Source organism: Nitrospiria bacterium, assembly GCA_035498035.1.
Taxonomy (GTDB): domain Bacteria; phylum Nitrospirota; class Nitrospiria; order JACQBZ01; family JACQBZ01; genus JACQBZ01.
In genome coordinates, this window is sequence record DATKAN010000026.1 from 57,332 (window position 1) to 168,620 (window position 111,289).

The 111,289-nt window shown below is 57.5% G+C and carries 107 protein-coding genes and 3 tRNA genes; 67 read left to right on the forward strand and 43 right to left on the reverse strand.

The features are described from left to right. The first annotated feature begins 284 nt into the window (after positions 1 to 284). From mpl to VMN77_05730, 4 genes are read left to right on the forward strand one after another with little or no spacing between them, the layout of a single operon-like run. Positions 285 to 1,697 carry a UDP-N-acetylmuramate:L-alanyl-gamma-D-glutamyl-meso-diaminopimelate ligase gene (mpl, locus tag VMN77_05715; protein ID HTN43278.1) on the forward strand — a complete coding sequence of 471 codons (1,413 nt, stop codon included), beginning with the start codon at positions 285 to 287 and terminating at the stop codon, positions 1,695 to 1,697. A gap of 15 nt (positions 1,698 to 1,712) precedes the next feature. Beyond that, on the forward strand, positions 1,713 to 2,840 hold the full coding sequence (locus VMN77_05720; GenBank protein ID HTN43279.1) for a serine hydrolase domain-containing protein: 1,128 nt from the start codon (positions 1,713 to 1,715) through the stop codon (positions 2,838 to 2,840). Beyond that, on the forward strand, positions 2,837 to 3,754 hold the full coding sequence (locus tag VMN77_05725) for an LD-carboxypeptidase (protein ID HTN43280.1): 918 nt from the start codon (positions 2,837 to 2,839) through the stop codon (positions 3,752 to 3,754). Before VMN77_05720 ends, VMN77_05725 begins: the two co-directional genes overlap by 4 nt. Before the next feature lie 46 nt (positions 3,755 to 3,800). Further along, positions 3,801 to 4,817, forward strand: a complete 1,017-nt coding sequence (locus VMN77_05730; GenBank protein HTN43281.1) for a YCF48-related protein — start codon at positions 3,801 to 3,803, stop codon at positions 4,815 to 4,817. Between the two features lie 73 nt (positions 4,818 to 4,890). On the opposite strand, the gene VMN77_05735 is transcribed toward VMN77_05730, so the two are convergent. The 3 genes from VMN77_05735 to VMN77_05745 form a co-directional block, all read right to left on the reverse strand. Further along, positions 4,891 to 7,722, reverse strand: coding sequence for an FAD-binding and (Fe-S)-binding domain-containing protein (locus VMN77_05735; protein HTN43282.1), 2,832 nt, complete (start codon positions 7,720 to 7,722; stop codon positions 4,891 to 4,893). Positions 7,723 to 7,800: 78 nt separating this feature from the next. Next, positions 7,801 to 8,526, reverse strand: coding sequence for a GAF domain-containing protein (locus VMN77_05740; protein HTN43283.1), 726 nt, complete (start codon positions 8,524 to 8,526; stop codon positions 7,801 to 7,803). 127 nt (positions 8,527 to 8,653) lie between these two features. Continuing rightward, positions 8,654 to 8,965 carry a hypothetical protein gene (locus VMN77_05745; protein HTN43284.1) on the reverse strand — a complete coding sequence of 104 codons (312 nt, stop codon included), beginning with the start codon at positions 8,963 to 8,965 and terminating at the stop codon, positions 8,654 to 8,656. A gap of 236 nt (positions 8,966 to 9,201) precedes the next feature. On the opposite strand from VMN77_05745, the gene VMN77_05750 reads away from it, so the two are divergent. From VMN77_05750 to rpsR, 17 genes are all read left to right on the forward strand, one after another. Then, positions 9,202 to 9,738 carry a CDP-alcohol phosphatidyltransferase family protein gene (locus VMN77_05750; protein HTN43285.1) on the forward strand — a complete coding sequence of 179 codons (537 nt, stop codon included), beginning with the start codon at positions 9,202 to 9,204 and terminating at the stop codon, positions 9,736 to 9,738. Between the two features lie 50 nt (positions 9,739 to 9,788). Further along, positions 9,789 to 10,643 (forward strand): shikimate dehydrogenase, encoded by an 855-nt coding sequence (aroE, locus tag VMN77_05755; GenBank protein ID HTN43286.1) that lies wholly within the window; start codon positions 9,789 to 9,791, stop codon positions 10,641 to 10,643. Positions 10,644 to 10,734: 91 nt separating this feature from the next. Beyond that, positions 10,735 to 12,438, forward strand: coding sequence for a type IV-A pilus assembly ATPase PilB (gene pilB / locus VMN77_05760; protein ID HTN43287.1), 1,704 nt, complete (start codon positions 10,735 to 10,737; stop codon positions 12,436 to 12,438). 68 nt (positions 12,439 to 12,506) lie between these two features. Continuing rightward, positions 12,507 to 13,613 carry a type IV pilus twitching motility protein PilT gene (locus tag VMN77_05765; GenBank protein ID HTN43288.1) on the forward strand — a complete coding sequence of 369 codons (1,107 nt, stop codon included), beginning with the start codon at positions 12,507 to 12,509 and terminating at the stop codon, positions 13,611 to 13,613. A 20-nt stretch (positions 13,614 to 13,633) separates the two neighbouring features. Continuing rightward, positions 13,634 to 14,836: a type II secretion system F family protein gene (locus VMN77_05770; GenBank protein HTN43289.1), complete on the forward strand. Its 1,203-nt coding sequence runs from the start codon at positions 13,634 to 13,636 to the stop codon at positions 14,834 to 14,836. Between the two features lie 147 nt (positions 14,837 to 14,983). Further along, complete coding sequence (locus VMN77_05775) at positions 14,984 to 16,699, forward strand: ATP-binding protein (protein ID HTN43290.1); 1,716 nt, start codon at positions 14,984 to 14,986, stop codon at positions 16,697 to 16,699. Between the two features lie 2 nt (positions 16,700 to 16,701). Next, positions 16,702 to 18,141 carry a sigma-54 dependent transcriptional regulator gene (locus VMN77_05780; protein HTN43291.1) on the forward strand — a complete coding sequence of 480 codons (1,440 nt, stop codon included), beginning with the start codon at positions 16,702 to 16,704 and terminating at the stop codon, positions 18,139 to 18,141. Between the two features lie 51 nt (positions 18,142 to 18,192). After that, entirely contained in the window at positions 18,193 to 19,152 is a 960-nt protein-coding gene (gene ispE / locus VMN77_05785) for a 4-(cytidine 5'-diphospho)-2-C-methyl-D-erythritol kinase (protein HTN43292.1), read from the forward strand. Between the two features lie 35 nt (positions 19,153 to 19,187). Beyond that, positions 19,188 to 19,261 (forward strand) — tRNA-Gln (locus tag VMN77_05790). Between the two features lie 71 nt (positions 19,262 to 19,332). Further along, positions 19,333 to 20,274, forward strand: coding sequence for a ribose-phosphate pyrophosphokinase (locus VMN77_05795; protein HTN43293.1), 942 nt, complete (start codon positions 19,333 to 19,335; stop codon positions 20,272 to 20,274). 22 nt (positions 20,275 to 20,296) lie between these two features. Next, positions 20,297 to 21,076, forward strand: a complete 780-nt coding sequence (locus VMN77_05800; protein HTN43294.1) for a 50S ribosomal protein L25 — start codon at positions 20,297 to 20,299, stop codon at positions 21,074 to 21,076. 7 nt (positions 21,077 to 21,083) lie between these two features. Beyond that, the gene (pth, locus tag VMN77_05805; GenBank protein HTN43295.1) at positions 21,084 to 21,656 is read left to right on the forward strand and encodes an aminoacyl-tRNA hydrolase; all 573 of its coding nucleotides are present in this window, start codon (positions 21,084 to 21,086) and stop codon (positions 21,654 to 21,656) included. Between the two features lie 81 nt (positions 21,657 to 21,737). Next, on the forward strand, positions 21,738 to 23,765 hold the full coding sequence (locus VMN77_05810; GenBank protein HTN43296.1) for a sodium-translocating pyrophosphatase: 2,028 nt from the start codon (positions 21,738 to 21,740) through the stop codon (positions 23,763 to 23,765). Between the two features lie 6 nt (positions 23,766 to 23,771). Continuing rightward, on the forward strand, positions 23,772 to 24,866 hold the full coding sequence (gene ychF / locus VMN77_05815; GenBank protein ID HTN43297.1) for a redox-regulated ATPase YchF: 1,095 nt from the start codon (positions 23,772 to 23,774) through the stop codon (positions 24,864 to 24,866). 118 nt (positions 24,867 to 24,984) lie between these two features. After that, the gene (gene rpsF, locus VMN77_05820; GenBank protein ID HTN43298.1) at positions 24,985 to 25,386 is read left to right on the forward strand and encodes a 30S ribosomal protein S6; all 402 of its coding nucleotides are present in this window, start codon (positions 24,985 to 24,987) and stop codon (positions 25,384 to 25,386) included. 5 nt (positions 25,387 to 25,391) lie between these two features. Continuing rightward, positions 25,392 to 25,811 (forward strand): single-stranded DNA-binding protein, encoded by a 420-nt coding sequence (locus tag VMN77_05825; GenBank protein ID HTN43299.1) that lies wholly within the window; start codon positions 25,392 to 25,394, stop codon positions 25,809 to 25,811. A gap of 62 nt (positions 25,812 to 25,873) precedes the next feature. Continuing rightward, positions 25,874 to 26,104 (forward strand): 30S ribosomal protein S18, encoded by a 231-nt coding sequence (gene rpsR / locus VMN77_05830; protein ID HTN43300.1) that lies wholly within the window; start codon positions 25,874 to 25,876, stop codon positions 26,102 to 26,104. A gap of 54 nt (positions 26,105 to 26,158) precedes the next feature. Here the strand turns inward: rpsR and VMN77_05835 are convergent, their stop codons facing one another. Continuing rightward, positions 26,159 to 26,647, reverse strand: a complete 489-nt coding sequence (locus tag VMN77_05835; GenBank protein HTN43301.1) for a DUF4388 domain-containing protein — start codon at positions 26,645 to 26,647, stop codon at positions 26,159 to 26,161. Between the two features lie 145 nt (positions 26,648 to 26,792). Between VMN77_05835 and VMN77_05840 the strand changes: the two genes are divergently transcribed. The 4 genes from VMN77_05840 to VMN77_05855 all read left to right on the forward strand — a co-directional run bounded on the left by VMN77_05840 (position 26,793) and on the right by VMN77_05855 (position 29,207). Next, entirely contained in the window at positions 26,793 to 27,209 is a 417-nt protein-coding gene (locus VMN77_05840) for a PilZ domain-containing protein (GenBank protein HTN43302.1), read from the forward strand. A gap of 450 nt (positions 27,210 to 27,659) precedes the next feature. Next, on the forward strand, positions 27,660 to 28,265 hold the full coding sequence (locus VMN77_05845) for a septal ring lytic transglycosylase RlpA family protein (protein ID HTN43303.1): 606 nt from the start codon (positions 27,660 to 27,662) through the stop codon (positions 28,263 to 28,265). A gap of 85 nt (positions 28,266 to 28,350) precedes the next feature. Further along, a complete protein-coding gene (locus VMN77_05850) occupies positions 28,351 to 28,626 on the forward strand; it encodes a hypothetical protein (GenBank protein HTN43304.1) in 276 nt (91 codons plus the stop codon). Positions 28,627 to 28,673: 47 nt separating this feature from the next. After that, the gene (locus VMN77_05855) at positions 28,674 to 29,207 is read left to right on the forward strand and encodes a Slp family lipoprotein (GenBank protein ID HTN43305.1); all 534 of its coding nucleotides are present in this window, start codon (positions 28,674 to 28,676) and stop codon (positions 29,205 to 29,207) included. Positions 29,208 to 29,302: 95 nt separating this feature from the next. Here VMN77_05855 and VMN77_05860 read toward each other — a convergent pair whose 3' ends face one another. Genes VMN77_05860 through VMN77_05870 form a run of 3 tightly spaced genes read right to left on the reverse strand, consistent with a single transcriptional unit; the run spans position 29,303 to position 32,682 of the window. Then, complete coding sequence (locus VMN77_05860; GenBank protein ID HTN43306.1) at positions 29,303 to 29,755, reverse strand: hypothetical protein; 453 nt, start codon at positions 29,753 to 29,755, stop codon at positions 29,303 to 29,305. An 18-nt stretch (positions 29,756 to 29,773) separates the two neighbouring features. Further along, the gene (locus tag VMN77_05865) at positions 29,774 to 31,030 is read right to left on the reverse strand and encodes a HEAT repeat domain-containing protein (protein HTN43307.1); all 1,257 of its coding nucleotides are present in this window, start codon (positions 31,028 to 31,030) and stop codon (positions 29,774 to 29,776) included. Then, positions 31,027 to 32,682 (reverse strand): AarF/UbiB family protein, encoded by a 1,656-nt coding sequence (locus VMN77_05870; protein ID HTN43308.1) that lies wholly within the window; start codon positions 32,680 to 32,682, stop codon positions 31,027 to 31,029. Before VMN77_05870 ends, VMN77_05865 begins: the two co-directional genes overlap by 4 nt. A gap of 575 nt (positions 32,683 to 33,257) precedes the next feature. Between VMN77_05870 and gspC the strand changes: the two genes are divergently transcribed. From gspC to pilO, 11 genes are all read left to right on the forward strand, one after another. Further along, positions 33,258 to 34,142: a type II secretion system protein GspC gene (gspC, locus tag VMN77_05875; protein ID HTN43309.1), complete on the forward strand. Its 885-nt coding sequence runs from the start codon at positions 33,258 to 33,260 to the stop codon at positions 34,140 to 34,142. Between the two features lie 70 nt (positions 34,143 to 34,212). Next, entirely contained in the window at positions 34,213 to 35,931 is a 1,719-nt protein-coding gene (locus tag VMN77_05880) for a secretin N-terminal domain-containing protein (GenBank protein ID HTN43310.1), read from the forward strand. Between the two features lie 8 nt (positions 35,932 to 35,939). After that, positions 35,940 to 37,652, forward strand: coding sequence for a type II secretion system ATPase GspE (gene gspE, locus VMN77_05885; GenBank protein ID HTN43311.1), 1,713 nt, complete (start codon positions 35,940 to 35,942; stop codon positions 37,650 to 37,652). A gap of 6 nt (positions 37,653 to 37,658) precedes the next feature. Beyond that, positions 37,659 to 38,921, forward strand: coding sequence for a type II secretion system inner membrane protein GspF (gene gspF, locus VMN77_05890; protein HTN43312.1), 1,263 nt, complete (start codon positions 37,659 to 37,661; stop codon positions 38,919 to 38,921). Between the two features lie 3 nt (positions 38,922 to 38,924). Beyond that, positions 38,925 to 39,440 (forward strand): type II secretion system major pseudopilin GspG, encoded by a 516-nt coding sequence (gene gspG / locus VMN77_05895; GenBank protein ID HTN43313.1) that lies wholly within the window; start codon positions 38,925 to 38,927, stop codon positions 39,438 to 39,440. Continuing rightward, positions 39,415 to 39,945 carry a type II secretion system protein gene (locus tag VMN77_05900; protein HTN43314.1) on the forward strand — a complete coding sequence of 177 codons (531 nt, stop codon included), beginning with the start codon at positions 39,415 to 39,417 and terminating at the stop codon, positions 39,943 to 39,945. The genes gspG and VMN77_05900 overlap by 26 nt, the downstream gene beginning before the upstream one ends. Beyond that, a complete protein-coding gene (locus VMN77_05905; GenBank protein ID HTN43315.1) occupies positions 39,905 to 40,315 on the forward strand; it encodes a prepilin-type N-terminal cleavage/methylation domain-containing protein in 411 nt (136 codons plus the stop codon). Before VMN77_05900 ends, VMN77_05905 begins: the two co-directional genes overlap by 41 nt. Next, positions 40,312 to 40,971 (forward strand): type II secretion system protein GspJ, encoded by a 660-nt coding sequence (locus VMN77_05910; GenBank protein ID HTN43316.1) that lies wholly within the window; start codon positions 40,312 to 40,314, stop codon positions 40,969 to 40,971. The genes VMN77_05905 and VMN77_05910 overlap by 4 nt, the downstream gene beginning before the upstream one ends. A 23-nt stretch (positions 40,972 to 40,994) precedes the next feature. Then, the gene (gene gspN / locus VMN77_05915; protein ID HTN43317.1) at positions 40,995 to 42,026 is read left to right on the forward strand and encodes a type II secretion system protein GspN; all 1,032 of its coding nucleotides are present in this window, start codon (positions 40,995 to 40,997) and stop codon (positions 42,024 to 42,026) included. 8 nt (positions 42,027 to 42,034) lie between these two features. After that, complete coding sequence (gene gspL / locus VMN77_05920; protein HTN43318.1) at positions 42,035 to 43,642, forward strand: type II secretion system protein GspL; 1,608 nt, start codon at positions 42,035 to 42,037, stop codon at positions 43,640 to 43,642. Further along, the gene (gene pilO / locus VMN77_05925) at positions 43,639 to 44,226 is read left to right on the forward strand and encodes a type 4a pilus biogenesis protein PilO (protein HTN43319.1); all 588 of its coding nucleotides are present in this window, start codon (positions 43,639 to 43,641) and stop codon (positions 44,224 to 44,226) included. The genes gspL and pilO overlap by 4 nt, the downstream gene beginning before the upstream one ends. 5 nt (positions 44,227 to 44,231) lie before the next feature. On the opposite strand, the gene VMN77_05930 is transcribed toward pilO, so the two are convergent. Then, positions 44,232 to 44,990 (reverse strand): hypothetical protein, encoded by a 759-nt coding sequence (locus VMN77_05930; protein ID HTN43320.1) that lies wholly within the window; start codon positions 44,988 to 44,990, stop codon positions 44,232 to 44,234. 153 nt (positions 44,991 to 45,143) lie between these two features. On the opposite strand from VMN77_05930, the gene gspK reads away from it, so the two are divergent. After that, entirely contained in the window at positions 45,144 to 46,136 is a 993-nt protein-coding gene (gspK, locus tag VMN77_05935; protein HTN43321.1) for a type II secretion system minor pseudopilin GspK, read from the forward strand. A gap of 66 nt (positions 46,137 to 46,202) precedes the next feature. Here gspK and VMN77_05940 read toward each other — a convergent pair whose 3' ends face one another. Beyond that, positions 46,203 to 46,469: a hypothetical protein gene (locus tag VMN77_05940; protein HTN43322.1), complete on the reverse strand. Its 267-nt coding sequence runs from the start codon at positions 46,467 to 46,469 to the stop codon at positions 46,203 to 46,205. A gap of 290 nt (positions 46,470 to 46,759) precedes the next feature. On the opposite strand from VMN77_05940, the gene VMN77_05945 reads away from it, so the two are divergent. Then, a complete protein-coding gene (locus VMN77_05945) occupies positions 46,760 to 48,766 on the forward strand; it encodes an ATP-dependent helicase (protein HTN43323.1) in 2,007 nt (668 codons plus the stop codon). A 115-nt stretch (positions 48,767 to 48,881) separates the two neighbouring features. Beyond that, positions 48,882 to 49,601, forward strand: coding sequence for a hypothetical protein (locus tag VMN77_05950; GenBank protein HTN43324.1), 720 nt, complete (start codon positions 48,882 to 48,884; stop codon positions 49,599 to 49,601). Between the two features lie 108 nt (positions 49,602 to 49,709). On the opposite strand, the gene VMN77_05955 is transcribed toward VMN77_05950, so the two are convergent. The 17 genes from VMN77_05955 to VMN77_06035 form a co-directional block, all read right to left on the reverse strand. Then, entirely contained in the window at positions 49,710 to 50,660 is a 951-nt protein-coding gene (locus VMN77_05955; GenBank protein HTN43325.1) for a metal ABC transporter substrate-binding protein, read from the reverse strand. 19 nt (positions 50,661 to 50,679) lie between these two features. After that, on the reverse strand, positions 50,680 to 51,024 hold the full coding sequence (locus VMN77_05960) for a histidine triad nucleotide-binding protein (GenBank protein ID HTN43326.1): 345 nt from the start codon (positions 51,022 to 51,024) through the stop codon (positions 50,680 to 50,682). Position 51,025: 1 nt separating this feature from the next. Further along, complete coding sequence (hisIE, locus tag VMN77_05965) at positions 51,026 to 51,706, reverse strand: bifunctional phosphoribosyl-AMP cyclohydrolase/phosphoribosyl-ATP diphosphatase HisIE (protein HTN43327.1); 681 nt, start codon at positions 51,704 to 51,706, stop codon at positions 51,026 to 51,028. After that, complete coding sequence (gene hisF / locus VMN77_05970) at positions 51,703 to 52,473, reverse strand: imidazole glycerol phosphate synthase subunit HisF (protein HTN43328.1); 771 nt, start codon at positions 52,471 to 52,473, stop codon at positions 51,703 to 51,705. The genes hisIE and hisF overlap by 4 nt, the downstream gene beginning before the upstream one ends. After that, the gene (gene hisA / locus VMN77_05975; GenBank protein HTN43329.1) at positions 52,473 to 53,204 is read right to left on the reverse strand and encodes a 1-(5-phosphoribosyl)-5-[(5-phosphoribosylamino)methylideneamino]imidazole-4-carboxamide isomerase; all 732 of its coding nucleotides are present in this window, start codon (positions 53,202 to 53,204) and stop codon (positions 52,473 to 52,475) included. The genes hisF and hisA overlap by 1 nt, the downstream gene beginning before the upstream one ends. Further along, positions 53,204 to 53,839, reverse strand: a complete 636-nt coding sequence (locus tag VMN77_05980; protein ID HTN43330.1) for a hypothetical protein — start codon at positions 53,837 to 53,839, stop codon at positions 53,204 to 53,206. The genes hisA and VMN77_05980 overlap by 1 nt, the downstream gene beginning before the upstream one ends. Then, positions 53,830 to 54,435: an imidazole glycerol phosphate synthase subunit HisH gene (gene hisH, locus VMN77_05985; protein HTN43331.1), complete on the reverse strand. Its 606-nt coding sequence runs from the start codon at positions 54,433 to 54,435 to the stop codon at positions 53,830 to 53,832. The genes VMN77_05980 and hisH overlap by 10 nt, the downstream gene beginning before the upstream one ends. 263 nt (positions 54,436 to 54,698) lie before the next feature. After that, positions 54,699 to 55,292 (reverse strand): imidazoleglycerol-phosphate dehydratase HisB, encoded by a 594-nt coding sequence (gene hisB, locus VMN77_05990; GenBank protein ID HTN43332.1) that lies wholly within the window; start codon positions 55,290 to 55,292, stop codon positions 54,699 to 54,701. Beyond that, on the reverse strand, positions 55,289 to 56,572 hold the full coding sequence (gene hisD / locus VMN77_05995; GenBank protein ID HTN43333.1) for a histidinol dehydrogenase: 1,284 nt from the start codon (positions 56,570 to 56,572) through the stop codon (positions 55,289 to 55,291). The genes hisB and hisD overlap by 4 nt, the downstream gene beginning before the upstream one ends. Then, positions 56,569 to 57,219, reverse strand: coding sequence for an ATP phosphoribosyltransferase (hisG, locus tag VMN77_06000; GenBank protein HTN43334.1), 651 nt, complete (start codon positions 57,217 to 57,219; stop codon positions 56,569 to 56,571). Before hisG ends, hisD begins: the two co-directional genes overlap by 4 nt. Further along, a complete protein-coding gene (gene murA / locus VMN77_06005) occupies positions 57,216 to 58,481 on the reverse strand; it encodes a UDP-N-acetylglucosamine 1-carboxyvinyltransferase (GenBank protein ID HTN43335.1) in 1,266 nt (421 codons plus the stop codon). The genes hisG and murA overlap by 4 nt, the downstream gene beginning before the upstream one ends. 143 nt (positions 58,482 to 58,624) lie before the next feature. Continuing rightward, positions 58,625 to 59,512 carry a peptide chain release factor N(5)-glutamine methyltransferase gene (gene prmC, locus VMN77_06010; protein ID HTN43336.1) on the reverse strand — a complete coding sequence of 296 codons (888 nt, stop codon included), beginning with the start codon at positions 59,510 to 59,512 and terminating at the stop codon, positions 58,625 to 58,627. A 32-nt stretch (positions 59,513 to 59,544) separates the two neighbouring features. After that, positions 59,545 to 60,642, reverse strand: coding sequence for a peptide chain release factor 1 (gene prfA / locus VMN77_06015; protein HTN43337.1), 1,098 nt, complete (start codon positions 60,640 to 60,642; stop codon positions 59,545 to 59,547). A 12-nt stretch (positions 60,643 to 60,654) separates the two neighbouring features. Next, on the reverse strand, positions 60,655 to 60,855 hold the full coding sequence (gene rpmE, locus VMN77_06020) for a 50S ribosomal protein L31 (GenBank protein HTN43338.1): 201 nt from the start codon (positions 60,853 to 60,855) through the stop codon (positions 60,655 to 60,657). Positions 60,856 to 61,209: 354 nt separating this feature from the next. Next, the gene (gene rho, locus VMN77_06025; protein HTN43339.1) at positions 61,210 to 62,457 is read right to left on the reverse strand and encodes a transcription termination factor Rho; all 1,248 of its coding nucleotides are present in this window, start codon (positions 62,455 to 62,457) and stop codon (positions 61,210 to 61,212) included. 366 nt (positions 62,458 to 62,823) lie between these two features. Next, complete coding sequence (locus VMN77_06030) at positions 62,824 to 63,630, reverse strand: formylglycine-generating enzyme family protein (GenBank protein ID HTN43340.1); 807 nt, start codon at positions 63,628 to 63,630, stop codon at positions 62,824 to 62,826. 31 nt (positions 63,631 to 63,661) lie between these two features. Continuing rightward, positions 63,662 to 64,483, reverse strand: coding sequence for a formylglycine-generating enzyme family protein (locus tag VMN77_06035; GenBank protein HTN43341.1), 822 nt, complete (start codon positions 64,481 to 64,483; stop codon positions 63,662 to 63,664). A gap of 434 nt (positions 64,484 to 64,917) precedes the next feature. Between VMN77_06035 and serS the strand changes: the two genes are divergently transcribed. The 4 genes from serS to VMN77_06055 all read left to right on the forward strand — a co-directional run bounded on the left by serS (position 64,918) and on the right by VMN77_06055 (position 68,284). Next, on the forward strand, positions 64,918 to 66,198 hold the full coding sequence (gene serS, locus VMN77_06040) for a serine--tRNA ligase (GenBank protein ID HTN43342.1): 1,281 nt from the start codon (positions 64,918 to 64,920) through the stop codon (positions 66,196 to 66,198). Between the two features lie 116 nt (positions 66,199 to 66,314). Beyond that, positions 66,315 to 66,397: transfer RNA gene (locus VMN77_06045), tRNA-Ser, on the forward strand. A gap of 138 nt (positions 66,398 to 66,535) precedes the next feature. Beyond that, a complete protein-coding gene (locus VMN77_06050; GenBank protein HTN43343.1) occupies positions 66,536 to 67,099 on the forward strand; it encodes an NAD(P)H-dependent oxidoreductase in 564 nt (187 codons plus the stop codon). Positions 67,100 to 67,390: 291 nt separating this feature from the next. Next, positions 67,391 to 68,284: a restriction endonuclease gene (locus VMN77_06055; protein ID HTN43344.1), complete on the forward strand. Its 894-nt coding sequence runs from the start codon at positions 67,391 to 67,393 to the stop codon at positions 68,282 to 68,284. Positions 68,285 to 68,374: 90 nt separating this feature from the next. On the opposite strand, the gene VMN77_06060 is transcribed toward VMN77_06055, so the two are convergent. Further along, entirely contained in the window at positions 68,375 to 68,620 is a 246-nt protein-coding gene (locus tag VMN77_06060) for a hypothetical protein (protein ID HTN43345.1), read from the reverse strand. After that, a complete protein-coding gene (locus tag VMN77_06065) occupies positions 68,617 to 69,159 on the reverse strand; it encodes a nucleotidyltransferase (GenBank protein ID HTN43346.1) in 543 nt (180 codons plus the stop codon). Before VMN77_06065 ends, VMN77_06060 begins: the two co-directional genes overlap by 4 nt. Positions 69,160 to 69,377: 218 nt before the next feature. Here VMN77_06065 and VMN77_06070 point away from each other — a divergent pair, with 218 nt between their 5' ends. From VMN77_06070 to VMN77_06085, 4 genes are all read left to right on the forward strand, one after another. Next, a complete protein-coding gene (locus VMN77_06070; protein HTN43347.1) occupies positions 69,378 to 69,965 on the forward strand; it encodes a LemA family protein in 588 nt (195 codons plus the stop codon). Positions 69,966 to 70,005: 40 nt separating this feature from the next. Continuing rightward, complete coding sequence (locus tag VMN77_06075) at positions 70,006 to 70,845, forward strand: TPM domain-containing protein (protein HTN43348.1); 840 nt, start codon at positions 70,006 to 70,008, stop codon at positions 70,843 to 70,845. Beyond that, on the forward strand, positions 70,845 to 71,489 hold the full coding sequence (locus VMN77_06080; protein HTN43349.1) for a TPM domain-containing protein: 645 nt from the start codon (positions 70,845 to 70,847) through the stop codon (positions 71,487 to 71,489). Before VMN77_06075 ends, VMN77_06080 begins: the two co-directional genes overlap by 1 nt. A 186-nt stretch (positions 71,490 to 71,675) precedes the next feature. Beyond that, positions 71,676 to 71,767, forward strand: a tRNA-Ser gene (locus tag VMN77_06085). Between the two features lie 61 nt (positions 71,768 to 71,828). Here the strand turns inward: VMN77_06085 and VMN77_06090 are convergent. Next, a complete protein-coding gene (locus VMN77_06090; protein HTN43350.1) occupies positions 71,829 to 74,672 on the reverse strand; it encodes a spermidine synthase in 2,844 nt (947 codons plus the stop codon). A 225-nt stretch (positions 74,673 to 74,897) separates the two neighbouring features. Here VMN77_06090 and ilvD point away from each other — a divergent pair, with 225 nt between their 5' ends. Both ilvD and VMN77_06100 read left to right on the forward strand, forming a co-directional pair. Further along, positions 74,898 to 76,583, forward strand: coding sequence for a dihydroxy-acid dehydratase (ilvD, locus tag VMN77_06095; GenBank protein HTN43351.1), 1,686 nt, complete (start codon positions 74,898 to 74,900; stop codon positions 76,581 to 76,583). Between the two features lie 32 nt (positions 76,584 to 76,615). Continuing rightward, positions 76,616 to 77,128, forward strand: a complete 513-nt coding sequence (locus tag VMN77_06100) for a YdeI/OmpD-associated family protein (GenBank protein HTN43352.1) — start codon at positions 76,616 to 76,618, stop codon at positions 77,126 to 77,128. 7 nt (positions 77,129 to 77,135) lie between these two features. Here VMN77_06100 and VMN77_06105 read toward each other — a convergent pair whose 3' ends face one another. From VMN77_06105 to murJ, 3 genes are read right to left on the reverse strand one after another with little or no spacing between them, the layout of a single operon-like run. Next, positions 77,136 to 77,819: an HAD family phosphatase gene (locus tag VMN77_06105; protein HTN43353.1), complete on the reverse strand. Its 684-nt coding sequence runs from the start codon at positions 77,817 to 77,819 to the stop codon at positions 77,136 to 77,138. 53 nt (positions 77,820 to 77,872) lie between these two features. Then, entirely contained in the window at positions 77,873 to 78,310 is a 438-nt protein-coding gene (dtd, locus tag VMN77_06110; protein ID HTN43354.1) for a D-aminoacyl-tRNA deacylase, read from the reverse strand. Next, complete coding sequence (murJ, locus tag VMN77_06115) at positions 78,307 to 79,893, reverse strand: murein biosynthesis integral membrane protein MurJ (protein HTN43355.1); 1,587 nt, start codon at positions 79,891 to 79,893, stop codon at positions 78,307 to 78,309. The genes dtd and murJ overlap by 4 nt, the downstream gene beginning before the upstream one ends. Before the next feature lie 169 nt (positions 79,894 to 80,062). Here murJ and rpsT point away from each other — a divergent pair, with 169 nt between their 5' ends. Then, positions 80,063 to 80,344: a 30S ribosomal protein S20 gene (gene rpsT / locus VMN77_06120; protein ID HTN43356.1), complete on the forward strand. Its 282-nt coding sequence runs from the start codon at positions 80,063 to 80,065 to the stop codon at positions 80,342 to 80,344. On the opposite strand, the gene holA is transcribed toward rpsT, so the two are convergent. The 4 genes from holA to VMN77_06140 all read right to left on the reverse strand — a co-directional run bounded on the left by holA (position 80,303) and on the right by VMN77_06140 (position 85,220). Beyond that, positions 80,303 to 81,367: a DNA polymerase III subunit delta gene (gene holA / locus VMN77_06125; protein HTN43357.1), complete on the reverse strand. Its 1,065-nt coding sequence runs from the start codon at positions 81,365 to 81,367 to the stop codon at positions 80,303 to 80,305. The genes rpsT and holA overlap by 42 nt on opposite strands. Further along, positions 81,367 to 81,966 (reverse strand): LptE family protein, encoded by a 600-nt coding sequence (locus VMN77_06130; GenBank protein HTN43358.1) that lies wholly within the window; start codon positions 81,964 to 81,966, stop codon positions 81,367 to 81,369. The genes holA and VMN77_06130 overlap by 1 nt, the downstream gene beginning before the upstream one ends. Next, positions 81,963 to 84,686, reverse strand: a complete 2,724-nt coding sequence (gene leuS, locus VMN77_06135; protein HTN43359.1) for a leucine--tRNA ligase — start codon at positions 84,684 to 84,686, stop codon at positions 81,963 to 81,965. The genes VMN77_06130 and leuS overlap by 4 nt, the downstream gene beginning before the upstream one ends. A 102-nt stretch (positions 84,687 to 84,788) precedes the next feature. Beyond that, the gene (locus VMN77_06140; GenBank protein HTN43360.1) at positions 84,789 to 85,220 is read right to left on the reverse strand and encodes a Fur family transcriptional regulator; all 432 of its coding nucleotides are present in this window, start codon (positions 85,218 to 85,220) and stop codon (positions 84,789 to 84,791) included. A 202-nt stretch (positions 85,221 to 85,422) separates the two neighbouring features. Here VMN77_06140 and hyfB point away from each other — a divergent pair, with 202 nt between their 5' ends. From hyfB to VMN77_06190, 10 genes are all read left to right on the forward strand, one after another. Then, positions 85,423 to 87,465: a hydrogenase 4 subunit B gene (hyfB, locus tag VMN77_06145; protein ID HTN43361.1), complete on the forward strand. Its 2,043-nt coding sequence runs from the start codon at positions 85,423 to 85,425 to the stop codon at positions 87,463 to 87,465. 5 nt (positions 87,466 to 87,470) lie between these two features. Then, on the forward strand, positions 87,471 to 88,421 hold the full coding sequence (locus tag VMN77_06150) for an NADH-quinone oxidoreductase subunit H (GenBank protein HTN43362.1): 951 nt from the start codon (positions 87,471 to 87,473) through the stop codon (positions 88,419 to 88,421). A gap of 9 nt (positions 88,422 to 88,430) precedes the next feature. Further along, complete coding sequence (locus tag VMN77_06155; GenBank protein HTN43363.1) at positions 88,431 to 89,096, forward strand: hydrogenase; 666 nt, start codon at positions 88,431 to 88,433, stop codon at positions 89,094 to 89,096. 176 nt (positions 89,097 to 89,272) lie between these two features. After that, positions 89,273 to 90,754 (forward strand): hydrogenase 4 subunit F, encoded by a 1,482-nt coding sequence (locus tag VMN77_06160; protein HTN43364.1) that lies wholly within the window; start codon positions 89,273 to 89,275, stop codon positions 90,752 to 90,754. Then, positions 90,751 to 92,283, forward strand: a complete 1,533-nt coding sequence (locus tag VMN77_06165) for a hydrogenase 4 subunit F (protein HTN43365.1) — start codon at positions 90,751 to 90,753, stop codon at positions 92,281 to 92,283. The genes VMN77_06160 and VMN77_06165 overlap by 4 nt, the downstream gene beginning before the upstream one ends. A gap of 3 nt (positions 92,284 to 92,286) precedes the next feature. After that, entirely contained in the window at positions 92,287 to 93,876 is a 1,590-nt protein-coding gene (locus tag VMN77_06170; GenBank protein ID HTN43366.1) for an NADH-quinone oxidoreductase subunit C, read from the forward strand. A gap of 12 nt (positions 93,877 to 93,888) precedes the next feature. After that, positions 93,889 to 94,398, forward strand: a complete 510-nt coding sequence (locus VMN77_06175) for an NADH-quinone oxidoreductase subunit B family protein (GenBank protein ID HTN43367.1) — start codon at positions 93,889 to 93,891, stop codon at positions 94,396 to 94,398. A gap of 380 nt (positions 94,399 to 94,778) precedes the next feature. Then, positions 94,779 to 95,453 (forward strand): ATP-binding protein, encoded by a 675-nt coding sequence (locus VMN77_06180; GenBank protein HTN43368.1) that lies wholly within the window; start codon positions 94,779 to 94,781, stop codon positions 95,451 to 95,453. A gap of 3 nt (positions 95,454 to 95,456) precedes the next feature. Further along, complete coding sequence (locus VMN77_06185; protein ID HTN43369.1) at positions 95,457 to 96,422, forward strand: VIT1/CCC1 transporter family protein; 966 nt, start codon at positions 95,457 to 95,459, stop codon at positions 96,420 to 96,422. Positions 96,423 to 96,470: 48 nt separating this feature from the next. Next, positions 96,471 to 96,617 carry a zinc-binding dehydrogenase gene (locus VMN77_06190; protein ID HTN43370.1) on the forward strand — a complete coding sequence of 49 codons (147 nt, stop codon included), beginning with the start codon at positions 96,471 to 96,473 and terminating at the stop codon, positions 96,615 to 96,617. Here VMN77_06190 and VMN77_06195 read toward each other — a convergent pair. Continuing rightward, positions 96,601 to 97,077 (reverse strand): polymer-forming cytoskeletal protein, encoded by a 477-nt coding sequence (locus VMN77_06195; protein ID HTN43371.1) that lies wholly within the window; start codon positions 97,075 to 97,077, stop codon positions 96,601 to 96,603. The genes VMN77_06190 and VMN77_06195 overlap by 17 nt on opposite strands. Positions 97,078 to 97,200: 123 nt before the next feature. Beyond that, positions 97,201 to 98,493 carry a prolyl oligopeptidase family serine peptidase gene (locus tag VMN77_06200; protein ID HTN43372.1) on the reverse strand — a complete coding sequence of 431 codons (1,293 nt, stop codon included), beginning with the start codon at positions 98,491 to 98,493 and terminating at the stop codon, positions 97,201 to 97,203. 303 nt (positions 98,494 to 98,796) lie between these two features. Here VMN77_06200 and pyrE point away from each other — a divergent pair, with 303 nt between their 5' ends. From pyrE to VMN77_06220, 4 genes are all read left to right on the forward strand, one after another. Then, entirely contained in the window at positions 98,797 to 99,375 is a 579-nt protein-coding gene (pyrE, locus tag VMN77_06205; GenBank protein ID HTN43373.1) for an orotate phosphoribosyltransferase, read from the forward strand. 94 nt (positions 99,376 to 99,469) lie between these two features. Beyond that, positions 99,470 to 100,123, forward strand: coding sequence for a hypothetical protein (locus VMN77_06210; GenBank protein HTN43374.1), 654 nt, complete (start codon positions 99,470 to 99,472; stop codon positions 100,121 to 100,123). A gap of 106 nt (positions 100,124 to 100,229) precedes the next feature. Continuing rightward, positions 100,230 to 100,469 carry a glutaredoxin domain-containing protein gene (locus tag VMN77_06215; GenBank protein HTN43375.1) on the forward strand — a complete coding sequence of 80 codons (240 nt, stop codon included), beginning with the start codon at positions 100,230 to 100,232 and terminating at the stop codon, positions 100,467 to 100,469. 8 nt (positions 100,470 to 100,477) lie between these two features. Next, complete coding sequence (locus VMN77_06220; GenBank protein ID HTN43376.1) at positions 100,478 to 101,020, forward strand: NUDIX hydrolase; 543 nt, start codon at positions 100,478 to 100,480, stop codon at positions 101,018 to 101,020. 7 nt (positions 101,021 to 101,027) lie between these two features. Here VMN77_06220 and VMN77_06225 read toward each other — a convergent pair whose 3' ends face one another. The 4 genes from VMN77_06225 to VMN77_06240 are packed head-to-tail and all read right to left on the reverse strand — an operon-like array spanning position 101,028 to position 103,551. Next, the gene (locus VMN77_06225; protein HTN43377.1) at positions 101,028 to 101,630 is read right to left on the reverse strand and encodes a flavin reductase family protein; all 603 of its coding nucleotides are present in this window, start codon (positions 101,628 to 101,630) and stop codon (positions 101,028 to 101,030) included. 17 nt (positions 101,631 to 101,647) lie between these two features. Continuing rightward, on the reverse strand, positions 101,648 to 102,781 hold the full coding sequence (locus VMN77_06230) for a M20/M25/M40 family metallo-hydrolase (GenBank protein ID HTN43378.1): 1,134 nt from the start codon (positions 102,779 to 102,781) through the stop codon (positions 101,648 to 101,650). Beyond that, a complete protein-coding gene (locus VMN77_06235; protein HTN43379.1) occupies positions 102,774 to 103,190 on the reverse strand; it encodes a GNAT family N-acetyltransferase in 417 nt (138 codons plus the stop codon). The genes VMN77_06230 and VMN77_06235 overlap by 8 nt, the downstream gene beginning before the upstream one ends. A gap of 7 nt (positions 103,191 to 103,197) precedes the next feature. Next, the gene (locus tag VMN77_06240; protein ID HTN43380.1) at positions 103,198 to 103,551 is read right to left on the reverse strand and encodes a hypothetical protein; all 354 of its coding nucleotides are present in this window, start codon (positions 103,549 to 103,551) and stop codon (positions 103,198 to 103,200) included. A 566-nt stretch (positions 103,552 to 104,117) separates the two neighbouring features. On the opposite strand from VMN77_06240, the gene VMN77_06245 reads away from it, so the two are divergent. The 3 genes from VMN77_06245 (at position 104,118) to VMN77_06255 (ending at position 110,675) form a co-directional block, all read left to right on the forward strand. Beyond that, a complete protein-coding gene (locus VMN77_06245) occupies positions 104,118 to 108,227 on the forward strand; it encodes a PAS domain S-box protein (protein HTN43381.1) in 4,110 nt (1,369 codons plus the stop codon). 191 nt (positions 108,228 to 108,418) lie between these two features. Continuing rightward, positions 108,419 to 110,149: an ABC transporter transmembrane domain-containing protein gene (locus VMN77_06250; protein ID HTN43382.1), complete on the forward strand. Its 1,731-nt coding sequence runs from the start codon at positions 108,419 to 108,421 to the stop codon at positions 110,147 to 110,149. Between the two features lie 34 nt (positions 110,150 to 110,183). After that, positions 110,184 to 110,675, forward strand: a complete 492-nt coding sequence (locus VMN77_06255) for an isoprenylcysteine carboxylmethyltransferase family protein (GenBank protein HTN43383.1) — start codon at positions 110,184 to 110,186, stop codon at positions 110,673 to 110,675. A gap of 74 nt (positions 110,676 to 110,749) precedes the next feature. Here the strand turns inward: VMN77_06255 and VMN77_06260 are convergent, their stop codons facing one another. Continuing rightward, positions 110,750 to 111,091: an Mth938-like domain-containing protein gene (locus tag VMN77_06260; GenBank protein HTN43384.1), complete on the reverse strand. Its 342-nt coding sequence runs from the start codon at positions 111,089 to 111,091 to the stop codon at positions 110,750 to 110,752. Positions 111,092 to 111,289: the final 198 nt, after the last annotated feature.

The following is a 111,289-nucleotide window of genomic DNA, read 5'->3' on the forward strand; positions in this document are numbered from 1 at the left end:
AAACACCTTCATCCTCCTCATCCTCCTCGCCTTCCTACCCGTTGGAGAGGGGATCGGGCACGGTCAAAAATCGTCCAACCCCGGGGTCTTTCCTATCAACATGTCCAGATTGTTCATCCGCATTTCAATCCCTGCGGGATGCGGGTCAATAATGGCCGAAGTTGCGTTCAGAAAGCGCCTGTATGATAACAGCCCCAAGAGTTTTAATCAATGAACGGAAGGGCAACGCGATTTCTGGCCCGGTGGTTGCGCCCTTGAGGGCTGTGTGTTAGACTCAAGAGCACATGGGGCCTACCTTTCGGAATATTCATCTTATTGCGATCTGCGGAACCGGGATGGCCGCGTTGGCCCGGATGCTCAAAGCGGCCGGCTACCGGGTGACGGGGTCGGACGCCAATGTCTATCCACCGATGAGCACCCTGTTGGAACGGGAGGGCATCCCTTGCCGCGTTGGATTTCGTCCCGAGAATATCGAACCCGATACCAACCTGGTGATTATCGGCAACGCCGTATCCAAAACCAATCCGGAGGTCCAGTCTGTTCTGGATCGAGGCGTCCCGTACCGATCATTTCCGCAGGCGTTGGCCGAGTTCTTCCTTACGGACCGCACCCCGATTGTGATCGCCGGGACGCACGGCAAAACCACGACCGCCGCGCTCATGGCCTGGGTCCTGGAAAGCGCCGGGCTGGACCCCGGCTTTTTAATCGGGGGGTGGGTGATCAACTTTGGGGCGAACAGCCGCCCCGGCACGGGGCGCTATTTCGTTGTAGAAGGGGACGAGTACGACACGGCATTTTTCGACAAGGGACCTAAATTCCTCCATTACCGTCCCCATGCGGCCATCTTGACCAGCATCGAATTCGATCACGGAGATATTTACAATGACTTGGACGAGATTAAATCGGCGTTTCGCAAATTCGTCCGGTTGATTCCATCGGACGGTATCCTCTTCGCAGTGGATGGAGATCCGAATGTCCGGGCGGTCATCCGGGATGCTTCCTGCCCGCGATCGACCTATGGCCTGAATCCAACGGCCGGATGGTGTGCCGAGGACGTGAGGTTCGACTCCGACGGGGTTTCCTTCCGTGTTAAAAACGGGAGGCGGGACCTTGGCCCGTTTCGGAGCCCGATGGTGGGTCGGCACAATCTGGTCAATGCGCTGGCCGTGATCGGACTGGCCTCGACGCTGGGCTTGTCTTCCGAGAGCATTCAAAAGGGGATCGAGAGCTTTCAAGGCGTCAAACGACGGCAAGAGGTCTTGGGCGAGGTGGCCGGTGTGATCGTGATGGACGATTTTGCCCATCATCCCACAGCCATTCGGGAGACCCTGGCCGGACTCCGGTTGCGTTATCCGCGGCGTCGGATCTGGGCCGTCTTTGAACCGCGATCGGCGACCAGCCGGAGGAATGTGTTTCAGAAGGAGTTCCCCCCGTCGTTTGATCCGGCCGACCTGATCGTGATTGCGGATATTTTCGCATCGGAAAAACTCCCGGCGGGGCTTCGGCTGGATCCCAAGCAGGTGGCCGAGGACCTGCGAGGTTTGGGCAAGGAGGCCGAGTTCATTCCGACGACGGAGGAGATCGTCCGTACGATCTCGCCCCGTTTGAAGTCCGGCGACCTGGTTTGCCTGATGTCGAGCGGGGGATTTGACGGGATCCATGGGAAACTTCTCAAGGCGCTGGAACAGCGGCGCTGACCCTGATCCATCTTGATGACAAACGCTTTCCCTGCCATTCTAAAGGCTTTAAACAATGCCGTGGACGAGGGCGTCTTTCCAGGGGCCGTGTTGCTGGCCGCCTGGAGGGGCGAGGTCCGGGTCCATGAAGCGGTCGGTTTTGCGGCGCTCAAGCCCCGCAAGATATCCATGACCCGCTTCACGATCTTTGATTTGGCCTCATTGACAAAACCGATCGCAACCACAACGGCCGTGATGCGGCTGGTGGATCGCGGAGCCTTGGACATCGACGACCCGGTGAGGCGCTGGATACCGGAATTCTCGGGCGGTGAGAAAGACCGGATCAGGGTTCGAGACCTTCTGAACCATTGCTCCGGCCTTCGGGCTTGGGAGCCTCTCTACAAAGAGGTGATCAAAACGGCGAAAAGGCGAAACGGCTATGTGGGAAGTCCGGATGCGAAACAACAGGTGTTGAATCGTATCCATCATGGCCGCTTGGTCTATCCGCCCGGGGCCATGAGCCTGTATAGCGATCTTGGATTTGTCCTTTTGGGCGAGATTATCGAACGCGTAAGCGGGCTGGGCCTGGACCGGTTTTGTCGTGACCAGGTGTTTCGTCCCCTCGGCCTCAAGCGGTCCTTCTTTATTCGGACCGGAAAACCCCACGCCGGGAGGTTTGCGGCGACCGAACGCAGTGATTGGAGGAGGGGGATCGTGGTCGGCCAGGTGCACGATGACAACGCTTATGCGATGGGAGGAATCGCCGGGCACGCGGGTCTGTTCGCAACGGCGGCCGACCTGAATCGGTTTTCTCAGACGATCTTGGATGCCTTGCGTGGTCGTAACCCCTTCGTTTCCCAAAAGATCGTCGAAAGTTTTGTGACGCGCCAAACGACACCGGGTTCGAGCTGGGGCTTGGGCTGGGATACCCCATCGGGGTCTTCCGGGGCGCCCTCTTCCTCCGGCCGCTTGCTTTCCGCGCGCTCCTTCGGTCATCTCGGATTCACGGGCACCTCGCTCTGGATCGATCCGGAAAAAGACTTGACCATTATATTGCTGACGAACCGGGTTCATCCGACCAGTCGGAACATAAAGATCCGGAAGTTTCGACCGGCCCTTCATGACCTCGTCGTTCAGGAATTCATCCCGGGTATCCGATCATGATCAAACCAAAGAGACTAACGGCGGGGGATACCATCGGCGTTGTCGCACCGGCCGGCTCGGTGGATCTTTCGGAGTTGGCTCAGGGCGTGGACCGTCTGAAGGACATGGGGTTTGGTGTGGAGTTGGGAGAAGCGGTTACGAAGCGGTCCCGGTATTTGGCCGGGACGGACCGCGAGCGTGCGGACGATCTGAACCGGATGTTTTCTAACCCCGAAATCGCGGCGATTGTCTGCGCCCGCGGCGGGTATGGGACGGCGCGCATCATTCCCCATCTTGACGAGGGGGTGATCGCCGGGCACCCCAAGATTCTGGTCGGAAGCAGCGATATCACCCTTCTGCTCAATTATATTCGCCAGCGGTTCGAATGGGTCACATTCCACGGTCCGATGGTGGCGCCGAGCTTCGGCAAGCAGCCTTCCTTGCTGACCGATACCTGGTTTCGGAAAATTCTGGTGGAGGCCCAGGGCCAAGGTCCGATTCCGGTGGCGAACGTGAAGGGTTTAAGGGGCGGACAGGCCCAGGGTCCGCTGGTGGGCGGTTGTTTGACGATGCTCTGTAATACCCTTGGGACGCCCTACGAGATTCAGACCGACGGATGCATCCTCCTGCTGGAGGACATCGACGAAGCCCCTTATCGGATTGACCGGATGTTGACCCAGCTGAAGGCCGCGTCCAAATTCCAAAATGTCAAAGGGGTAATTTTCGGGAAAATGCCGGGATGTCAGCCCCCGGCTCATTCCACCTATGTCCTGGAGGATGTGATTCAGGATCGGCTGGCGGACCAGGCGTTTCCCATTTTGTATGGATTTCCGACCGGCCACGGCGGGGAGCAGGTGACGCTTCCAATCGGTATTCCGTTTCGGATGGACGGAGACACAGCCACGGTCACGCTCTTGGAGCCGGCGGTCCAATAAAATCATTCCAGGGCCATGCGAAAATCATGACGGGAAGGGGGGAATCATGCTCACATCCAGAAGCGGATGGGTTCAATCGGCCCAGCGGATCGGACTGCTCATCGCGCCCCTGATTCTCATGGGCTGCGCCGGTACGGGCGAGAGCATTCAGGCCGCTGCTCCCGCGACGGCCTTCATGGAACAGTTAAACGGGGTCTACTTCATCACCGCCAGCGAGGGTTGGATCGTCGGGAATAACGGGACCCTCCTCCACACCCGGGATGGGGGGGCGACGTGGTTCTCGGAGTCGAGCGGAACGACGCAGGGTCTGAGGGCCGTCGAGTTTGCGAGCTCGAGTACGGGCTGGGCGGTCGGGGACGGCGGGATCATTCTTCAGACGAGCAACTCCGGAATGAATTGGGTTCGTCAGACCAGCGGCAGTTCAAACCCCTTGAACAGCGTTTTCTTCCAGAAGGGGAATACCAGCGTCGGTTGGGTGGTGGGGGATAACGGGACGATTCTTCATACCGACAACGGCGGTTTTTCATGGATGACCCAGGTCGGAGCCGGAAGCAACCATCTTCGCGACGTCTTATTCCGGGACCCTAATAACGGATGGATTGTAGGAGACGAGGGTTTGATTCTCCACACCGCTACCGGGACAAGCGGGGCGCTCTGGGCCTCACAACTCAGCGGCACGACCCGAAGCCTGAACGCCATTTACGGGAGCGGAAACGCCCTATGGGTCGTGGGGGATGGCGGAGTCCTTCTCCAGACCACGAACGACGGCCTCACATGGCTGCGCGGTCCCCAAACCTCCGCGACCGGCACCTTGACTGATATCCTGTTTTGGGGTTCGACGGCCGGTTGGGTTTCCGGAGAGGCCGGGACCCTGCTCCAGTCCACGAGCAGCACGGCATCCAATGTCGGCCTAATATGGATTCCCCGATCCCCCGGAACGGATGCGACTCTGCGGGCGCTTTTTTTCATAAATGACAAGACCGGGTGGGCCGTGGGGGACAACGGAACCATTCTGTATACTGTCGACGGCGGGATCTTCTGGGTCAAACAATTTAAGCGGTAGGGGATGGCCGGAGGAACCCGCCTGCTTTTCCCGGTTGCCGAGGGCGCGCCCCCTCCTTTCAACCATAGATACCTTACAAATCTTCCGAAGGGGCATCCGGGGCCTTTGGTCCGCTTGCCCGTTCCTGAGCTTCATCGAGAATTTGTGCGATATGCTTAATCGGAAGGCTGTCATGCATTCCGGTTTTCAACTGGATCATGCAGGCGGGGCAACTCGTCGCAATCACATCCGCTCCGGACTCGACCACGGCCCGCCGCTTGCGCTCGAAAATCCGTCTGGACTGCTCATAATTTTTTACGATAAAGGTTCCGGCTCCTCCGGCGCACCGGTCGGCATCCCGCATCTCGACAAAGCGCAGGCCGGAAATTCGGCGAAGCAACTCCCGGGGTTCCTTTGTAACTCCGGCCGCGCGCAGGTGGCAGGAGGAATGATATGCCACGGTTTGTTGCGGTGTTCCCGGGGCCGAATTTGAAGAGCGGGTCCCCGTCTCGACCAGGAATTCCGTGATATGTTTCACCCGTCGGGCCAGCTCGGCCGCCTGCGCCCGCTCCTTTTCGTCCGAGCAAAACCGGGCGTAATCCTTCAGCATGAAGGTGCACGAGGCGCACCCCGTCACGACCGTCTCAAAACGTCGCAAGGACTCCATATTGAAACGGGCATGTTTCCGGGCCAACTCCCGATGGCCGTAGGTCTCGATCGGTGTTCCCGAGCAATGTTGCCGGGGTAGCACCGGTCGGATTCCTTGCCGTTGTAGAAGGCGGATCACGGCCTCCCCCACTCCATCCCTGAAATAATTGGCGGCGCAACCGTGGAAATAGGCCACCGTTCCTTTTCCCCCCGCTTCCTCCGTAAACGACGCAAAGCGATGGCGCAGCGTTTGCGTGGCCAACCGCGGAAGTACGATGTCGCGTGAAAGGCGCGCAGACGGAGACAGGGCCTTTAAGACCGGAAGAGTAAGGTATTCCAGAGCCGCTCGACCGGGGGAAGTATTCCAGAGCGGTTGTGTCCATCCGGCCCATTTCAGCAACGATTCGAACAGCCAGGGCCGCGCCTGAAGACCGAAAATCAGACCGGCCAAGCGATTCGGGCGCTCCGCGCGTTTTTCAAGCACGTATTTTGAAACGTCAATGCCGGCGGGACAGACGGCATAGCAGGATTTGCAGTTGACGCAGGCCTCGACGACACGGGAGGCCTTTTCATGCGAAAAATCGGTCGCGGTGAGGATGTGAAACCAGCCGCGGGCTCCGTTCGATTCCTCTTGCGTGATGTCGTAAACCGGGCACACGGTGTTGCATTTTCCACATGTAGCGCAGGGTTTCGCGAGCCGTTCGGTGTCCAGATGGGTTGTGAATGGCACGTGGGTGAGTTTGACGCCCGGATTTAGGATCTGATCCGGATCGAAGAGTCGCTTGATCTGCATGAACAGGCCATAGACTTCTTCCCCGTAAAGTTCGCGCAGAAACTCCCCCCGGACCCGGCCGTCTCCGTGCTCGCCACAAATGGATCCGCCGAATCGATGGATGACGGTGGAATGGATCTCGTTCGAGATGGCCGCCATGTGTGCGACGTCTTCCGGGCTTTTCATGTCCATGAGCGGATTGATATGAGCGTTTCCATCGCCGATATGGCCATAGATGGCCACGGGTATGTCCATTCCCTTGAAATACCGGACCAGGTAATCAATGAGCTCGGGAAGACGGGTGGCCGGGACCACGACGTCGTCCACAAAGTTGATTGGCTTTTTCTTGGCGTCGTACCGGTATAGAGTCGGATAAATGGCCTTCCGCACCCTCCACAGCGCCTCTTGTTGTTCCTGTCCGTGAGGTCGGTCGCTTCGGGCTACGTCGATGGGCCGACTCAGCCGATAAATCTTTGTCGTCTCGTGAATCCGGTCAATCTTGTCCTCGATCGGTTCTTCATCGAATTCGATCAGAAGCATGGCCGCGGCCTCGGGCGGGATGCCGAAACGGCCCCGGCCAATCAGGTCGAGCGAGCTGGCGTCCATGAGTTCCATCGCGCTGGGACGAAATGTTAGAAAAGAATTTACCGCATGGCCGACTTCTTCCAAGCGGTTGAAATACACCAGCACGGTAGCGGTCCGGGTCGGGCGATCTCTCAACCGCAGTTTCGTTTCTGTGATTATTCCCAGTGTGCCTTCGCTTCCGATAAAGAGTTTCGTGAGATCAAAGGTGCCTTCCTCCAGATGATCAACCATGTCGAAAAGATTATAACCGCTGCTGTTCTTGCTCACCCCGATCCGGTGTTGCCGGATGAGGGATCGGTTGGATTGCAGCAAGGCGTAGAGTTCGCGAAGCCCGCGATTCTCGCCAAGCAGCCGCCCAAAATCGGGATGTTCTATATGACAGGGACGAACCGAAAGGGCTCGGCCATCGGCTAGGATCACGCGGAGTTCATGGACGTTGTCCTTGGTGGCTCCGTACTTGAGCGTATGAGGGCCGGCCGAGTTGTTCCCCAGCATTCCTCCGATCTTACACACGTCGCCGCTGGACGGGTCGGGAGCGAAAAAAAGACCGTGGCGTTCCAGATCCCGGTTCAGCTCGCCGTAGATCTTTCCCGGCTGGACCCGGACCCATTTTTCTTCGCGATTTAATTCCAGGATGCGGTTCAATCTCGAAAATTCAAGAATGACCCCTTCGCCGATGGCATTGCCGGTTAGGTTTGAACCGCCGCTCCGGGCCGTGAGCGCAATCCGATGCCCTTGGGCATATTCCATCACCTTGAGCAGATCGGTTTCCTGTTCGATCAACACAACGGCTTGCGGATTGATCCGATAGATGCTGGCGTCAACCGCATAGGCGGTTCGAGCGGGGTAGTCGGACAGGACCTTCGATGTTCCGAGAAGACGCACCAGATCTGAGACGAGAGGTGAGACCGAAGCGGTCATAATGGCATTATAACAAGTCGGATGGGGGTGTGCAATGCGAAGGATTCCGAAGATAAGTGGACCCGGTCATCAAGCGGGTTATCGTAAACGGGCCGCGTTGGCTGTCTCGATGACCAGTGTGGCGTACTGCGCAAAAATGATGAGTAGTTTCAGGTCGTATTCCGTGAGGAGGCGTTTTGCGGGATTGGTGATGGCGTAGTTGATAACCCCGATGATTTTGTCCCGACTGCGCAACGGGGCACAGATTCCGGAACGCAATTCGGTCGCTTTGATTTCGAAATTCTTGAATTGGTCTTGGTTGACCTTCTGGGGGAGGAGCAGGGCCTCGCCGGTCTGGGCCACGTAGCCTGCAATCCCTTCACCAATCTTGGGACGGCTCTGGGCCCGGTATTCCGGTTTGATTCCCAGCGACGTGGCGATGACGAGTATTTTGTTGACCTCATCGACCAGCATGATGGAGCCGCGATCGGCCATAAAAAGTTCCATCGCGGCCTTCAGGATCGTGTCGAGCGCTTTTTCGGGCTGCGTTTCCATTCCGATTGCGGTCATCGCTTTCTGCAACGCCGTCAATTCCTTGAGTTGCACCTGAAGTGCGGAGATTCTCGCTTCTTCTTCCAGAACTTTAAATTGTTCCTCGCGCAGTTGTTTTTGCATTTTTTGAAGTTTGAATTCTTTGTCGATGATGTAGGCACAGAAGAGCAGGAAAAAGACACCCAGGAAGATTATAATGACCGGAGGTTGCCCTGTCAGGAGGCTCAAGACGATGACGGTCCCGGTCGAGGATAGCAGGAGGAGAATAGACATGGCCCAGAGTTCCCATCGTTTCTTCTCAACCGGCGTTATTTTTTTCGTCGAATTCATTGAGATGGACAGCGATCGTCTCCAGAAGCGCGACTTGGGAGCCGAAGGAAAAACGAACGTCTGCCGGCGGTCAGGTGCGACCGGCTTTGTTCAACGCTTCCTCGGGGTAGTTCACCCAAGGTTCCCGCTCGGCCAGATACCGCGGCCCCCGGAAATTCAGGCGGGTGCGAAGGTTCGAAAAACCGGACCGTTGCAACTGCGAGACGAAATGGCGAAGTGTTTCGTCGACCGTGCGAAAGGCCTCTGTCTCAAACGTCAGTCCTTCATAATGAAAGATGGCCTTGTATCCTTTCTCGATGCGCTGGATGTCCACCAGGCGATTAAAGACGCGCTGTCGCTCGTCTTGCCCTTCAATTTGGTGTCGCTCGGTAATTCGCTGCATCGGACGATCTCCAGGATGGCGAAGATTATAGCGAGTTCCTCCCAGGCAATCAATAACTTTTTTGGGTTTAAAGGACCCGGCGGCAGAGTCGGGGATTGCCCCTTCCATACGGATGCGTTGACCGTATCGATTCCGGCCTCGAATCCTTGAGGCGGAGGGGGTTTGGCTTATGTTTGACAATCCATCAGCCGTTTCTTATAATCCCTCATAGTGCATGTTACTCATGGCCATCGGGGATGAACCTTCCAAACCTACTCTCCATTCTTCGTATTCTATTCATACCGGTATTCATTAATTTATTGATCTATCATTACCATGGATGGGCCTTGGCCGTTTTTCTCGCGGCGGGCCTAACGGACAGCCTGGATGGCTTGATTGCGCGGCTGACGAATCAGAGAACGCGGCTGGGGACCTACCTCGACCCAATGGCGGACAAGCTGCTCCTGACGGCGTCCTTCCTGGCCCTCGGGATCCTGCAAATTATCCCGGTTTGGAGTGCCGTGGTCGTGGTCAGCCGAGATATTATTTTGATTTTGGGCGCCTTGATTCTCCATCTGACACAAACCCAGATGGAAATCTCGCCCACCTTCCTCGGGAAAAGCACGACGGCGCTTCAATTGATTTACGTGGCGTTGGTTTTACTCGCGGCCGTAGTTCGGGGGAGCACGGTCAGTCTTTTCCCGGTACTGGTGGTGACGGTCGGGTTAACGATTCTTTCCGGATTACATTACATTTACCGGGGAATTCATCATCTGAATTCCGAACAGGTTTAACCGGTGCCGCGCCGATCCCGGGACAAAACCATTAAACAAAGGCCCTTTGCGTGAACGGTCGAACCCGGTGGCTTGGCATTATTGGGTATCCCATCCGGCATTCCCTTTCCCCATTGATGCACAATGCGGCCATTGAGGCCTTGGGCCTCGACTACTGCTATATTCCCTTGACGGTTGAGCCCCGCCATTTGCGGTCCGCCGTGAATGCGTTGCAACGGCTAGGGTTCCGTGGATTTAACGTGACGATTCCGCACAAGGAAAGAATCATGGCTATTATCGACCGCTTAACTCCGGAAGCCGAGCTCATCGGAGCGGTGAACACGGTTGAAATCCAACGTGAACGGCTGATTGGTCATAATACCGACGGCCGGGGGTTCCTTAGGGCCTTGATGGAGGAGAGCCACCGTTCGGTAGCCGGGCAGCGGGTCCTGCTTTTAGGGGCGGGGGGGGCGGCACGTGCTGTCGCGTTTCAACTGGCCCACGAGGGCGTGAAGAAGTTGTTGATCGCAAACCGCTCCTTAGAAAGGGCCCACGGGCTGGCACGGCATCTACGGCGATCGTCGATCGGGTGCTCGGTTTCTGTCCTCCACTGGATGGGAAAAGCCCTTAATAAATCTGTCCAAGAGTCCGATATCATTATCAATGCAACATCATTGGGAATGAGTCCGTCCGACCCTCCCCTTCTTTCCTCCGCTGTTTTCAAAACCCACCATGTCGTATATGATCTTATATATAAGCCTCCAAGGACCGCCCTGCTCAAACAGGCGGAAGCAGCCGGGGCCACGGCGATTTCAGGGCTTGGAATGCTGGTTTACCAAGGGGCACTTTCCTTTGAAATCTGGACAGGTCGGCGACCTCCGGTGGATGTTATGCGGGAGGCCCTTCGTCAGGCCATCGTTCCCTAGAAACACGGTAGAAGCGACATTGACAATTTGAAAACGATCCAGTAAACTGAAAAAACAGAGGATTCCTTCATCCGAATTCGAGGTAGCAACATTGGTTCCTGAACGTTTAGGGAAAGTTCTCACGGCGGCTCGGGTTATTTCGGAAGAACAGCTCCAGAAAGCCCTCCTCGTCCAAAAAAAGGAGGGCGGCCACTTGGGAAGCATCCTCGTCAAGATGAGTTTTATAGAAGAGGATAAGCTTCTAAAGCTCCTCAGCCAACATTACGGCATTCCCTCCATTGATCTTTCCAAGACCCCGATCGATCCCGCGGTCACAAAACTGGTGCCGGTTGAGGTCGTTCATAAATACCACGTCATTCCGGTCAAACGCTCCGGTGCCACGCTCAGCCTGGCCATGGCGGATCCCACCAATGTTTTTGCGGTGGATGATATCAAATTCATGACCGGATACGAGATCGAACCCATGATCGCCTCGGATACGGCCGTGATGACGGCGATCGCCAAATCGTACGATGTCTCCTCCAAACAACTCCAGACGGTGCTCAAAGATATGGAGACGCTGGACGATTCGAACCTCTCCGTTATTCATGAAGAGGAAGTCGATATTAACCAGTTGAAAGCGGAGGTAGAGGATGCGCCGGTGGTGAAGCTGGCGAATCTGATCCTGGTTGAGGCGATTAAGAAAAAAGTGAGCGATATCCACATCGAGCCCTACGAAAAAAGTTTCCGGGTACGGTACCGTTTGGACGGATCCCTCTACGAGGTGATGGCCCCTCCGAAAAAATTACAAGCGGCCCTGACCTCCCGTTTGAAGATCATGGCCAGCCTGGACATTGCCGAACGTCGCCTACCTCAAGACGGGCGCATCAAAATGAAATTTGAAGATAAAGAGGTCGACCTTCGCGTTTCTTCTCTTCCGTGTTTGTTCGGCGAGAAGATCGTGATGCGGCTGTTGGACAAAAGTAATCTGACGTTGGATATGACCAAACTGGGTTTTGAACCCAATGCCTTAGAAGATTTTATGAAGGCGATCAGCAGTCCGTATGGAATGGTGTTGGTTACGGGTCCGACCGGAAGCGGTAAAACCACCACACTGTACTCCGCTTTGAACTCTATTAATTCCATCGATGTGAACATCATGACGGCCGAGGATCCGGTCGAATACAATCTGATGGGGATCAATCAGGTCCAAATGAAGGATGAGATCGGTCTTAATTTCGCGGCCGCACTCCGTTCTTTCCTCCGACAAGATCCGGACATCATCATGGTGGGCGAAATCCGGGATTATGAAACGGCCGAAATCGGGGTCAAGGCGGCCCTGACAGGACATTTGGTCTTGTCCACGTTGCACACCAATGATGCGCCCAGCACGATCAACCGCCTTCTTAATATGGGCATCGAGCCGTTCTTGGTGGCCTCCTCGGTGGTATTGATTTTGGCCCAGCGGTTGGTCCGACGAATCTGCAAGGACTGTAAAGAGGTAGATAAGATTCCAGTCCAAACACTGGTCAAAGGGGGTATGACGGAGGAGGAAGCTAAAAACGCGGTTTGTTATAAAGGCAAGGGATGTCAAACCTGCAGCGATACGGGCTACAAGGGCCGGGTCGCCTTGTATGAGGTGATGCCCATCGGGGAAGAGGTGCGTGAATTGGTTCTCCAAGGGGCCTCGGCGGATGAGATCAAAAAGCGAGCCATCGGCGCGGGAATGAAAACGTTGCGCATGAGCGGCTTGGCCAAGGTCCGTGAAGGATCGACCACACTGGAAGAGATCGTGGATTCGACCTTCGCGGATTGAAATTTAAAGATCTTAATCAGGCGCAATTTCGGGTACACTATTAGGATGATTGTATCGTAAGGAGACGCATGTCCAATCTGTATCAATTGCTCCAGACCATGATCGAAAAGGGTGCTTCCGATCTCCATATAACCACAGGAAGTCCGCCGCAGATTCGGGTCGATGGCGATCTGGTTCCGTTAAACACGCCCCCATTGACGCCTGCCGAGACAAAACAACTCGTTTACAGTGTGCTAACCGACGCCCAAAAACACAAATTTGAAGAGGAAACGGAACTCGACTTTTCCTTCGGGTTGAAAGGGTTGAGCCGGTTTCGCGCGAATGTCTTCATGCAGCGCGGGGCCGTGGCCTGCGCGATCCGGACCATTCCGTTCAAGATATTGACCTTCGAAGAACTGGGCCTCCCTCCCGTCGTGCGGGAGCTGGTGAAGCGTCCACGCGGGCTGATCCTAGTGACCGGTCCGACGGGTAGCGGCAAATCGACCACACTGGCCACAATGATCGACACGATCAACAGCGAACGGCATGAGCATATCGTGACGATCGAGGATCCGATCGAGTTCCTTCATCCGCATAAGAAATGCCTGGTCAACCAACGGGAGGTCAACTCGGACACCAAATCCTTCAAAACCGCTCTCAAATATATTCTCCGGCAGGATCCCGATGTGGTTCTGGTGGGGGAGATGCGCGACCTGGAAACGATCGAGGCCGCATTGACGATCGCCGAGACCGGTCACCTCACCCTGGCCACGCTTCACACCAATTCCTGCGCCCAGACGATCAACCGGATCATTGATGTCTTTCCGCCGTTTCAACAGCCCCAGGTTCGGGCCCAGTTGTCGTTTGTTCTGGAAGGGGTCATGTCCCAGCAGCTCATGGCCAAGGCGAGCGGACAGGGGAGGGTCCTGGCATTGGAGATCATGGTTCCCACCCCTGCGATCCGCAACTTGATTCGGGAAGACAAGGTCCATCAAATCTATTCCACGATGCAAACCGGCCAGTCGAAGCATGGGATGCAGACGATGAATCAGTCGTTGTCCGAACTCTACCAAAGGCGCTTGATTACCTATGATGACGCCGTTACCCGGAGCAGCAACGTCGAAGAACTGATCAATATGATAGGGCGGAGCGGAATGGCCACGCAAGCGGGTAAGGAACAGCGGGTGGCTCGGTAAACCAAGGATGCGGTGAATCGATGGCAACGTTTGCTTGGACAGGGAAGACGAGACAAGGATCCCAGCAGAAGGGTGAGGTCGTCGCCAAGACCCGCGAGGAGGTGATCGGGCTTCTTCGAAAGCAAAACATCTTGGTGACCTCGATCCAGCAAAAGGCCGGCGCGTTTAATCTCAGTTTCAGTCTCGGCGGCTCCGTCACAGACAAGGACATTGTTATTTTTACGAGGCAGTTTGCCACGATGATCGACGCCGGTCTGCCGCTGGTCCAATGCCTTGAAATTCTTTCGACTCAAACTGAAAACAAGTTCCTATCCAAGGTGGTGGGTGAAGTTCGGCAGGAGGTCGAATCGGGTTCCACCTACGCCGATGCCTTGAGGAAGCATCCCAAGGCGTTTGACGATTTGTATGTGAACATGGTGGCGGCCGGTGAGGCCGGGGGTATTCTCGACACCATCCTAAACCGCCTGGCCAAGCATATCGAGAAGGCCGCAAAGTTGAAAAAGCAGATCAAATCGGCGATGGTCTATCCGCTCACGATCATGGGCGTGGCCGTCGTCATCGTGGCCATCTTGATGATCTGGGTTATTCCGGTCTTCGCCAAGATGTTTTCCGATTTTGGCGGGGCGCTTCCCGCACCAACCCAGATCGTCATCACCGCCAGCAACATATCGAAAAAATACGCACCGTATTTGGCCGTGGGGGCGGTGTTGGGCTGGATTGGATTGAAACGGTTCTATAAGACGCAGATGGGCCGAAAACTGATGGATAGTACGGCGTTAAAGACCCCAGTGATCGGTGATCTCGTCCGCAAAGCGGCCGTCGCCAAATTTACACGAACCCTGGGTACCTTGATCAGCAGCGGGGTTCCCATCCTGGAGGGACTGAATATCACGGCCAAAACGGCGGGCAACAAGGTCATCGAGGAAGCCATCATGACGGCCCGGCAGAGCATTAGCGAAGGTAAGACTGTTTCCGATCCGCTCGGTAAGACGAAGGTATTTCCCCCGATGGTGGTTCAGATGATTGCCGTGGGTGAAACCACGGGGGCCTTGGATGCAATGCTGGGGAAAATCGCCGACTTTTATGAAGAGGAAGTGGATGCGGCGGTCGCCGCATTAACGTCTCTCTTGGAGCCGATGTTGATGGTTTTCCTGGGTGCCATCATCGGGTTCATCGTGGTGGCCATGTACCTGCCGATTTTCAAAATGGCCGGGACCATCTAGGGTTAAGAAGTTCGTCCGATTCTTCTGGCCCGTTCTTTTGCTTTACGTGACGGTAACGTACACCTCCTTGCTTCAAGTTCCGGTCTTAGAACCGAGACGAGTCAGAGCCGCCTTTCTTCCCGTACTGATTTCCACAACCGGATTGTGATGCGCACGATGGAGCTCCAATGGATCCAGCCTGAAGAAATACGGGCCAAGCTCAAGTGGCTCATGGTCCTGCGTGTCGTGATCGTTACGGTGCTGTTGGGTGCCTCGATCGTTCTACAGGTCGGGTACGGGCATATCGGGAAGACGACCACTTCGTTCTCCTATCTGATCGCATCGACATATTGTCTCACGATCGTTTACGGCATCCTACTTAATCGGCTGAAAGTTCTCACGCTGTTTGCCTATGTTCAGATCTTCATTGATCTGATCTATGAAACCCTTCTTGTCTATCTGACAGGCGGGATCGAAAGTCCCTTCTCACCGTTTTATATGATCACCTCGATTGCGGCGAGTGTGATCCTGGGCCGAAAAGGCGGAAGTCTCACCGCGTCCATGGCCAGCGTCCTCTTGGGTTTGCTCGTGGATCTCCAATATTTCGGGTTCTTGCCCGAAACGGCGGCCAGCACGTATTCCGATCGGGAAACGCTCTATTTTCTTTTTTTAAATGTCGTCGGCTTCCTGACCGTGGCTTATTTAAGCGGAGGACTGGCCGAAAAGCTGAGTCTTACACGGGAACGGCTGAAAGAAAAGGCGGCCGGACTGGCCGAATTGAAGGCCTTTCATGAGCACGTGGTACAAAGCATGAGCACCGGGCTGATGACGACCGGGCTGTCCGGAGAGATCACCTCTTTCAATCGTGCGGCGGAGGAAATAATAGGGTATCGGTACGGAGAGGTTAGAGATAGGCCATGGTGGGAGATTTTCGGCTCACCCGACCTGAAAGAGTTGATCAGCGCCGAAAAACCGCTCATGGAACCCTATCGATTTGACCGGGAGTGCCACCGTAAAGACGGAGGAGCCCTTGTGTTGGGGATGACGGTCTCCCCGCTCAAGAACGAAAATGGACAGCAGATCGGAGGCGTCTGGATATTTCAGGACTTGACCCGAATTCGAAAGATGGAGTTGGAGATCGAGCACAAAAAGAGACTGGCGACGATCGGAGAGATGGCCGCCGGAATGGCCCATGAAATCCGAAATCCTCTTGCGTCGTTGAGTGGGTCCATGCAGGTGCTGAGTCGGGATCTTCGTCTCGATGATGAGGAATCCCGTCGGCTGATGGAGATCGCTCTGCGGGAGACCGAACGGCTGAATGGCATCATCACGGCCTTTTTACTATACGCCCGGCCTTCGCCATTGAATAAAAAACGATGGGACATCAACCAGCTCGTTAGGGATACGTTGAGCCTGCTTCGACAAGGCAATGAGTACCAGGAAAACATTGATATTCAATCGAGCCTGGCTCCGGGGGATTTGGATGCCGTTGTGGATGCGGACCAGATCCGGCAAGTTTTTTGGAACCTGTCGATTAATGCGTGTCAGGCCATGCCGCAGGGGGGGCGGCTGCTTGTGACAACCCGTTCCGTGACCATGGGCCCCGATAAGAAGTCACCCGAAACAGCCTGGGTCGAAGTGACGTTTTCAGACGACGGCCACGGGATTCAGAAAGAGCATATGGACAAGATTTTCTATCCTTTTTTTACTACAAAGGATCGGGGTTCAGGCCTTGGTCTTTCGATCGTGCATCGCGTGATCGAGACCCATCAGGGTCGGGTTCATGTCGAGAGTCAACCGGGCGAAGGAACCCGTTTTATCCTCTTGCTGCCGGTCGGAGAACCGACAACATCTGTCCGAATTGAAAAATTAAGGAGCCGTTGACCGTGGAAAAGATATTAGTCGTAGATGATGAGAAAAGCATGCGGGATTTCCTGAGCATCGTGCTCAAGAAGGAAGGCTATGCTGTCACGACGGCTGACGACGGGGAGATGGCGAGCCGCTTGGTCCAGAAAGAAATTTTCGATCTGGTCTTGACGGATGTCAAGATGCCCAAATTGAGCGGTCTTCAAGTCCTCAAGACGGTGAAGGAGACATCGCCCGACACCATTGTCGTCATGATCACGGCCTTTGCTTCCACCGAAACGGCGATTGAAGCCATGAAGGAGGGAGCCTACGATTACCTTACCAAGCCCTTTCAAATCGAGGAAGTCAGGTTGATTATTCAGAATGCACTGGAGAAAAAACGACTCCGGACCGAGAATCAGCTTTTGAAAAAGCGGGTGAAAGGGGCCGCCGCCCTGGAGGATATTATCGGCCGAAGCGGGGGCATGCAGAATGTGATCCAGGTGATCAAGAAGGTCGCGAATACCCAGAGCAATGTCCTGATCCTGGGTGAGAGCGGCACGGGGAAGGAACTGGTCGCCCAGGCGATTCATTCCGACAGCCTGCGCAAGGACAAACCATTTGTCACCGTCAATTGCAGCGCGCTTCCCGAGCCTCTTCTGGAGAGCGAATTGTTCGGCCACATGAAGGGATCCTTTACGGGAGCGCATGCGAACAAACCGGGCCTGTTCGAGATCGCCCACGAGGGGACGATTTTCCTGGACGAGATTGGAGACACCCCGTCGGGGATTCAGGCCAAGCTGCTGCGTGTCTTGGAAGAAAAAGAGTTCCGCCGAATCGGCGGAACGCAAAACATTCATGTCGATGTCCGAATCATTGCGGCCACCAACAAAGATCTTGAAAAGGCGGTGGCGGAGGGGACGTTTCGGGAGGACCTCTATTACCGACTGGATGTCATCCCCATTGTTCTGCCGCCGCTTCGAGAGCGGGTGGAGGATATCCCGCTCCTGGTCCGTCATTTTCTCACCGTCATGAATCAAGGGTTGAATAAAAAGATCCGGACGATCACGCCGGAGGCCATGAAGGCTTTACAGGCTCACCCGTGGCGAGGAAACGTGCGAGAGCTGGAGAACGTCATCGAACGCGTTGTGGCTTTAACGACGGGTGAGGCCATCGAACTCAAGGATGTGACGGAATGTCTCCAGAGGCCGGGGGGGGGCAAGGAGTCGTTATTGACGACCCTCCCGTCGGAAGGACTGGATCTGGACAAAGTGATCGGCGACTTGGAAAAAACCCTTCTTTTGAAGGCCCTGGAGCGAACCAATTGGATCAAGCGGGATGCGGCCAATCTGCTTCGGTTGAACATGCGTTCTTTCCGGTACCGTCTGGACAAGCACAGCATCCGAAAAAATCGCGAACCCGGATCTCTTCCGGATGCCCCGAAGGGTGATGAAGAGGAATCGGATACCCCCGCCCCCTGAGCGGGTTTCATGGCCTTCCACTGAATATCATCAATGGATCACTCCTCTCGCATGCGCTCACGTTGGACTGTCACTTTGCGTGCACCCGCCAAGATCAACCTCCTGTTGAACGTCCTGGAGCGTCATTCGACCCGATATCATCCCATCGTCTCCTTAATGCAGATGGTTGGTCTTCAGGATCGGTTGACCTTGACCTTGAAACCGGTCCGGTATGGGATCCGAATTGTGACCCGGACTCAAAACCTTCCCTTGGGCGAGGATAATCTGATTACACGGGCCGCACGGGCCTTCGCGAAGCGTTATGGGATCGAAACCGGATTGCGAATCGAGCTGGACAAAAGGATCCCGATCGGTGCCGGGCTCGGCGGCGGAAGCAGCGATGCGGCGGCGACGCTTCATGGTCTATGCCGCCTGCACCGGATGACTCCGCCTGCCGCGGAACTCGCGGGCCTGGGGCGGAATCTGGGCAGCGATGTTCCTTTTTTTTTCGGAGGGCCGACCGCTTGGGTCTCCGGGGTCGGAGACCGGATTAATCCGATTTGTTTGGGAGAAAACCTCTGGGCCGTGTTGGCCAATCCCGGGTTCGAGGTTTCGACGGCTTGGGTCTATTCCGAGTTGGATCGGGTCCGTGCCGAAGGATTAACCCCGCCGGGACCTTTCCTTAAAAAAATAGGATTGACTTTGGATCGAAATCGGCTTAAAATCTCAACCCGTGCGAGCAAGGCCTTCCCGCTGACGAAACGATCATTCCCCCTCCACAATGACTTGGAAGTGATCACGATCAGACGATACCCGGTCATTGAGACCATGAAGGAGCGCCTGTGTTCATTGGGAGCGAGGGGGGCCTTGATGTCCGGCAGCGGACCGACCGTGTTTGGCGTGTTTCCGGATCGTTCATCCGCACACGCGGCGGCGGCGGTTCTTCGGCAGGATTTGGCGTGGGGACGGGTCCGTCGGCACGGAGGCTGGACCATCTGGGTGGCACGGCTATTGACCCGGTCCCCGTGGTAAAACCATGGCCCGACTCGGTGATGCAAAAGGAATATTCGGAGGTCGTCCAACGGTAGGACAGCAGCCTTTGGAGCTGCGAATTGGGGTTCGAGTCCCTACCTCCGAACCAATAACAAAAATGAGGATGGCCTTAAGGACCCGGGTCATTCATGCCGCGCTTCATTTCATGGCAGGAACGCTGTGTTAAACGAGCTTAAACTGATTTCTGGAAATTCGAACATTCCGCTGGCCAAGGAAATCTGCGATCACCTCGGCATTGCATTGGGCGCGGCGACCGTCTCGGCATTCAGCGACGGGGAGATTCTTGTCCGGATCGAGGAGAACGTTCGCGGAATGGATGTGTTTGTGGTTCAATCCTGTTCGGATCCGGTCAACAAGCACGTCATGGAACTCCTCATCATGATCGACGCGCTAAAACGTTCGTCGGCCCGTCGGATCACCGCCGTCATTCCTTATTTCGGCTATGCGAGACAGGATCGGAAGGACCAGCCCCGGGTGCCGGTCACCGCGAAGTTGGTGGCGGATCTGATCACGACGGCCGGGGCCCATAAGGTCTTGACCGTGGATCTGCATGCGGGACAGATCCAGGGCTTCTTTAATATCCCGGTCGATCACTTGTACGCGACGCCGGTGCTTCTCAACCATCTCCGTACCATGGATCTGAAGGATCTGGTGGTGGTGTCGCCGGATGCCGGGGGAGTGGAACGGGCCCGTGCCTTTGCCAAACGGCTCAACGCGAGTCTGGCGATTATCGACAAACGCCGCGAGGGTCCGAACCAGGCCAAGATCATGAACATTGTCGGCGATGTTGACAATCGCGATGTGCTCCTTTTGGATGATATGATCGACACCGCCGGAACCATTACCCAAGGCGGGCAGGCTTGCGCCGACAAAGGGGCCCGCCGCGTCCTGGCAGGCTGTACGCATGCTGTTTTATCCGGCCCGGCGTTGCAGCGCCTCAACGATTCGGTGCTGGGTCAGGTGATTGTCACAAACACCGTTCCCTTGGCCGGCAAGGAACAGATTTGCAAAAAAATAGAGGTTCTGTCCGTCGCCCCGCTTCTGGGCGAGGCGATTCGTCGGATTCATAACGAAGAATCGGTGAGTTCGTTATTCGTGTAACTGTAACGCAAGGGAGATCGATATGCAACGCATGGATTTGGAGGCGGAACAGCGTCAGCAAAGCGGAAAAGGGGTGGCCCGAGCTCTCCGACGGTCCGGAAAGATTCCCGCCGTCTTGTACGGGGAAGGGAAGTCAAGCCTACTGGCCGTTGCCCCCGCGGATTTGATTAAAATTCTGAAGTCGGAATCGGGGGAGAACGCCTTGATCAATCTGAAGATCAAAGGCGGAAAATCGCTCGAAACCCGGACGGCGATCCTCCGCGATTTTCAAAAGGATCCCATCAGCGGAGGCATTTTGCATGCGGATCTGTTCGAGATCAATATGAACAAGGCGATCCGCGTGAGGGTTCCCATCATGGTCAAGGGCGATGTGCCGGAAGGGGTCAAGTTGGGCGGTGTCCTCCAGCACAACCTTCGGGAGATGATGATCGAATGTCTCCCTTCCATGATTCCCGACCATCTCGATGTCGATGCGACTCACTTGAAGATCGGGGAGTCGATTCATATCCGGGATCTTCAGGTCGAACAGGGAATCCGGATTCTCGAAGACAAGGATCTTCCCATTGTGTCGGTGGCGGCCCCGATGTCGGAGGCCAAACTGGAAGAAATTCTGGCGGGGACGCCGGCCGAGGCGAAGGAGCCCGAGGTGATCGGAAAGAAGAAGGAAGAGGGTGAGGCGGAAGCGGGCGCGGAACCCGCGGCCGGCGGAAAAGCGGGAGAGAAGGCGGAGGCCAAGGGCGAGAGCAAGGCCCCTAAACCGGGCGGCAAGGAAGAGAAGAAGGAGTCCGGAGCGAAAGGGTAATTTCCTATTGAAGATCCTGGTCGGGCTTGGAAACCCGGGGGCGGAGTACGCGCACAGCCGTCACAATATCGGGTTTATGGTTCTCGATGCCTTCGCGAAATCTCTGGCCGCTTCCTTCCGGAAAACATCTTCGCGGATGGTCATCGCCTCCGGCACGATCCGTGATCGGAACCGAAACGAAGAACACGTGGTCCTGGCAAAGCCGCAGACCTATATGAACCGGAGCGGGCCTGCGACCCTGGAGCTTCTCCGGGAAACCGGAGCCGGACCGTCGGATCTTCTTGTGGTTCACGATGATCTGGATCTGAGTCTCGGACGCCTTCGGCTCAAGTCGAAAGGAGGGCATGGCGGTCATCGCGGAGTCCAATCCATCATCGCGTCACTCCAGACCCACCATTTTTTTCGCTTCCGCGTAGGCATCGGCCGACCGCCGGCTCACCAGGCGGCGGATCGGTATGTTCTCTCGGTTTTTCTTCCGGAAGAAAGATCCATTGTACAGGAGATGATTGAGCGATCCGTCATGGCCTTGGACTGTTTCATTAAGGAAGGGCCGGAAGCAACCATGAACCGGTTTCACTGATTTGACAGGGTGTGAATGCGACGAATCTCTACTTGCTTTTTCACGAAACGATGACCGGATGAGGAGGCGTCAAGCATGGATTTGACAAGCGGTTCGATCTTTTTTTCCGTGGCATGCGGATTGGCCGCGGTAATCTATGGGGCCGTGGCGGCTCGATGGGTTCTGGCCCTGTCGGCCGGTTCGGAGCGGATGCAGGAAATCGCGAAGGCTGTTCAGGAGGGAGCGAAGGCCTTCTTAAACCGCCAATATACAACGATTGCGGGGGTGGGCCTGGTTCTGTTCATTATCCTGTGGACCACCCTGGGAGCCAAAACGGCGATCGGGTTTCTGATCGGTGCGATCTCGTCCGCTGCGGCCGGTTATATCGGAATGAACATCTCGGTGCGGGCCAATGTCAGAACGGCTGAAGCGGCCAAACAGGGTCTCGCCGCGGCCTTCGCGGTGGCCTTTCGGGGCGGATCCATCACCGGGCTTCTGGTGGTGGGTCTGGGTCTTTTATCGGTCGCGGGGTACTACGGTATATTGGAAGCCATGACACCGGCCGGCGAGCAAGTGAATATCACGCCCCTGGTGGGTCTCGGGTTCGGGGGGAGCCTGATCAGTATCTTCGCCCGTCTGGGCGGGGGGATCTTCACGAAGGCGGCCGACGTCGGGGCGGACTTGGTCGGCAAGGTTGAGGCCGGAATTCCGGAGGACGATCCGCGGAATCCGGCCGTCATCGCGGACAACGTCGGCGACAATGTCGGGGACTGCGCCGGTATGGCCGCGGATCTGTTTGAAACGTATGCCGTGACCATCATCTCGACCATGCTCCTGGGCATCCTGGTTTTTAGCGGGGCAAAACAGGTTTTGGTTTATCCATTGGTTGTGGGCGGTATTTCGATCATTACTTCCATCGTCGGTACATTCTTTGCCCGCGTCGGAAGCAAGGGCTACATCATGGGCGCGTTGTACAAGGGTCTGGCGGTTTCGGGGCTGCTTTCGGCCGTCGCGCTCTATCCCGTTACCCTTTGGATGCTCCAGGGACTCAGCGGGGCTGATCCAAGCCGAATCTATGGCACCGTGCTGGTCGGTCTGATTGTGACGGCGGCCCTGGTGATGATCACGGAATATTACACATCCACTTCCTTCGGCCCCGTCCGGGGGATCGCAAAGGCGTCCACTACCGGCCACGGAACCAACATCATCGCCGGCCTGGCCGTGAGCATGAAGGCGACGGCGCTGCCGGTGCTTGTGATCGCCGCGGGTGTTTTGGCCGCGTTCCACCTCGCCGGCCTTTACGGCGTGGCCGTCGCGGCCGTCTCGATGCTGTCGATGGCCGGAATGGTCGTGGCGCTGGACGCCTACGGTCCCATCACCGACAACGCCGGCGGAATCGCCGAGATGGCCGGCCTGGATAAGAGCGTCCGCGCGATCACGGATCCGCTCGATGCCGTGGGCAACACCACCAAGGCCGTGACGAAGGGATACGCGATCGGGTCGGCCGGTCTGGCCGCCATCGTTCTTTTCGCATCGTATACGCAGGATCTGAATAACCTTCTGGACATTAAAGTGGTGTTCACGTTGAGCGATCCCTATATCTTGGTTGGCCTTTTCATCGGCGGAATGCTTCCCTATCTCTTTTCCGCATTGAGCATGGAGGCCGTTGGGAAAGCCGCAGGGATGATCGTGGAAGAAGTCCGTCGGCAATTCCGCGAGATTCCGGGGATCATGCAGGGAACCGGCCGCCCGGATTACGGCCGGGCCGTGGATATCGTGACCCGATCGGCCATCCGGGAAATGATCGTTCCCGGGTTGATTCCAGTTCTGTCGCCCATTGCGGTCGGGCTTCTTCTGGGACCGAAGGCCTTGGGCGGGGTCCTGGTTGGAAGCATCGTCACCGGCCTGTTCGTGGCGATCTCGATGACCAGCGGCGGGGGCGCCTGGGACAACGCTAAAAAATATATCGAGGAAGGGAATTACGGGGGCAAGGGGAGTGAGGCCCACAAAGCAGCCGTGACGGGCGATACCGTCGGCGATCCGTACAAGGACACCGCCGGGCCGGCGATCAATCCGATGATCAAGATCATCAACATCGTGGCCTTGTTGATGATCCCGCTGCTCGTGTAACCAATCATGGGATTTAATTGTGGAATTGTCGGGCTCCCCAACGTGGGGAAATCGACCCTCTTCAACGCCTTGACGGCCGCGGGCGCGGCGGTGGCGAATTATCCGTTCTGCACGATCGAGCCGAACGTCGGGGTCGTGGCCGTTCCGGACCAACGGCTTTACCGGTTGGTCGAGATTTTCAAATCAAAGAAGGTTGTTCCAACGACGGTTGAGTTCGTCGATATTGCCGGACTGGTCCAGGGGGCCAGCCAAGGGGAAGGTCTGGGCAACAAGTTCTTAAGCCACATTCGAAGCGTGGATGCGATCGTTCACATCGTCCGCTGCTTTGAGAATCCGGATGTCGTGCATGTTTCGGGTTCGGTGGACCCCGCGAGAGATATCGAGATTATCGAGACCGAACTGGTCCTGGCCGATCTGGAAACGGTGGAGCGTCGTCTTCAATCGGTTGAGAAAAAGGTCCGGTCGGGAGAGGCGAAGGCCGCGGAGGAACACGTCTTCACGCAGCGGATTCACGCCTTGCTGGCGAAGGGGGAGCCGGTCCGCGGGAAACCCTACTCGCCGGAGCAGATTCGGTGGCTGCACGAGATGCATCTTCTGACCGACAAGCCGGTGTTGTATGTCGCCAATGTATCGGAGACCGATCTGGGACGGGAAACCGTTCTAGTACAGCAGGTTCGTAAAATCGCGGAACGGGAAGGGGCCCGTGTAATCGCCATCAGCGGGCAAGTCGAGGCCGAGGTGATTGCGTTGCCGAAAGAGGAGCGGGCCTCCTTCTTGAAGGAACTGGGGCTGGCCGAATCCGGGCTGGACCTCCTAATTCAGGCGGGTTACCAATTACTGGGGCTCATCACCTTTTTTACGGCCGGGGAGCCGGAGTCGAGGGCCTGGACCGTTCCGCAGGGGACCAAGGCCCCGCAGGCGGCCGGAAAAATCCACAGCGATATGGAAAAGGGTTTTATCCGGGCCGAGGTCATGGCCTACTCCGATCTGATCGCTTGCGGAAACGCGGCAACGGTTCGCGAACGGGGGCTGCTTCGGGTGGAGGGACGGGATTACATCGTTCGGGATGGAGATATCCTGCATTTCAGGTTTCAGGTCTGAAAAGGGCTGTTGATTTTAACGGGAAGGATGTGTTACAAGAGTGACACGTTGTCGGGGTAGTTGGTACCTCGCTCTCAACGTTGCTTGAGGGCTTGACATCCAGGAGGGAGCAATCTTTATGCAGCTGTATGAGTCCATTTTCATCGTTCGGCCAAACTTAACCGAAGAAGAGGTGACGAAAGTCGTTGAAAAAATGAAAGGGGTCGTCGAAAAAAACGGGGGCACCCTTTTGCAGACCGAAAACTGGGGAAAGCGAAAGCTGGCCTATGAAGTAGATAAGGAGAAGAAGGGGACCTATATCATTTTCCGTTTCAAGGGCGACGGAAAAGTAGTAAACGATCTCGAACACAGCTTTCAAATGGAAGACGGCGTCATCAAATTTCTAACGGTCAAACCGTCCAAAGGCGATTCGGGCACGCTGGTCATGCCTTCGCCGGATGAGGGACGACCCTTCCGGGGCCGATCCGGACATGACCGGGACGATCGCCGGTGGTCGGAATCCGGTAAAAAGGCGGATTAGAAAAGATGGTCAGTTACAACAAGGTGATCCTAATCGGCAACCTCACCAAAGATCCCGAAATCCGGTACACCCCCAGCGGGACGCCGGTGGCCAACTTCCGTCTTGCGGTCAACCACAAATATAAACAGGGCGAGGACCTCAAAGAGGAGGTCTGTTATATTGACGTGGTGGTTTTTGGTAAACAGGCCGAAAATTGCGGTCAATACTTGAACAAGGGACAGAGCGTGATCGTGGACGGACGGCTTCAGGAACGCCGGTGGGAAACGGAGGACGGACAAAAACGCAGCAAGCATGAAGTGGTGGCCCAGGCGGTTCGTTTCATGCCCAAACGGGGGGAGGCGGCTCCTCCATCCGCTAAGGCGGAATCCATTCCGGAGGATGTCGAGCCGGCCGTGGGGGGCCCGGATAACGATGTCCCGTTCTGAAGGCATCGCCACAAAAAAATAAAACGGCTGAACCCAGTCAAGGAAACAATAAGGAGGATTCGGTGGAGAAAGGCCGGTTTACGCAGCGGAAGAAAAATTGCCGCTTTTGCGCCGACAAGATCAAATTTATTGATTATAAAGACACCTCGTTGTTGCGGAACTTCGTGACGGAGCGGGGAAAGATCGTCCCGCGACGGATTTCCGGCAATTGCGCGTCTCATCAGAGGGATGTGGGTCAAGCCATTAAACGAGCCCGGAGCATTGCCCTTCTGGCGTTTGCCGAGGAACGCTGAGGTCGGGAAAAAACCGACACGGCCTGGTCGGATTTCATTGGAACGCGCGGGACGTCAGGATTCGTTTTGCAGCCGGGCGATGATTTCTGAGATGAGTTCAATGGGGTCCAGCACCAGCGGAATTGTCTGATCGGGCAACCTGCCGGGTGTGAACTGATAGCGGCCCTCTTCCCAACGGAAGAGGCTGTAGATAATTTCTTTGACCTGAAGCTTGAGTCCATCGAACAATTCCTTGGGGTTTAAAAACCCAAGCTCTACGACGATCGCGCCGAATTGCTTATGGGCGGCGCTCTGGAGCTTGAGTGCCGCTTCCATCTGCCCGTTCGTCAACTTACCGGCGTTGATCAGAATGTACCCCAGCCGGTCCGCCGACACGTTTGAAGATGCAAAGACGATGTTTCCCTCCTTGACGTAGATCGATTTTTCCTCACCCCCATGTTGCAGGGTCAGCGTTCCCGTCAATCTGGACGATTGGAGGTTTCGTAGCAGGTCCGGTAAAGGTGTGTCCTGAATGTTTCCGGAGAGGGGTTCGGGGTTGGTCATCGTCGGCCGCGTTGATTCAATTATAGCCAAACCAAAGGTCTTGTCAAGGAATAAGGCCGTTGCTCGAATCGGAATTTTCTTGACGGACGAAACGCAACTTGTTATAGTTTTCAGGCATCAGGTGTGGTGATCAGCGGAGTTCGAGTTGAAAACAAAGTCCCCCACGGAATCAAAATCGCTTTCGTCCAAAAAAGATGGCCTTCAGGCCTTTATCGAAAAGCGGCGTTCGCTTCGTTTGCCCTTGTTCGTGCTGGAAATCCGGTGGAGGAAATACAACAAGGTGTTCATCGGGCATATGCAGAACATCAGTATCGGCGGCTTGTTCATGTCCACGGAGCGCCCCCTCCAAACCGGAGAGCGTTTTCCGATCGAATTTGTGCTGCCGGATAAGAAGACCAAGATCAACTGTACCGGTGAAGTCACCTGGACGCGGTCTTACGCGGCAGAGGGAGCCGGTTCAGAAGGCATCGGCGTCCGTTTCGTGGATCTCAATGACCAGAAGATGAGAGCGATCGGTCAATGGATCAGGAAACAGGAGACCTCCAAGAAGAAACAGGTCTGATCCGGTTTTTTTGGGGAGGGGTAGGTCCGGGTTTTGAATCGGGCGCGCCCTAAAATCGATCGTCTCATGAACGCCGAAGTGATCGCTTCCGGTTTTGCTGCGTTGTCCCCCTCCGACGATCGTTCGGCATCCCAACCCCAATGCATGGAGAGTATTCCGGATGGGCGGAAAGTCCAAGACGACGAAACCGGGGGCGGAAAAGCGGGTACGATGGGACCGTCGTGATCCACTCCGCGATCGACGGATGATTGAGCGGCGCAGGACGGAGCGACGCAAATCCGGACGGCGCAAAGATTTCTGCCCCACCTGCGGGGGGGAGCTGACCCCAACCGCCTATTGTTCTTCCTGCAAGATCCGTGTCGTTAAAATTCGGGTGTCTTCCAAACATTGAACTCGCAGATCAAACGAAGGGCAGCCCCGCCACTTTTCGGATTCTTACTGTCGATATTCGTGATCTCATGCGCGTCGATTCCCCGATCCGGTCTTGATTATCCGGTGGGGTATCGCGAGACCGGCGTCGCCTCCTGGTACGGAGCGGAGTTTCACGGGCGTCCGACCGCCAACGGCGAGACGTATAACATGTATGGCCTGACAGCCGCCCATCGTCTGATGCCGCTCGGAACGACGATTAGGGTTACCGAACGTGAAACGGGGCGTTCGGTCACGGTGAAAGTGAACGACCGGGGTCCCTTCGTGCGGGGACGCATACTGGATCTTTCCTACGGGGCGGCCAAGGCCCTGGGCATGACCGGGAGCGGTACGGCACCCGTTGCCATCGAGGTGGTCGGCCTTCCCCAGGAATCTTTGATAGAGGCGGGAAGCCCCTACACGGTACAAGCCGGTGCATTCGAGAGCGAAGCGAATGCAAGAAACTTGGCAAACCGGTTGAGGAAGAAATACCCGGATGTTTATTTGCTCACGGTGCGAACGAATCAAAACACGGTTTACCGTGTCCGTGTGGGATCGCTTGGTCAGAAACAATCCGCGTTCCAATTGGCGGAGCGCTTATCCAGAGAAGATCAACTGGACTCCTTTGTGACGCGGAGAGATCCATAATCGTGGAAAAGTCCGACCACCACTCGGACAAGAAACTGAAGCGGGTTTTCGGAAGACAATCTAACCTGGTTAAAGGAGAAATTCGATGGCGAATCCGGTTAAACTGGAAGAGAAGATCAATCGTCTGAAAAAAACGATATCGGAAAAACGGGAGGGGAAATCAGGGACGGAAACCTCGATGCAATTGCGGCCCTTCCGAAAGCGGTTGAAGCGTCTTCAACGGCGGCGACGCGTTCTGTTGTCCTCCTTGGAGCATGGGACGAAGGTCAAGGGCGAGAAGGCGGAAAAGGAAGGTAAGGCGGCCCCGAAGCCACCGGCCCCCGAGAAACCCACCGTCGATAAAGAGGCCAAGGCCGGCTAGCTCCTATCCACGATGCGGGCCAATGACAGTCAAAATGGAAATCGGTCATGAGCGCCATGTTGCGAGGCGAAAACGCCGTCCGGTTATCAAACCTTCACCGGATTCTCTGGGCCGTGGCCTTCTTGTGGTTTCTAAGCGGCTGTGTGCAGGCCATCTCGAAAGAAGTCCTGGACGAGGTCGATCCCGCCGCGACGTTTAAAGCCGTATTTCATGACCCGGACTCCTACAAGGGCAAGACCGTCCTTTGGGGCGGCAAAATCATCCAGGCCCGAAACAAAAAAAACACGACGTGGATCGAGTTGCTGCAGCAGCCGCTGGGTCGTGACGACCGCCCGATTCGCGGCAGTGAATCGGAGGGCCGATTTTTAATCCGTCATGAAGGGTTCTTGGATCCGGCCGTTTACGGACGCGGCCGAGACCTTACGGTGGTCGGGGAGATTCAGGGCCGTGAAACCCGTCCGCTGGATGAAGTCGAATTCAGTTACCCCGTCGTCTCGGACAAGCAGTTGGTGCTATGGGGTCCGCACCAGGAATCGACCATTCATTTCGGCCTGGGTGTCGGGGCCACCTTCTCGAGATGACGGATTAAAGGGGCTTGCGTCGCCCCCTCCACCGGCAAAGCCGGATGGAGCCTCCCCTTCTCGCTCGCCTTGCTCGCTAGGGAGATCCTCAATAATCACGATCGGTTGATCAGTTGATCGAGATCCGCTTTGACCGCATCGAGTTTGGATTTCGCCCGAGGGTCGGATCGGTGAACGACCTCAATCAACCCGTCGATGGATCCTTCCAACCCGGTCAGCGCTGCCCCGTTTTCTTTTGATGTCATCAGTGCAGCTGCGTGAAGCTCCTCTTGGGCCGACTTCAGTTCCTTCTCCGCCGTTCCAAAATTTCGCTCCTTGAGGTCGTTCTGAGCCGTGAGGATGCGGTCCCGCGCCGTGGTGAGGCGCATCCGGAATCTCAGCGTACGGATTTCTCCTTCCAGCCGGGTCACTTTCGTCGTCATTTCCGACTTGGCGGAGACCAGGAGCCGGTTGAGCTTTTCCGCCCGGAACGACCCCGTCAAATACCCGGCCATAAATACGGCGGTCATCACGAATACAACGGCCATCAGTTTAAAAAAAGGTTTCATGGTCCCACGACTCCTTTTCTAGGATGGCTGGCCCGGAAGCGCCATCGTTTTTTGTTGAGGTGCATTTTTGTGCGCCCCTCCTCTTGGCGGGGGTTCGTGAAGGATCCGTAGGATCGCGCCCGCCGCGTAGCATCGTACGGACCCATCGGCATCATTCAGCCGCTCGGCGAGTGCGGGTAACGCGTCGGGTTTTCCCATCATGCCCAGGGCTCGCGCCGTGGCCGAGCGCACACGCGATGAGGGATCCGTCAGCAATGGAACGAGCATTGGTGACGCTTTTGTTCCAATATCGAAGTCCTCCGACCGCGCGACCTCCCCAAGCGACCTTGCGGCCGAGCTGCGAATGCCGTAGTCGGGATCGGCGAGAGCGTCTTTCAATAATTCCAACGACCGCGGGTCGTGCCGCTTTATCATAGACACAGCGGCCGAGAGCCGCACGAACGGATCGCGGTCTTGTGCGGCCTGTTGAAGCAGAAACAAGACCTCGGATGTTCTGTAGGTTCCCAAGGCAAGCGCGGCCTGGCTGCGAACCTCGGCATCGGGGTCGTTTAACGCCCTGGACAGCACCGGAATGGCGTGGAAGGTTCCGAGGTCGGCCAGGGCTTGGGCGGCGTAGCTCCGGACGGTTGCGTCCGGATCCTCAAGGGCCTTTGTGAGCAGGGGCAGAGCCCGGACGTCGCCCGTTTTACCGAGTCCCGTCGCCGCCATTAGGCGAGCCTCCGGATTCTCGTTTTTCATCGCCTGTTCAAAAATCGTGAGCGCGTTGGAATGCGAATCCATTCCTATGATACCGACGGCCGTGCCCAGTCCCAGCAATTGCACGTCCGGGTCCTCGTCCTTCAACGCTTTCGTCAGGAGCGATGGAGGGGCCTCGGACTTCAGTCCGCTCAACACCCGAACGGCCGTCATCCGAACGGAAACATCCGGATCCGCCATCGCGGGCTCGATGAATCGGACGGCCGTTTGAGATCCGAAGTTTGCCGCGGCCTCGACCGAAAAAAGGCGGACGGTGGCGTCCGTGTCTTTCGAACAGACCGTCAGCCAGGGGATCACGGCCGGGTCGGTGCTGTCGCCCATCGCCTTGGCGGCCGCGCTTCGCGCAAACGGATCCTGTTCTTGGAGTGCGTTCCGAAGCACCTCGAGGGATTTTTCCCGTAATTGAAGGCTTGGATCCTGTTGGAGTAAGAGTCGGATCAGGATAAGACCGGCGACGATTCCCGTGAGACCCAGAGCGGTCATCAGAACATTCCGATGGCCAGCGGATGGTCGGTTCACCGGCGACCCCTGAGAAAAGACCACACGAGAAAGCCTCCCATGACGATCGCAGCCGTCCAAGCCGTACGGCTTTCGAGCGCGTCTCCTTGATGCTGATAAAATCGGGCAAGGATGAGAAGGACCAGCAAGAAAGCCCCCAGGATGGCGCGGTAAACCAGCCGGTAAAGACTCAATAGGGCCCCGGTGACATCCTCCGATGACATTTGGGTTTTGAATTCACCGCGGTTGGCGAAGTTTAAAAAAGTCTCGAGAGCCTTCGGAAGCGCCAGAAGAGGCCCGCCGACCTCCAGCCCCGTCTTCCAAAATCGGTCAAACAGGCCCTCTTCCGCTCGGATGAATGGAACGGCGAAGGGTTTGGCCAGTTCAATGATATTCAAGTTCGGATCCAGTTTGGAATTAATCCCGTTCAACATCCCCAGCGTACGCCAGATCAGGATGAAGTTGTTGGGAATCTGAAGGGCCGAGGAGATGCTGAAGATCTGCTGCAGGTCATGGGCGATATCGCCGATCCCGATCTCCTGAAAAGCCTTAGGGGAGATGTCGCGGTATTTCTCGATGAAGAAGGCCGCAACCTTTTCGATCGCTTGGTGATCCCCGGTCCGGTCGATGAAGCCGAGATCCGCCAGTCCCTGGACAATGCGGGGGATATCCCGGTCGATGATTCCACCGACCGTGATCTTGATCCCTTCCCGCATGGCGGGGGTAAGGGACTGCATCAGGCCGAAGTCGACGAAAACCAAAACCGGTTCGCGGGACCGGCCGTCCGGCGCGGTCCGGCCCGGTCGAACGAATAAATTTCCGGGATGCGGATCCCCGTGAAGAAACCGGTGCGCGAACAACTGCTTCATGTAGGACTCCATCAGGAGTCGCGCCAGGGCCGGGAGCTCCACGCCGGCGGCCCGAATCGCCTCGAACTCGGTGATCTTGATCCCTTCCACGAATTCCAGGGTCAGGACATGCGGCGTAGTGTAGTCCCAGATCACCTTCGGGACGACGATCCGGTCGTCCCCGTCGAAATTTTGATGAAACCGCTCCGCATTTCGCGCTTCTTGAATATAGTTTAACTCCTGTTGTAGGATGCGCGTAAATTCCTGGTAGAGGATATCGAAACGGATCTGGCGGAGGAATCGTTGAAGAAACCCAGACGCCCACCGCGCGGCGCGAAGATCCGCTTGAACGATCCTCCGGATACCGGGGTACTGAATCTTGACCGCCACCCTTCGTCCGTCATTCAGAACAGCCTCGTGAACCTGTCCCAGCGAGGCGGCCGCGATCGGAATCTCATGAAAGGTTGAAAATACCTCCTCAGGATTCCTTCCCAGGTCTTCCCGAAGACGTCGTTTGATCAATGTGTAATCGGCCGGAGGGATCGCATCCTGGAGCCGGGCCAGAATTCTGGTGTACTCCTCCGGTAAAAGGTCGACCCGGGCGCTCATAAACTGTCCGAGCTTGATCAAGATGCCTTTATGATCGATCGCCAGCCGACACAGGCGGTCGGCCTTTTTTTGATGCAGACGAGAACGCCGCCGACGGAGGGTCTCTTCGCCGTAGAACGGCGAGCACCAGAAATGGACGCGGTAGGCGACGGCGACATCGATTGCAAAGAGAAGAATCCGGATGACCCGAAGGCCCAGGTGGGAACGGAACAACACAAACTGCTCCTCAGTGAAAAGTCTTGTATATCACACGCTCCGGTGAGAGTCAACGCCGACATCACCGGGCGTGTTACCCGTTCAAAGAATCGATCCCAGCCGAATACCGCCGCTCATTCCAAGTCCGAACAAGGTTTGTCTTTTTCATGGTGAATGGCGTCACGGAGAGGAGCATGGGTGTTGACAAGCTATTTTAGATATGACAAATTATCTCTCAGTTGAATCGACGCCCCATATCCTCAAACAAGATCCCCCCCCGGCTTAGAGGCTGGAGAACATTCAAATGATCAGGAAGATCACTAATAATTTAGATGTGTTAGAGACGTTTTGTTGAGAGGACGGGATGATCTGCCGGAAACGACTCCTCAGAGTCACCCTTCCGGTAATTATAAGATGACAGTTGCCTCGATTTTCCGAGGGCCAGATTCCAGGAATCCCCTCGCTTTAAGGTCGGGGGTTTAAAACGAGGACATAGGGTGTTTCTATTTGAACTTTCTCAAGAAAACGTCTATAATTAATTGACTCAAAGGCTCGTTCATCGGACCCGGCATGGCCGGTAAGCGGAGGTGCTCACCATGAAAAGATATCTTTGGACCCTAAATATTCTATTTCTTCTGGGTTTCAGTTATTTTGTCGCTGATCTGGTGAGTCTATTTATCGGCCGCCAACTGGATTTGCCGGCCCGTTCACCCGCGGTGGAATGGGCCGCTACGACCGAGGCGCAGGTGAAACCGACGACCGAGGTCTACTCCTCCATTGTGGACCGGAATATTTTTGGGATCAAACCAGCCTCGGCCATCGCTCCCCCCCAAGCGGTGGCGCCTGAGCCGGTTCAACTGCCGCCGCTCCGGGTCCGGCTGGTGGGAACGAGCGTGGGCGAGGCCGACGAATCCCTTGCCGTGATCGAGGACTTGGGGACGAAGGAACAGCGTGTTTATCACATCGACGACCTCCTCGAACCGGATGCGAAGCTGATTGAGGTCGAGCGAAATGAAGTTACGTTTCTACGCGGGAAGATTCGGGAGACCGTAACGGTTGAGGAGGGGGACACCCCGACCCAAACGCCGCCGGGCCAGTCCCTTTTAGGCCGGCCCGCATCCGCGGTTCCCGCCGTGATCCCCCGGTCGACAGGAACTCAGAACAGTTGGGTTCTGGACAAGCAGGAAGTGGCGTCCGCCCTCGAAAATCTACCGCAGCTTTTGACCAAAGCCCGGGTGGTACCTGACCTTACCCCGGATGGTAAAAGCGACGGATTCCGGATCGTCTCGATCGCGCCCGCCAGTTTTTATGAACGGATCGGGCTACGGAACGGGGATGTGATTCAACGCATCAACGGAATCGAGGTGAAGGATCCCCAGTCGTTTATGCAGGTCTTCACACAACTCAAGGATGAGACCAACATCTCGATGGACTTGATGCGGAATAACCAAAAAGAGTCGTTCTCCTATGAGATTCGTTGAGGGGACGGCGAACGGTTCGCGTCTGTTCCGCCCTCTAAAACGAGTCCAAACGATTCGAATGCGGAGTTGCATGCCGATCGTTCATTTTGTTCCATGGGTTTTCGGGTTGTTCATGGGAATTGGGGCCTTTCTCCCGGTGGACCTTGCGGCCGATGCCCGAGCTCAAGAAACCCCCGCGATTCCATCTCCCCCGTCTTCATCTTCGAAACCGGAGTCGGTGAAACCCTCCACGGGAGGAGTCGTTACACCGTCTCAAGAAAAACAGGCGAACCCGTCTCTTCCTGCTCCATCTCAATTGCCGGAACCGCCAAAACCGTCCAAGGAAGAGATCCCTTCCTCGTCTCAAGAACAGCCGGCGAACCCATCTCTCCCCTCACCACCTCCGACGCCGACGCTGCCGAAGCCGACGAAGGACCGGCTCATCACCCTCGATTTCAACAACGTTGACCTTCCGGTCTTCGTGAAATTTGTCAGTGAAATCATTGGGAAAAACTTCATTATTGATGAACGGGTCCGTGGAAAGGTGACCATTTTTTCTCCCTCAAAAATCTCGGTGGACAAAGTCTACCAAGTTTTTCAATCGGTCATGGAAATCAAGGGCCTCACAGCCGTCCCGGCCGGTGAAATGATTCAGATTCTTCCGGCATCGGAAGTGCCCCCGGAGCGAGATATCAATGTGTATTATCTTGAAAACGCCAATGCGGAGGAAGCGGCCAAACTGCTTACAAGCTTGGCGACCCGGACCGCCGCCCCGCCCGTCCCCGGCCGCCCTGCCGGCAAATCCCCGGGGGAGTTTGAGGGAACGGTTCAAATCATACCGGACAAGGCGACCAACGCCTTGCTAATCACGGCTTCCCCAAAAGATTACGAAATGCTAAAGGAAGTGATCAAAAAAATTGATGTGCGTCGACGCCAGGTCTATGTCGAGGCCGTGATCATGGAGGTTGCACAGGACAAACTGCGGCAATTGGGAACCCAATTAGGTGCGTTGGGCGGCTACCAGACAAACAATCAAAATGTCACGATTTACGGTTCGGCCAATGAGGACCTCTCCGAACTTGCCAACTTGACGAACATAACGGGGGTGGCGGGGGGTACGGGGGGAGGATTGAATCTTGCGCTTAGCACCGTGAATGTCAAGATCCTCCTTTCGGCGTTGGAGAGTGCGACGGATACGAATGTGCTGTCCACGCCGCAAATCTTGACGACCAACAACCAGAAGGCCAAGATCGTCGTCGCCCAAAATGTTCCCTTTATCACCGGGAACAATCAGACGGTCGGCGGGGTGACGCAAACGCAGATCACCCGTCAGGACGTCGGTGTAACGCTTGAATTGACACCCGAAATCCTGGAGGGAGATCGCGTCCGCATGGATGTCCGCCAAGAAATCTCCAGTCTCGCCGACACTCCGCAGGCGGTTCTGATCCAGTTGGGGCCCACCACGAACAAACGGGAGGCGACGACGACGGTGATTGTGGACAATCACCAAACGGTGGTGATCGGGGGCCTGATGCGGGACGACATAAACAACACCACAACGAAGATCCCTCTTCTGGGAGATATCCCGCTGATTGGTTGGTTGTTTAAGTATCAGTCCAAGCATGTTACCAAAGCGAATCTCCTCATTTTTCTCACCCCACATGTTGTCCATGACAATAATGACCTGGATTCACTCCGGCAGCAGAAAACGGAGTACATGAAAACGCATTTGGTAAAAGAGGCCCTGCGAGATCAAACGCTGACCGGAGAATTTCTGAACAGCATCAACCCCCCCCAGAACAAGAGGTAGTTTCGTCCATGTCCAGCCCGTGGCAACGCATCGGTCAGATTCTTCAAGAGAAGTATGCCGTTTCTGCCGAACAGATCCGAGAGGCCTTGGCCCAGCAACTGGAAAAAGGCGGGCTGCTCGGCGAGGTCTTGGTCCGAATGCGCGCGGTTAAGGAGAGCGAGGTTCTGGAGGCATTGGGCCGTCAGTTTCATCTTCCCTGCCTTCCGGACCTAGTCCCGACCCAGGTGGATCCCGTACTCCTTTCCAAAATCCCGATCGGGTTTGCCAAACGATACGAGATTCTCCCCATTCGTGAGGAGAACGGCCGTGTTATGACGGCCACGGCCAATCCGCTCCAGATCTCCGCATTGGACGATGCCCGCCTTTTGCTGGCTCGCGATGTTCAGCCTGTTCTGGTCTCCGCCAAGACGATTTTAAATTGCATCAACCAAGTCTATGACCGTGCGTCCGATACCGCTCAACAGGTGATCGAGGACTTGAGCACAGAAAGCCTGGACCTCCTGGCCAGCGAGCTCCAGGAGCCTGTGGATCTTCTGGAAGCCACGGACGAAGCGCCGATCATCCGCTTGGTGAACTCAACCTTGTTCCAGGCCGTGAAGGACCGGGCGAGCGACATTCACATAGAGCCGTTTGAACGCGACTTGGAGATCCGGTACCGGATCGATGGAATCATGTACAAGATTCTGACGCCCCCGAAGCGGTTTCAATCCAGCATCATTTCTCGGATCAAGATCATGGCCGGATTGAATATCGCCGAGAAGCGTCTGCCCCAGGACGGTCGGATCGGGATCAAGATCGCCGGTCGGGATGTCGACATCCGCGTCTCGGTCATTCCCACGGCCCATGGCGAGCGGGTTGTCTTGCGGCTTCTGGACAAAAGCACCAGTCTTTTGAATCTCGAGGACATCGGTCTGACGAAGGAGGACCGGGAGACGATGTTTCATTTGATTCAGCTCAGCCACGGCATCTTGCTGGTCACGGGACCGACCGGAAGCGGAAAGACGACGACACTGTATGCGGCGTTGAACCGGATTAACTCCCCCGACAAAAACATCATCACCATTGAGGATCCCATCGAGTATCAGCTCAAGGGAATCGGACAAATGCAGGTCAATCCCAAAATCAACTTGACCTTCGCCAACGGTCTCCGTTCCATACTCCGCCAGGACCCGGACGTGATCATGGTGGGAGAAATCCGGGACGCCGAGACGGCCGAGATCGCGATTCATGCGTCGCTGACCGGCCATCTGGTTTTTTCGACGCTTCACACCAACGATACGGCGGGGGCCATCACGCGTCTAATCGACATGGGGATCGAACCCTTTCTGGTCGCCTCCTCCGTGGTCGCGATCTTTGCTCAGCGGTTGGTGCGATTGCTCTGTCCGGACTGTCGTCAGGCTTACTCTCCCACGCCGCAGGAGTCGTCCAAGTTGGGATTGAAAAGCGGCACGAGGCCGCCGACCTTTTATCGTGCGGTGGGTTGTGCCCGCTGCAAGAGGACCGGATACCACGGACGGACCGGAATTTACGAAATTCTTCTGATCGATGACGAAATCCGCCAGATGGTCTTGGGCAAGGTCGATTCCAACCGGATCAAAAATCGCGCCATCGAGAAGGGAATGCTGACTCTCCGGGATGATGGTGCGCGGAAAGTCATGGAGGGCACCACTACGTTGGAGGAGGTGCTGCGCGTGACCCAGGAAGAGCTGGTGGTAGGGTAACGGACGATGGCGGTTTACGAGTACAAGGGCCTGACCACTGAAGGCCGGGATATTTCCGGCATCATCGACGCGGATAGTCCCAAGACCGCGCGGGCAAAACTCCGGCAGTCGGGCATCTATCCGACCGATGTTGTAGAAGGCGCCGGCGAGGTGTCGTACGGGGCCGGATCCTCAATCCAAACGGACCGTTCCGGTCAGCCTCTTTCTTGGCGGTCGCGCATCCGGGTGGCGGAGCGGGTTGGAATGATGGAAGTCTCCCTGATGACCCGCCATCTCGCGACATTGACCGCAGCGAAACTCCCTTTGATGGAAGCCCTCTCCGCCCTGATGGATCAACTGGAAAAAGGTGAGTTGAAACGGATCGTGGCGGGGATTCGCGAACGGGTCAAGGAAGGCAGCTCCCTGGCGGTGGCGCTCGCGCAATACCCGTCCGTGTTTTCGGAAATCTATATCAATATGGTACGGGCGGGGGAGGCGAGCGGCACCCTGGATGGCATGCTTCTCCGACTGGCGGATTACCTTGAATACCAGGTCAAGCTTCGCAACCAACTCATCGCCACGCTGACCTATCCCTTGTTCATGGTGGTCATCGGGGGTCTGATCCTGTTCGGACTGGTCACCTTTGTCGTTCCCAAGATCACACTGATTTTTGAGGAAGTGCATCAGGTTCTGCCGCTTCCGACGGTTATCCTCATTGCGGTTAGCCATTTCCTGAACGGCTACTGGTGGGTCATCCTGTTGGCGGGGGCCCTGGGAATCTTCGCCCTGCAGCAATACATCAAGACGCCGGCGGGCCGGATTCAGTATGATCGCTTCCTGCTGCGGATGCCGGTCATGGGCCGGGTGACCCTCATGGTGGCCATTTCGCGTTTTACGCGGACGCTCAGTACGCTGCTCACCAGCGGCGTCCCCTTGCTTCAGGCCTTGGATGTGGTCCGAAACGTGGTTCAAAACGCGGTATTGGCCGAGGCCATCGATCGGGCCCGACAAAACATCGGCGAGGGACAGAGCCTGGCCGAACCCCTTAGAAAGAGCGGGATGTTTCCTCCGCTTGTGACGCACATGATCGCCGTCGGCGAGAAGAGCGGGGAACTGGAGCCGATGCTGATCAAGGTTTCGGAGGCTTACGACAACGAGGTGGAAGCGATTATCGGCACGCTGACGGCCCTCCTCACGCCGGTGATGATTCTGGTGATGGGAGCGATAATCGGATTTATCGTGATGGCGATTCTTCTGCCGATCTTTGAACTCAGTCAAATCGTGAGGTAAATGATGGTATATGAAGTATCCGATAGGACGCAAGATTTATCCAATTTTCGAGGCGGCGCATGGTCCGCGCGGACCGCGAGCCGTCCGGGGTTTAAGCGGCGGGAATCCGGATTTACGCTGATTGAGATCATGGTGGTCGTCTTTATTCTGGCGCTGCTGGCCGGGATCGTCGTCCCCAAAATCATGGGCCGGACGGACGAGGCTCGTCGGACGGCGGCCAAGGTCCAGGTCAAGAACATCGAGGAAGGGTTGCATCTCTACAAGCTGGACAACGGCGTTTATCCCTCCACGGAACAGGGCCTGCCGGCCCTGGTGTCGGCGCCCACGATCGGCACCATCCCGCAGCATTGGCGGGAAGGCGGATACCTCCCCAAGCTGCCCAAGGATCCGTGGGGCCACGATTACGTCTACATCAGTCCGGGTTCTCATGGGGATTACGACTTGATGAGCTACGGAGGGGACGGCGAGCCGGGGGGGGAAGGAAAGGACGCCGATGTTCAGAGCTGGGATATCGAATAGACGCGGCTTCACCTATCTCGAACTGGCCGTCGTGATGCTGATCCTCGGCGTGGTTGTGGCCTTGGCCTTTCCGACGATTCACACGATCGGCTCCAGCGATTTGAGGGTATCGGCCCGCCATCTGGTTCGGACGGTCTATTTCCTGGCCGATCGGGCCGCAGCGACCAAGCAGGTCTATCGACTGAATTTCGATCTGGACCGGCGGGAGTATTGGGTAGCCGTTCAATCCGGGGAAGGCGAATTCGTCCAGGTCGACACAAACGTCGTGTCGCGCACGCGATTGCCGGAAATCGTTCGGTTTGCGGATGTGAACACGCTGAAACAGGGTAAGGTGACGTTGGGAGTGGCCTACGCCGATTTTTATCCTGTGGGTCGTGTGGACAAGACAACGGTTCATTTGACCGATGAGCGGAAAGACAACTTGACGCTTGTGGTCAACCCGGTCACGGGACGGGTGAAGATTTATGATGGGTATCGAGAAGAGACAACGAACCCGTCCTTCTGATCGATTGGGGCACGAGGGTTTCACGCTATTAGAGGTGGTCGTTGCGCTTTCCATTCTGGCGGTGACCTTCGTGGTTCTCCTCGGACTCCGGAATCGCGACATCCTTCAGCACCAGGAGGCGCGATATATTACCCGGGCCACGCTTCTGGCTCAGAAAAAAATGTCCGAGGTGGAGATGGCGGGCTTTCCGCCGCTCGGCGTGGTCGCCGGCGATTTCCCCGAACCGGACGACATATTCAATTGGACCCAAACGGTCACCACAACCCCGTTTGATTTCGCCCGCGAGGTGAATGTTACGGTGACATGGCGAGAGGGCGAAGGTCAGCAGTCGGTCATTTTGGACACCTTTGTCGTGGATGAAAAATCGTGAAGACGGGAGCCTGGGATGACCCGAGTGGGTTTACGCTCTTGGAACTTTTGATCGCCTTGGGGATTGCCGTGGTGCTCGTGACGCTCCTGTATGAAACCTTCAATGCGGTACTCCGGTCCACGCAGATCGTGGATCAAGAGAGTGAAATCGATCAAATGGTCCGGGTCAGTATGGAGCGGATGACGTCCGAACTGAGGTCGGCTTACTGGCGTCCGTCTTCGGACGCCGGGAGCGCGTCGGTATTTTTGTTCGATGGCGAGGACGGGACCGGCGGCGCGCAGCCCGCGGATACGCTTCGGTTTACGACGCTTTCTCATGCCCTAGCCAGCGCAGGAAACACCGACCCGTCGGTATCGATTGTGGAGTACGCCCTCATTCCGGATCAGGAGACTGACACGGCCGTTCTGATGCACCGGGAAGAAACGAGCCCCCTCAGTCCGTCGGTGAATAGTTTGGAAGAGTACGAACTCGGAGAGTCGGTGATCGGATTGAACTTCCGGTATTTCGACGGACAGGATTGGTGGGATCAATGGAACGATGCGGATAAAAAGAAATTACCGAAGGCGGTCGAGATCCAACTCATCATTAAAGATCACGCCGGTCAGGAACGTCGGTTCATCACCCAAACCGATATTCCCATCGGCCAGTCGTCATGAATCGAACCGGGTGGTTTCAATGGATGAGCCGACATCGGACGGGATTCGTTACGGTCCTCGGATACGCCACCGCCGCCGCCATCACCATCACAATCTTTGTGTATCTGACCTTTCCTTGGCAGAAACTTTCGGAATGGATACGGATCAAGGTGGAGCAGGCTGCGAATCTTCAGGTCACGGTCCAAGATAGTCGTGTCCGGTTTCCGTTCCTTCTGGTCTGGAAAGGGGTTGCGGTGAGTCGGGCGGGGCATCCCGTTCCGGTTCTAATGACGGCGGACCAGATATCCGTTGGTTGGCCGATCGGTGCGATTCTGCGGCGGCATATGGATCTGGACTTGGCGATCCAGGCGTGGGGGGGAGAAGCCCGCGGCCGTTTAACGGCTCGCCGGACAACGCAGGGAATTCAATACCACCTGGAGGCCAGTGGTAAGGGTTTCGAACTCGGAAGACTGGCGGCGTTGTTTCAGCTCCCATCCGAGGACATGTTCGGCACGGTTCGGATCAGCCGGTTTGAGCATGACTGGACGAATCAGGACTGGATGCAGGGACAGGGGATCATGTCGCTTGAGGCCAGCGAGGTGGGGTTGAAGCGGTGGGAAATCCGGTTCAAACGTTTGAACGGAAGCGTGACCTTAAAAGCAGGAATGAGCAACCTTGAAAATTTCTCGGCACAGGGTGAAGCCCTGGATCTGGTTGGCAGCGGGAGCCTTCTTCTTCGATCGGAATTTATGGAAAGTCTCTTGAATTTCAATTCGCGTGTAACACTGCACAAGCCGACCGGTCCGCTTGCGCTGTTGGCAACCCTGGCCACCCCCGACGGTCACCTGGATTTCTCGCTTCGTGGCGTTCTAAAACAGCCGACGCCTTATGTCAACGGGTCTCCATTTTCGGCCCTCGCCACCGGGAGTCCCAATCCCTCGCCCGGAGCCAACCGTCCGGTGGGTTCGACGCCCCCGGCGGTCGTCCCGCAGCGTCCTGGTTTACCCTCCGAAGCCAATCGATTCGTGGACCCGTCGGTCCGGCCGGCCGTTACACCGGGAGCCCGCGATCAATGAAGTCTCCCATGACACAGCAGATCCTGGGTCTTGATTTCGGGTCTTCTTGCGTCAAGGCGGTCTCTTTACGAAAAAAGTGGACAGGGGTGGAGTGGACCGGCGGTTATCAAAAAGATTTGTCCCGGATTCAGGACCCGTTTGAATGGGCCAAGGAACCGTTTGTCGGATTAAAGGAATGGATCGCCGAACATCGTCTGGCGACGGACCGTGTGGTGGTCTCGGTGCCGGTCCATTTGATCTCTCTGAGAACGCTGATTCTCCCATTTCAGGATGTCCGAAAGCTCGAAAAAGTGGTTCCATTCGAGGTCGAGGGGCTTCTTCCTTATTCCCTGGAGGAGGTCGTGGTGGACTACCAGGTCACCGAGGTCGGGGAGGGCAAGTCGCATGTTTTGGTGGCGGCTGTTCCGTGTCACCTGATGAAAAATTATCTGGACCAACTCGCCCGGGCCGGGATCAATCCGGAATCGGTAGAGTTGGACGGCATGGCCTTGATGAATCTTGCGCATCAGGTCTTTTCGGAGCGGCCCGGCGCCGGAAACCGCGGGGAGGGTGATACGGCTGTGTTGGATATCGGCGCATCGAAAACGGTTGTCTGCATTCTGCACCGGGGACAGCCCCGCTTTCTGCGGACTCTTATGTGGGGAGGCCGGGATGTCACCGCGGTCCTGTCGGAGTCGTGCGGAATTTCTCCGGCCGAGGCGGAGGATTGGAAACGGCAGGCCGGTCTGATGGACGACGGGGTCTCCGCCCTTCACCAGAAAGGCGCATCCCAGGCGATCGGTCGGGCCCTCGAACCGCTGGTTTCGGAACTGATCCGGACCTTCCATGTATGCCAAAATCAGGAACCCGCGGCAAACCGTTCCAATGTAACCGAGCTGATCCTGTACGGCGGGGGAAGCAAACTCAAGGGTCTGGAGTCTCATCTCGGGTCTGAATTGGGGGTGCGTACGTTAACCCCGACGCCCAAGATCGCATCGGTTAACGGGAGCCGTTGGGATCCGGCCTTGGCCCTGAGTCTGGGGCTGGCATTGAAAGGGACCCAGCCGGCGGACGGGTCGCGGATGAACTTTCGCAAGGGGGAATTTGCGTTCGGCCGAGCGGCTGCGGCATCCCGTTCCCGCACGCGCTACGTATGGGTAGGGGCCCTTCTCGTCGCGGCGGTTGCCGCCGCGGATCTTTATATGAAGTACAACCTTCAAGTCAGCAAATATGAAGCGCTGAAGACCCAAGTCCGGGAGGAGTTTCGTGCCATGTTCCCGGACGTGACCAATGTCGTGGATGAGGTTCAGCAGGCGAAGACGGCCGTCGCCGACATGAAGAAGAAATCGGCGATGTTTGGATTGGGCGATTGGACGCCGTTACAATTGATGGCCGAAGTGACTCGACGCATGCCTCCCTCGGTAAAGATCGAGGTCCAGGATTTCGTGATCGAGCCGGGCCGCCTGCGGTTGGAAGCCGAAACGGACAGCTTCGAATCCGTGGATAAAATCAAGGCCTCGCTGGGACAGTTTGAGGCGTTCAAAGACGTGACGGTCAGCGACGCCAAGGTCAGTGCGGATCAGTCCCGGGTGCGCTTCCGCCTGACGATGACCTTGGTGCCAAAAGGGGCGGGATGAACGCTATTTTCCAAACGGCTTTTGTTCAGCAACTTCTGGTTCGGCTTCGGCGCGACCGGATCACACCCCGTGAGCGGATCTACCTCATCATCGGCGGGGTGACGCTGATCGGACTCCTCTTCTACGGAATTTATTCCGCCGCCGTATCCTATCTCGATCGGGTAAAGGGACTCGACCGGCTGATCCGCCAGAAAGAGGAGGCCCTGGCCACGCTGGGACAATTCCGTCGGGAATATGTCCAGATCAAGACCCAGGTCGGTTCTCTGGATGAACGGATTAAAAAGGATCAGGGAAATTTTTCGCTTCTATCGTTTCTGGAGTCGCTGGCCGGGACGACCGACGTGCGGTCCAAAATCGCCTACATGCGGCCTCAGGCGGCTGTGCCGGTGGACCAGTACCGGGAGGTTTCGGTCGAGATGAAGATTGAGAATGTAACGTTGGATCAGGCTGTGCGGTTTCTTTCCGCAATCGAACAAGCCCCGCATGTTTTGAAGATCAAGAACCTGCATTTCCGGACGCGTTTTGCCAATCAGCAATATTTGGATGTGACCTTCCTCGTTAGTACCTATGAGAAGTCCGGCTGAAGGGATTAGGAACCGGCGGCGGCATCGATGGTCGGGTAGAGCGGATAGAAGTGGGAGTTGGGCTGGATGGCATCCAGCAATCCATCCGTGAAAAGGTCGAATCGTCCGTTGCCGTCTGTGTCGTCAAAGAAGAACATGCTGCCTGCGTGGACGGTCAGTTTGACGGCAAACGTTCCTTTCGGGCTGCTCGGTATGTGGAGAAATTTTGGAAGATCAATTGTGACGGTGGAACTGTAGATGTGATCGGGGAACCGGGAAGCCGGGACCTGCAAGGGGACAGTGGGTCTAGACGCCGCGAGCGATATGTAGGCCCCGTTGCTGGTGTCTATCCAGCTAAAGTTTGGGTTGCTTGTGACGTCGCCGACGAGGACCTCGCCCTCGTTGACCGGCGCGGCGAGGAGCGGATCGGTCAGGTCGAGCGTATAGAACCGAAACCGTTGATTGAGGGGAACGTTGTTCACGTACACCGGGACTTGGAGTTCGAAGTAGGTCAATTCGAGCTGCACCTGGCTGAAGTCGCATGGACATCCGGAGGGGAAGGCGTTGTTGATCTCGGCGGACTGGGCGGTTGTGGTAAGGTCCAGGACCAGGGGCGTGGCGCTGTTCTGGGTATCGAAAATTGTGTAGGATGGATCGGTTTCTTGCGACATGATCAACCGGACGCTCTTGACCCCGACCGTTACGACCGAGTTGTTTGGGGATAGAAAACTGTCAGAATAGCTGTCGCTGTCACCGCTGGGGGGCTCATTGCTGAAATCGGCCACGAATACCGCCTCAATGCCATCGTTTTTATTATTACCGCAGGCGGCGAGTAGAAGGGAAAAAAGAAATAATCCCGCGGCCCAGACCCACGCTGCGGCCGGCACATGTTTTCGAGTTGAAAGGAACGATTTCATCTTCGATATTATTGTAGCAGAATGGCGATCCGTTTGAAAATAATAAGTCGAGGAGTCGCGAAATCAGGGCTCGACGTGCCGTTCCGTAACGAGCAAGGGATCGCGCTGCTCCTGACCCTGGTGATTCTGGTGCTGCTCACGGCCATCATCGTGGAATTCGATTATGGCGCCAAAGTGAATTTAATCACGGCCGGAAATTTCCGAGATGAGGTGCAGGCCATTTATCTGGCCAAATCGGGCGTGGCCGCGGCCCGCGCTGCGCTGAAGGATGACGCTCTACACCACGGGGCCTACGACGCCTTGACCGAACTGTGGGCGCAACCCATACCGGCCTATCCGGTGGGCGAGGGAGCCGTCTCGATCGAGATCACGGATGAATCCGGCAAAATCGACATCAACCGTCTGGGAAATAAAGATCCTACGGTGAGGAACGATACCCAAGCCATATTGATCCGACTCCTGGAAGTCCTGGAGGTGGATCGAAATATGATCGAGCCGATCGTCCAGGCGGCCCAGAATTGGGTCGATTCGAACTCCATACAAGACTGCCCCGAAGAATTCTATTATGAGCAGCAGACTCCTCCTTATCGTTGCAAAAAGGCCTTCATGGACACCCTCTCGGAATTACTTCTGGTAAGGGGGGTCACCCCGGAGATCTATAAGAAAATCCAGCCCTATGTCACGACGGTTTCCTCCCCATTTCACCCTATCAATGTCAATACGGCTGAACTTCCGATTATAGAAGCGCTGGATGAGAATATCAATGCGGATATCGCGGCCTGCATCCAGGACCGTCGGCCTTATGAAAATAGTTCCATGTCCGATTTCTTCGGTTGCGGGCAGGCTGTCGGCATATGCAATATGACTTCGCCCTGTCGAAGACAGATCGGGGTTCTAAGCAGCTATTTCTCGGTGAAATCGCATGCAACGATCCATGACACCGAGAAGATCATCACGGCATTGATCAAACGACAAGGCAGTACTACAAACCTTCTATCCTGGCAAGTCGAGTAGGCCGTCGTGATGATTTTTCCATGAAAGGTGTTTTTGGCGGGAAAAAGACCTTGGATAATATCGTGGCTATTCCATCTGAACCGACTTAATACTGAACTTGATCCTTCCTTCCATCCACTGGTCCGGACAGTTTTCCGTATCTTGGATAAAATTCCCGATCTCCTGCGGGTTCACGGCGCGAAGATCGCCCTTGGCGTTCCCTGGAACGATGACGCGGAGGGGCAATGCCAGATCTTCCTGAGTCAGCCTCTTTCCCTTCGCGTCCAGCATCTCAAGATGAAGCGTGAAACCTTTGACCGGTTGACTTCCCGTGTTTTTGATTTCACCGAACACCTCGCAGACGACCCTATCCCGCTGGAAGTCCTGGTAGCGGTGCGCGTGCACGGCTAAGGGAGTGATCGGCCATCGCTCTTTCGCCGGTTCCGCCGGTCGGCTAAACAAGACAAGACAGAAAAGCGCGATAACACTGATTAGACAAAAACGCATCAAATTCGCTTGGCCTCGAATTGTGTTCATATGCTTGAAGCCGGTTTTCGGATGTGTTATTCTTCAATAGGGCTTTTTGTACGTCACCAATCAGTTTACGCACAACGGTTTTGAATTTCAAGCCTAAAGGATTCGATGTGATCGAAGATCATCATTATGTATTAAAGCGACCTTCCACGGCCCAGACTTCACCGCGATTTACGATCGATTACGAGAAAGAGCTTAATCCGGCTCAGTATGCGGCCGTGAGCGCTTTGGACGGGCCTGTTCTGGTGATCGCCGGCGCCGGAAGCGGCAAAACCCGCACCCTGGTTTACCGGGTCGCCCGGCTGATCGAGTCGGGACTACCACTCCAAAACCTACTCCTGCTGACCTTTACCCGAAAAGCGGCTCAGGAGATGCTCAGTCGAGCGGGTATTCTGCTTGGAACCGCGTGCGATCGAGTGGCCGGCGGGACCTTTCATGCTTTTTCGAATACCCTCCTTCGACGACATGGAAAGGCCATCGGGTTGGATCCAGCCTTCACCATCTTGGACCGTTCGGACAGCGAGGATGTGGTCCACCTGCTCCGTAATGCTCGGGGGCTCGGAGATCGAGAGAAACGTTTTCCCCGAAAGAATACCCTGGCGGATATGTTCAGCGCTTCGGCGAACAAGGCCACCGCACTGGAAGAGATCGTCCTGATGGATTACCCCCACTTCTCCGAGCATCTTGAGCCGATCCTAAAGTTGGAGAAGGCCTACGCCGATTATAAACAACAGCGATCGCTTCTGGATTACGATGACCTGCTTCTCAAACTGCGGGAACTTCTGGAAAACCGTCAGGATATTCGTGAACAACTTTCAGATACCTATCGAGCGATTATGGTGGATGAATATCAGGACACCAACAAAATTCAGGCGCGTGTGGTCAGATTCCTTTGCACGCGGCATGAGAATATTATGGTGGTCGGCGATGATGCCCAGAGCATTTATTCCTTTCGTGGAGCCCACTTTAAGAACATCATGGATTTTCCAAAAGAGTTTCCCAAGGCACGAATCTTTAAACTGGAAGAAAATTACCGGAGCACGCAGCCGATTCTCAACCTGACAAACGAAATCATCAATCAGGCCCATGAAAAATATCCCAAGCACCTTTTCACCCATCAAAGGGAAGGCAATCGTCCGGTGCTGGTTCGGGCCGAGAACGAAAACTGGCAGTCACGGTTCGTCTGCCAAAGAATATTGGAGCTGCGGGAAGAAGGAGTGCCGCTGGGGGAGATCGCGGTTCTTTTCCGTTCAAGTCACCATTCCTTTGATCTAGAAATCGAGTTGGTCAAGCATGGTCTGCCCTTTGTAAAGCGGGGGGGCTTCAAGTTCATCGAGACGACTCATATAAAAGACGTCCTGGCCCATCTCCGGGTTTTGCAGAACCCCCGAGATGCCGTGAGTTGGAACCGGCTTCTCCTTTTGATCGAAGGGGTGGGGCCCAAAAAGAGCCAGGCCATTATTGCAACCCTAGCGGCGTCCATGGCCAGAGGGACGGATTGGCTGACCGCATTGAAAACGCAATGCCTTCAGGCCTCGGGGGGATCGGTGCTGAAAGAGGTGACCCGCTTGTTCGAAGATCTGAGGGAAGCCCTCCAAATTCCTTCCGAGCAATTGAACCGAATCTACACCTATTACATTCCTCTCCTATCGCAGCGATTTGACGACCACCCCAAACGGATCAAGGATCTCGAACATCTCTATGCGATTACGGAACGTTATCTCAATCTCGATGGCTTCTTAAGCGACATCACACTTGAACCCCCAAGCGAGTTGGTATCCGAGCTCGAACCGACCGGGAGATCGCCCGTACAGGACGTTGAAAGGCTGATTTTATCCACCATCCACTCGGCCAAAGGGCTAGAATGGCATACCGTGTTTATCATTTGGGCTCTTGACGGGAAGTTTCCATCGATGTATTCCATTGATAATCAAGATGAACTAGAAGAGGAACGGCGGCTAATGTATGTGGCCGCCACCCGCGCAAAGAAGGGGCTGTATATTACTTATCCTATCAATATTTATGAAAAGATACAGGGAACGATTTTATCCCGGCCGAGTCGTTTTTTAAATGGAATTCCACGGAACTATTACGACTCGTGGTCGCTGTTAGAATAAAATATTAAAAATCAGATAGTTATAAATTTGACAAAAAAGACAATGAGTGGTAAATTAAAAAAAAATCTAAATATTAGACATCGACCGAAGATGACAATGTTAAGAGGTATTAAACGTGTTAAAGGTCCAGTTAAAGTCCATAATACTGGTTTCAGCCTTCTGGGCCCTTGCCTCTCGGGCGGGATACGCATTTGATGGTGCCCTTGATACAGTTATTATTACTCCTTCCCAAACCGACGTTATCCAGGAAAGCAACCGCACTTTAATAACCACGTTTTCAAATAATCTCGATTTAGCTTTTCAGAAGACACTCGATGATAAACACCCGCTTCTTTCTCTATATTATCGGGATCTTTACTCAAATGCCGGTTCCACCTACATGATGTCGGATACCGAACGGAATTCAGAAGCCCGTCTTTTAACTAGACAGGCCCTCTCCAGGGCCCTCCAAGATACAGTTAACAATGTGAATCTACTCTACACCCTTAAAGCGTACGGTCACGCCATGACCTCGGCCAATATGAAGGTGAAGGACGGAAACATGAATTTTGAAGGGCCTTCCTTAAACCCTTCCGGAAACCGCGCTGATTCCGTCCCTCGAGATGTGCTTCGCAGCAGTCTGATATTAAACGACAATGTTCATTTTGGATTGACCTTCCAGACGAGCTTTGGATCAGTTCAGTCCAATCTTACCTATTTCTTAGCCGGACGCGATATCCTGGGGGCCAGCCTTCAGGAGGACCTCACTCAAAATTCCAAACTCGTCTTGGAATATCGGATGGCGCCGGATGAAAACCGCGCGTTGCTCAGCCTCCGGCTTCCTTTCCAATACTAGCCCTCCCATAATTTATTCGGGATTCCAGGTCTTCGCTGACCGATGACCCGTTGAAAAATCCAGGACCCGCCTTTGGTAAATTCACGGTCGGTTTGGACACGGGCAAAATTATTCCTTGAAGGCGTTGATCAGTTGATCTACGTTGTATTCGATCATCGATCGGTAGTTTTCCGTACCCGGCAAGACTCCGGGAGTCGGGGTCAGAACTACCACGTGGGCTCCGGTTTGCTGGGCCAGCATCTGGGGCAGCGTTGGATTCAATTGAGGTTCGGAAACGATGATTCGGATCTTTTCGGCCTTGATCATCCGAACGAGATCGGAAAGGTGTTTTTCAGAAGGCTCGGTCCCGACTTCTGAAACGATGCTCCCTCGGACTGCAAACCCGAAACGCCGCGCAAAATAGGACCAGGAGGCGTGATGGGTGACGATCTTTCTATTTGGGAGCGGTTTGAGCTTCACCATCAAGCGGCGCTGGGTTTGATCCAGATCCTGAATATACCGTGCCTGATTCCGGAAGTAGTCGTTTTTATGAGCCGGGTCGATCTTTATCAAACCCTCGGTAATATGGCGAACCATCAGCTTGGCATTTTCGGGATCGAGCCAAATGTGCGGATCCCCCATTGAATGCGGGTCATCCGAAGGGACGGTGATAGCCCGGTTCTTCAGAACAGGGACCCCGATAGATGTTGTGATAGTCAAAAGTGCGGGATTGCCGGCCTTTTCGACCAAGGCGTCGAGCCAGACTTCCAGTCCCAATCCGACCCGGACCAGCATTCGGGCTCCCTGGATCGCTAGCATGTCGGCCGGTTTGGGGGTATAGGTATGCGCGCTCTCCAGGCCGCTGAGGAGGCTGGTAACCGTCACCCGATCACGGCCAATTTCCTGGACCAGGTCCTTGAGGACGGGCAACGTTGTGACCACTTTGACCGGTTCGTCGGAGACGACCGAATCGGTCGCCGCTGTCGTCGGCGCGGGCAACCCGCCGCCGAATAACGACATCGTCATTGTGACGATGACCAGCGTCGTCTTTCCACGAACTCTCGTCAAACGCGTATTCAAAATTACATTCTGGGATGAATTAACCCGGCGGCCAGGTCATCTGTCGGCCCCCCAACAGATGAACATGGAGATGGTAGACGGTTTGCCCTCCTCCCGATCCGGTGTTGATCACGATTCGAAAACCGGACGGGTTGAGGTTGTGTGTTTTCGCCAGCCCGTTCGCAACCAGGAACAACGAACCCATCAGTTCCTTGTCTGCCTTCGTCAGGTTCATCAGAGAATCGATATGCTTCCGGGGTACGACAAGAATATGTACCGGTGCCTGGGGGTTGATGTCTTCAAAGGCCACGATGGCGTCGTCTTCATAAACGAGTCGGCCCGGGATTTCTTTTTTAATGATACGGCAGAACAGGCATTGGGTCATGTCAGGTCCTCCTCTGTCTAACGAATCGGCTCATTTTTCCAAAACGCTTCTGCAATTCTTCATAGATGTCGCTGGGGGAAATATTGTGGTGGCCAAGCAAGACCAGGGTATGAAACCACAAATCGGCGACCTCCCATATGATTTCCGATGGGCGATTATTTTTTGAGCCGATGATCAGTTCCCCTGACTCTTCCCCGATCTTTTTTAAAATTTTGTCTCGGCCCGAGGTCAATAACCAGGAAACATAGGATTTTCCTTTGGGTGATCGCTTCCGGTCCAAAATAACATCATAAATGCGGTCAAGAATCAAGGCCCTGGCTGACATCGGTTTAAGCCGGCGGATACGGCCTTTCTCGACGGCACGGAAAAAGCACGACGGCTGGCCGGTGTGGCAGGCCGGCCCTTCCGGTTCGACGCGGATAAGCAGGCTGTCTCCGTCGCAATCGATCCGGATTTCCTTGACGTTCAGATAGCTCCCGGAGGTGGCCCCCTTGTGCCAGAGGGTTTTCCGGGAGCGGCTCCAGAAATGGACCTGCCCGGTCCGCATTGTCTTGTCCAGGGACTTCCGGTTCATGAAGGCCATCATCAAGATCGAGTCGTCCCGATGATCCTGGACAATCGCGGGGATCAAGCCTTTTTCATCGAATTTCAATCCGGGCGGCAGCCGCTTTGAAGAAGTCATCGGGACCTCGCCGGGAATCGAACCCGGATGCCTTTGGAATCGAGAAACGTTTTGGCATCGAGAATGGTGTACTGTCTATAATGAAAGATCGAAGCGGCCAGGACGGCGTCGGCACGTCCCTCGGCCAATACGTCGTAGAGGTGCTCGAGGCTGCCCGCTCCGCCCGATGCGATAATCGGGATTGAGACGGCGTCCGACACGGCCCGCGTGAGTTCGATGTCGTAGCCTTTCCGAGTACCATCCTGATCCATGCTTGTCAGTAGAATTTCGCCCGCACCGGCCTCGGTCATCCGGACAGCCCACCCCACGGCCTCCAGCCCGGTCGTCTTTCGCCCGCCATGGGTGTAAACCATCCAGGTATTCTGGGACCGTTTGGCGTCGATCGCGACCACGATGCATTGGCTGCCGAATCGTTCCACGGCCGCCTTTACAAAGGCGGGGTCCTCCACGGCGGCGGTGTTGATCGAAACCTTGTCCGCCCCCGCGAGCAAGAGATCGCGGATGTCTTGCAGGGTCCGGACTCCCCCTCCGACCGTCAGCGGCATAAACACCTCGGCGGCCGTTCGTTCCACGACCTCCAGCAGAATCTTCCGCTTCTCGTGGGAAGCGGTGATGTCCAGATAACAAAGCTCATCGGCGCCTTCTGTATCGTAGAACCGGGCAATCTCAACCGGGTCGCCCGCATCACGGAGGTTGACGAATCCGATTCCTTTTACAACCCGTCCATCCTTGACGTCCAGGCAGGGAATGATCCGTTTGGCCAGCATCAGTGCGCCCCCTGGGCCCTTGAAATCGCCTCGCTCAATTTGAATGCGCCGGTATATAAAGCTTTCCCGATGATGACGCCCGCTACGCCGGAGGACTCCAACGTGAGTAGCGCGTCGATATCCTCCAGGGATGCGACCCCACCGGAAGCGATGACCGGTATTTCTCCTGAGCGCGCGAGTTCCTGAACCGCTTCAAGATTCGGTCCCTTTAGCATGCCATCCCGTTGAACGTCCGTAAAAATGATCGAAACGATTCTAAGTCCCGTCAACTTTTTTGCAAAATCGATTACCGACTCTCCGGTGGGTTGTGTCCATCCCTGCACCACGATCTTCCCATCCCGTGCGTCCAGTCCGACCGATATTCCAATCGGAAATAGGTCGCATGCTGATTTCAAAAACTGTAGAGATTGCATTGCCTTAGTTCCCAGGACAAGCCTTGACGCTTCTTTTTGCCTGTAATATTCAATGTCGGCCAATGTCCTTATGCCTCCCGCGACCTGGATGGGAATATCAACGGTTTGAATCATCTTCACAATGAGTTCGTGATTTATTGGCCTTCCCTTGAACGCCCCGTCCAGATCCACGACATGAATCAATTCCGCGCCTTCCGATTCCCAACGTTGTGCCACCGCAAGCGGATCATCCGAATAGATCGACTCCGTCCCAAGACGCCCTTGTCTGAGGCGTATACATTTTCCATCTTTGATATCGATCGCGGGGATAATCAACATCAGTTCGTTTTCCTTTGGGTCCAGGGAGAAGCCGCGATCAGCTGTTCGACGGCATCTTCGGACAATTCGGAGGCCGTCAGCCATCGCCACCCGCGTTTAAAGAAAAGGCTGTAAGCGGAGATGTCCTCAAACAAGGATTTTTGCGTTTCATTATAGCTGGCCTTCCAAAGAAGATGGCCATCTTCCGCATGAATCAGTTGTACCTTAACCCCAACCGAGGCCGGTCTACTGATCGAATAGGCGGTCCCATCCCGTTCCGTATAGGCCGTCACGGATCCGAAAAGCACGGTCGACGTCTTTAAAATCTTTCCGATCTGTTCGGCCCTTTGGAGATCGGATAGAGGCGTCCCGTCGCCCGACGGGAGAGGTTGCTGTCCCTCCCAACGGACGACCTTGACATGGAGTTCGATCAGTTTGCGGTAAAACTGGTCCGTGATAATTTGGGCCCCGTCGTCTTCGACCTTGCCGGAACGAATCTCGCCTGTTGTCGAAGGTTCCACAACGAAGGGAATGAGGCCGACATCCTGTACGGAGTGCTTTTCAAGCTCGTGCGGCAACGAGCTTTGGATGTATTTCGGCCCGCAGCCGACCAGGCCGACCAATAGGACACAAAATACCGACCGCTTCATCGACATTGCGCAAAATTCCGAAGGAGCTTCAAACCGACCGCCTGACTCTTTTCCGGGTGAAACTGACAGGCGAAGACGTTGCCGACGGCGATGCTGGAAGCAAAGGGCTGTCCGTATTCGGTCGTCGAGGCGATCACGGCCGAATCATCGGGCACTCCATAATAGGAATGGACGAAATAAAACATCGCGTCCATCGGGAGGCCTTGAAGTAACGGCGTGGCTTGGCGAATCTCCAGTGTGTTCCATCCCATATGCGGGACTTTCAGCCCCGCGTCTGGAAAGCGGACGACGCGGCCCCGGATCCAGCCCAGGCCTTTGTGAAGGCCGAACTCCTCGCTCTCCGTGAACAGGAGTTGCAATCCCAAGCAGACCCCGAGAAACGGTTTTCCGCTCGACAGGGTTCGAAGGACGGGATCGATCAGGCCCAGTTCCTCCAGATTTCGCATGCAGTCGGGAAAGGCGCCTACGCCGGGAAGGACAACGTGGCTTGCATCGTCAATCTGGCGGGGGTTGCGCGTGACGTTGACCGCAAAGCCCAGCCGTTCGAAGGCCTTCGAGACGCTTCGGAGATTGCCCATGCCGTAGTCAATAATGGCGATCATGTTGAATTATTTTCGGGGCTCACGCCGCCTATGATTCTATCCGGCGGGCCGGTGCGATGCCGTGGCTCCTTCGATGCCCCCAGACCCCGCGCTCGGAGGGGCGAAGCCCGATCCTCGCTTCCCGTCGAAGCCAGGTAAATCTCCCTACTTACGATTCTCAATTCTCCATTCAATAAAAAATCCCTTGGCGGGAAATTTTCAGCCTCCCGCTTTGCTCGCTAGGTGAACCCCAAAGCAGGTGGGGCGTCCCCCCGGTCGCTCCCTTACAATTTACCCTTCGTGGACGGAACGCCGCGCGTTCGCGCATCCATCTGCACCGCCAGATCCAGGGCCCGTCCGAAGGCCTTGAAGATGGCCTCGAGCACATGGTGGGGATTCTTTCCGTAGGGGACATTGATATGGAGCGTAGTCCCGCTGTGAACGACGAACGCCTTGAAAAACTCCTCAATGAGCTCCACATCGAAGTCCCGGATCTTGTTTTTCCTTGGTAGCGGAACCTGGTAGATCAGATACGGTCGTCCGGAAAGGTCCAGATCCACCCGGGCGATCGCTTCATCCATCGGTACGGAAAAGGAACCGTACCGTTTGATCCCCTTCTTGTCACGAAGCGCCTTGGAAACGGCCTCTCCCAAAACGATTCCGATATCCTCCACCGTATGATGAAAATCAACCTCCGTGTCGCCCCGCGCCATGACCGCGAGATCCATCCGGCCGTGTTTGGCCATCAGGGTGAGCATGTGATCCAAAAACGGCATCGTGGTTTGGACACGGCTCCTTCCGGTGCCGTCCAGATCCAGCCGGACTTTTACTTGGGTTTCGGTGGTCTTCCTTTGAACTTCCGCCCGACGCGTCTTCATTGAGTGCGAACCTCCACGGCACGGGCATGCGCCTGCAGCCCCTCCATCTCGGCGATCCGAATGGCCGCATCCTTGACCCGTGAAAGGCCTTCACGGCTGAACGCAAGGAGGCTGGTTTTCTTCACAAAGTCGTCCACCGACAGGGGCGAAGAGAAGCGTGCGGTTCCGCCGGTCGGCAGGACATGGTTCGGCCCCGCCACGTAATCGCCGAGGGACTCGGTGGTGTAGTGGCCGAGAAAGACGGCCCCGGCATGCTTGACCTCCGGGAGCAGACGGTCCGGTTGGTCCACGGCCAGTTCGAGATGTTCCGGTGCGATCGCATTGGCCATGGCCACGGCCTGGGCCAGGTCTCTCACTCGGAAGATTTTTCCCGAACGACGGAGCGCCTGGGCGATGATCTTTTTTCTCGGAAGCCGTTCGATCTGTTCCTTCATCCGCGTCCGGACTTTTCGGATCAGCGAATCGCTGGGAGTGATCAGGATCGAGATCGCAAGCTCGTCATGTTCGGCCTGGGACAGCAGGTCGGCCGCGACGAAACGGGGGTCGGCCGTATCGTCCGCGATCACGACGATCTCGCTGGGTCCGGCGATCATATCGATGTCCACCAGCCCGAAAACGAGCCGTTTGGCCGTGGCGACGTAAATGTTTCCGGGCCCGACGATCTTGTCCACCCGGGCGATGGTCTTGGTCCCGTAGGCCATCGCGCCGATCGCCTGCGCGCCGCCGACCGCGTAGATTTCGTCGACGCCGGCCAGATCGGCCGCGACGAGCAGGTGAGGGTTCATCCCGCCTCCAGGGGTCGGCGTGCACATCACGACTTCCGGAACGCCGGCCACCTTGGCCGGAACGGCGTTCATCAATACGGAAGACGGATAGGCCGCTTTCCCTCCGGGGACGTAGATCCCGACCCGGTCCAGGGGGCGCACCAATTGGCCCAGGGTGATCTGCTGCTCTTCATAGCTCCAGCTCTTCGGCTTTTGCCGTTCGTGGAACGAGCGGATTCGATCGGCGGCAAATCGAAGGGAGTCCACGGCCTCGGGGGCCACTTGACGGTAGGCCTCCTTGATCCGCTCCGGACGGATCCGAAGTCGGTCGGCCGTGAGACGGACCTGATCAAAATCGCGCGAATAACGAAGGACGGCGGCATCTCCCCGTCGTCGAACCGCCTCCAGGACCGTCCGGACCGTCGTTTCGACGCCTCTGGGAGTCGAGGAAGTCCGCCGCAGGCGTGCCAGCCACGCCCCGGCCGGGGTTTTTGAATTGATCCGGATCAATTTCATGCCGTCGTCTCGCCGATCGTTTTCTCCAGACGTTGGATCAGCTCCGTGATCGTCTTGGATTTTGTTTTGAGGCTGGCCCGATTCACGATCAATCGGGCGGTGGACTGTGCGATGACCGCCTGCTCCTCGAGGTGGTTTTCCCGCAGGGTCGTCCCGGTGGTGATCAAGTCCACGATCTGTTCCGACAATCCCACCAAAGGTGCCAGCTCGATCGCCCCCGACAGCCGGATGATCTCGACCGGCAGACCCTTTTCGTTGAAATATCGCTCCGCGATCTTGGGATATTTCGTCGCAATCTTGAGTTTGGCCGAAGACCAGCTGGGCGTCACGGCGGCCGTTCGGGGTCCGGCCACCACGATCCGGCAGGCCCCGAAGCGAAGGTCGAGCGGTTCGTACACGTCGGGCTCCTGTTCCAGAAGGACGTCTTTGCCGGCGATGCCCATGTCGGCCGCCCCGTACTCGACGTAGGTCGGCACATCCACCGCACGCACGATCACCATGCGGAGCCGGTGAGGGGCGTTTTCGAACAGGAGTTTGCGGCTATCGGCCTTTAGACCCCGCGGAAGGAGTCCGTTCTTCCTGAAAAGGGCGATGGACGGATTGAGCAGGCGCCCTTTCGGCAATGCAATGGTGACGGTGTCTTTCATGAGGGTTGCTTAATCCGGGCGATCTCTCCCCCGAGGTTTGAAAATTTCTGTTCGATCTTTTCGTAGCCCCTGTCCAGGTGATAGACGCGCGAGATCTCGGTCTCTCCTTCCGCGGCCAGGCCCGCAAGGACCAGGCCGGCGCTGGCCCGGAGGTCCGAGGCCATCACCGGCGCCCCGCTCAAGCGCGAGGTCCCTTTAATCACCGCATTGTTTCCCTGAACATGGATATCCGCGCCCATGCGTCGGAGTTCGGCCACGTGCGAGAACCGATTCTCAAACACCGTTTCGGTGATTACGCTCAGGCCGTCGGAGAGCGTCATCAGGGCCATGATCTGAGCCTGCATGTCCGTCGGGAATCCCGGATACGGGTTCGTCTTGATATCCACCGCGGCGATCCGCCCCGTTGCCGTGGCCCGCACGCCGTCCCCTTCCTCACCAATCTGGACGCCGGCCTCACGCAGCTTTTGCAAAACGGCGTCCAGATACCCGGGGGCGCAGCCGCGGACGAAGACGGCCCCTCGTGTTATGGCGGCGGCGGTCAGGAAAGTTCCGGCCTCGATGCGATCCGGCATGATTTGGTAGGCGCAGGGGTCGTTTAACGATTCGACTCCGTCGATCGTGACGACGTCCGTGCCGGCCCCCTTGATTTTCGCGCCGCACCGAATCAGAAAGTAAGCCAGATCGGCCACCTCCGGCTCGCGGGCGGCATTTTCGATTACCGTGACCCCGTCGGCCAGGGTGGCGGCCATCATGAGATTCTCCGTGCCCGTGACCGAGGGAAGATCCAAGTGTATCCGGGCGCCCTTGAGACGTCGGGCCTTGACCGTGACATAACCGTGCTCGATCTGGATCTCGGCCCCCATCTTTTCCAACCCCATCAAGTGAAGATTGATGGGCCGGGCTCCGATCGCGCAGCCCCCCGGAAGTGAAACTCGGGCCTCGCCGAAGCGCGCGGCCAGCGGACCCAGGACCAGGACCGAGGCGCGCATCGTTTTAACCAGCTCATAAGGGGCATCGTGACGGGCCAGCGCGGGCATCCGAACCGCCCACCTCCCCTGACCGTCATCATCGACCAAGGCGCCGAGATGAATCAAGAGGCGTTTGATCGTCGCCACGTCCATCAGCCTCGGAATGTTCCGGACCCGGAGTTCCGCCCGGCTCAGAAGGGTCGCCGCAAGGATGGGCAGCGCGGCATTCTTGGCCCCGCTCACCGCCACCTCGCCTTTGAGCGGCTTACCGCCTTTGATTAAAATTTTATCCATCGGTTATAGGGGCTCGCGTCGCCCTCTCCGCTGGCAGAGCCGGTTGGAGCGACTCGACTGAGCTCGTCGAAGTCCTCCCCCCTCTCGCTCCCTTTGCTCGCTGATTTGAAACCTGCGAGCAGAACCGGCAGCATCGACTTGATTCATGGTTTTGTTAGAACAATCACCCGATCAACCCCCGCCAGATCCTTTCTTATCTGATCAATCCGCCAGCCGTTCTGCTCAGCCATCACGCGGACGGGGGACGCCTGCCGGATCCCGACCTCAAGAAAGAGGCGTCCGCCGGGGCGAAGAAACCCCAGGGCGCCGGGCAAAATCCGACGGTAGTAATCCAACCCGTCGCATCCGCCGTTGAGGGCGATCCGGGGTTCATGAAACCTCACCTCCGGCTGCAGTCGATCCAGTTCTTCGGCCGGAACGTAGGGAGGATTGGCCGTCATGACGTCAATTTTTTCGTGTAAACGCATCGAGGACAAGGGCTCCAGCAGATCGCCTTCCAGAAATTCGATCCGCCCGATCATCTCGTGACGTAAGGCGTTCAAGCGCGCGACATCGAGCGCGGCGGGCGAGCGATCGGTCGCAAGGATCCGAGCCGCCGGATAAAGCCGGCCCAGCGTGACGGCCAGACAGCCCGTGCCGGTGCAGAGATCGACCAGCGTGATCGGCCCTCCCGGCCGGCCAAACTGCTCCAAAACGGCCTCGATGAGCAGCTCCGTCTCGGGCCGGGGAATCAACGTGTCCGTTGTAACCCGGAATTCCAGCCCCCAGAATTCCTGCACGCCGAGGATGTATTGGAGGGGTTCCCGGAGGGCCCGGCGGCGAATCAGGCCCATAAAGGTTTCCTGTTGCTCGGGATCAAGAGATACGGGATCAGCCCGGTAGAGGTCCAGGCGCGTGCAGGTCAGGGTTTCGGCGATCAGGGTTTCGGCTTCCCGGCGGCCGTCCGGAATCCCGGCCTCGGTCAGCCGATGCGTCGCCGTTCGAAGGAGTTCCTGAAGAGGCATAGAATTTTTCTTCAATCGAATCGTCATGATTTGGTTCTGTTCTCATTCGGTGGTCGTGATCAGGAGGCCATGACCGTGTTGAGCCGGTCGGCCTGGTCGGCCGCGATCAGGGCGTCAAACAGCTCGTCCAGATCCCCGTCGAGCACCTGGGTCAGGCGGTGCAACGTCAACCCGATCCGGTGATCGGTGATCCGATTTTGGGGGAAATTGTACGTGCGTATCTTTTCGCTACGATCCCCCGTGCCCACCTGGGATTTCCGCGCCTTGGCCATTTCGGCCTCCTGCCGGTTCTGCTCGACTTCCAAGAGCCGTGCGCGAAGCACGCGCATGGCCTTTGTTCTGTTCTTGAGTTGGGATCGTTCATCCTGACAGCTCACGACCGTGCCGGTCGGGACGTGTGTGATCCGGACGGCCGAATGGGTTGTGTTGACGCCCTGGCCTCCGGGCCCGGAGGCGCAGAACGTATCGATCCGGAGATCGCTCGGGTCGATCGTGATGTCCACCTCCTCCGCTTCCGGGAGCACCGCCACCGTGACGGCCGAGGTATGAATGCGCCCGCCCGCCTCGGTGACGGGGACGCGCTGAACGCGATGGACCCCGCTTTCAAATTTTAAATGGCGGTAGGCGCCTTTACCTTCGATCGCAACGATGACCTCTTTTAATCCCCCGATCCCGGTCGGACTGGAGCTCATGATCTCGACATGCCACCGGTGATTCTCGGCATACCGCGTATACATCCGGAACAATTCAGCCGCAAAGAGAGCGGCCTCGTCGCCTCCGGTGCCGGCCCGGATCTCCAGAATGGTGTTCTTGTCATCGCGGGGATCCCTGGGCAACAAGAGGCGCTTGAGCTGCTGCTCCCGCATGTCTTTACGCTTTAAAAGTTCCTGGCGCTCGTGTTCCGCCATCTCCCTCAAGCCGGCTTCCGCCCGAGCGTCCCGAAGCATTTCTTCGGTTGCCTCGATCTCTTTGAGAACGACCTTGAATTGCCGGTACTGTTCCATGACCTCTTCGAGATCGGCGCGCTCCTTGGCCAGACGCTGAAATTGGGACTGATCCGCGATAACTTTGGGATCGCTTAGGGCCCGAGTCAATCCGTCGAATTTATCCTGAATCATCTCAAGCTTTTGTATGAAAACCTGATCGTTCATCGTCATAGGATTTGAAGCTTATGGCTTTTTGTACTTTTTCCGAAACCGTTCGACGCGGCCTTCCGTGTCGATCAGCTTCTGCGTGCCCGTAAAAAAAGGATGGCAGGCGGAACAGATCTCCACATGGATGTCGTTCCGGGTCGAGCGGGTCTTAATGACACTCCCGCAGGCGCAGGTGATGTCGGTCGGTTGATACGCCGGATGAATCCCTTCTTTCATTTGATCCTCCTCTACTTGTAAGGGCTCAGGTGCCCACCGTTATCTTTGAGGGCCCTTGCGGGCTTCGCTCCTCCAAGCCCCCACGCCCCGCGATCGGGCGGGCCAAGCCCGATCCTCGTTCCCACCAGCGGGGCCTTTTGAGCCGATCCCTCTCGCTCGCCGTGCACCGCGGGACCCGACGGCTCGATGGGATCTTGGTTGTGTCTATAAAACAGGCCATTATAACATTTTTAATTTCGTATGAAAAGGGCCCGATTGGAAACGCTTTGACCGACCGGCAGTCTGCCAACCGCAGCGGGCAGGGAATCGAAATGTTTTTTTTGCGTTCGATTCGAGGCGAGCGGATCGGGGAGGCTACTTGTTCATCGATTCGAGGAACTCTTTGTTGGTTTTGGTGTTTTTGATTTTGTCGATCAGGAATTCCATGCTTTCCACGGTCGATAGGGGGCTCAAAACCTTCCGCAGAATCCACATCTTGTTCAAATCGTCCTTGTCCACCAGGAGTTCTTCTTTGCGGGTTCCGGACTGATTGATGTCGATCGAGGGGAACACGCGCTTATCGGCCAGCTTTCGGTCGAGATGGACTTCCATATTTCCCGTTCCCTTGAATTCTTCAAAAATGACGTCGTCCATCCGGCTGCCGGTGTCGACCAGGGCCGTCGCCATGATCGTCAGGCTTCCGCCGTTTTCGATGTTCCGCGCCGAACCGAAGAAGCGTTTGGGGCGCTGGAGGGCGTTGGCGTCCAGGCCGCCCGACAAAACCTTGCCGCTGGGCGGGATGATGGAGTTGTAGGCCCGGGCCAGCCGGGTGATGCTGTCCAGCAGGATTACCACGTCGCGTTTGTGCTCGACCAGGCGCTTGGCCTTCTCCAGAACCATTTCGGCGACCTGGGCGTGGCGCTGCGCGGGCTCATCGAAGGTGGAACTGACAACCTCGGCCTTGACCTGGCGCTGCCAATCCGTGACCTCTTCGGGCCGCTCATCGATCAACAGGACGATTAATGTGATTTCGGGATGATTGGAGAGGACGGCCTTCGCGATATTCTGAAGCAGGACCGTTTTGCCGGTGCGGGGAGAGGCGACGATCAATCCGCGCTGACCCTTTCCGATCGGCGTGATCAGTTCCATGACCCGCGTCGACAATTCCAGGGGGTCGTGTTCCAGGCGTATCTTTTCCTCCGGATAGAGGGGGGTGAGGTTGTCGAAAAGGATCTTGTCCCGCGCCGTTTCCGGGTCTTCAAGATTGACCTTCTCCACCTTCAAGAGGGCGAAATACCGTTCCCCTTCTTTGGGTGGACGGATCTGTCCGGAAACGATGTCGCCGGTCCGGAGATTGAAGCGGCGGATTTGAGAGGGGGAAATATAGATGTCATCCGGCCCGGGCAGGTAATTATAGTCCGGCGCGCGCAGAAATCCGAAGCCGTCCGGAAGCGTTTCCAGGACGCCCTCTCCATAGATGACGCCGTTCTTTTCGGCCTGGGCCTGAAGGATCGCGAAGATCAGCTCCTGTTTTCTCAAGTTGCTGGCCCCGTCGATCTTCAGATCCTTTGCGACGTCGTTTAACTCGGCAATATTTTTTTCCTTTAATTCTTGAAGATTCATGCGGTTCTCCTTGACGTTGTCCATTCTATGCGCTCTCGGCCGTAGCCCGCCTTGCGTCAAGCAAGACCCTGGGCAAATTTGAACGTACGCTTTTTAAGTTCTTGATGGTTCGTGTCAAAAGTCTCTTCATCCACTTGGCTGACAATGAAGCAGTTTTTCAAGTTGGGTGAGAAGAGTAATATATTGGTGGATAGTTCACCGGGATCGACTCAAGGCCGCTGAAATCTACGCTGTATGTCTTAATATAAAGAGGAGCTGTATGGATTTCATTCCCTGTTGAAGAATCGGCTTCTTGCGGTGTGTACTTTTGTACTATAGCCGATCATTATGGATTTTGTCAACCTCTTATTTATGCGTACGGGCACCCTATTTTAGATCTTTGGCGCAACGGAAACCGGCGTCCGGATAAGTCCCTTCAGGACTGATATAGAAACGATAGGAGGTTCGATAAAAGTACGGAATGGCATAGTGGCCCATGCCGCCCCAACTGCTGCCTCGGATGACCTTGAATTTCTCACCGAAGGTTTCGCTGGTATAGTCGGAACCGGGGTAAGGCTGATACCAGTCCGAGGTCCATTCCCAGACGTTCCCGGCCATGTCGTAGACGCCGTAAGGGCTCTTTCCGGCTTCAAAATGGCCGACCGGGGTCAAATCACCGATGCCGGTGTCCCCGGTATTGGCCTTGGTCGCATCGAATTCGTTGCCCCAGGGATAGTCACGACCGTCCGTTCCTCGGGCGGCTTTTTCCCACTCCGCCTCGGTCGGAAGGCGTTTCCCGGCCCAGCGGCAGAACCGCTCCGCGTCGTACCAGTTGACGTACACCACCGGGTAATTTTCGCGGCCGGGCGTGATCTGGCCGGAGGGCCAGTTCTCCGGCGGCCGGGAGCCCGTGGCAATCACGAACGGCTTGTAGGCGGCATTGGTCACTTCATACTTGTCCATGAAATAATCCTGAAGATGGACCTTGTGTTGGGGGTGTTCGTCCAGATACCAGGGTTTCACCGTCCCGAATTCGGTGGCCTTGCCTTCCGTATCGACTTTATTGCTGCCCATGATGAATTCGCCCGCCGGAACGAGAACCATCCCCGCCGGCGGGGTCCGATTTTTGGGGCATCCCGCGATGACCACCAGGCCGACAATCAGGAAGAGGGGGCGCATTATGAGGCGGAACATTAGAAAAGGCTATCCTTCCATGGGGGAGGTGTTATAGGGATTTGGCGCACCGAAATCCGAAGCCGTTGTTTTTCGTTCCGGGATTAAAAAAGCTGCGGTTGAAGTTCGGGGCGCTGATCCCGCAGTGGTAGCCCGAACAATCGATCCATGATCCGCCTTTCAGCACGCGGTATTTTTCCCCGTAGTTTTCGGTGGGGCGTTTATTCCCCGGATAGGCCTTGTACCAGCTGGCCGTCCACTCCCAGACATTGCCGGCCATGTCCGAGACCCCGTAGGGGCTGTTGCCCTTCGGAAAACTTCCGACGGGGGTGGTCCCTCCCAATTTCAACTGAGGAACGTTCGCCTTTTTGGGATCGAAGTCGTTCCCCCAAGGGAACCAGCGTCCGTCCCGGCCGCGGGCCGCCTTTTCCCATTCGATATCCGTCGGGAGGCGCTTGCCGGCCCAATGACAAAAGTCGTTGGCGTCATACCAGCTTACGAAAACGACCGGATGGTTGCCGTTGTTGGGAGGATAGGCGTTGCCGATCCAGTCGCCCGGGGCGGGCCGTCCGGTCGACTCGATGAATTTCTGGTAAAGAATATTGGTCACCTCGAATTTATCGATGTAGAAGCCGTCCAGATAGACCGTATGCATGGGACCTTCGTCCGGCCATCGGGCATCCGACCCCATGATGAAGGGCCCCTGCGGGATCAGGATCATACCGGGCGGCGACGCCGCCCGGGGCGGACTTGTTTTTGGTGCCTCGGCGGCCGATCCCCCCGTGACCCCTGCGAACAGGCCGAGCGCGTTCACGAGAAGCGAAACCTTGAATAAGAAGAAACAGGGTCTTATCAAATGCTCGAGAACGGTCATGGGGAATGATTTTCGAATCCGCACTGCGAGTGCAATCCCGTCTGTGAGAGGGGAGTTAGCGAGCGAATCAAAATAGGGACTTTCTCCACCCGGATGGGAGAATCACCGGCTGGAAGGCCGGTTCCTCAACCGTCGGTGCGGGCCATCCGTTTCGGGGTCCCATCATAGCAAGGAATTCACGGGTCGTCAAGGAGAACTTCGCGCACGCGTACCGTCGTGGACCGCTATTGACTATTTTCCAACTGCATGTTAGATTCCAAATTTCGATAACCACGGTGTTTGGCGGGGGTTGAGAAGATATTCACGGGCCTCGGCCTTGCATATCTTGCCAGCGAACAACGTGAGCGGGAAGGGGAGAACTTCGACGAGCTCAGTCGAATCGCTCCGTCTGGCTCTGCCAGCGGAGGGGGCGATGCGGGCCCCTATAAGATGCCATGCTGGATCTCAAGTACATTCGAGAACATACGGATCGGGTACGACAAAAGATGGCGGAGCGCGGGCATGCCGTCGACCTTGAAGGATTGCTCGGGGTGGATCGGGAGCGTCGAGAGCTTACGGTCCGTGGGGACGAGCTCAAGCAGCGTCGGAACGCGGCCTCCGATGAGATTACCCGCCTCAAGCAGCAACGGCAATCCGCTGATCCATTGCTGGCCGAGATGAAGCAGGTCTCGGAAGGGATCAAGCAGATCGATGAACGGATTCGCTCGCTCGACGAACAATTGCAGGAGCGGCTGCTCTACCTTCCGAACCTCCTCCACGACTCCGTTCCGGTCGGCAAGGACGAAAAAGAAAATAAAGAACTCCGGCGGTGGGGAACCCAACCGTCTTTGGATTTCCCGACGCGGGCTCATTGGGAGATCGGGGAGAAACTGGGCATCTTGGATTTTGAGCGGGCCTCCCGGGTGACGGGGGCGCGGTTCGTGTTCTATAAAGGCCGGGGGGCCCGGCTTGAACGGGCCCTTATGAATTTCATGCTGGACCTCCACGTCCGTGAGCACGGCTATGAGGAGATCCTTCCGCCGGTCATCGTCAATCGCGCCAGCATGATCGGGACGGGACAACTGCCGAAGTTCGAGGAGGATCTGTTTCGCCTCCGGGATGAGGATTACTTTCTGATCCCCACCGCCGAGGTGCCGGTCACCAACCTATACCGGGACGAAATATTAGAAGAGGATCGCCTGCCGTTGTCCTACGCGGCCTACACCCCCTGTTTCCGCCGCGAGGCCGGCTCCTACGGAAAGGACACGCGGGGTCTGATCCGTCAACATCAATTCAACAAGGTCGAGCTGGTAAAATTCACGACGCCCGAGCGCTCGTATGAAGAGCTGGAGCGGCTGCTCCGGGATGCCGAATCGGTGTTGCAACGGCTCGGGCTGCATTATCGGGTCGTGCTGCTCTGCACGGGGGACAGCGGTTTCTCGTCGGCCAAAACCTACGATATCGAGGTCTGGCTTCCGGGACAGAACCAGTTTCGGGAGATATCCTCCTGCAGCAATTTCGAGTCGTTTCAGGCGCGGCGGGCCGGGATCCGGTATCGGCTGAAGGGCGGCAAAAAGACGGAGTACGTCCACACGCTCAACGGTTCCGGTCTGGCGATCGGCCGCACCGTCGTGGCGATCCTTGAAAATTACCAGCAAAAGGACGGCAGCGTGCTCATTCCCGAAGCCCTGCGCCCGTACATGGGCGGGGTGGGGGAGATTCGGGCGGATCGATAAATGCGAAAATAGAGCAATAGAGAATAGACCGCGTTCTCACGCTATTTTTGGTTCGCGTCTAAATTCTATCGCTGCATTGTTCGAACGCTCCGTAAAATTTGCAAGGCAAATTTTACGGAGGGGTGGCCGAGTGGCCTAAGGCGGCGGTCTTGAAAACCGTTACCCGAAAGGGTCGTGGGTTCGAATCCTACCCCCTCCGGAATTTTTGCTTCGCGAAATTTCAGAGCATTGGAGCGGTGGACATTGGAAGATGGACACGGCTCACAATGCGGTCTAATACTCCATGGCTCTATTTTCAAGGGAAAATTTCCCCTATTTACCGTTTACGATTAACGCTATGAACGCCCCGCGCAACGTTGCCGTGATCGTCGGGAGTCTTCGCAAGGATTCCTTCAGCCGCAAGATGGCCCATGCGCTCGCGGCTGTCGCGCCTGCGTCCCTCAGGCTGCAGATCGTCGAGATCGGTCCATTGCCGCTCTATAATCAGGATCTTGATGGAGCCGATCCGCCGGCCGCCTGGGTCTCTTTCCGGGAACGGATAAGGGCCTCCGATGCCGTTTTGTTTGTCACTCCCGAATACAACCGGTCCGTTCCCGCGGCACTCAAGAACGCGCTGGATGTCGGTTCGCGGCCTTACGGGAAAAGCGCATGGAACGGCAAGCCGGGGGCCGTGGTCGGCGTATCCCAGGGAGCGCTCGGCGCGTTCGGGGCCAATCACCATCTCCGCCAGTCCCTCGTCTTCCTGAACGTGCCCACACTACAGCAGCCCGAGGCCTACATCGGCGGCGCCGCGGGTCTGTTCGACGCGAACGGAACCCTGTCCAATGAAAGCACGCGGGATTTCCTCCGAAAATTCATGGAGGCGTTCGCGGCCTGGATTGAAGTGAACCAACGACGCTAATGAGAAGGGGTTTCCATCAGAGGCAAGCGTTCATTAGGGGCCCAGAGTGCCTGGGCATGCCTTTGAGTGTGTCAGTCCCTTACCCTCCGCCAGAGTTTTTGCTTAAGATCGCTATGCGGTCTAATGCTCCATTGCTGATATAGAGGCGACGTGTTAAGCCGGTCGGCATAAATATAAAGATAAGTTGCAACGGATATCAGTATTATTTGAACGATGACGAAGCGGAGAACTAAGACCAAAAGGTCTCCAGCAAAGCGCAGGATGGGCCGACCCTTCGAGCGTGCAGTGGCGATGATCCAAGCAGGGTTGGATCCTAAAATCACAGTCAAACACGATGAAAAGCTAAAGGACAAACACGGCCACCGGCGTCAGTTCGATGTCGTCTTACGAGGAAAATTTGGCGGGCACGAGGTTCTTGGGGTGATCGAATGCAAGGATTTACAGGGTCCTGTAGGTACTCCCGTCATTGATGCCTTTATTACTAAGGCCGCAAGCGTGGGTGCAGATCTGAAGTTCGTTGTATCGAAGCGCGGATTTTCTAAGCCGGCCCTCAAAATCGCCGCTGACAACCACGTAAATACTTTATCTCTTCTGAAGAGCCCCACTGAAAAACATGGGTTTTCCGTCGGCGACTATGTATATGCATGCAAGCTTACCTGGACCTCCGTAAGGCTTGGGGCCGTCTTGACCAACGGTACAACCCTGTCAATCCTCGATCGGCCGCAAGATGTGTGTGTGAACGGCTATTCTATATTCGAGTGGATTCTCCAAGAGGCTCATTCCACTTTTCTGAGGATTCCGGAACCCGGTTGGTACAGACTACGGCTTAGCTTCCGCGAACCAGCCACGATAGTTTTATCCTCGGGGGCGCACCAGATCCAGGTGCTGGAGGTTCACCTAAAACGTGAACGCGAGTACCGGCGAAAGGCAGCTTTCGCTGTTGGCAGTGGTTTTGTCGATTTTGGTTCGAAAGAACTCAAGGTTCCGGGAGGGGGATCGATTGAAGTATCCTTCACCGCGGACCCACATCTTAAAGATTGGGAGCCCCTTGATGCACTTCCGGAAAAGCCCAGCGCACTAGTGCCAGGAACATTGTTCGTGTACTCAAGGCCGGCTGAAGTACCCCATTCCTCATTTGACGCTCGGAGTGTTGCGGAAATTACATTCAATCCCCTTGTTACCTAATTTAAACCGGAGCCGATTCTGAGGGGACCGAGTCTGCTCACGGCTATGGCCGCTGAAATATGGTGCTGCCGGTTTAAGAACCGGCTGCGATCATCCGATCTGAGCCAGAATCTTTTTCTGTTCCTTTGGAGAAAAGTCCTGTCCGTAAAAACGTAGAAAGATCTCTCTCCGGATCTCCCGCTGATCGGCGTTCGGATGATTCGTCAGAATGGATGCCAGGACCTGGCGGCGGGCCAGGTCGAACATGGAAAATCCCATCTTCAATCGATCCTGCCCGCTCTTCTCCATGATCATCGCATTGAAGCGAGCTTCCACTTCAGGAGGTGTGTCTCTCATCTGTTTGCCTCTTGATAGATTTTCTGGAGTCCCAGTTTGGCCACCCACTTTTGAATGTACCGCCGATCCAAATCGGGTACGGTCTGAAGGAGATTTTTTACATCCCTGATCTGCATTTCGGATTGGCTGTCGTTGGCCCAATCCAATTTGGATAGGATGAGGTCCTCCGGTGAGGCCACAAAAACCCTTGACCCCTCAAACTCGACGGTGCGCCTGCGTTCAAATTCGACCCGGCGGTATTCTGTATCTTTTCTAATGATAAAGTCAACTTTAACGACTCCTTCCCGATGAATGATGTTGAACATTCCCTTGCTTTGAAGCGCGTGTTTCACGACATCCCGGTCAATATAAAAGTCATTCGAGAAAAGGGAGAATAGTTTCTCGATCTTTTCCTCTCCGACCTCGATGATGATATCAATATCCCTTGTCATTCTAGGGACGGTATAGAAATTCGCGGCGATCGAGCCTGTCACCATATATGGCATCCCGGCCGATTCCAGCCTCTGAATTACAATTTTTAGAACCTCCTGCTCGTTCACGATACGGTCTCTTTTGTTTTCCCTATGATATCTTGGAGGGCGACTCTTTTCTTATACGATTTATAAGGGGAAATTATACAGAAGATTTGGAAAAAATGAAAAATGTTTTCGTGTTCATCTTCATTCAAAAACCCGCTTTTGATCGTAGGCCCCTTGTGCCAGGCCCTGTGCTTCCGTTATCATAGATTATCCGCAATAAATTGATGGAGGGTAGTGAGATGCGAAGATTCATGCGAACGGCTGTCGTGGCATTACTACTATCGTCCCTGGCCGGCTGCGGGTATAACGATCTCCAGGGCCTCGATGAGAACGTGAAGTCGGCCTGGTCGGAGGTCCAGAACCAGTACCAGCGACGGGCGGACCTGATTCCGAACCTGGTCAACGTGGTCAAGGGATACGCGGCGCACGAGCGGGAGACCTTGGAGGCCGTCACCGAGGCCCGGGCCAAGGTGGGCTCGCTGCAGGTGACGCCGCAGACGCTCAACGATCCCCAGAGCTTCAAACAATTCGAGAACGCGCAAGCCGGTCTGACCTCGGCGCTTTCCAGGCTGATGGTCGTCGTGGAGAAATATCCCGATCTCAAGGCCAATCAGAATTTTCTGGACCTCCAGTCCCAGCTCGAGGGAACCGAAAACCGGATCACCGTGGCCCGCAAACGCTACATCGATTCCGTGAACGAGTACAACAAGATGGTCCGGTATTTTCCGACCAACCTTACGGCCCGGTATATCCTCCATTTGGAAGTCCGTCCCAATTTCGCGGCCACGACGCCGGGCGCCGAAAAACCGCCCGAGGTGAAGTTCTAAGGTGCGTCTTATTGGGCCAGCGTGTCTTTTCGCAGCCTTTTTGACGGCCGGAACGTCCTCGCCGGTTTGGGCCGCCGTCCCCCAACCGGCCGGATACGTGACGGACGAGGCGGGTCTGTTAACCCCTTCACAGATCGCCGCGTTGGACCGGGCCCTTTCCGAATACGAGCGGCGCACCTCAAACCAGATCGTCGTTCTGACAGTGAAATCCCTCGAAGGGCAGGACATCGAGTCCTATTCGATGGCGGTCGCGGAGGCCTGGAAGGCGGGACAGAAACATAAAGACAACGGGGCCATATTGATCGTGGCCCCTAACGAACGCCGGGTGCGGATCGAGGTCGGGTACGGTCTCGAAGGCATTCTGACCGACGCGAAATCGGCCCGGATCATCCGGAACATTCTTGCGCCCCGGTTCCAGGCCGGCGATTACTACGACGGGATCAACGGCGCGGTGTCGGCCATGGAGGCCGTGATCGGCGAGGAATTCACGGCCGAACGCAGGGTCCCGGAGGCCATCCAGTCGTTTTTCCCGATCCTGATGATGCTTCTGTTTTTTGCGGGTCTGATCGGTCTGATTCATTGGACGGCCGGGGCGATCGCGGGAGGATTTCTGGCCGGGGGCTTAAAGATGTTCGCCGGGCTCGGTGGGATCGGTCTGATCCCGGCCGTTTTTCTGGGGCTGCTGCTCGGGGCCGTCGCCCCGTTCTTCGTGAGGCTCTTCTTCGGATTCTACGGCGGCCCGATGGGCGGCGGGAGGTGGAGCGGGCGGTCGGGGTTCGGGGGCTTCGGCGGGTTGGGCGGGGGCGGGTTTGGGGGCGGGGGTGGATTCTCGGGAGGCGGGGGGGGCTTTGGCGGGGGCGGGGCCTCGGGGAGATGGTGATGCGAAAGGTCCGCCGATATCTCACCCCGGATGATCAAGAACGGATCCGTCGAGCCGTGGCCGCGGCCGAGTCCCGCACGCGCGGCGAGATCGTGCCGATGATCGTTCAGGCGAGCGATTCCTATGCCCGCCTTCATGTGGCGGGCGGGATCGGCTTCGCCGTCACGGCCTTTGTGGTGGGGTTGCTCCTCCGGCCTCAAAGCCATCCCTCATGGTTTTTACTGCTCGAGATTTTGGGCTACATCTTCGGCAATCTTCTGTTCCGGATCGACGCCCTCAAGCGCCTTTTCCTCACGCACCGGGAAATGGAGGCCAAGGTTTTCGATCGGGCCCTTCGTGCCTTCTATGAACACGAACTGCATAAAACGCGGGAATCCACGGGCATACTGATCCTCGCCTCGCTATTGGAACGCCGGGTTCAGATCCTGGCCGATCGGGGAATTCATGAAAAGGTGGGCGATGCCGAGTGGCGGAGGGCGGCGAGCGTCCTGACAAGGGCCCTGAAGGAAAAACGGACCGGCGACGGGTTTTGCGAAGCGATCGCGATCTGCGGCGAGGTGCTGGCCCGGCACTTTCCGGCCGACAGAACAAGTCCGCATGGGAATCTCAATGAGCTGCCGGATCAACCGATTCAGAGTGATTAAAAAGAGTCATTGCAATCAACCGATGTTTTGAATAGAATAAACAACTCCAATGGGTTGACCGGATCTTTAGGATTGAAAATAGATCAATGGTGAAATAGACCGCATTCTCACACCGTTATGATTCTTGTCTATTTTCTATTGCTCCATTGTTCGAATGCTCTGTAAAATTTGCAGAGCAAATTTTACGGAGAGGTGGCCGAGCGGTTGAAGGCAGCTGCCTGCTAAGCAGTTGTGGGGGGAAACCTCCACCTAGGGTTCGAATCCCTACCTCTCCGCCATTTATTTACGCGATGCATCCGCGTGGGATTCGGATGTGAGAGGAAGCCCGCCCAATAGACCTCAGACGCCTGCAAGCGGATCAATACCGAAAGTCTTCTTCATCCAAACCCAGTAAGGAGGCAGGTCGGTTTCTTTGAGGGATTCGGCGTGGGTCCCTTTTTCTTTCAAGAGCTGCGCCAATCGCAGCTGGGCCAAATGCTGGGCTTCGTCGGTTTGCCCGGACATGCAGAGCGCGTAAATACGAAACCGGAATGCCTGATCACGAAGCTCCGGGGACCCCTCGGCCCGGCTCAAAGGCTCGACGGCCGCCGCGTAATTGCGTTCGGATATGAATCGGACGCCGAGGTGATACTGCAGGGCCGGGTTTGAGAGCGCCTGAGGATCCGCCCCGGATACGATTCGTTGGATATCCGAATTGCTTCCCATGAGCCAGAGCGCCGTGGTCGTCAGACGGGATCGGGTCAACAGGGAGTGAAGATCTTCGATGCCCAGATGCGACCGGGCGCCGTACCATTGCGCGTTGATGACGCGCTGAATGTCAAAGTAGGGAAGCGAATCATTCCGCATACGCACCGGCCAAAGACCTTGGATCAGAGGGCTGGTTCGAAAGCGTTCTCGATCGGCGAGTACATCCATCCAGCCTGCAAAAAACCGGGCCACTTCCTCCGGAGGCTCGAACGGGGCGCTGATTCGTTTGGGATAGTTGTCGACCAAAGGCGGGGTGTCGCGAGTGAGTGTCCTCAGATAGTCGGCATCCCCGATGAACAGCGCCCCCAACTGCTCCGGCCGTTCCACCCCGACCGCCGATAGCTCGGGCGCGACGACCCGGTCGTTCCATTGGCGGGTGAAATCCTCCTCCGACACCGGGCCGGTCGCGTGCCGGCTTCCCACCATCATGAGGCTTACGGCCGTTCCGTTCCAAAGCGAACAGTCCTCGAACACATCGCAAAAGGCCCGCAGGATGGCCTTGGTGCTTGAAATGGAGAGGTTGGAGAGGGGCAGCCAATAGGTGACCATGCCGCCTTCGGCGAGCCGGTTGTAAATGAGCTGGTAGTACTCGCGCGAGTAAAGGTTGACGACACCGGCCACGTTCGTCGGCGGCGGTTCTCCCGTGATCAGATCGAAACGCTGATCGGTCGTCTGAAGAAAATAGCGCCCGTCTTCAATATGAACGCGCACCCGGGGGTCATGCAGGGGATTGTCGGCTCCGTTCGGATAGACGACGTCGCTCATTTCCAGAACGTCCCGGGAAATATCGACCACATCGATGGTTTCAACGCCCCTTGAATCCGTCAGCGCTTTCGCCGTGTTTCCCACCCCGAAGCAGATCAGGAGGGCTCGTTTGATATGGGGATGAACCGCCATCGGCCAGTTGACGAAGAGATCCATGTAACGGCGGTCCTTGTAGTCGTTCGCCGACATCGAGTAGGAGTTGGTGAGCAGCCTGTAAGCCAGGGGCTTGTCCCACAGGGTCCTTTCAAAGTAGATGATGGTCTGGGTCAAGCCCTCGCGAATCGCCGCGATCCGTCCCGGAGCGCCTTCGTCGATAAAACGCTTCACCGGGAGCGTGAGGTAGCCCCTTGTCATGGATCCGAAGGGAAACAGCGCCGCGATGAGCAGAAACACGACGGCGGCGACCGTGGCGATCCGGCGCGGGGCCGGGCCGTTCACCAGCAGCCACACCCCGATGCCGCCGTAGAGGAGCGCCAGGAGAAAAAAAGACCGTTCCATTCCTAAGACGGGAAGCAGAAAGAATCCGCCGGCCAGTGAGCCGAACGCGGCGCCGATGGTGTTGGTCAAGGTCAGCGCTCCGACGGTCGCGGTTTCCGAGGCGAGATCATTCCGCAGGGCCGCGCCCAGGAACGTAAACAGGACACCGGACAGAAAACAGACCGGGAACATGAGCGGAAGACCCAGATGCACGATATCCAAGGCCTTAAAAAGTTCGAGGGTTCCATAGGGGTGAATGACCAACGGGAACGTCGCATAGGAGACCACGCAGAGGGAACCGGCCGAGAAAGCAACCGGCGCATTTAAACGGTGGGCATCGGGCCAGAGCCGCAGCATATAGGATGCGGCCAAGCCCCCGAGCGCAATGCCCGCCAGTACAATCCCCAACATAAGCGCAAACGCGACCGTATGGCCTAGTATAAAAAGGAGCAGGAAGCGGAACCAGACCACCTCCAGGGCGAGCAGGCAGAATCCCGAGAGAAACGCGGCCGCGAGCCAACGGCTCCCCTTATCCAAAGGAAGCGCCTCCCGGACGGGGGGCCCGGAGGCCGGGGTCTGACCGGGGGATTTGCCCGCAAGCCATCCGGCGGCGCCGGCGGCAACCGTATTCAGCGCCCCGGCGGCGAGCGCTGTGCCTTGCACCCCAAGGATGCGGATCAATTCCAATTCGCCCAGGACCACTCCGACGACCGCTCCCACGGTGTTCCATCCGTACAGTCGGCCCAGCACGTGTCCAAAATTCTCCGCGGGGCCGGAGAGAGCCTTTGTGAGCAGGGGCAGCGTGATTCCCATCGCCGTGGTCGGAATCAGCAGCAGGATAAAGGCGATAAAGAGTCGGATCGGATTCAGGACCCAGGGGTGATCCAAGAACGGGCCAAGCCAGGGCGCGAGCACCGCTCCGAGGACCGGAAACAGATAGATGAGCCCCACCCCCGTAAGCCCGATGGCGAGCTCGGCGATCGCATAGACCCGAATCGGGTTGCCCAGGCGATCGCCGTAGCGCGCGGCCAGCGCGTTGCCCAGCGCGAGCCCGCCCATGAAGCCCGAGAGGACGAGGCTCGATGCCCAAACGCTGTTGCCGAACGCCAAACCCGCCTGGTGGAACCAGAGTGTTTCAAAGATAAGCGCGGAAGCTCCCGAGAGAAAGAAAATGCCGTAGAGAAGAGCCCTCATAACTGACAACCGTCTTGTCCCAATTCGATTCTCAAAGTCGGTCCTTTCAAATGAAACGGGAGCGTGTTTTCAGCGTGGAGTATAACAAGCCGGCCTCGTGAAAGCAAACGCATCCTTCACGGCATCCCCTCGCTTGATCCATCTTTTCGTTGCAAATCGGCCGTAATTCTCTTAAAATAAGCTCCCGTATTTACGGATTCTTTGAACGCCCGGAAGGAGTAATAAATGGGCTCGAACGAGACAAGCAAGTTGAAACCCCGAAGCCGCGATGTGATGGAAGGCCCCGAGCGATCGCCGCACCGGGCCATGTTTCACGCGATGGGGTTCTCCGATGAACAACTGGCCCGGCCGCATATCGGCGTGGCCAGCTCCTGGAACGAGGTGACGCCGTGCAACATTCACTTGAACCGCCTGGCCCAGCATGCCAAGGAAGGCGTGCGCGAGGCGGGCGGGATGCCGATCGAATACGGGACGATCGCCGTCAGCGACGGCATCGCGATGGGGCACGAAGGCATGAAGGCTTCGCTCATGACCCGGGAGGCGATCGCGGACTCAGTCGAGCTGGTGGCCTTCGCCCAGCGGTTCGACGGCCTCGTCACGATCGCCGGCTGCGACAAGAGCCTGCCGGGGATGGTGATGGCCAGCGCGCGGCTGAACATCCCCTCGGTCTTTATCTACGGCGGCACGATCATGCCCGGAACGTTTCATGGCAAGGACGTCACGATCCAGGATGTCTTCGAGGCAGTCGGGGCCTACACCATGGGCAAGATCTCGTCGAGCGAATTGAAGACCCTGGAGAATGCCGCCTGCCCGGGCGAGGGTTCCTGCGCCGGAATGTTCACGGCCAACACGATGGCCTCGGCGATCGAGGCGCTGGGGATGTCGCTCCCCGGAAGCGCGTCGGTCCCGGCGGTCGACGAGAGGCGGATCCGGGTCTGTTTCGAGAGCGGCAAGGCCGTTCTCAATTTACTAAAGCTGGGAATCAAGCCCCGCGACATCATCACGCGCCGGTCGCTTGAGAACGCGATCGCGGTCTGCGTCTCGATCGGCGGCTCCACGAATTCCGTCCTGCATCTCCTGGCGATCGCCCATGAGTCCGGGGTGAAGCTCCGGATCGAGGATTACGATCGAATCAGCCGCCGGACGCCCCATATCGCCGATATGAAGCCCGGCGGGCGCTATGTCATGGTCGATCTCGACCGGGTCGGCGGGATCCCGGTCGTCATGAAGGAACTGCTTTCGGCCGGCTTGCTGCACGGGGACGCGCTGACCGTAACGGGAAAAACGGTGAAAGAAAATCTCAAAGAGGTCCGGTTCCCGGCCAACCAGGACGTCGTGCATCCCGTCCAATCTCCGATCAATCCCACCGGCGCGATCGTGATCTTGAAGGGCAATCTTGCGCCCGAGGGTTGCGTCGTGAAAGTCGCCGGGGTGAAGAATCTGACGCATCGGGGTCCGGCCAAGGTGTTTAACCGCGAAGAGGACGCCTTCGCCGCGGTGAAAGCCCGGCGGATCAAGGCCGGGGACGTGGTCGTCATCCGGTACGAAGGACCGAAGGGCGGGCCGGGGATGCGGGAGATGCTCGCCTTGACGGCGGCGCTGGTCGGGGAGGGTCTGGGCGATTCGGTGGCGCTGCTGACGGACGGGCGTTTCTCGGGGGCGACGCACGGCTTGATGGCCGGCCATGTTGCCCCCGAGGCGGCCGCGGGCGGACCGATCGCGATCGTGAAAAACGGGGACATTATCCGCATCGACGCGACACGGCGCCGGATCGATGTCGAACTGACGGCGAACGAGATCCGGCGGCGGCTTAAGAAATGGAAGCCGCTCCGGCCCAAATACACGCACGGCGCGCTCGCCAAGTACGCCCGATACGTCCGGTCCGCCTCCCAAGGGGCGATCTGCGAGTAATCGTCGGCGTGACCTCGCGGAAAGGATCTGCGATGTCGGTTTCCAGGAACAAAGACAAATCCCGTCCGGGGGTTCATGCGTTTAAAACCCGGCTCGAATCGATGGGCGAGGAGGACGCCTGGACCGTCTTCCGAATGCCGTTCTCGGTCGAGGAAGTCTTCGGAACCCGGGCCCGTGTTCCGGTCAAAGGCACGATCAACGGGTTTCCCTTCCGCTCTTCCCTCTTCCCGATGGGAGAAGGCCAGCATTTTATGATGGTCAACAAAGAGATGTGGGAAGGGGCCAAGATCCAGGAGGGCCGGGCGGTGGAGGTGGTTCTTGAAAAGGATACCGAACTTCGAAGCGTCGAAATTCCCCGAGATCTGATGACGGCGCTCTCCCAGCACAAGACCGCCCGGAAGCTTTTTGAGAGCCTGTCCCAACCCCACAAGAAAGAGTATGTCCGTTGGATCGAGTCGGCGAAGCGGCCCGAGACGCGCGAGCGACGGATCCGGATTGCCGTGACGAGAATCTCGCAGGGCCGGACCTCCGGCGGGGACGAATAAGGAGCCTCTAAAAAAGTTTTTCGAGCTCTTCCGGCCGGATCCCTTCGAGACTTTCGACGACCCGTTCCGCGTGGGTGAGTTTTTCCTTCGGATAGGAATTGCTGACCGCGAGGCATTTCATCCCGGCGGCATGGGCGCCCTCGACCCCGTGCAACGAATCCTCGATCACGAGACATTCCTCCGGCCGGATCGGCGGGGCCGGCTTCGGCTCGGTCTGATTGATTTGGGCCAGGGCGGTCTGAAAGGCCTCGGGGTGCGGTTTTCCGTTCCGGACGTCCTGCGCCGTCACGAGCACGGGGAACGCCCCGCGCATCCCGCCTTTGTCCAGAGCGAACTTCACCTCGCCGCGAAAGGCGCCGGAGGCGATCGCGAGCCGGTAGCGGTCCTTGAGATCGTTGACCAGATCCACGACGCCGGGATAGAGGATCAATTCCTGCTGGGAGAGCCGGCGGTAGATTTCCATCTTCCGGATAATCAGGTTTTTTAGGATTTTATTGTCGACCGGACGGTTGTGGGCACGCAGGACGGCTTCGAAACAGCCCTTGTCGTCCATCGCGAGATATTTGGAATAGTAGTCCTCGGTGGACAGACGGATCCCTTCCTCTGCCAGCACCTCCCGAAAGGCCGTCAGGTGGTGCGGTTCGCTGTTGACGATCACCCCGTCGCAATCGAAAATCACCGCGCGTAGCATAAGATTACTATAGCAAAAATAAAACCGGAGAACAAATCCCCCGGCTTCGGGCCTCAGCTTTCAAGGAGAAACGTCACCGGGCCGTCGTTGTGAAGCGAGACGATCATCCGCGCGCCGAAGCGGCCGGTTTCGACCGTCAGGCCGGCGGCGATGAGCCGGTCGACAAAGCGTCGGTATAATTTTTCGGCCCGATCCGGATCCGCGGCCGGGGTGAAACTGGGGCGGGTTCCTTTCGCGACGTCGGCCACCAGCGTGAATTGGGAAACGGCCAGGACCTGTCCGCCGACCTCTTGAATCGAGCGGTTCATCCGGCCGTTCTCGTCGTCGAAGATCCGGTAGACGCAAATCCGCTCGGCGAGCCGGTCGGCCTCCCGCTCGCCGTCCTCTTTGGCCACCCCCAGGAGCACGACCAGACCCGGACCGATCCGGCCCACGATCTCTCCCTCCACGCTGACCTGCGCCTCGAGGACGCGTTGGATCAGGGCCTTCATTGCGGCCGGGCCCATTTCTTCGCGATCTTGGCCTTGACCATATCCCAGAGGAAGGCCTGTTCCTCGGATCGCAAGAGTCGGTTGGCCACGATGTAACTCAAGATCGACAGGCCGATCCCGCCGGAAAGCCAGACCGCCTTTGCGGACCATTCGCCGGGGAAGGACCAGAGGTCCTGGCGCGCGACGGCCCATCCGATCCCACCGACCGGTATCGTGGCCGCGACGGTGTTTCCGACCGAGCGAAGGATCTCGGTCCAGGCGATGCCGTGGAGGCGGCGGTTTAAGATCCGGACCAGCAGGCCGAAGTTTACGACGGCCGCCAGAGACGTGGCCAAGGCCAGGCCTCCGTGCAACAACGGCCGCATCAGGAGAAGGCATAGTACAATATTGACCGCCATGGCCGTGACGGCGACCTTCACCGGCGTCTTCGTGTCCTGCAGGGAATAAAAGGCGGCCACCACGATCCGAATCCCCGCGAAGGCCGGCAGGCCGAAGCAATAAAACAGCAAGGCGGCGGCCGTGCCGACCGTCGCCTGGGCCGTGAATCGGCCGTGCTGGAAAAAAAGATGGATGATCGGAATCCGAAGCGTCATCAGCCCGATCATGGCCGGGATGATGATGAAGAAAACCAGCCGGAGCCCGAATGAGAGCGTCTTCTTCAATTCATGGATCTGGCCGTCGGAGGTCTGCCGGGCCATCGTCGGGAGGATGGCCGTCCCGAGCGCGACGCCGAAGATTCCCAAGGGAAAGAGGACGAGCCGCATACCGTAAAACAGGTAGGTCTGGCTGCCTTCGGGAAGATAGGAGGCCAGGAGCGTGTTCACCAGGATGTTCACCTGCGTCACGGACAAACCCACCATCGCCGGCAGGATCAGCCGTCCGATCCGCTTCACGCCCGGATGAAGCGGATCGAAACGAAATCCGATCATCATCCGGTGGCGCCGGAGACTGGGAAGCTGCATGAAAAACTGGACCGCGCCGCCGGCCACGACGCCGATCGCCACGCCGAAGATCGGTTCGGTGAGGCGGGGCGACAGCCACAACGCCGCCGTAATGATGCAGACATTGAACATCACGGGCGAGAAGGCCGGCACGGCGAAGGCCCGCAGCGAATTGAGCATGCCCATCGTGAGCGCGGCCAGGCTGATGAACAGGAGGTAGGGAAACATGAAGCGGCTCAGCATCGTGGTCAGGTCGAATTTCCCCGGTTCGGCCGCGAAGCCCGGCGCGATGGCCCCGACGATCCAGGGGGCGGCGAGGATGGACAGGAGGCAGATGACGGCCACGGTCGTCAGCAGGACCGTGAAGACGGCCGAGGCCAGTTCGCGGGCCTCTTCCTTCGTCCGTTTACCGAGGTATTCCGTGAAGACGGGGATGAAGGCCGCCGACATGGAGCCCTCCGCGAACAGCTCGCGGAGCATGTTGGGGATCCGGTAGGCGACGAAGAAGGCGTCGGCGGCCATGCCGGCCCCGAAGAGGCGGGCCAGGACCATGTCCCGGACGAAGCCCATGATCCGGCTGGAAAAGGTGGCGAGACCGATCAATCCGGCGGCCTTGGCGATCTGTCGGCGTTCTTGGGTCAAATATGTTGGCAGGGGCAGGGCGCGCCCTGCCCCTATTATCCCGAAGATATTATTTGTTATGTGAGGGCCTGCGGCCGTAGGCCCCTACGAAAATTTCCTTGACTGTCATAACGCCTTCATGGTACAAATCGACACCTTCGGATTCACCCGAACACAAAAAGGAGTTTAAATGGCTGATCACGCGTCCGCGATCAAACAAGCACGAAAGTCGAAAAAACGCCACACCCGGAACCAGCTTGTGGTATCCTCGCTGAGAACGCTCGTCAAGAAGATGAACGCCGCGATGGCGGCTAAAAAACTGGACGAGGCGAAGGCCCTTTTGCTCAAGGCCACCTCGGCCTTCGACCGGGCCGTCACGAAAGGCGTCCTGCACCGGAACACCGCTTCCCGCAAGATCTCCCGCCTGACATCAAAGGTAAAGAAGGGGTTGCCGACCCAGAAATCGGCGTAGCCCTTTCTGCTTTCCGGAGCACAGGTCGAACACCAGAAGCTCTAAGAGCAGTTTGGGGGAAAGGGCGCCCCCTTTGAGCCCGGCGTCCGTTTCGAGGAAACGCTGAAAGGCCCAGCGAAGGTCTTTTTCCGCATAGGCCTGGGCCGAGGCGATCACGGGCCCGGCGGCCCATTGACCCAGTCCGAACATCCGCATCAGGGCCGCATCGGAATGCCCGGCCTGCATCGCGCGTTTCACTTTCCAGACCAGCCGAAACCGGTAGCCGACCGTCGACAGGATTTTCAGCGGCGGTTCGCCTTCCTCCAGCAAGCGCGTCAGCGTCCGAAGGGAGGATGCCAGGTGGCGCCGAGACAGGGCGCCCAGCAGGTCGTACACCGAGGCCCCGCCCGAGGCGCTGCAGGCCCGCTGCACGTCCTCCAGTTCGATCGTCTCTTGTTGGTCGCTGCCGAGGACGGCCTTCGTCAGTTCATTCTGAAGCGGAAAAAGATCGCGTCCGACCCGCTCCTTCAAGAAAAGCACGGCGTCCTCCGAAATGACGCGGCCCAGGGATTTGGCCTGGGCCTTGAGCCAGGCCGTGACCTGCGCATCGGTGAGGGGCCTGGCGTCCATGACGGCGGCCTGGGCTTTCAACGCCTGAAAAAACGACCGCCGCGCATCGAACTTCGGGGCGATGCAGACGAAGCAGGTGGTCGGGGAAGGATTCTTGATATAGGCCACGAGGCGGTTGGCCTCGGCGGCCGGGAGCTGATCGGCGTTCTTGAGCAGGACCAGTCGCCGCTGGGCGAAGGCCGGGAGGCTCTCAACGGCCGTCAGGATGGCGTCAGCGGAGGACGATTCGCCGTCCAGAACGGTGTAATTAAAGTCTTTCGTCGCGGGATCGACGACGGCGCGAAGCAGCCGGTCCATGGCGGCCTGGATCAGGAATTCCTCCTCCCCGGTGAAGAGATAAACCGGGGAGACGGTTCCGCGTTCCAGCGTGTGAAGGAAGTCATGATAGCTAAACACCCCGGGACGGGAGGGCATCAAAACCCCTCCAGAACACGGTGGACGACGTTTTCGGCAAATTGCTTGCTGGCCTCCGCGACCGCGTGGTCCTCCGCCACCTGGTTCGCGGCCGTGTCGGGGTTGACGAGGTATTCCGCGACCGCCTCCATTCCGGCGTCATTCCAGAGGACCTTCTTCGTGCGGGGGGCCTCGACCGCGACCGCGGCCCGGATAATGACCCGGTACTCCAGCACCACGCTCCGGGTGCGGTCGAAGGACAGGGGCGTGAGTCCGTAGGAGACGATCGTTCCCTTCACCACGAGATCGGCCTCATCCGGATCGTTCACGACCTTCAAGCGGCTGTTCGTCAAAAACTCCTGTTTGACGGCCGCGGTCAAGGTTTGCTCCAGCGTGGACTCGAAGGTGTTGTTGTGAAAAACCGGAACGGCGATCGTCTGGATATCGGGCGGAAGCCGGTTGCTGCCGGAAAGATGGTAGCCGCAGCCGGCGGGAAGGAGGGAAAGGATCAAGGCGCCCAGTAGAAATGTCGGGGCGGGCCTGTGCGCCCGCTCTGGTTGCGGGCGGCCTCTCCGGGCCGCCCCACCGTTGGATTGTTTGACCAATCCGTGAATTTTCATACGACGATATTCACCAATTTGCCTTGGACGTAGACCACCTTCTTCGGCGCCCGTCCCTTCATCCAATCCCTGATCTTTCCATCGGCCAAGGCCCGGTTTCGAATGCCCTCTTCGTCCAGATCGGCCGGGACGCGGATCTGGCTTCGCAGTTTCCCGTTGATCTGGAGAACGATCGTGACCTCGTCGGTCTTCAGACAGGCCTCGTCCCAATTCGGCCAGGGCTGACGGAAGACGCCGTCGGCGCGGCCCAGTCGTTTCCAGAGTTCCTCGGCGATATGAGGGGCAAAGGGGGAGATCAGGATGACAAGGGTCCGGACCGCCTCGTCCAATGCAGGGGCTCGCGTCGCCCCCTCCACCGGCGAAGCCGGCTGGAGCCTCCCCCTCTCGCTCGCTTCCGCTCGCCGGGTATCTACTGCCTGGCCGGTTAGAGCCGTTCCGACTTCGCGTTCCCGTTCGGTGATCGAGTTGTAAAACTCCATGAGTGCGGCGATGGCCGTGTTGAACTGGAAGTCATGATCCAGGTCTTCCGTCACTTTTTTGACGGTCTGGTGTGTCTTGCGACGAAGGGCGGTCTCTTGCGGTTCGACGGGCCGATCGGGATCCAGATGTCCAACCGCGGGAGCCGATGCCTTTGCGGCCCCGTATTGGGTCACCAGGCGCCAGACGCGGTTTAAAAACCGTGCGGCGCCCTCGACGCCCGCGTCGTTCCATTCGAGGTCCTTTTCCGGAGGGGCGGCAAAAAGGGAGAACAGCCGGGCCGTGTCCGCGCCGTATTTGGCGATGAGTTGTTCGGGGTCGACGATGTTCTTTTTGGATTTGGACATCTTCTCGACCCGGCCCCGTTCGACCGGCCGCCTGCAGTGCGGGCAGCGCCACCCCTCCCTCTCCGAGCCGATCACCTCGCCGGGAAACAACCAGCCGTGTTCTTCGCAACGGTAGGTCTCCATGCAGACCATTCCCTGGGTCAGCAGGTTCGTGAAGGGTTCGTTCACCTTCACGAGTCCCAGATCCCGGATGACCTTGGTGAAGAAACGGGCGTAGAGCAGATGGAGCACCGCATGCTCGATTCCGCCGATGTATTGATCCACCGGCATCCAGTAGTCGGCTTCCGGACGCTCGAACGGAGCCGAATCGAGTCGGGGCGATAGATACCGGAGGAAATACCACGAGGAATCGACGAAGGTGTCCATCGTGTCGGTTTCCCGACGGGCGGAGCCCTTGCATTTCGGGCATTTTACATTCAGAAATTTTTTGTCCGCGGCCAGCGGCGAGCCGCCCTTTCCCGTAAAGGCGACGTCCTGCGGCAGCGTGACGGGCAGGTCCTCGTAGGGGACCGGAACCGTCCCGCAGGTTTCGCAATAGAGGATCGGGATCGGCGTGCCCCAGTACCGCTGCCGGGAGATGCCCCAGTCGCGGAGCTTGTAATTGACCCGGCGCGCGCCGCGTTTTTCGGATTCGAGGGTGTCCGCGATCTTCTCCTGCGCCTCGCGGGGGGACGAGCCGGAGAATTTCCCGGAGTGGACGAGCCGTCCGGCCTCCTCGACATAGGCCGCCGTCAGGTCTTCCGACCGGAGGGTTCCCTCCGGCCCGCCTGAGGCGGGCTGGATCACGACCCGGACGGGAATTCCGTATTTTTTGGCGAACTCAAAATCGCGCTGGTCGTGAGCCGGAACGCACATGATCGCGCCGGTTCCGTATTCCATCAGAACGAAATTCCCGATCCAGACCGGGACGCGCTCGGATGTCATCGGGTTGATCGCATGGGCGCCGGTGAAGACCCCCTCTTTTTCGATGTCCTCGGCGATCCGAACCGACTTGTCCTGCTTCTTGATCCGCTCCACGAAGGTCCGGACGGCGGCCGCTTCCTTTTTCCCGCGGATGATCTCCTCCACCATCGGATGCTCGGGCGCCAGCGTCACGAAGGTCGCGCCGAACAGCGTGTCGGGGCGGGTGGTGAAGATCCGGACCGCCTTGTCGGAATCGTCGGCCAGCGGGAAGTCGGCCTCGACGCCGATGCTCTTGCCGATCCAGTTCCGCTGCATCGTCAGGACCCGTTCGGGCCAGCCGGTCAAGCGGTCGCATTCGGAAAGCAGCTCCTCGGCGTAGGCCGTGATTCTGAAGAACCACTGTTCCAGCTCCTTTTGGACGACGGTGCTGCCGCATCGCCAGCAGGTCCCGTCGATCACCTGCTCGTTGGCCAGGACCGTTTCGCACGACGGGCACCAGTTGACCGAAGACTTTTTTTTGTAGGCCAGCCCGCGCTCATACATTTTGAGGAAGAACCACTGGTTCCATCTGTAGTAGTCCGGGTCGCAGGTCGCCACCTCGCGTTCCCAGTCGTAGGAGAGGCCCAGCCGCTTGAGCTGCGTCCGCATGGTGGCGATGTTTTCCTTCGTCCACTTCGACGGGTGAACCCCCCGTTCGATCGCGGCGTTCTCGGCCGGGAGGCCGAAGGCGTCCCATCCCATCGGGTGAAGAACGTTGAAGCCGCGCATGCTTTTGTATCGGGCGACGACGTCCCCGATCACGTAATTGCGGACGTGGCCCATGTGAATCCGGCCGGACGGGTAGGGAAACATCACGAGACAGTAATACTTCGCCCGCTTCGGATCTTTGGCTACGCGAAAGGCCTTGCCGGTCTCCCATTGCCGCTGCCAGGCCGGCTCGATGGCTTGCGGGCTGTAGGCCTCGGGCCGTTGTGAGGTCATCTCTTGTGTCATGCCGACGCTCGTAGTGTGCGGTTTGTCAGGGCTTTTAAATTAACACAGTGGGGGGTATTTATCAAGAACGCCGTCCGGGAAGCGGGGCGCCGATTTCACCCATCACTTGTCGCGACAACGGCTGCAAAACCCGTAGAAGGTGATCGACAGGTTCGCTTTTTTGAAATCGTGAATGTCCTGGAGCGCGCGCTCAACCCGTTCAAAGAAATGAGGCTTGCCCTTGCTCACCTTTCCGCAGGCCTTGCAGATGATGAAGTGGTGCACCGGCCGTTCGAACACGAACTGATAGCGTCGCCCTTTGCGGGCCACGCGCAGCTCTTGGATGATGCTGAGCGCCTTCAACATTTCAAGATTGCGGTAGACGCTCGACCGGTTGATTCCCGGGAGCCGATCCTGAAGGTGCGTCTGGATTTCGGGAAGCGAAAGAGAACGGGCGTGGTTGTCGATGAAGAACTGAATCAGGATCTGCCGGGCCGGCGTGACGCGCTGACGGTTATGGCGCAAGACGGCCAAAAGGTCTTTGTGCTTTCGCATCGGAAGGATCTCCTCGGAATCGTTGGACGGGTGGCGTCCCCCTTTCTAGATGCTACATGAAGCGCCTTTTAAATGCAAAAAATAACTAATTGCACCATGGTGCAATATTCTGATAAGCTATCGGTTAGCTCAGCCGGGATCTATCCGATTCTTGGGAGTGGGGCCATGAACTGCTGCAAGGAGTGGGTTGTTGTCCATTGACGTGTTTTGGATTGTCCAGCCGAGTTTATTGACCGTCGTTGTATTGTACGGAGCCGGAATTTTCCTTCCCCCCCTATTTTATCGGAACCCCCACGTTCAAAATCTTGTCGCACACGGGGCGGCCATGGCCGCATCCGTTGCGGGGATCGTGCTGGGCCTCGCGGGGCTGTTGGCTCCGACGGCCACGACCCTTTCCATTTCATCCAACCTTCCGCTGCTGACCTTCCAGGTTCGCGTGGACCCTCTCGCCTCTTTCTTTGTTCTGATCATTTCATCGGTCGGGTTGGCCGTTTCCCAGTTTGCGATCGGGTACGTGCGGGAGTTCGAGGGCCGTCGTTCCATCGGTGCGCTGGGGGGGCTTTACAACGCCTTCCTTCTTTCGATGACCTTGGTCGTCCTGGCCGATGACGGGTTTTTCTTTCTGATCGTCTGGGAGATCATGTCTGTGGTGTCCTACTTCCTGGTTGTCACGGAGCACGAAAAACCTGAGACGCGCTACGCCGGATTTTTCTACCTGATCATGACCCATGTCGGGACCGCCTTCATCGTCGTGACCTACCTCATCTTCTACCAGCAAACCGGAAGTTTTTCCTTCGAGACCTTTGGCCATCCGGCCACGCCGCTTCCGGAGGGATTCCGGACGCTGGTCTTCGCGGCGGCCCTGATCGGGTTCGGGACGAAGGCCGGCATCGTGCCGCTTCATGTCTGGCTGCCTTATGCCCATCCCGCCGCGCCGTCTCATGTCTCGGCCCTGATGTCCGGGGTCATGATCAAGACGGCGATCTACGGACTGATCCGCGTCTATTTCGATTTCCTGGGCGGGACCTTTCCTTGGGAGTGGGGATTTACGGTTCTGGCGATCGGAGCCGTGTCGGCCCTGCTCGGCGTGATGTACGCACTCATGGAACACGACCTGAAAAGTCTTCTGGCCTACCATAGCGTGGAGAATATCGGGATCATTCTCATGGGCATCGGTGCCGGGATGATTTTCCAGTCCTACGGCCTGTCCAATCTGGCGGCTCTCGGACTCCTGGCCGGACTCTATCACACGATCAATCATGCCATGTTTAAGGGGCTTCTCTTCCTGGGTGCGGGATCGACGGCGTATGCCACGCACACGCGTAACATGGAGGAATACGGGGGACTGATCAAGAGGATGCCCTGGACCGCTTTTTTCTTCCTGGTCGGCGCCGTCTCGATTTCGGCGCTTCCTCCGAGCAACGGCTTCGTGAGCGAGTGGCTTACGTTTCAGAGCCTGTTCCTGAGCTTCCAGATCCCGGACGTCCTGATGAAGATCATGCTCCCGATCGGCGCGGCGATGCTGGCCCTGACCGGCGTGCTCGCATTGGCCTGCTTTGCCAAGGCCTTCGGGATCTCGTTTCTTGCGATGCCCCGAAGCGCCCATGCCCGGGAGGCCCGGGAAGTGCCGTGGACGATGCGCATCGGGATGGGAGGTATGGCCCTGTTCTGCATCGTCCTGGGCATCGCGCCGATGGGAGTCATTCCGATGATCGACCGGATCACGGCCCCTTACACCGGGGTTTCGATCGCCGGACACGTCGTCTCCGAGAGCGGGCTGGCGGTCATGCCGGGGACGGGGATCGGATTTGCCAGCATCTCGACGCCGGTGCTCGCGGCGTTGATGGCGATCCTGATTCCTGCGGCGCTGCTGGCGTCGGCGGCCCTCGGGGGAAGGCTTCGCAAGCGGCATTACAAAACCTGGGGCTGCGGGATCAATTTAAAGCCGCGGATGGAGTACACCGCGACCGGGTTTACCCAGCCGATTAAACAGGTCTTCAGCATGATCTATCGGCCGACGGTGAAGCTGGAAACGGAAATGTTGGAGGAATCCCACTACTTCGCCAAACGGATGCGTTTTGAAACGCACATCGAGCCGGTGTTTCAGAAGTACCTTTACGACCCCGTGGTGCGGGTATTGAACCGGATCGCGGACCGGCTTCGCGTCGTGCAGGCCGGGAGCCTTCATCTGTATCTGTCCTATATTTTTATAACGCTGCTCATTCTTTTATTATGGGTTCGGTGAGCGGGATGATGGAATCTATCCTGATAACCGCTACCCAGGCCATCGTGATCCTTGCGGTCTCGCCGTTTCTGGTCGGGCTGATCCGCAAGGTGAAGGCCCGGCTTCAATGCCGCCGGGGTCCCGGCTGGCTGCAGCCGTATTATGATCTGGCCAAGTTGTTCCGCAAGGACGTGGTGGCCTCCACGCACACCTCCTGGATCTTTACGGCGTCCCCCTACATTATTTTCGCTTCCACGTTGGCCGCGCTCCTGCTGGTCCCGATCTTTTTGTCGAAGGTCCCCCTCAACTTTGCGGGCGACGTCATCACCGTGGTCTATCTTCTGGCCCTTGGAACGTTCTTTCTCATCCTGGCCGGGCTGGACGCCGGGTCGGCATTCGGGGGCATGGGAAGCAGCCGCGAGGCGATCGTGGCCGCACTGACCGAGCCGGCGATGATTCTGTCCATCTTTGCGGTCGGCCTGACGGCCGGTTCCACCAACCTGAGCACGATCGTTCACAAGACGGCTCTTCTGCAGGGGGTCGTGACGGACCCGCCGCCGCATCTGATGGCCCTGGCGGCGCTGTTCATCGTGACGCTCGCCGAGACCGGCCGGGTTCCGGTCGACAATCCCGCGACGCACCTGGAATTGACGATGATCCATGAGGCCATGATCCTCGAGTATTCGGGCCGATACCTGGCGTTGATCGAGTGGGCCTCCGCCATGAAGCTGCTGCTTTTTCTGACCTTGATCAGCAACATCTTCGTGCCCTGGGGGATCGCCACCGAACCGGAGCCGGTCTGGATGGCGTTCGGGCTCGCGGTCTGGTTGGTCAAGATATGCGGTCTGGCCGTGGTCATCGGGGTGATCGAATCCATGTTCGCGAAGCTTCGGCTCTTTCGCGTGACGGATTTTCTGGGACTGGCGTTTATTCTCTCGCTCCTGGCGATTATTTTCTTTTACATCTTGAGAGGCTGACGGCGCACGATGGTCATCCACCCCGATCTCGGTTCCCAGCTTGTGAATTTCTGTTCCGCACTGCTCTTGCTCACTTGTTTTGCCATCATCGCGCAGCGGCGACTGTCCGCCTGCGTGGATCTGTTCGCGCTGCAGTCCGTTTTTCTGGCCCTCACGGCCGCCCTCGTCGCCTTCCTGACCGGGGCGTATCACATCTATATCGCGGCCGTTCTGACGGTCGTCATCAAGGTGATCATCCTTCCGCGGATCCTGAAAGCGGTGATCGAGCGTCTCAACGTCACGCGGGAGTTGGTTCTGAATATTAACATCCCGTCCTCGCTTCTGATCTGCGGCGCATTGGTCATCCTGGCCTTCTACATCACGCAGCCGATCATCAGTCTGGGATTCCTTCTGACCCAGGATTCCCTGGCGATCGCCCTGGCGATCGTGCTGATCGGTTTCTTTACGATGATCGCGAGGAAGAAGGCCGTGACCCAGGTGATCGGATTTCTGGTGATCGAGAACGGGTTGTTTTTGGGGGCCACGGCCGCCGCTTACGGGATGCCCCTGATCGTGGAACTGGGGGTGTTTTTCGACGTCCTCGTGGCCGGCCTTATCGTCGGGATCTACACCCACCGGCTGCAGGACACCTTCGATAGCGTGGACACCACCAAGCTCACGGCCTTGAAAGAGTAAATCTTTATGTGCGACTTGGAAGAAATATCCCCAGCGAGCAATCCGCCGGAAGCGGAGAGCGATAGGGGGAGGACTTCGGCGAGCTCAGTCGAGTCGCTCCATCCGGACTTCGGCGAGCTCAGTCGAGCCGCTTGGCCGGCGGAGGGGGCGATGCAAGCCCCTGTAACGGAGTGATCATGGATCTGGCCCTGATCGGTCTGGTCACCGCTCCGTTGGTCTCCGCTATCTTTAGCCTGGTCATGAAAAGTCAAAGGTCAATGGAGCGGCTGCAGTGTATCCACGCCGCCGTTTTGATTGCAGCGATGGGCGCGGTCGTGACGAACGCGGGCGGGGATTCCGAATTTGTCTCGGGAGTTCTGCGCGCAGACGCACTGAGCGCGTTTCTGGATCTCATGCTGGCTTTCGTCGGGGTCACCGGCCTGCTCTACGCACTGGGGTACATGGGGGAAGAGCTGGTTCGCGGGCACCTGTCGTTTCAACGCTACGGATGGTTTTTCTGTTTTTTCAATCTCTACCTGTTTGCGATGCTCCTGGCGGCCAATCTGGACAATATCGCCCTCATGTGGATTGCGATCGAAGGGTCGACCCTCTCGGCGGCTCTTCTGATCAACTTCGAGAGAACCAAGACGGCGTTGGAGGCGGGGTGGAAGTACATCATCCTCAGCTTCGTCGGGATCGCGCTGGCCTTGTTCGGCACCGTCCTGGTCTACTATGCGTCCGAGCATGTACTGGGGGTACGGATGGAGGCTCTGCAGTGGAGTGAATTGTACCGCGTCGCATCGGATCTGAACCCGACCGCGCTGGAGCTGGCCTTCATTTTTATTGTGATCGGATACGGCACCAAGGCCGGGATTGCACCCATGCATACCTGGCTTCCGGACGCGCATGCCGAGGCCCCCGCGCCGGTGAGCGCACTGCTGTCCGGCCTGATGCTGAATCTGGCCATGTATGCGATTCTCCGCATGAAGAGCATCGTGGACCCGGCCGTCGGCCCGAACTTCACCGGCCCCATCCTGTTGGGTCTCGGTTTGCTGTCCATCGCCACGGCCGCGATCTTTATGCTGATCCAGCGCGATTACAAGCGGCTCTTTGCCTATTCCAGCATCGAGCATATCGGGATCGTCCTGGTGGGTTTCGGGGCGGGCGGTCCGGTCGGGGTGTTCGGCGGGTTATTCCATATGATCAACCACTCGCTGGCCAAGTCCGCGGCATTTTATGCGGCCGGCGGGGTGTGGCTTCGGTACGGACACAGGAATATTGAGGGTGTGACCGGTCTTTTGCGGCGGATGCCCTTGGTCGGCGGAGCGATGCTTCTGGCCGCGCTCGCGTTGGCCGGATTGCCGCCGTTCGGCCTGTTCGTCAGCGAAATACTGATCGTCACCGGGGTATATGTCGAACAACCGTGGATCGCCTACACGTTCCTTGGACTTCTTGCCGTTGCGTTTGCCGCGCTGGTGTACCAGGTCTTTCGGATGGTTCTCGGTGAACCGAAAGAGGCGGGTATTGTGATGACGCCCGGCGGCGGCCGCTTCGCCGCCGTCTCGCTCATCGCCCATCTGATGGCCATGGGCTATATCGGGATCCATATGCCCGGATTTCTGCGCGATCTTTTCATCCCGATGACACGGATCTTTCGGGCGGGCGGGGATTTTCCATGATCGAGGTGGCCCTCCTGTTAATCACCCCGCTTATCGCGGGTTTTGTCAGTCTCGGGCTGCGGCATATCAAATTATTGCACGGGATCAATCTCGCGACGATGCTTCTTCTGAGCGGCGCCGAGGCTGCGGTGATGTTGCATGTCCTGCGCGAAGGGGAGATTCAGGCCTTCCGGAACTTGATTCTGATCGATGCGCTTTCGGCCTTCATTCTTTTGATCATCACCGTGATCGGCCTCATCAGTTCGCTTTATGCCTGGTCGTATTTCGAGCATTATCGAACGCAGGGGGATGTGACCCCGACCCGGATGAGCCGGTACTTTTTCTTGTTTCACATGTTCATGTTCGCGATGATCCTGGCCACGCTTGCGAACAATCTCGGGATTCTTTGGGTGGCGGTCGAGGCGACGACGCTGGCCACGACCTTCCTGATCAATTTCTTCAAACGGAAAACGTCGCTCGAGGCCGGCTGGAAGTACCTCATCCTCTGTTCGGTCGGAATCGCGCTTGCGCTGTTCGGGACGGTCCTGATGTATATGTCCTCCGTCCGGGCCCTCGGGGAGATCAACGCGACGCTGAACCTCACCGACCTGGTGCGGGTTGCGGCGCAGCTCGACCCTCACGTGGTGAAGCTGGCCTTCGTATTCATCCTGGTGGGTTACGGCACAAAGATCGGTCTGGTGCCGATGCATGCGTGGCTTCCGGATGCCTACAGCGAAGCCCCGGCTCCGGTGGTCGCGATGCTGGCGGGTGTTCTTGAAACCGTCGCGGTCTATGCCGTTCTGCGCAGCAAAATGGTGGTCGATCTGGCGGTCTCGCCGGGGTATGCCGGAAATCTCCTGACGGGGTTCGGTTTCCTGTCCTTCGGAGTCTCCGCGCTTTTCATCCTCGTGCAGCGCGATTATAAGCGATTGTTCGCCTATTCAAGCATCGAGCATATGGGTATCGCGGCGATCGGATTCGGGGTCGGCGGGGTCCTGGGAACCTTCGGGGCGCTCTTCCATCTTCTCAACCATGCCCTGGCCAAATCTCTGGCCTTTTTTGCCGCCGGCGATCTCCAGATCCGGTTCGGCACACGCGAGATCGGGGAGGTCCGCGGATTGTTCAAGGCCCAGCCGCTGACGGCCGCGGCCCTGATCACGGCGGCGCTCGCGCTGGTCGGGATGCCGCCGCTGTCCATGTTCGTGAGCGAGTTTTCGGTCCTGACTTCTCTTACGACACAGGTCTACGCCAGCGACACCATCCACATCGGGCGGTTTATGACGGTGATGGTGGCCGATGAAGTCCGCAACCTCGGGCTGATCCTCTCTTTTCTGGCTGTCGCGGCGGTTGCGTTTGGAGGATTCACCTATCGTGTCGTGGGGATGGTCTGGGGGGACCCGCCCGAGCGTTTGAAGCGGGGTGAATCGTGGGGACTCGGACAGGTTGCTTTTGTCGTGGGCATGGGGGCGCTGCTCGCTATGGGGATCACGATGCCGGAATCCTTGAAGCGCTTGATGAACCTTTCGGTGACGACGATTATGGTGAGGTGAGCCATGGTGGATTTGAACGAAGCTGTTCGGAATATCCAGGCCACGTTTGGAGCCAAGATCCGGAGTGTGGATCATGTGCGGGGAATTCCGGTCCTGAGTGTGGAGAAGACGGATCTCCCTTCGGTTGCAAATCATCTCCATTACGGCCCCGCTCTCCGTGGAACGCTCTCTTTGCAATGGGCCGTGGACTTGAGGCCCCGGCTTGCCGCGTACCGCATCTATTATCTGTTTACACTCAGCGGGGGGCCGTGGCTTATTTTAATGACGGAACTTTCGGGGCAAGACCGATTGTTTCCCTCCATCACCCCTCGGATCCATGCGGCCAAATGGTATGAACGGGAAATACGGGATATGTTCGGTCTGATTCCGCAAGGGCACCCGGACCTCCGCAGGCTGGTTCGGCATGAGCATTGGCCGAAGGGAACCCACCCTCTGAAAAAAGATTTTGGCTGGAACCATGTCATGGGCCGGCAGGACGGAGAGTATCATTTTCGGCAAATCGAAGGGGAGGGCGTGTTTGAGGTGCCGGTCGGCCCGATTCATGCGGGAATCATCGAGCCGGGTCATTTCCGGTTTTCGGTGGCCGGCGAGCCCATCATGCAATTGGAGGTCCGCCACTTCTGGAAACATCGGGGGGTCGAAAAACTCTTTGAGAACCTGGGATGGACGGAAGGGGTTGCGCTGTCTGAAAAAGTTTCGGGCGACACCTCCTTCGGCCACAGCCTTTGCTATTGTCAGGCGGTCGAGTCACTATTCGGGATCGAGATTCCGCCGCGGGCAAAGTATCTTCGCAGTCTGTTTTTGGAGCTGGAGCGGCTGCATAATCATATCGGCGACGTCGGCGCGATTTGCAACGACGCGGCCTACTCACTGGCCCTGGCCCACTGCGGCCGGATGAAAGAGCGGATCATGCAGCTCAACGACCATCTCAGCGGCAGCCGTTTTCTTCGCGGGGTCAATCGAATCGGCGGGCTGTCGATCGACCTGTCGCCGGATCGATTGAACACCGTGGTGCGGCAGGTGAACACCGTCGAAGAAGACTTCACCGAGCTGTCCCGGATCATATTTCATAATGCCTCGCTCACCGATCGTCTGGAGACGACCGGGGTTCTGAAAGAGCGCACCGCCCGGGACCATGGGGTTATGGGTGTGGTCGGCCGGGCCTCCAGCATCGACCGGGACGTCCGCCGGGACCGTCCCTTCGCGGCCTATGGCCAGTTGACCTTCAAGGTTCCGAGTTATCGTTACGGCGATGTCCGGGCACGGATGCGCGTGCGAATCGATGAGGTTCACGAGACGTTCAGTTTGATTCGGCAGACACTCGAAAACCTTCCGGCCGGGCCGATCTCGACCGCCATGCCATCGTCACCGCCTCCGGGCGACTGGGCCCTTTCGGCGGTTGAAGGATGGCGGGGCGAAATTCTATATTTCGTAATGGCCGGGGACGACGGTAAAATACACCGGTGCAAGGTGCGGGACCCATCGTTTGTGATCTGGCCGGCGATCCAGTTCGCCGTGTTGGGGAATATAATCCCGGATTTTCCGTTGATCAATAAGAGCTTCAATCTCTCTTACGCGGGGACGGATTTGTAAGAGGAGGCAGGCATGTTTAGAATCATCAGAAAAAGTTTGAAGACCGAAAAGGCGACCGGACGTTATCCGGCGCCGACTAAACCCGGTCCGGAAGTCTCGGAGGCGGTTCGGAACAAGGCCTCGGTGTTCGGTCGCTCTCTTACGATTCGTGAAGTGGACACGGGTTCCTGCAACGGCTGCGAGATGGAGATGAACGCGCTGATGAACCCCGTTTATGACGCCGAGCGCTTCGGGATCCATATCGCGGCCTCGCCCCGCCATGCCGATGCGCTCGTGGTGACCGGTCCCGTCACGGTGAATATGGAAAGGGCCCTGAAGGATGTCCATGCCGCGACGCCGGATCCCAAGTTGGTGATCGCGTTGGGGGACTGCGCGTGCGATTGCGGGATGTTCAAGGGAAGTTATGCCGTGACCGGTCCCGTCGAGCGGCATATCCCGGTCGATGTCAAGATTTCCGGTTGTCCGCCCCGCCCCTCCGAGATCCTCGACGCCTTGCTGAAGATTCAGGGGCGTAAGACATAACGGTCGTTCCTTCGAAATAAACCCACCGATTCGCATGGGCGCATGCGTGTGTGCGCCCGGCATCCTGTCAGGGCAGACACGCAGGTCTGCCCCTACCGACCATCGGCAAATCTCGCTGTTGACAAAGATAGAGGATAGGGATATACAGGTGAGCAGGACGGAGGCAGGTCGAGGAGGGAGCGCACATACCTGTTTCATTACACTTGGGCCGGCTTCACAGTTCTGACCGGGGGGATGTTCCTTGTTTTGGTCGCGACGATATGTCTTGCGCATTGGTTTCCCGACCGATACTGGATGTTTGTTATGGTGATTATTGTCGTAACGGTGTTCGTTGTCTGGTTATCCTTCTGGGTGGATAAGCAGCTTTTGAAAAGAACAAAATGAAAATGAAAACTCTATTAAGCTGGAGCAGCGGGAAGGACAGCGCCTGGGCGCTTCATCTTCTCCGACAGCGGGACGATCTCGAGGTCGTCGGGCTTTTTACAACGGTGAATGCCGAGTTTGAGCGCGTGGCGATGCATGCGGTCCGTCTGGAGCTCCTCAAGCGACAGGCCGAGGCGGTCGGGCTCCCGCTTGAGACCTTGGACATTCCCTATCCCTGCAGCAATCACCAGTACGAATCCGTCATGAAGGATTTTGTCGATGCCTCAAAAGAAAGAGGCGTCCGCTGCATGGCCTTCGGCGATCTTTTCCTCCGGGATATCCGGTCTTACCGGGAGGATAAACTGAAGGACACCGGAATCACGCCGATTTTTCCGCTTTGGGAAATTCCTACCGATCGCCTCGCGCGTCAAATGATCTCGGAAGGACTGCGCGCCTACCTGACTTGCGTCGATCCCAAAAAATTGCCGGCCCGCTTTGCCGGCCGCGAGTTCGGGCCGGGGCTTCTGGACGAGCTTCCGGAATCCGTCGATCCTTGCGGAGAATACGGCGAGTTTCACACCTTCGCCGTGGACGGCCCGATGTTCAAAAAGGCGGTTGAGGTTCGTGTCGGCGACGTCGTGGAGCGCGACGGCTTCGTCTTTGCCGATCTTCGTCATCGGGAGGCGCGCTGACAAATGATAACGACCCAAGCGCAGCATGATCCCCGCCTGGCCCGCGACCTGATCCTGGACGAGCTGTTCGATCTGACGCTCTACCAATCGCTGCGTAAGATTTCGGGGCGCGATCTTCAACCGATGCTGGACGAGCTGATCGCGATCGAGACCCAGCATCTCGCGTTCTGGCAGAAATTTTTCAACAGTGCCGTGTCCGGCCTCGATTTTCCCCGCCGGTTCCGGCTACGGCTGATTGTCCTGGCCTGCAGGTTGTTCGGCGCCACCGCGGTGCATATGGTTCTTGAAGCGATCGAGATATACGGGGTCCGCAAGTACCTGTCCGTCTGGGAACAATACAAGGACGGACCGCTGGGCGCCGCGGTGCGGGGAATTCTGGAAGACGAATTCAAACATGAGGATGAGATCGTCAGCCGGATGGCGGAGCGGAAGATCAACCCGGACCGCATCCGGAACATTTTCCTGGGGTTCAACGACGGGCTGGTCGAGATTATCGGGGCGGTGAGCGGATTCTTTGCCGCTCTGGGCGCCGGGACCCTGGTGCTGATCGCCGGGTTGACCACGGCCGTTGCGGGGTCCTTATCCATGGCGGCGGGCGCTTATGTGGCCGTCAACTCCGAAAACGAAGTGCGACGGACGGAACGGGGCAGGGCGCGATTTCTCACCAAGGGCGGGGAATCGGAGGAGCCGGAGGATTCCTCGATCCGGTCGGCCATAATCGTCGGGGGCAGCTATTTCGCCGGCGCGGCCATTCCGATTCTGCCGGTGCTGTTCGGGGCGAAGACCGCAATGGTCCCGGTATTTTCCGGCGGGGTCGCGGCCATACTGGTCTCGATGATCCTTGCGTTCCTGTCCGGAATGGACGTCCGGAAGCGCATCATGATGAATCTGGCCATGGTCGCCGGCGCCGTGGGGATCACCTACGGGATCGGACTCCTCGTCCGAGCCGTTTTTGGAGTCCCCGTGTAAGGCCGGTTCCCTCCGGAAGGTCATGGAATAAAACGCGTTGTCATCACCATGTCCCTGCTGTTCGATTTTCTGGATCGGCAAAAAATCAAGCCCATGATTGCCGGGCGCATCCCGTTGATTGAGGCTGCCCGCGCGCACGCGCTTCTTGAAAGGGGAGAGGGGGCGGGTAAACTGGTCCTTATTTGTAATGCGTAGCGACGGGAACGTTCTCTTCCCGCCAGGCGGCGGAACGGGGGTCTTTCTTTTCCGAAAGTTTGACCGCGGGGGTGGCATTCGCGCCGCCCAGCATTTTGGAGTTCCCGTTAAATTGACAGCCTTCTTCGATGGACAGGGAAGGCGTGGAGATGTCGGCGTTCACGACCGCGGTCTTGAGGAGTTGCACTTTTTGACGACCCGTAATTTTCCCTTCCACGTTTCCTCCGACGATTACCGTATCCCCTTCGATCTCGGTTGAAACGGCCGAGCCCTCCCCCAGCAACAAGGTTCCCTTGGCTAATATCTTCCCTTCCACTTTTCCATCGATCCGGCCGGTCCCTTCGAAACTGAGAGTCCCTTTGAACTCCATGTTCTTGCCCATATAAATCGTCATGTCCGCCGAATCTTTTTGTGCGCCGGTTCCGCTCCCATTTCCGTTCCCATTTCCGTTTCCGAACATTGCACGGGCCTCCTTATGATTTATGAAGAGTCATTCGCTATGTTCAAGTATAGCCCAGGCCCCGGAATTGTCAAAAAGACAGCCGGAGCGACCGCTTTTGAGCGATCTCACGGACTTCTTTGTTTAGGGCGAGACCCGGATTTTGATCCTTGAAAGGACGGTCTGGCGAGGGTCGGGCCTGCGGCGGGCTTCTTCCAGCAAGGATCGGCTGTCGGGCCGCAACAGCTGCTCGAAACTGACCCGGCCGTTGGTGAAGACCAGTACGGGCCTGTTCCAGTCCACGAAATCCGCGGGAAGCAGAATGCTGTATTGAATTACGTTCTCGGCGGTCACAAAGATGGTGTTCCCGGACACCCGGGCTTTGAGCCTGGCATAGGCGCCGCGTTGGAGCCGCCGACTCTCCTCCGGTTGATGTTCCGAGGCCCAGAAGGAAGCGGCCGCGGGATCGATTTCGTCGATTCGGACCCAGGCGTCCCGGCCGGGATGATCCCGGTCGCGGACCACCGACAGTTCGCGGGGTTCCGCGGCCCGCCGTTGAGTCTTCAGCCAGGCCAGAAGGTCCGGAAGCTCTTCCTTCGGAAAGTAATGGCCGCCGGCCATCGGATGAACGCGGTCGTGCTCGCGGTAGACCACGGGGGAATCGCTTCGCTTCAGGTACGCCGCCACGTCCCGGCTGTACTGGACCGGCATCACCTGGTCCTTCGATCCGTGGATGATGTAGAAGGGTGTGTTTTTCGCATTATCGAGAAGCGGGAACAACGCGGCGGGAAACGCGCCGGCCATGGGGACCAGCGCGGCGAAGCGGTCCGGATGGTTCAGACCGATCAGATAGGTTCCGATGCCGCCGTTCGACATGCCGGTGAGAAAGACCCGATCGGGGTCCACGTGATACGTGCGCGATACGTCGGACAGCACCGCCAGGACCAGGGCTTCTCCCTGACGCGTCCACCACTCGGCCTCCTCCATTGTGGGACAGGCCAGCAGATAGTCTTCGCCCAACCGGGGTTGCCAACGGTTCAGATACGTGTCTCCGTCAAAGCCGGCCCCGTGCAGACAGAGGATGAGCGGGTAGGACCGGGAAGGGTCGTAGGCGGCGGGGACGTAAAGTCCGTAGCGCATCGAATCGTCGCCCACGCGGATCGATCGGCCGGGCTGCATCCCGGTCGGGGCGGTATTTTGAAAGGAAGTTTCCAGAACGCTCCGGAGGGCCGCTTCCAGTTCGGAAACGGGTTCCTTGGAAAGGCCGGGCCAAAGGCGCTCCGCTTCCTGATCGTCGGCCCGGAGGTAAGCCGACACCTGTTTAAGAAGCCCGGGCGAGGGTTCGGCCTCATGGCGCGACGGAATGTTTTGGCAGGCGTTCATCGCGGCCGATGCCGCGATGCAGATGGCGATTCCCCATTGGCCCGATCGACGCATACCCGTGATCCGCTCCGCCGCTTTGATGAAACGTCGTCATATTACGTCGATGCGCGGCAAAAGTCAAAATACCGATCCCCCGTTTGCATTTTCCGTTTGCCTCAACTATTATAGGGGCTTGCGTCGCCCCCTCCGCCGGCCGAGCGGCTCGACTGAGTTCGCCGAAGTCCGGATGGGACGACTCGACTGAGTTCGTCGAAGTCCTCCCCCTCTCGCTCGCCTTGCTCGCTGGACAAATGTCTGCGGGTACGCGGACCGGAGGATAAGGTCTACTACACATGGGTGAATGGTTCTTAAGGGCTTATGGATAAACAGGAACGGGTCAACTTCCGCCAGCGTCTATTGACAAAACTCCGCGGCTCGTTCGTTTACAACACCGAAGCGATCTTCACGCTTTCCTCCGGAAGAAAAAGCCACTTCTACATCGACTGCAAAAAGGTCACGCTCGATTTCGAGGGGGCCTTTCTGGTGGGGCAGTTGATCCTGGACGCCATCTCGGACCTGGAAGTGGACGCAATCGGGGGAATGACGCTCGGGGCCGATCCGATCGCCACTTCGGTTTCGGTTCTGAGTTACGGAGAGCCCCGTGCGATTCCGGCCTTCATCATACGGAAGGAACCCAAGCCCTTCGACCAGTCGGAGGGTCCCATGGCCTACATCGAAGGGCATCTTCCCCCGGGGGCGCGCGTCGTGGTGGTGGACGATGTCCTCACCGCCGGTCGGGCCACCGAGCGGACGATCAACGTCTTAAAAGGGGCCGGGTGCACGGTCGTGAAGGTCATCGCCCTGATCGATCGAAAGGAAGGCGGGCGTCAACACCTGGAGGACCTGGGTTATACCGTCGATAGCCTCTTCACGGTCGAGGATTTATTGAAGGCATGAAACAAGCCGGTTCGCGGCTCTGCCGCGAGAGGCGCGGGGTTTGGGGGCATCGGAGGACCCTTCTCGACCTAATCCGCACGGGCCCCCAATTATTATGGTCCAAAAAATCAGGAAGAAGATAAAAAAAGGGCCCAAGGCCCCGCACGCGGTTCCGCTCGCGGTCGTCATGACGGCCCTGTACGGTTTTCAGCGCGAGGGGCGGGATTTCCGCCGGCCGTTTGAAGACCCCGCCAGGCTCCGAGCCGCGTTGCGGCTTCAAATTGAACAGGAAATCATCCCGGCCGATCGCGTCCTCTCGTTCAAGGAATATCTGGAATGGGGGCTCAAAAGCTCTCCCGGCCGGCTGGCGGAGATGTTTTCGCGCCCCGGCTCCATTCCCATGGGACCGTCGTCGGAAGAGGAGGATCCCGGGCCGCGGCCGCGACTGGGGATTCTGCCCATCATCGCCGTGGTCAAGGGGATGCAGCTCGAGACCTTCGGCGAGAGGATCGGGCGTGAGTGGTCCGAGGTGGCCCGGGTCGCGTTTCAAAACAGCGTCTACCCGGCTTTCAATCTGATCGCGGGTTACGATCTCCTTCTTTACACGCCCTTCCATCATGCGCGCGACATCAACCGTGCGATCGCGACGATCGACCAGATGACGGAGGAGGCCTTTCACCAGGCCGGTCGTCCTTACCCCGGCCCGTTTGATCCCCTGCCCGGGGAAATCCTGTCCCGCATCCCTGTTCAGGAACCGCTCATCTCATAGGAAGCTGTTCCTCGGACACGGGAATGAAACAAGACCTGACGCCGACGATCCGTGTGTGTTAGAATAGATACCACATTGATGGGGAATTAAAAAAAGGAGTTTTTAAGTGTCGACCGTTCAGATTTACACAACAAAATTTTGCGGTTCCTGCGTCCGGGCCAAGCGCTTGCTCGAGCAGGAAGGGATCCGCTACGAGGAGATCGACATCTCGGATACCCCCGAGGTCCGGGAGGATCTGGTTGAAAAGACCGGGGAGTGGACCGTCCCCCAGATCTTTGTGGACGGAAAATACATCGGTCAGGACGATGAGCTGTACGATCTGATTCGAAACGGCGGATTAAAGTGAGGCGTCGAATGTCCCTCGAGGAAACCTTGCTCCGTACGAAAACGGTTTATAACGGAAAATACGTCAAGGCCGAGGAACGAATCGTCCGGCTTCCCGACGGACGGGAGGCGGTGCGGGAGATCGTGCGGCCGCCCGATGCGGTCGGGGTGCTGCCGATCGCCGAGGACGGCACGGTCCATCTGGTCCGCCAGTACCGTCAGGCGATCGGGAGGGTGATCCTCGAGATCCCGGCCGGGATCATCAATCCCGGAGAGTCCAAGGAAGAGACCGGGCGACGGGAATGCGAGGAGGAGACCGGCGTTCGACCGGCCAAGATGGAATGGCTCTTCCAGTATTATCACTCGGTCGGATTCTCAACCGGGACCATCGAAATTTATCTCGGGAGGGAGCTCTCGGAAGCGTCGTCCCATCTTCCGGATGACGGCGAGTTTATCGAGCGGGTGCGCATGCCGTTTGACGACCTGTACCGCCTGGCCGTGGACGGCCAGATTGTGGACAGCAAGACCTTGTTGGCCGTTTTGTGGTATCAGCACCGCATCAGGAAAGTCTGAAAACAGATCACCCGGTCTGCGGACGTTCCAGCTTGAACACGTCCCGAATGCGGCAATAGTTGGATTGTCCAAGGCGGCCGATGGCGCGAAGCCGCGCCGGATCGACCGTGCCGTTTCGCCAAAGATCATCCTTCAAATAAATGTAAACCACCCGCCCGATGACCAGGGCGTCCTTGGATTCCGGGAGCGGCAGGACCTGTACCACGCGGCATTCCAGGCTGATCGGGGCCTCGCCGATACGCGGAGGTTTGACCTTGACGCTGGGCCTGGCCGTAAGTCCGGCCGCCTCGAGCTTATTCGTGTTCGGCGGATAATTTCCCGCGGCCCGGTTCATCCCTTCCGCCAGGGCCTCGTCGACCATGTTTACCACGAACTCGCCCGTGGTCTCGATGTTGCGAAGGGTTCCTTTCTTCTCCGTACCTCGCCGCGCGATCGATATCGCGACCATGGGCGGGTCGGTCGAGATCCCGTTGAAGAACGAGAACGGGGCGGCATTCGGAACCCCTTCGGAATTCAGGGTCGAGATGAAGGCGATCGGCCGCGGGATGACGATGCTGATCATCAGATCGTAGGCCTGGGAGGAAGTGAGCTGCTTCGGATCGATTTCCATTTCGGTTCCCTATATTCTCATACCCCCGACACCGTCTCCAGCACCACGCGGGCCGTCTGATCGAATTCCCGGAAAAGCAGATGCTCATGGACGGTATGGATCGCGCGCATCCCGGTTCCGAGATTCGCCACGTTCAGCCCATGGCCGTTGAAGACATTGGCGTCGCATCCGCCGCCGGTTTTCCGGCAGGCGATTGAAACCTTCAGCTTCTTTGACGCCGCCATGATCCGTTTTACGATCGGCGCGTCCTCGCCGAGGGTCATCCGCGGATAGTCCCGCTCGATCTTTTCCTCCACCCGGGCCTGTGTTTCCCGTCCGTCCTTCACGACCCGATGCAGCCGGGCGGCCGCCTGAAAACATTCGGCCATGTGGGAGGATTGGGCCGCCAGCTTGGATTCATCGTGGCTTCGGGCTTCTCCTTGAACGACGACGCGGTCCGGAACGATGTTGACCGCGCTTCCGCCCTGGATCAGGCCGAGGTTGGCGGTCGTTTCGGCATCGATCCGGCCCAGCCGCATCCGGGCGATCGCCTCGGCCGCGATCTTGATCGCGTTGAGCCCTTCTTCCGGACAGACGCCGGCATGCGCGGCCAATCCGTGCACCGTGAATTCGAGTTTGTCCGCCGCCGGACCCCGGGTGAAGAGCGAATCGGCCGGACAACTGTCGAGGACCAGTCCATCCCGGGACCGGAGCGATCGGACATCCAGGTGCTTGGCCCCGACCAGTCCGGCCTCTTCACAGATCGTGAAGACCACTTCGACCGGCGGGTGGGGAATCTTTCGCTCGTTTAAGACCGTGAGGACTTCCAGAATGATCGCGATTCCGGATTTATCGTCCGCGCCGAGGATGGTTGTGCCGTCGGTCCGGATCCGGTCCGGCTCGCGAATCGGCCGGATCCCGCGGCCCGGCACCACCGTGTCCATGTGAGCCGACAACAGCATCGGTGCGCCCGGCTTGCTGCCCGGGAAACGGGCGATGATGTTTCCGCTGTCTCCCCCGACCTTTGCCCCGGCGTCGTCCGTGGAAACCTCGCCCTTCAGTGACTTCAGCTCGCGGACCAAGCGCTCCGCGATCTTTCCTTCTTCGCGGGAGAGGCTGTCGATCCGAACCAACGAGACAAAGGTGTCGACCATCCGTTCAAAATTAATCACAACAGTCTCCCGATGCGGCGCGGTCCCTCACCATTCCCTGGTCGCTTCGGACAAAACCAAACCGCTCGTAGAACGCCTGCTTGTCCCGCGTATTCAACCAGAACTTTTCAACCTCGGAAAGAACCGGGTGAGACAAAATCGTTTTCATCACGGCCTCTCCCACTCCCCGGCCCTGATAATCGGGATGGACGACCACGTCCCACAGCGTCGCGCGATAGATTCGATCCGTCAGGACGCGCGCGAACCCGATCAAGCGCGGACCGTCCCAGGCCGAAAACACATAATCCGTGTTCTCCAGCATCCGCTTGATGCCGTCGAGATCACGGCCTTTTGCCCATGGGGCGTGATGATACAGGGCGTGCAGCTGCTGGATATCGAGGTCCTGCCCTTCCCTAATGAGGATAGCCATCGATCGTTTATCCGAAAACCATTCCTGAAAGGGCCAGCATCCCCCCCAGGATGCAAAGGAGGAAGCCGAGACCGCCCAGAAAAAACCACCTCCGCACTTGCCGGCCCTCCTCATCGCTCAGCTGAACGTGATACTGGACCGGGGAAATCCACCATCCGGACGGAAGCCCGCCCCTTCCGTGGAGCAGCCGGTACAGTACGACGTGATAATAAATCCCGGTGGGTATCCCTTCGAAGATTCCGACCGTCAGGATGATCAAGCCCAGCTCTGTCAGGGTGGAGGCCGCGAATCCGATGTTCATCACCCAGCGGACGGCCAAGATGACCGTCACCAGCACAAGGACCAAGGACAGTTCAAGCATGAGCCATTTTCTCCGGGAATTGATCGGGCATTCTGACCGCCGGACAAGTTAGCCCTTGACTTCTTGGGGGTCAAAAGCTCATGATGATGCCATAATAATCACTTTACGGGGGTGTTCCTATGTCGTATCTTCCTCTCTGGTTAATTCTCATTGTCGCCGTGGTTGTTCTTGTCATGGCCGGTGTGGTTAGTAGTGATAAATAAGTAAGGGCGTTTGATGGACGAGCCCCGTTCATCGTTTGTAGCCTAACCCTTTAGGTTTTTACCCGGCCGGTCCGGGTCCCTGGTCCAAGACCGGACCTTGGCCGACTCCCTTTCAGGTATATCGTTTCTTCCGACACTATAAAATAAGCCACGCCCCGTGTCAATGATCGTTTTAATGAAGTTTTATCGACAATTACGGATCAGGTAGGGGCGGGATCCGATTGACAGGCTGCTCATCCAGAGATATACTAAAACTGTTATAAGTCATTATAATAAGGGCGGCTTGGCCATCCCCTGCTTCGTCGCGACGGACTCGGCCATGCAGGCGAACAAGGCCTGGCTGCACAAAGCGAGCCCAATTTCATGCCCAATAAAACCAAACCGTCGTCCGGTCCCACCCGGGCGCGGAATAAGCGCGTCAAATCGATCCCCAAAGCGCCGACCAAGCGCTCCCAGATATCCGATCAACTCAACCAGCAGATAATAGCGGACGTTCGGGAAGGCATCATCCTGTACGACCGACAGCTCCGATATGTGGTCTGGAATCCTTATATGGAGGAACTGACCGGTTTGCGAGCGGAGGTAGTCTTGGGGAAACGTCCGAGGGATCTGCCGTCCCTTTACCTGGAACATAACGGCAAGCTACAGATGGAAAAAAAAGCCGTGGAAGGAATCGAGGCCTGTGTCGAAAAGGCCTTGGCCGGCGAGACCTTCGCGTACATGGATATTCCCATCTTCATCAAGGCAACCGGCGGGACGGGATGGACTTCGGCAAGATACGGTCCGTTCCGCAACCCCCAGGGTGAGATCATCGGCGTGATCGGGACCGTGCACGACACGACCGAACGGAGAAGGACGGAGGAGGCGCTCAGGAAAAGCGAGCGGGAGCTGGCCGAGGCTCAGCAGATCGCCCGTGTCGGCAGCTGGAACTGGGATATCCGGGCGAACGTCATCACCTGGTCGGATGAGCTTTTCCGAATTTTTGGCCTGAAACCCCGGGAGAGGAGCGTAAGCTACGAAACATTTTTAAATTATGTTCATCCGGACGATCGGGGTTATATTGACGAAACAACCCGGAAGGCCATGGACGATCAAAAACCCTTCCACTACGACTACCGTATTATTTGGAACGATGAAACCGTCCATATGATTCATGCCGACGGCGGGGTCATTCTCGATGAAGCCGGACGGCCGATTCGGATGCACGGGACGGCCCAGGACATCACCGACCGCAAGCAAGCGGAAGAGTGGCTTCGGAGGAGCGAGGAAGAGCTCCGGAAGATTCTGACCAACATCGATGAGATTGTTTATTCGATTCAAGTCGGGGGCGACCCCTTGGCGAGCACGGTCCAGTTCATGAGTCCACGGACGGAGGATATCGTGGGCTATCGGCCGGAGGAGTTTATCGAAGATGAGGGACTCTGGGCCCGGATTCTTCACCCGGACGATGTTCCGGCCGTGACGGAATCGACGCGCAAATTCCTGGAGGAACGAACCACCGGCATCCGGGAGTATCGCCTTCGCCGCAAGGAGACGGAGGAATATCGGTGGGTGGAGGACAAGATCGTTCCCCAGGTCGGCGAATCCGGAACAGTGATCGGCTTTTTCGGAGTGGCGCGCGACATCACCGAGCGCAAGCGTGTGGAGGAGGCGCTGCGCGAGAACGAACAACGGTATGAGACGCTGGCCGAGGTCTCACCGGTCGGCATTTTCGAAACAGACGCACCGGGCGACTGCCTCTATGTCAACTCCCGCTGGTGCGAGATCGCCGGTCTGACGGCCGCGCAAGCCCGCGGTGCGGGCTGGGTTCAGGCGATTCATCCGGACGATCGGGCCTTGGTCACCGAGGCGTGGTATCGAAGCGCCCGGGAGCAAACACAATTCAGGCTGGAATATCGTTTCCTCAGGCCGGACGGCTCCGCCACCTGGGTGCTTGGTCAGGCGATGGCCAAACGAACCGAGGGCGGGCAGGTGGTCGGATATATCGGCACCGTGACCGATATCACCGATCGCAGACGGGCCGAGGAGGCGTTGCATGAAAGCCAACGGGTCCTTTCAACCCTGATGGGTAATCTACCCGGAATGGCCTACCGCTGTAAAAACGACAAAGACTGGACGGTGGAGTTTGTCAGCGAGGGTTGCCATGATCTGACCGGCTACCAATCCTCCGACCTGCTCGGGAACCGGAAGGTTTCCTACGGGCGGGATCTGATCCATCCGGACGATCAGACGCCCGTCTGGGACGACGTGCAGGCCGCCTTGCGGGAGAACCGGCCGTTTCAGCTGAACTACCGGATCATTACCGCTGACAAGAAGGAAAAATGGGTTTGGGAACAGGGCCGGGGGGTATTCTCCCCAAACGGGGAACTGCTGGCGCTGGAGGGTTTCATCATCGACGTCACCGAACGTCGGCAGGCCGTGGCCGAGCTGGAAAAATCCGTGTCATTGCTCCGCGCCACGTTTGAATCAACGGCCGACGGGATCCTCGTGGTCGACCAGCAGGGCCGGATCGTCGGTTTTAATCAGAAGTTTTTAGATCTGTGGCGGATCCCAAAGTCCGTTGTGTCGTCACGGGATGATAGCCAGGCGCTGTCGTTTGTCCTGGAGCAGTTGAAGAGTCCCGACGTCTTCCTTAAAAAAGTGCGGGAACTGTATGATCAACCGGATTCCGAGAGCTTTGATTTCATCGAATTCAAGGATGGAAGGATCTTTGAGCGCTATTCCCAGCCGCATCGGATCGGGGACAAAATCGTCGGACGGGTATGGAGCTTTCGCAACGTCACCGAGCGCCGGTGGGCCGAGGAGGCTCTGGAAAAAAGCGAAGCCACAAACCGCGCCCTGTTGAACGCCCTGCCGGACATGATGTTTCGAATCAACCGGGAGGGGGTCTATCTCGATTTCATTCCGGCCAAGGGCATGGCGCCGTTTGTTCCTCCCATACAATTTTTAGGCAAGGAGGTTCGGGAAGTGCTCCCGCCCGAGGTCGCCGAGCCGATCATGCACTATGTGCATCAGGCGCTCGGCACCGGAGAGACGCAGATCTTTGAATATCCGCTCCTGGAAAAGGGAAATCGGCGCGATTACGAGGCCCGGATTGTCGTGAGCGGGGCGGACGAAGTGCTGGCCATCGTCCGGGACATCACCGAGCGAAAGACGCAGGCGGCCGCGCTCGAATATCAGGCGCTGCACGATACCTTGACCGACCTGCCCAACCGCACATTGGTCCTGGACCGCCTCCGTCAGGCGCTCCATGCCGCGGGACGCGAAGGCAAACCGCTGGCCCTCCTGCTGATGGACCTGGACCGTTTCAAGGACGTCAACGACGCGTTGGGGCACCATCACGGCGACCTTTTGTTGAAGCAGGTGGGGCCGCGCGTGTTGAGCGCCCTGCGGGAAGCCGACACGATCGCGCGTCTGGGCGGGGACGAGTTCGCGGTGCTTCTGCCGTCGACGGACATCAATGGGGCCACCGTGACCGCCCAAAAGATCCTGGAGGCGCTGGATCGGCCGTTTGCTGTGGAAGGATTCTTTCTCGAGATCGGGGCCAGCATCGGCATCGCGCTGTTTCCGGAACACGGCGAGGATGTCGATATGCTGATGCGGCGCGCGGATGTCGCGATGTATTCGGCCAAGCAGTCCTCCAGCGGTTTTGCCGTCTACATTTCGGAACACGACCGGCACAGCCCGCGCCGACTGGCCTTGATGGGGGAGTTGCGCCACGCGATCGAGCGCCGGGAATTCCTCCTTTATTATCAGCCCAAGGTCGATCTGAAAACCCAGAGGACCATCGGTGTCGAAGCGCTGATCCGCTGGAAGCATCCCCAACACGGCCTGGTCCCGCCGGATGATTTTATCACGCTCGCGGAACACACCGGCTTCATCAAGCAACTCACGCTATGGGTCCTGAGCGACGCCCTTCGCCAATGGAAATCCTGGAATCAGGCCGGAATCGATATGCCGGTCGCGGTCAATCTATCGGCCCGGAACCTTCAGGATCTGCAACTGCCCGACCAATTCGCGGAATTGTTTCGAACCTGCGACATGGCGTCCCGCAGCCTGGAATTGGAAATAACCGAGAGCGCGATCATGGCCGATCCGGCCCGTGCGATGGAGATCCTCAAGCGGCTGAGGGCCTTGGATATCCGTTTCTCGATCGATGACTTCGGCGCCGGCTATTCGTCGCTGGGCTACCTTAAGAAACTCCCCGTCGATGCCGTCAAGGTGGACAAGTCCTTCGTCATGGGCATGGTCGCGAACGCGGACGATGCCGTGATCGTCCGGTCGACGATCGATCTGGCGCACAACCTCGGTCTGAAGGTCGTGGCCGAAGGGGTGGAGAGCCGGGAGACCCTGGACCGGCTGTCGGCGATGGGCTGCGATGCGGCCCAAGGGTTTTACCTCAGCCGACCGATTCCGGCCGAGGATCTGACCCGCTGGCTGTCCGAGTCGCCCTGGGGGCTCAAGAAAAACTGAATCGACGAACCGGACGGGCGGATCCTTTCCTGCGATGTAGGGGCTAGGCCGTGCCTCGCCCTTGATCCGGGCGACCCGCCGGATCGCCCCTACGGGGAACCCGCCTTAGGCCGCCCGCCAATGACAAACCGCACTCGACGGAATTGACAAAAGATCTCACGGGTAAGCTATAATGGTCGCGGAGGAGTCTCATGAAAAATCTACTGCGGCTGTTTGCCTACATAAAACCTTATATTCGCCGGATGGCGCTGGCGGCCGTGCTGATGGCGGCGGTGGCCGCCACCAACCTCGGCCTGCTCTGGATCGTTCGGGATGTGGTGAACGCCTTTCTCCACAAGCCCGACCCCGCGGCCCTCAACGCGGCGGTGTTGAGCCTCGTGGGCCTTTTCATCGTCCAGGGGTTTCTGACGATGGGCCACAGCTACCTCGTCGCCTATATCGGCCAGCGGGTCGTGGCCGATTTCCGCATCCGCCTTTTCAAGCACCTGCAGACCCTTTCCGTGAGTTTCTTCGCCAAGCGGCGGACCGGCGAGTTGATCTCGCGCCTCACCAACGATGTGGCGGTGATCCAGGACATCGGGACCAATGTTCCGATCGACATGGCCAAGCAGATCGTCACCCTGGTGGGCGGCGTCTCGATCCTGTTTTATCTGAACTGGCGGCTCTGCCTGCTGATCCTTTCCGTCATCCCGGTGATCGTTTTCATCGGGACCTTTTTCGGACGGAAGCTCAAACGCCTCTCGACGACCATTCAGGACCGCACCGCCGACACCACGACCGTCGTCGAGGAGGCCGTGTCGGGCATCCGGATCGTCAAGTCGTTCGTGGCCGAGTCGCACGAAGAGAACCGTTATATCCATCAACTCAATCAGATGGTTGCCACCGCCTTGTCCCGGGCGAGGATCCTGGCCGTCTTCATTCCGCTGATCACGATCGTGACCTTCGGCGCGGCCGCGGGCATTCTGTGGTACGGCGGAAGACAGGTGATGTCCGGGGCCATCACGCCGGGGGATCTGATCGCGTTCATTCTCTACGCCGGCATTCTCATCGGCCCGTTCGGAAGCTTCGCCCATCTGGTCTCGAAAATCAAAGAGGCCCAGGGGGCGACGCAACGCGTTTTCGAAATTTTGGATACGAAACCGGAGGTCGCGGATCTCCCGGATGCGCCGGAGATGCCGCGGATCGAAGGCCGAGTGGCCTTCCAGCAGGTCGGCTTCCAGTACACGCCCGAGATCGCGGTGCTCAAAGACATCTCGTTTGAGGCCCGGCCCGGGGAGATGGTTGCGCTGGTCGGGCCCAGCGGCGCCGGAAAGAGCACGCTGATCCAGCTCCTCCATCGCTTCTACGATCCCACATCCGGAACCATCGAGATCGACGGCATCGACGTCAAGACGGTTCAACGGGCCAGCCTGTACCGGCAGATCGGCCTGGTCCCGCAGGAGACCATCCTCTTCGGCGGGACCATTAAAGAGAATATTCGTTACGGGAAGCTCGCCGCGACGGAAGACGAGATCATCGAGGCGGCGAAATCGGCCAACGCGCACGACTTCATCACGGCCTTTCCGAGAGGATACGACACGATCGTCGGCGAGAAGGGGATCAACCTGTCGGGCGGGCAGCGTCAAAGGATCGCAATCGCGCGGGCGATCCTGAAAGCCCCGCGTCTCCTGATCCTGGACGAAGCCACCTCCTCCCTCGACAACGAATCCGAGGCGGCCATCCAGGACGCCCTCGACCGGCTGATGAAGGGCCGCACCACCTTCGTCATCGCCCACCGTCTCACCACCATCCAGAAAGCCGACCGGATCTTCGTCATGGACAAGGGACGGATCGTCGAAGAAGGAACCCACGCCGAACTTTTAGAGCGCCGAGGGCTGTACCATCATTTATATACGCTGAAGCTGGCGGGGATTGAAGAGTAGCCCATCCGGTCATTTCCTCCGCGCGGAATCAACGATGCGGTCCGAGAACGGCGAACACCCTTTCAGCCACATCGGCCAGTTGACCTGTCTCACGATGTTTCTGATTGTTTGGGGCGGGGACTCGTTCATCCTTCATCGATCAACGTTTCTCTCGAACTTCGTTCCGCTGCCCGTTCGGCTGGGCTTCCTGGGGTTGGCGCTGGCGGTCGCCGTCTATCTTGTACGTTCCGGGCATGTCGTCGTCCGACCGGAGGAGCGTCCGTCCGGCGTGATCACGACCGGAGCCTTCAAGTATGTGAGGCACCCCATCTATCTCGGAAGCCTACTGACCTATCTCGGATTCGCGATCTCGACCGGATCGATCCTGTCCCTCGCGCTGGTTGCGGGGATTTTTATTTTCCATGACTACATCGCGAGCTACGAGGAAGAGAGGCTGGAGGCGAGGTTCGGGGAGGAGTATGGACGGTATAAACGAAGAACGGGAAAATGGATTCCAACGGTTCCTTTTGTTTCACGCAAGAATTAATCCCCCTCGGACAAAGAGACGGGTGCCATTTAGCGAATCACCCTTAGCTGGAGTGTTTGTATTTCCTGCGGGCTTCAGCAAGTAAGATGAAGAGCGGCGATGACCTTCTTGCCGTTGCTGAGACGGTTATACTCCTCGCAGGCCCGCCGGGTCGGGAATGCGATTAATTGAATCCCCTTCGCATCAAGCAGCGCTTTGGTGTCGTCCAGGATTTTCATACAACCCAGATCACCCGTGCCGACCACCAGGATCTCCGGGGCCTGATTGAGAATCTCGGTGAGATCCTGCGGGCAAAGCTCGTGCCCTTCCTTCCGCCACCACTGATCATCCACGCGCTCCGGGTAGATCACCACGTCGCGGGTGTATACCCGGCCGTCAATCGTGATCCGCCCGAATGAATGAGAATCGATCTTCATATTATCCCGTGTCATAAAGTAGCGCTGAGAAGAGCAGAAAGTCAAGAACGGCGGGCCGAGCTCCTCTTGATTTGTCGTTCCCAATTCCGGTATACTCCTTCCTGATTCACCGCCGGCCTGAGCTCGGTCTCGGAATTTGATTTCAAACGGGGCCATGAACCTCAAGCCGGTTTCCGGAGGTATTCAGGCGTCATGATC

Coding starts and splice junctions, on each gene's coding strand:
- VMN77_05800 (HTN43294.1), top strand. CDS start 20,297: ATGCAACGCATGGATTTGGAGGCGGAACAGCGTCAGCAAAGCGGAAAA.
- gspL (HTN43318.1), top strand. CDS start 42,035: ATGACACAGCAGATCCTGGGTCTTGATTTCGGGTCTTCTTGCGTCAAG.
- VMN77_06260 (HTN43384.1), bottom strand. CDS start 111,091: ATGAAGATCGATTCTCATTCATTCGGGCGGATCACGATTGACGGCCGG.
- VMN77_05850 (HTN43304.1), top strand. CDS start 28,351: ATGGCGAATCCGGTTAAACTGGAAGAGAAGATCAATCGTCTGAAAAAA.
- gspF (HTN43312.1), top strand. CDS start 37,659: ATGGCGGTTTACGAGTACAAGGGCCTGACCACTGAAGGCCGGGATATT.
- ispE (HTN43292.1), top strand. CDS start 18,193: ATGCGCTCACGTTGGACTGTCACTTTGCGTGCACCCGCCAAGATCAAC.
- hisD (HTN43333.1), bottom strand. CDS start 56,572: ATGAAATTGATCCGGATCAATTCAAAAACCCCGGCCGGGGCGTGGCTG.
- VMN77_05735 (HTN43282.1), bottom strand. CDS start 7,722: ATGACCGCTTCGGTCTCACCTCTCGTCTCAGATCTGGTGCGTCTTCTC.
- VMN77_06180 (HTN43368.1), top strand. CDS start 94,779: ATGAAAATGAAAACTCTATTAAGCTGGAGCAGCGGGAAGGACAGCGCC.
- VMN77_05740 (HTN43283.1), bottom strand. CDS start 8,526: ATGTCTATTCTCCTCCTGCTATCCTCGACCGGGACCGTCATCGTCTTG.
- VMN77_06155 (HTN43363.1), top strand. CDS start 88,431: ATGGTCATCCACCCCGATCTCGGTTCCCAGCTTGTGAATTTCTGTTCC.
- VMN77_06160 (HTN43364.1), top strand. CDS start 89,273: ATGGATCTGGCCCTGATCGGTCTGGTCACCGCTCCGTTGGTCTCCGCT.
- VMN77_06105 (HTN43353.1), bottom strand. CDS start 77,819: ATGCTACGCGCGGTGATTTTCGATTGCGACGGGGTGATCGTCAACAGC.
- VMN77_05855 (HTN43305.1), top strand. CDS start 28,674: ATGAGCGCCATGTTGCGAGGCGAAAACGCCGTCCGGTTATCAAACCTT.
- gspN (HTN43317.1), top strand. CDS start 40,995: ATGAGCCGACATCGGACGGGATTCGTTACGGTCCTCGGATACGCCACC.
- VMN77_06100 (HTN43352.1), top strand. CDS start 76,616: ATGTCGGTTTCCAGGAACAAAGACAAATCCCGTCCGGGGGTTCATGCG.
- VMN77_06210 (HTN43374.1), top strand. CDS start 99,470: ATGGTCCAAAAAATCAGGAAGAAGATAAAAAAAGGGCCCAAGGCCCCG.
- VMN77_06055 (HTN43344.1), top strand. CDS start 67,391: ATGATCCAAGCAGGGTTGGATCCTAAAATCACAGTCAAACACGATGAA.
- VMN77_05770 (HTN43289.1), top strand. CDS start 13,634: ATGGCAACGTTTGCTTGGACAGGGAAGACGAGACAAGGATCCCAGCAG.
- holA (HTN43357.1), bottom strand. CDS start 81,367: ATGCCCTCCCGTCCCGGGGTGTTTAGCTATCATGACTTCCTTCACACG.
- VMN77_06140 (HTN43360.1), bottom strand. CDS start 85,220: ATGCGAAAGCACAAAGACCTTTTGGCCGTCTTGCGCCATAACCGTCAG.
- VMN77_05880 (HTN43310.1), top strand. CDS start 34,213: ATGCCGATCGTTCATTTTGTTCCATGGGTTTTCGGGTTGTTCATGGGA.
- VMN77_06235 (HTN43379.1), bottom strand. CDS start 103,190: ATGGCTATCCTCATTAGGGAAGGGCAGGACCTCGATATCCAGCAGCTG.
- hisA (HTN43329.1), bottom strand. CDS start 53,204: ATGTTGATTATCCCCGCGATCGATATCAAAGATGGAAAATGTATACGC.
- hisB (HTN43332.1), bottom strand. CDS start 55,292: ATGAAGACGCGTCGGGCGGAAGTTCAAAGGAAGACCACCGAAACCCAA.
- VMN77_06195 (HTN43371.1), bottom strand. CDS start 97,077: ATGTTCGGAAACGGAAATGGGAACGGAAATGGGAGCGGAACCGGCGCA.
- ilvD (HTN43351.1), top strand. CDS start 74,898: ATGGGCTCGAACGAGACAAGCAAGTTGAAACCCCGAAGCCGCGATGTG.
- VMN77_06250 (HTN43382.1), top strand. CDS start 108,419: ATGAAAAATCTACTGCGGCTGTTTGCCTACATAAAACCTTATATTCGC.
- VMN77_05900 (HTN43314.1), top strand. CDS start 39,415: ATGTTCAGAGCTGGGATATCGAATAGACGCGGCTTCACCTATCTCGAA.
- rpsF (HTN43298.1), top strand. CDS start 24,985: ATGCAGCTGTATGAGTCCATTTTCATCGTTCGGCCAAACTTAACCGAA.
- mpl (HTN43278.1), top strand. CDS start 285: ATGGGGCCTACCTTTCGGAATATTCATCTTATTGCGATCTGCGGAACC.
- gspE (HTN43311.1), top strand. CDS start 35,940: ATGTCCAGCCCGTGGCAACGCATCGGTCAGATTCTTCAAGAGAAGTAT.
- VMN77_06190 (HTN43370.1), top strand. CDS start 96,471: ATGTCCCTGCTGTTCGATTTTCTGGATCGGCAAAAAATCAAGCCCATG.
- VMN77_06130 (HTN43358.1), bottom strand. CDS start 81,966: ATGAAAATTCACGGATTGGTCAAACAATCCAACGGTGGGGCGGCCCGG.
- VMN77_05905 (HTN43315.1), top strand. CDS start 39,905: ATGATGGGTATCGAGAAGAGACAACGAACCCGTCCTTCTGATCGATTG.
- VMN77_06170 (HTN43366.1), top strand. CDS start 92,287: ATGGTGGATTTGAACGAAGCTGTTCGGAATATCCAGGCCACGTTTGGA.
- gspC (HTN43309.1), top strand. CDS start 33,258: ATGAAAAGATATCTTTGGACCCTAAATATTCTATTTCTTCTGGGTTTC.
- hisG (HTN43334.1), bottom strand. CDS start 57,219: ATGAAAGACACCGTCACCATTGCATTGCCGAAAGGGCGCCTGCTCAAT.
- VMN77_05730 (HTN43281.1), top strand. CDS start 3,801: ATGCTCACATCCAGAAGCGGATGGGTTCAATCGGCCCAGCGGATCGGA.
- ychF (HTN43297.1), top strand. CDS start 23,772: ATGGGATTTAATTGTGGAATTGTCGGGCTCCCCAACGTGGGGAAATCG.
- VMN77_05825 (HTN43299.1), top strand. CDS start 25,392: ATGGTCAGTTACAACAAGGTGATCCTAATCGGCAACCTCACCAAAGAT.
- VMN77_06240 (HTN43380.1), bottom strand. CDS start 103,551: ATGCTTGAACTGTCCTTGGTCCTTGTGCTGGTGACGGTCATCTTGGCC.
- VMN77_06245 (HTN43381.1), top strand. CDS start 104,118: ATGCCCAATAAAACCAAACCGTCGTCCGGTCCCACCCGGGCGCGGAAT.
- hisIE (HTN43327.1), bottom strand. CDS start 51,706: ATGACTTCTTCAAAGCGGCTGCCGCCCGGATTGAAATTCGATGAAAAA.
- VMN77_05980 (HTN43330.1), bottom strand. CDS start 53,839: ATGTCGATGAAGCGGTCGGTATTTTGTGTCCTATTGGTCGGCCTGGTC.
- pilO (HTN43319.1), top strand. CDS start 43,639: ATGAACGCTATTTTCCAAACGGCTTTTGTTCAGCAACTTCTGGTTCGG.
- rpsT (HTN43356.1), top strand. CDS start 80,063: ATGGCTGATCACGCGTCCGCGATCAAACAAGCACGAAAGTCGAAAAAA.
- VMN77_05720 (HTN43279.1), top strand. CDS start 1,713: ATGACAAACGCTTTCCCTGCCATTCTAAAGGCTTTAAACAATGCCGTG.
- VMN77_06200 (HTN43372.1), bottom strand. CDS start 98,493: ATGCGTCGATCGGGCCAATGGGGAATCGCCATCTGCATCGCGGCATCG.
- hisH (HTN43331.1), bottom strand. CDS start 54,435: ATGATCGCCATTATTGACTACGGCATGGGCAATCTCCGAAGCGTCTCG.
- serS (HTN43342.1), top strand. CDS start 64,918: ATGCTGGATCTCAAGTACATTCGAGAACATACGGATCGGGTACGACAA.
- dtd (HTN43354.1), bottom strand. CDS start 78,310: ATGAAGGCCCTGATCCAACGCGTCCTCGAGGCGCAGGTCAGCGTGGAG.
- gspK (HTN43321.1), top strand. CDS start 45,144: ATGGCGATCCGTTTGAAAATAATAAGTCGAGGAGTCGCGAAATCAGGG.
- VMN77_06255 (HTN43383.1), top strand. CDS start 110,184: ATGCGGTCCGAGAACGGCGAACACCCTTTCAGCCACATCGGCCAGTTG.
- VMN77_06035 (HTN43341.1), bottom strand. CDS start 64,483: ATGACCGTTCTCGAGCATTTGATAAGACCCTGTTTCTTCTTATTCAAG.
- VMN77_05725 (HTN43280.1), top strand. CDS start 2,837: ATGATCAAACCAAAGAGACTAACGGCGGGGGATACCATCGGCGTTGTC.
- VMN77_06175 (HTN43367.1), top strand. CDS start 93,889: ATGTTTAGAATCATCAGAAAAAGTTTGAAGACCGAAAAGGCGACCGGA.
- hisF (HTN43328.1), bottom strand. CDS start 52,473: ATGCTGGCCAAACGGATCATTCCCTGCCTGGACGTCAAGGATGGACGG.
- VMN77_06030 (HTN43340.1), bottom strand. CDS start 63,630: ATGTTCCGCCTCATAATGCGCCCCCTCTTCCTGATTGTCGGCCTGGTG.
- VMN77_05960 (HTN43326.1), bottom strand. CDS start 51,024: ATGACCCAATGCCTGTTCTGCCGTATCATTAAAAAAGAAATCCCGGGC.
- VMN77_06165 (HTN43365.1), top strand. CDS start 90,751: ATGATCGAGGTGGCCCTCCTGTTAATCACCCCGCTTATCGCGGGTTTT.
- VMN77_06080 (HTN43349.1), top strand. CDS start 70,845: ATGCGAAAGGTCCGCCGATATCTCACCCCGGATGATCAAGAACGGATC.
- pyrE (HTN43373.1), top strand. CDS start 98,797: ATGGATAAACAGGAACGGGTCAACTTCCGCCAGCGTCTATTGACAAAA.
- VMN77_06220 (HTN43376.1), top strand. CDS start 100,478: ATGTCCCTCGAGGAAACCTTGCTCCGTACGAAAACGGTTTATAACGGA.
- VMN77_06070 (HTN43347.1), top strand. CDS start 69,378: ATGCGAAGATTCATGCGAACGGCTGTCGTGGCATTACTACTATCGTCC.
- gspG (HTN43313.1), top strand. CDS start 38,925: ATGGTATATGAAGTATCCGATAGGACGCAAGATTTATCCAATTTTCGA.
- VMN77_06090 (HTN43350.1), bottom strand. CDS start 74,672: ATGAGGGCTCTTCTCTACGGCATTTTCTTTCTCTCGGGAGCTTCCGCG.
- VMN77_05745 (HTN43284.1), bottom strand. CDS start 8,965: ATGCAGCGAATTACCGAGCGACACCAAATTGAAGGGCAAGACGAGCGA.
- prfA (HTN43337.1), bottom strand. CDS start 60,642: ATGACGATGAACGATCAGGTTTTCATACAAAAGCTTGAGATGATTCAG.
- leuS (HTN43359.1), bottom strand. CDS start 84,686: ATGACACAAGAGATGACCTCACAACGGCCCGAGGCCTACAGCCCGCAA.
- prmC (HTN43336.1), bottom strand. CDS start 59,512: ATGACGATTCGATTGAAGAAAAATTCTATGCCTCTTCAGGAACTCCTT.
- VMN77_06060 (HTN43345.1), bottom strand. CDS start 68,620: ATGAGAGACACACCTCCTGAAGTGGAAGCTCGCTTCAATGCGATGATC.
- murA (HTN43335.1), bottom strand. CDS start 58,481: ATGGATAAAATTTTAATCAAAGGCGGTAAGCCGCTCAAAGGCGAGGTG.
- rho (HTN43339.1), bottom strand. CDS start 62,457: ATGAATCTTCAAGAATTAAAGGAAAAAAATATTGCCGAGTTAAACGAC.
- VMN77_05835 (HTN43301.1), bottom strand. CDS start 26,647: ATGACCAACCCCGAACCCCTCTCCGGAAACATTCAGGACACACCTTTA.
- VMN77_05775 (HTN43290.1), top strand. CDS start 14,984: ATGCGCACGATGGAGCTCCAATGGATCCAGCCTGAAGAAATACGGGCC.
- VMN77_06150 (HTN43362.1), top strand. CDS start 87,471: ATGATGGAATCTATCCTGATAACCGCTACCCAGGCCATCGTGATCCTT.
- VMN77_05860 (HTN43306.1), bottom strand. CDS start 29,755: ATGAAACCTTTTTTTAAACTGATGGCCGTTGTATTCGTGATGACCGCC.
- VMN77_05750 (HTN43285.1), top strand. CDS start 9,202: ATGAACCTTCCAAACCTACTCTCCATTCTTCGTATTCTATTCATACCG.
- VMN77_06185 (HTN43369.1), top strand. CDS start 95,457: ATGATAACGACCCAAGCGCAGCATGATCCCCGCCTGGCCCGCGACCTG.
- VMN77_06050 (HTN43343.1), top strand. CDS start 66,536: ATGAACGCCCCGCGCAACGTTGCCGTGATCGTCGGGAGTCTTCGCAAG.
- VMN77_06225 (HTN43377.1), bottom strand. CDS start 101,630: ATGGAAATCGATCCGAAGCAGCTCACTTCCTCCCAGGCCTACGATCTG.
- rpmE (HTN43338.1), bottom strand. CDS start 60,855: ATGAAAGAAGGGATTCATCCGGCGTATCAACCGACCGACATCACCTGC.
- VMN77_05765 (HTN43288.1), top strand. CDS start 12,507: ATGTCCAATCTGTATCAATTGCTCCAGACCATGATCGAAAAGGGTGCT.